A 114,571-nucleotide genomic window follows, 5' to 3' on the forward strand; every position below is an offset into this window, starting at 1 on the left:
GCCGTTTCCAGGAGGCCGGGTTCTCGCTCGCCCTGGTCGGTGGGTCGGTCAGGGACGCGCTGCTCGGCCGGCTCGGCAACGATCTGGACTTCACGACGGACGCCCGCCCCGAGGACGTGCTGAGGATCGTGCGGCCCTGGGCGGACGCCGTCTGGGAGGTCGGGATCGCGTTCGGCACGGTGGGCGCGCAGAAGGACGGCTACCAGATCGAGGTCACGACCTACCGCTCCGAGGCGTACGACCGGACCTCGCGCAAGCCTGAGGTGTCGTACGGCGACTCGATCGAGGATGATCTCGTACGACGTGACTTCACCGTGAACGCGATGGCGGTGGCCCTGCCCGAGAAGGAGTTCATCGATCCGCACGGTGGGCTGGAGGACCTCTCGGCGCGCGTGCTGCGTACCCCTGGGACGCCTGAGGCGTCTTTCTCCGACGACCCGCTGCGCATGATGAGGGCGGCGCGCTTCGCCGCCCAGCTGGACTTCGAGGTGGCTCCCGAGGTCGTCCAGGCGATGAGCGACATGGCCGGTCGGCTGGAGATCGTCTCGGCGGAGCGGGTGCGGGACGAGCTGAACAAGCTGGTCCTCTCAGCCCACCCCCGTGAAGGCCTGACCCTGCTGGTCGACACCGGCCTTGCCGAGCACGTCCTGCCCGAGCTGCCGGCTCTGCGACTGGAGCGGGACGAGCACCATCGGCACAAGGATGTCTACGACCACACCTTGATCGTCCTGGAACAGGCGATCGCGCTCGAGGAGAGTGGCCCGGACCTGACGCTGCGGCTTGCCGCGCTGCTGCACGACATCGGTAAGCCCCGTACCCGTCGCTTCGAGAAGGACGGCCGGGTCTCCTTCCACCACCACGAGGTGGTGGGCGCCAAGATGACCAAGAAGCGCATGACAGCGCTGAAGTACTCCAACGACCTCGTGAAGGATGTCTCGCGGTTGGTGGAGCTCCATCTGCGCTTCCACGGATACGGCACCGGCGAGTGGACGGACTCCGCTGTACGCCGCTACGTGCGCGACGCGGGCCCGCTCCTCGACCGCCTCCACAAACTGACTCGCTCCGACTGCACCACCCGGAACAAGCGCAAGGCGAACGCTCTCTCCCGGGCGTACGACGGCTTGGAGGAGCGCATCGCCCAGCTCCAGGAACAGGAAGAGCTGGACGCCATCCGCCCGGATCTCGACGGAAACCAGATCATGGAGATCCTGGGCGTGGGGCCCGGCCCGGTGATCGGGCAGGCGTACAAGTTCCTGCTGGAGCTGCGTCTGGAGAACGGGCCGATGGAACACGACGAAGCCGTGACAGCACTCAAGGAGTGGTGGGCGCAGGCGTCACAGGTTTCCTGACGGCAGGCAGTCTGTCGCGTTCGCTCGGCATCGACGCGACGCGATGTTTCACGTGAAACAGAGAGCGATGTTTCACGTGAAACATCGCTCGCTCCGCATCAGCGCTGCTTCGTCACGCCGAAGCGGGCCATGGCGGCAGCGATCGATCCGTAGATCACCGCCACAGTGATCACCAGAGCAGCCGAGCGGCCGTCCGGCGGGAGCATCAGGGCGGCCACGGCAGCGGCGCCGACGAAGGCGATGTTGAACAGGACGTCGTAGAGGGAGAAGATCCGGCCCCGGTATCCGTCCTCGACGGACGACTGGACGATCGTGTCCGTCGAGATCTTCGCTCCCTGTGTGACCAGACCCAGGACGAACGCCGCGATCAGTATGGGCACTTCCGTGAAGGGCGTGCCGAGCGCGGGTTCCAGCACGGCGGCGGCCGCGGAGCAGACGACGATCCACTGGGCGGGGCCCAACCGGCCCGCGGCCCAGGGCGTGATCACCGCCGCTGTGAAGAATCCCGCTCCCGAGATGCCCACGGCGAGACCGAGGAGGGCCAGTCCTTCCTCGGAGTCGGGCACGCCAGAGCTGTCGGACGACCAGGCGTAACGGCAGAGCATGAGCACCATGACGGTCAGGGCGCCGTAGCAGAACCGCATCAGCGTCATCGAGGCCAGTGCCCAGGCAGCTGCCCGGCGTCCCGGCTCGGCGAGATGCCGTACACCCGCTGCCAGACCTCGCGCGGTGCCGGCCAGGGCCGCGCCAAGTCGTGGCTGCACCAGCTCGGGATCCGGGCCCAGCAGGTCCCGGGCGATACGCAGGGATGCCAGAGCCGAACACAGGTAGAGGCCCGCACCCAGGAGGACCACTGCGGCGTCGGAATCCGACGCAACCAGGCGTACGACGAAGGCGAGTCCGCCGCCGGCGGTCGCGGCGAGCGTCCCGGCTGTCGGTGAGAGCGAGTTGGCGACCACCAGGCGGTCGGCGTCCACCACTCGTGGCAGTGCGGCGGAGAGGCCCGCCAGGACGAAGCGATTGACCGCCGTGACGCAGAGCGCGGAGACGTAGAAGAGCCAGTCGGGCACATGGCTCAGGATCAGGACGGCCGTCACGGAAGCCAGGAGAGCGCGGAGCAGGTTTCCGTACAGCAGCACCTGGCGCCGTCGCCAACGGTCGAGCAGGACGCCGGCGAAGGGGCCGACGAGGGAGTACGGAAGAAGCAGGACCGCCATCGCGGAGGCGATCGCGGCTGCCGACGTCTGCTTCTCGGGTGAGAAGACGACGTACGTGGCCAACGCGACCTGATAGACGCCGTCGGCTCCCTGGGACAGCAGCCGCACGGCGAGCAGACGCCGGAAGTCCCGGAAACGGAGCAGGACGCGCAGGTCGCGCACGACGGACATGGGGCACAGCCTCACATACGGGGAGGGTCCCCGGGGCGCCTGCCCCGGGGACCCTCAATGGCCCTACGAGCGCGTGATCAGCGCTCGACCTCGCCCTTGATGAACTTCTCGACGTTCTCACGGGCCTGGTCGTCGAAGTACTGCACCGGCGGGGACTTCATGAAGTAGGACGACGCCGACAGGATCGGGCCGCCGATGCCACGGTCCTTGGCGATCTTCGCGGCGCGCAGCGCGTCGATGATGACGCCGGCGGAGTTCGGGGAGTCCCAGACCTCGAGCTTGTACTCCAGGTTCAGCGGGACGTCACCGAAGGCACGGCCCTCGAGACGGACGTACGCCCACTTGCGGTCGTCGAGCCAGGCGACGTAGTCCGACGGCCCGATGTGGACGTTCTTCTCGCCGAGCTCCCGGTCGGGGATCTGGGAAGTGACGGCCTGGGTCTTGGAGATCTTCTTCGACTCCAGGCGGTCCCGCTCCAGCATGTTCTTGAAGTCCATGTTGCCGCCGACGTTCAGCTGCATCGTGCGGTCCAGGACCACGCCACGGTCCTCGAACAGCTTCGCCATGACGCGGTGCGTGATGGTGGCGCCCACCTGGGACTTGATGTCGTCACCGATGATCGGGACGCCCGCCTCGGTGAACTTGTCCGCCCACTCCTTGGTGCCGGCGATGAAGACCGGAAGGGCGTTGACGAAGGCGACCTTGGCGTCGATGGCGCACTGGGCGTAGAACTTCGCCGCGTCCTCGGAACCCACGGGCAGGTAGCAGACGAGGACGTCGACCTGCTTGTCCTTGAGGACCTGGACCACGTCGACCGGGGTCTCGGCGGACTCCTCGATGGTCTCGCGGTAGTACTTGCCGAGGCCGTCCAGCGTGTGGCCGCGCTGCACGGTCACACCGGTGCTCGGCACGTCGCAGATCTTGATCGTGTTGTTCTCGGAGGCGCCGATGGCGTCCGCGAGGTCCAGACCGACCTTCTTGGCGTCGACGTCGAAGGCGGCGACGAACTCCACGTCACTGACGTGGTAGTCCCCGAACTGCACATGCATGAGACCCGGGACCCTGGACGCCGGGTCGGCGTCCTTGTAGTACTCGACTCCCTGCACCAGCGACGCGGCGCAGTTGCCCACACCGACGACGGCTACGCGAACCGAACCCATTCCGGTTGCTCCCTGTGTGTACGAGTGAGGTCCTGGCAGGGACCTCACGTGGTGGTGTCGCCGGGCGCATCCGGACCGGGGACATCCCTGGTCCGGGGCAGGGCGCCCGGCGCTCCCTCTGTGGTGTCGCGAGCGGGCTCTCCGTGGGCGGGACCTTTCAGGTCCCGGCCTGCCCGCTCGCTCTCGATGAGCTCGTTCAGCCAGCGCACTTCGCGCTCCACGGACTCCATCCCGTGGCGCTGGAGCTCAAGCGTGTAGTCGTCGAGGCGCTCGCGGGTGCGCGTCAGAGAGACGCGCATCTTCTCCAGCCGTTCCTCCAAACGACTGCGACGGCCCTCCAGGACGCGCATCCGCACATCCCGGGAGGTCTGTCCGAAGAACGCGAAACGAGCGGCGAAGTGCTCGTCCTCGTAGGCGTCGGGACCCGTCTGCGAGAGCAGCTCCTCGAAGTGCTCCTTACCTTCCGCCGTCAACCGGTAGACGATCTTGGCGCGGCGACCCGTGAGCGGGACGGCGGCAGCATCCTCCGGGGTACTGCTCGATTCCTCGATCAACCAGCCGTTGGCGACCAGCGTCTTGAGGCAGGGGTAGAGCGTCCCGTAGCTGAAGGCCCGGAACACGCCCAACGACGTGTTGAGTCGTTTGCGCAGCTCATAGCCGTGCATCGGGGCTTCGCGGAGTAGGCCGAGGACGGCGAACTCGAGTATCCCGGAGCGCCGGCTCATCGTCGCCTCCCGTCTCCCGCTGGCCCTGTCGGCACGATGTATGCCGAGCTGATGTATCGACTCGATACATCATGACGATAGAACGCCCCTACGGATGCGACAAGTGGGGATCCGGTGAACGGGGTCACATCACCGGTTAGTAGGAAGCAAGTTGCCTGATTTGGGGTGAAGTTAAGTGCCCAGTGGGTTTGGGCGGTGCGTAGTCTGTGCGGCATGCACACCACCGGGAACCGAGTGACGTATGAGCACGTCGTCGTCCTGGGTGCGGTACGGATGAATGCCTACACGACCGCATCCGTACTTCGGGGGGACCGGAAACCAGCCGCCGTTTCCAGGCGCGCACGGGTGCGCCTGCCCGAGGAGTAGTCGTTCGATGAGCGAGCACCGTCGCAAACCGCCGCAGCCGCAGGGAGGCGGACGTGCCGCGGCCCGACGCGGCCAGTCGGCGTCCTCCGGCCGCCGCGCGGCACCGCGGGGCGCCACCGGGTCACTTTCCGATACCTATGGTGCGGGAGGTGAGGAGTCACCGTACGAGGGCCGCGCGGCTACACGACGTTCGGCGCAGAGAAGCACCGGCGCGGGTGCGGGCGGTGGCCGTCGTAGAACGGCCGAGCCCGCAGGGCGTGGGCCGGGTCGTGGCCGAGGGCGTGCCGCTCCACCTGGCAAACAGCGCTTTATCGACTATCCGCGCGCCGGCAAGTACGGGGCGATGCGGTGGGTGCCCTCCTGGCGCCAGGTGACAGGGCTGTTCATCGGCTTCTTCGGCTGCCTCGTGGCGGCCGCGGGCATCGGGTACGCGGTGGTGGCGGTACCCGACCCGGCTCAGGCCGCGACGGCGCAGAACAACGTCTACTACTGGTCGGACGGCTCGCAGATGGTCGCGACGGGTGGTGAGGTCAACCGCCAGATCATCGCGTACGAGAAGATCCCCAAGGCGATGCGCTACGCCGTCATGTCCGCCGAGAACAAGACGTTCGAGACCGACAGCGGTGTCGATCCGATGGGAATCGCGCGCGCCGTCGTCAACATGGCCAAGGGCGGTCAGACACAGGGTGGCTCGACCATCACCCAGCAGTACGTGAAGAACGCCATGCTCGACGACCAGTCGCAGACGCTGTCCCGGAAGGTGAAGGAACTCTTCATCTCGGTGAAGGTGGGCGCCTCCGTCGACAAGGACGAGATCATGCGCGGTTACCTGAACACGGCCTACTTCGGTCGTGGCGCCTATGGTCTGCAGGCGGCCGCCCGCACCTACTTCGGCAAGGACGCGGAGGAGCTCAACCCCAGCGAGTGCGCCTTCCTGGCCGCGGTGCTCAAGGGCGCCACGTACTACGACCCGGCAGGTGCGACGTCGATCGACCCGGCTGCCACGTCGGAGGCGAACACCAAGCGGGCCACAGAACGCTGGTACTGGATCCTCAACGAGATGGTCAAGGACAAGCATCTGTCCGCGGCCGAGCTGGCCAAGTACCCCAACTTCCCCAAGATCCAGCGTCCCCGCTCCAACGAACAGCTGGGCGGGCAGATCGGTTACCTGGTCGACACGGCCAAGGGCTACATCCTCAACAACACCGACATCACGCAGAAGCAGCTCGAACAGGGCGGCTACGAGATTCACACGACCTTCGACAAGAAGAAGGTCAAGGAACTCGAGAAGGCCGTGACGAAGGTCCGCAAGGAGAACATCAAGCCGGACCTGCGCCCGAAGACCGACACCCACGTGCAGTTCGGTGGCGCGTCGGTGAACCCGAAGTCCGGCGCCATCGAGGCGATCTACGGTGGCGAGGACGCCACCAAGCACTTCACCAACAACGCCGACGTCACCGGAGCGCAGGTCGGCTCGGTGTTCAAGCCCTACGTCCTGGCGGCGGCCATGACCTGGGGCAAGCGCGACCCTGACCTCGATCCGGACCAGGCGCAGGACGAGCGGACCATCGTCTCGCCGAAGAGTCTCTACAACGGTAAGAACAACCTCAAGATCAGGGACTACAACGGCGACATCTGGACCAACGAAGAAGGCAAGGAGTGGCTGCAGGCCAACGACGGCGACGAGTCGTACGGCAGCCCGCCGAAGTACCAGATCGATCTCCGTGAGGCGATGCGGGTCTCGGCGAACTCCCCGTACGTCCAGCTGGGCATGGACGTCGGCCTGGACCGGGTGAAGGAGGCGGCCATGGAGGCAGGCCTCAAGGAGGGCAGCCTCACGGGCACGAGCTTCCCGTCCTTCTCGATCGGTATCTCCGACCCGAGTGCGATCCGTATGGCGGGCTCGTACGCGACCTTCGCCGCGAGTGGCAAGCAGAACGAACCGTTCTCGGTGAAGTCGGTCGAGTACGAGGGGCTGACCCGGTTCGACCACGACGACATCGCCGACACCAAGCGGGCCTTCACCTCGGAGGTCGCCGACAACGTGACCGACGTCCTCAAGACCGTCGTCGACGAGGGAACCGGTACGTCGGCCCAGCTGCCCGGCCGTGAGGTGGCGGGCAAGACCGGCACCACCGACGGCAACAAGTCGGCTTGGTTCGTCGGGTACACCCCGCAGTTGTCGACCGCGATCAGCATGTATCGCATGGACGACGACGAGTCGAACAAGAACCGCAAGTTCCTTGAGATGTACGGCACGGGTGGCCAGGAAACGATCCACGGCGCTTCGTTCCCGGCTGAGATCTGGCACGACTACATGGAGGACGCGCTCAAGGGCCAGCCGGCCGAGGACTTCCCGGAGCCGGAGCCGATCGGTGTCATCGTCAACGAGGACCCGGACCCGACGCCGACCCCGACGGTGACCGAGTCGGAGGAGGAGTCGCCCGACCCGAGCCCGACGCCCACCGAGAGCGAGGCTCTGCCCTCGCCGACCCCCAGCGAGACCTGCCGCAACCCGTTCAACCCCACCTGTGAGGAGACCGGCGGTACCGACACGGGTGGCACGGACACCGGTGGACTCGATGGCGGGGTGACCGCGTCACCTTCGGAGTCGGAGGACGATTCGAGAGGCAATCAGAACGGGGGGCTCTTCGGAGGCAACGACGGGTAGCTCCCCACCCGGCAGGATCTGTTTCACGTGAAACATGGGCCACCGCACCGACCAGGTGCGGTGGCCCATGCCGTATCCCCTGCCGGACCCGACGAAGAAGCGGCCTGTGTTTCACGTGAAACACAGGCCGCCGGGTACGACAGGATGCGGTGGTCCTCGGCGTATCCCTAGGTGCGTACGGCAGGATGTGCGGCATGCCCAGTGCAGAGACGACGCGAGTGAGCACGGACGAGCCGGAGCCGGTGCGGCCCACCAAGGAGGACGAGGTCGCTGCGACCGGCAGCGAGCTGATCGGCGGCCCGATCGGGCGCCGGGCGCTGCTCGGCACGTCCTGGTGGACGCCGGTGCGGGTCGTCGCGCTGGTGGCCATCGGCATGTTCGCGCTGGGCATGGTGCAGAAGCTGCCCTGCTACGACGGCGCCTGGTTCTTCGGGGCCAGCTCCCAGTACACGCACGCCTGCTACTCGGACATCCCGCATCTGTACCAGGGGCGTGGCTTCGCGGACGGCCTCGTGCCGTACTTCGACAAGATCCCCGGCGACATGGAGTACCTGGAGTACCCCGTACTGACGGGCGTGTTCATGGAGGTCGCCGCCTGGCTCACCCCGGGCAGCGGCACCATCCAGGACCAGGAGCAGTGGTACTGGATGGTCAACGCCGGCATGCTGATGGTGTGCGCGGCGGTCATCGCGGTGTGCTGCGCGCGCATTCACCGCCGGCGCCCGTGGGACGGCCTTCTGGTGGCCTTGGCGCCCGCATTCGCCCTGACTGCCACCATCAACTGGGACCTCCTCGCGGTGGCCCTGCTGGCCGCCGCGATGCTGATGTGGTCGCGTCGGCGCCCCCTCGCCTTCGGTGTGCTGATCGGGCTCGCCACGGCCGCCAAGTTCTACCCGTTCCTGGTGCTCGGACCGCTCTTCGTGTTGTGCTGGCGAGCGGGCAAGTGGCGCGCGTTCGCGACCGCGCTGCTCGGTGCTGTCGGGGCCTGGCTCGCGGTGAACCTCCCGGTGATGCTGCTGGCACCCGACGGATGGTCGAAGTTCTACCGCTTCAGTCAGGAGCGCGGTGTGGACTTCGGTTCGTTCTTCCTCGTCATCTCGCAACGGCTCAACATCCAGATCACCGCCGAGACGGCGAACGCGTACGCGATGGTCTCGATGGTGATCGTCTGCGCCGGCATCGTCGCGCTCACGCTCACCGCCCCACGCCGCCCCCGCTTCGCGCAGCTCGCCTTCCTGATCGTCGCGGCCTTCATCCTGACCAACAAGGTCTACTCGCCGCAGTACGTGCTCTGGCTGGTCCCGCTCGCCGCCCTGGCCCGGCCCCGCTGGCGCGACTTCCTGATCTGGCAGGCCTGCGAGGTGGCGTACTTCCTGGGGATCTGGATGTACCTCGCTTACACGACCAGCGGAGACGCTCACAAGGGCCTGCCTGCCGAGGGCTACCAACTCGCCATCATGGCGCACCTGTTGGGCACGCTCTACCTGTGCGTCGTCGTCGTGTGCGACATCTTCATGCCCGAGCGGGACGGGGTGCGCAGGGCCGGTGACGACGATCCCTCCGGAGGAGTCCTGGACGGCGCGGAGGATGTCCATGTGTTCGGTGCGGCCGCCCGCCCTCCGAGGCACGCGATGCCCTTCGAAGGGCATCAGGTCGAGTGGGGAAGTCGCGGCCCAGGCGGTAGTTCGCTCTGAGCGAACAGGACGGGATAGGCGCCCCTGGGACGACGCGGGGACGAACGACAAACGCGGAAGGCCGTACACACGAGATCGTGTGTACGGCCTTCCGTATGCGTCCTTGCGGAGCTGATCTGCTCGGCGCTCGGCTCTCCGCCCTTCGGGGCGGGGGCTCAGTTGTCGACGATCCGGTCGAACTGCGTGGTGGTGTGTCGCAGATGGGCCACCAGTTCCTCACCGACCTTCGGCTCCGGGGCGTCCGACGGCACGAAGAGGATCGACACCTGCATGTGCGGAGGCTCGGCGAACCAGCGCTGCTTGCCACCCCAGACGAACGGAGAAAGGTTCCGGTTGACCGTGGCGAGGCCCGCCCGGGCGACGCCCTTGGCGCGCGGCATGACGCCGTGCAGGGCCTTCGGGGCCTCCAGGCCCACTCCGTGCGACGTACCGCCCGCCACGACGACCAGGAAGCCGTCGGAGGCCGCCTTCTGCTGCCGGTAGCCGAATCGGTCCCCCTTGGCGACGCGGGTGACATCCAGCACCGCACCGCGGTACTCGGTCGCCTCGTGGTCGCCCAGCCATAGCCGTGTGCCGATGCGGGCCCGGAAGCGGGTCTGCGGGAACTGCTGCTGGAGGCGGATGAGGTCCTCGGACTTGAGGTGGCTGACGAACATGGTGTGCAGCGGCAGACGGGCCGCACGGAGCCGGTCCATCCAGCCGATGACCTCCTCGACGGCGTCCGAGCCGTCGGTGCGGTCCAGCGGCAGGTGGATGGCGAAGCCCTCCAGGCGCACGTTCTCTATGGCCGCGTGGAGCTGGGGCAGTTCCTGCTCGCTCACCCCGTGCCGCTTCATCGAGGACATGACCTCGATGACGACGCGGGCGCCCACGAGGCCGTACACGCCGTCGACCGACGACACGGAGCGGATGACGCGGTCGGGCAGGGGGACGGGCTCTTCGGCGCGCCGGTAGGGCGTCAGCACCAGCAGGTCGCCGCTGAACCAGTCCTTGATCCGGGCGGCCTCGTACGTGGTGCCGACGGCGAGGATGTCCGACCCGAGACGCGTGGCCTCTTCCGCCAGCTTCTCGTGTCCGAAGCCGTAGCCGTTGCCCTTGCAGACGGGGACGAGTCCCGGGAACTGCTCCTGAACGTGCTTGTGGTGTGCCCGCCAGCGCGCGGTGTCGACGTACAGCGTGAGCGCCATGGACGGTCCCGGAACCTTTCTCGTGGCTGCGGTGTATCAGAGGTATGGAAACAAAAACGGGGGCGTCAGCGGCGCGACATGTAGATGTCGAGCGCCTTGTGGAGCAGCTTGTTCAGCGGGAAGTCCCACTCACCGAGGTACTCGGCGGCCTGTCCGCCCGTGCCCACCTTGAACTGGATCAGGCCGAAGAGGTGATCCGTCTCGTCCAGCGAGTCGGAGATGCCTCGCAGGTCGTAGACGGTCGCGCCGAGGGCGTAGGCGTCGCGCAGCATGCGCCACTGCATCGCGTTCGAGGGCCGGACCTCACGGCCGATGTTGTCCGAGGCACCGTAGGAGTACCAGACGTGTCCGCCGACGACGAGCATGGTCGCCGCGGACAGGTTCACGCCGTTGTGCCGGGCGAAATAGAGCCGCATGCGGTTGGGGTCCTCGGTGTTGAGGGCCGTCCACATGCGCTGGAAGTACGACAGCGGGCGGGGCCGGAAGCGGTCGCGCACGGCCGTGATCTCGTACAGCCGCTGCCATTCCTCCAGGTCGTGGTAGCCGCCCTGGACGACCTCGACCCCGGCCTTCTCGGCCTTCTTGATGTTGCGGCGCCACAGCTGGTTGAAGTTCTTGTGGACCTCTTCCAGAGACCGGTTGGCGAGCGGCACCTGGTAGACGTAGCGCGGCTGTACGTCACCGAAGCCGGCCCCGCCGTCCTCCCCCTGCTGCCAGCCCATGCGGCGCAGCTTGTCGGCCACCTCGAAGGCCCGCGGTTCGATGAAGTCGGCTTCGATGTCCCGCAGGCGCTTCACGTCCGGGTTCTGGATGCCGGCCTTGATGGAGGTGGCCTCCCAGCGCCGGATGATCACCGGCGGGCCCATCTTCACCGAGAAGGCGCCCTGGTGCTTGAGATGCGCGAGCATCGGCTCCAGCCAGTCGGTCAGGTTCGGCGCGAACCAGTTGATGACCGGACCTTCGGGCAGATACGCGAGGTAGCGCTTGATCTTGGGCAGCTGGCGGTACAGCACCAGGCCGGCGCCGACCATCTCGCCTGTCCTGTCATCGAACCACCCGAGGTTCTCGGAGCGCCACTCGGCCTTGACGTCGGCCCAGGCCGGGACCTGCATGTGGCTAGCCGAGGGCAGGCTCTGGATGTATGCCAGATGCTGCTCACGGCTGATCGTCCTCAGGGTCAGGCTCATTCGGGGCGCTCCTCGGGCTGGTGTGTCCCCATGGGTACAGGGGCTCCGGCTCTCGCGCCGAAGCCTACTGCGCCCTGCGGGCGCCCCGAATGGCTGTATGGAACCTGGAGCCCGCCCAGCACGTGGTCAGGACGCCAGGTGGTGTTATTCGGCCGCTTGGTCCGATGTGAGACCACGGACAGCATGGGGGACCGTCCGCCGACCGATCGATCGGGGCCGCGGAGTCAGCCGATGACCCCGCCGAAGAGACCCCCGTGGGCCATGCCGAGGAAGAATCCGACGGCCGAGGCACCGAGACCCACGATCAGGCCGAAGCGCTCACGGGTCGTCTCCGAGATGAACTGCCCGTACGCGCCGGTCAGAATCCCCACCAGGCCCGTCCAGGAACTGAGCAGGTGCAGATGGTGGAACATCGCCGTGATGAAAGAGACCGCCCCGAGCACGAGCGTCACGGCCAGCAGGGTGTCCTGCACTGGGTGAGGCTTGTCGTCGGTGGCGAACAGGGAGCCGGCGATGTTGGGTCGCAATGTCTGTGCCATGGGGCACCTCCTGCGGAAGGCGGCGCATCGTAGCGCCATACACACCCGATGTGTACAGATTGACGGTCACCACCACCTGATTTCAACCGGAAGCGGGTGTGCGGGTAGTCTGTACCCTCTGCACCGGTGTCTGCCCAGGCCATGACAGGGATCCTCCACGGGACCCCCGATTGTCAGTGGCTGCCGATACCGTTGCGTACGCATCACAACCCTCCTGCCACGGAACGACCGTGGCCGCTGAGTCCAAAGGAGGTGGGTTCCACATGCGTCACTACGAGGTGATGGTCATCCTCGACCCCGATCTTGAGGAGCGCGCTGTCGCCCCCCTGATCGAGAACTTCCTCTCCGTCGTCCGTGAGGGCAACGGAAAGGTCGAGAAGGTCGACACCTGGGGCCGTCGTCGTCTCTCGTACGAGATCAAGAAGAAGCCTGAGGGCATCTACTCGGTCATCGACCTGCAGGCCGAGCCTGCGGTCGTCAAGGAGCTCGACCGCCAGATGAACCTGAACGAGTCGGTCCTCCGGACCAAGGTCCTCCGCCCCGAGACCCACTGAGCCTTCCCGCTCAGTCGGTCCCGGGATCCGAGTAGCAGCACAAGCAGCCAGCAGCAAACCCGCCGAGAGGTTCCCCCATGGCAGGCGAGACCGTCATCACGGTCGTCGGCAATCTTGTCGACGACCCCGAGCTGCGCTTCACCCCTTCCGGTGCGGCGGTCGCGAAGTTCCGTGTCGCGTCCACCCCCCGCACCTTCGACCGTCAGACCAACGAGTGGAAGGACGGCGAGAGCCTGTTCCTGACCTGCTCGGTCTGGCGTCAGGCGGCGGAGAACGTCGCCGAGTCGCTCCAGCGAGGCATGCGCGTCATCGTGCAGGGCCGGCTGAAGCAGCGGTCCTACGAGGACCGTGAGGGCGTCAAGCGCACGGTCTACGAGCTGGACGTCGAGGAAGTCGGCGCCAGCCTGCGCAGTGCCACGGCCAAGGTCACCAAGACCGCCGGCGGTGTCGGCCGCGGTGGCCAGGGCGGTTACGGCGGCGGAGGCGGTGGCGGCCAGGGTGGCGGCGGCTGGGGCGGTGGCCCCGGCGGCGGTCAGCAGGGCGGCGGCGCTCCCGCCGACGACCCGTGGGCCAGCGGCGCTCCCGCCGGTGGCAACCAGGGCGGTGGCGGCGGCTGGGGCGGAAGCTCCGGCGGCGGTGGCGGCTACTCGGACGAGCCCCCCTTCTAAGCCCTCGTGGCCGGGTTCACCGGTCTTCGAGGTCGAGGGCGGGGCCGTACCCCAAACTTCTTGATCACACAGGAGATACACCATGGCGAAGCCGCCTGTGCGCAAGCCGAAGAAGAAGGTCTGCGCTTTCTGCAAGGACAAGGTCACGTACGTGGACTACAAGGACACGAACATGCTGCGGAAGTTCATTTCCGACCGCGGCAAGATCCGTGCCCGCCGCGTGACCGGCAACTGCACGCAGCACCAGCGTGACGTCGCCACGGCCGTCAAGAACAGCCGTGAGATGGCGCTGCTGCCCTACACGTCCACCGCGCGATAAGGGAAGGGTGACCGACACATGAAGATCATCCTCACCCACGAGGTCTCCGGCCTCGGCGCTGCCGGCGACGTCGTCGACGTCAAGGACGGCTACGCTCGCAACTACCTGATCCCGCGGAAGTTCGCTATCCGCTGGACCAAGGGCGGCGAGAAGGACGTCGAGCAGATCCGTCGTGCTCGCAAGATCCACGAGATCCAGACCATCGAGCAGGCCAACCAGATCAAGGGTCAGCTCGAGGCCGTCAAGGTTCGTCTGGCCGTCCGCTCCGGCGACGCCGGTCGTCTCTTCGGTTCCGTCACCCCGGCCGACATCGCTTCCGCGATCAAGGCTTCCGGTGGCCCCGAGGTCGACAAGCGCCGCATCGAGCTGGCTGCTCCGATCAAGACGCTGGGCGCTCACGAGACGTCCGTGCGTCTGCACCCCGAGGTTGCCGCCAAGGTCAACATCGAGGTCATCGCGGCCTAAGGGCCGCGCTCGCTGAAGCGATGTATGGGGCCGCACCCTGCCAAGGGTGCGGCCCCATACGCATGACGCGGCGATGTTTCACGTGAAACGGAGCGGACTTCGGCCGGTTCTCGGCGTGGAGCATCGCCCGGAACTCAGCGCGTCGCACCTGTGACGATCCAGAGCCCGGACCGGGACCGCAGCCACAGGGTCAGCATGCGGGTCGCCATCATCAGCGTCATGGCGCCCCAGAGGGCGGTCAGACCGCCGCCGAAGGTGGGGACGAGCAGCGCGGTCGGGACGAAGACCGCCAGGGTGAGGAGCATGGCCCGGGCCAGGTAGGGGCCGTCTCCCGCGCCCATCAGTACTCCGTCGAGCACGAAGACGACGCCGGAGATCGGCTGGGCGAGCGCCACCACGACCAGAGCGGGCAGTGCTGCTTCCTGGACCGTCGGATCGCTCGTGAAGAGCGGGATGAACAAGGGACGGGCGGCGATCACCAAAAGGCCGAGCAGGGAACCCGTGGCGACTCCCCACTGGACCATCCGGCGGCAGGCATCGCGAGCTCCTTGGGCGTCCCCCGCGCCGAGGTAGCGGCCGATGATGGCCTGTCCGGCGATGGCGATCGCGTCCAGGGCGAAGGCGAGCAGGCTCCAGAGCGAGAGGATGATCTGGTGTGCGGCGATGTCCTCGTCCCCGAGCCGGGCGGCCACCGCGGTGGCGATCATGAGGATCGCCCGCAGCGAGAGCGTACGGACCAGCAGGGGCATCCCTGCCTGGGCCGAGGCTCGTATGCCGACGATGTCCGGACGCAGTGAGGCGCCGTGTCTGCGGGCGCCACGGATCACGACCCAGAGATATGCGGTGGCCATGCCGAGTTGGGCGATGACCGTGCCCCAGGCGGATCCGGCGATACCGAGGTCGGCCCCATAGACGAGGCCCGCGTTCAAGGCACCGTTGGCGACGAAGCCCGCCACGGCGACATACAGCGGTGTCTTCGTGTCCTGGAGACCACGCAGGACACCCGTGGCGGCGAGCACCACGAGCATGGCCGGGATGCCGAGGGCCGAGATCCGCAGATAGGTCGTGGCGTAGGGAGCCGCCGTGTCCGAGGCCCCGAAGAGGGACACGAGGGTGGGGGTCATGGGGACGACGACGCAGACGACGGCCGCTCCGAGCAGCAGGGCCAGCCAGATACCGTCCAGGCCCTGACGGATGGCGGCCCGTAGATCTCCGGCTCCCACGCGGCGGGCAACGGCGGCCGTGGTGGCGTAGGCGAGGAAGACGAAGACGCTCACCGCGGTGACGAGGAGGGCCGAGGCGACGCCGAGACCGGCCAGTTGGGCGGTGCCGAGGTGGCCGACGACGGCGGTGTCGACCATGAGGAAGAGTGGCTCCGCGACGAGCGCGCCGAAGGCCGGAACGGCCAGCGTGATGATCTCTCGATCGTGCCGACGCCGGGTGGCCTTGGTGGTCTCGGAAGCCTGTGTCATGAGCACCAATCTAATCTTCCACAGGTAAGAGATGCAAAGCGCTTGCAGTCATTACATGCGGCCTGGCCGGGTGCGTTCTCGTGCGCCGATCTTGATGATCTTGAGCCGGTCGAGAAAGTTTTTCTTCTGCACAGCCCGTGGACGGTAAAGCTGCAGGTCAGGATGGTGGTGAACATGTAACCCGGGTCTTGTTCACAGGCCTGTCCACCGAGTCGTGCACAGGTTTTGCGGAGTTCTCCACAGCATCTGGCCCGTCGTCCACATGGCCTGTGGATAACCAGATTGGCTGACGGTGCCGACGGGCCTACGGTGGTGCGGCGCCCACTCCCTGGCTGATCGCGGAAACCTCGCAAAACCGACGTGCCAGAACCGGAGTTGGGCCTCTCATTTGTCAGTGTCGTGCCGTAGAAATGAGAAGCACGGCGAGGTCCGCTCGGCGGACGGGAGGAGGTCGCTCGGTGAGCATTTCCGAGCCCCTGGACGACCCGTGGGCCGACAGCGGGCCCAGTGATCGTCTGCCTTCTTCCCGCCGACGTCCGGACGGTGACCGGAGCAGGGACGAGCGGCACGACCGGGGCCGGGACAACCGGGAGTGGGACGGCGGGGGTTCGGCCTTCGAACGCGTACCACCGCAGGACCTCGACGCCGAGCAGTCCGTCCTCGGCGGCATGCTGCTGTCCAAGGACGCCATCGCCGACGTGGTCGAGATTCTCAAGGGTCCCGACTTCTACAAGCCGGCACATGAAACCATCTACCAGGCGATCCTCGACGTCTATGCCAAGGGCGAGCCCGCCGACCCCATCACCATCGCCGCCGAGCTCACCAAGCGCGGCGAGATCACCAAGGTGGGCGGCGCCTCCTATCTGCACACGCTCGTCCAGACGGTGCCGACGGCGGCGAACGCCGAGTACTACGCGGAGATCGTCCATGAGCGTGCCGTCCTGCGCCGCCTGGTCGAGGCCGGCACCCGCATCACCCAGATGGGATACGCGGCCGACGACGACGTCGACGAGATCGTCAACAGGGCCCAGGCGGAGATCTTCGCGGTCACCGAGCAGCGCACGACCGAGGACTATCTGCCGCTCGGCGACATCATGGAGGGCGCGCTCGACGAGATCGAGGCGATCGGTTCGCGGTCGGGGGAGATGACCGGTGTGCCGACCGGGTTCACGGATCTCGACCAGCTCACCAATGGTCTGCACCCGGGGCAGATGATTATCATCGCGGCCCGTCCCGCCATGGGTAAGTCCACGCTGGCGCTGGACTTCGCGCGCGCCTGTTCGATCAAGCACAACATGCCGAGCGTGATCTTCTCGCTCGAGATGGGGCGCAACGAGATCGCGATGCGTCTGCTGTCGGCGGAGGCACGTGTGGCCCTTCACCACATGCGCTCCGGCACGATGACCGACGAGGACTGGACGCGCCTGGCCCGCCGAATGCCGGACGTGTCGGCCGCGCCGCTCTACATCGACGACTCCCCGAACCTGTCGATGATGGAGATCCGCGCCAAGTGCCGGCGCTTGAAGCAGCGCAACGATCTGAAGCTCGTCATCATCGACTATCTGCAGCTCATGCAGTCCGGCGGCAAGCGGTCCGAGAGCCGTCAGCAGGAAGTCTCGGACATGTCGCGAAACCTGAAGCTGCTGGCCAAGGAGCTGGAGCTGCCGGTGATCGCCCTGTCACAGCTCAACCGTGGCCCCGAGCAGCGTACGGACAAGAAGCCCATGGTCTCCGACCTGCGTGAGTCGGGATCGATCGAGCAGGACGCGGACATGGTGATCCTGCTGCATCGCGAGGACGCCTACGAGAAGGAGTCGCCGCGGGCGGGCGAGGCCGACATCATCGTGGGCAAGCACCGTAACGGTCCGACGGCCACGATCACGGTCGCCTTCCAGGGCCACTACTCGCGATTCGTGGACATGGCACAGACCTGACCGGGTGAAATGCGCTCGACTCCTGGTGTCGGGCCCGGTGGACTGAGCGCATGACAACACCTCATGAAGAGTTGCTCCCCGCCACACGCCGGGCACTGTTGCACCGCATCGCCGTCGCTCAGACCGAGGGGCGGGCTCCGTCTCTGGTGGCCGCGGTGGTCCGGGGCGGGGAGACGGTGTGGAACGGGGCGCGGACCTCGGTGGCCGGGCACGGGCCGGACGCGAACGTGCAGTACCGGATCGGTTCGATCACCAAGACCTTCACCGCCGTTCTGGTCATGCGGCTGCGTGACGAGGGCGTGCTGGACCTCGGTGACCCGCTGGAGAAGCACCTGCCGGGGACAGGCGCGGGGGAGGCGACCGTCGCCGAACTGCTCGCGCACACAGGAGGACTGGCGGCGGAGTCCCCTTCGCCCTGGTGGGAGCGGACCTCGGGGTCACTGCGCCCCGAGCTTGCCGACGTTCTCGGGGAGCAGCCCCACCGCCATCCCGTGGGCCGTCGCTTCCACTACTCCAACCCCGGGTTCACGCTTCTCGGCGCGCTCGTCGAAGAGCTGCGAGGTGCTCCCTGGGAAGAGGTCCTGCGACGCGAGGTGCTCGAACCGCTCGGCCTGCGCCGCACGACCTGGCACCCGGAGGCGCCGCACGCCGGTGGCTGGGCCGTGCACCCCTGGGCGGACGTGATGCTGCCGGAGCAGGTCGAGGACCTGGGCCGTATGGGGCCCGCCGGTCAACTATGGTCCACGACAGGTGACTTGGCGCGCTTCGCGGCCTTCCTGGCCAAGGGGGACGAGCGGGTGCTGAGCGCGGAGTCGGTCCTGGAGATGCGGACGCCGGCCGCGCCGGGGGAGGCCGCCGATGTGGCGGCCGGAGCGGCGTACGGGCTCGGGATGCAGTTGCAGCACCGTGACGGCCGGTTCCTCGTCGGTCATGGGGGCTCGGTGCCGGGTTTCCTCGCCCAGCTGACCATCAGTGTCGAGGACGATGTGGCAGCCGTGGTGCTGACCAACTGCACCTCCGGGCCGGCGCTGTCGGAGGTGGCCGCCGACCTCGTACGCATCGTGGCGGAGGCCGAGCCGCGGATCCCCGAGCCGTGGCGGCCGCTGACCGAAGTGGACCGATCAGCCCTGGAGTTGGTCGGCCCCTGGTACTGGGGGACGTACAGCTTCGTGCTCCGGCTCACTGCCGGGGGAGGTCTCTCGCTGGAGCCGCTCGCCGCGACCCTGCGCTGTGCTCGTTTCCGACGAAACGACGACGGCAGCTGGACGGGGCTCAACGGCTACTTCGCCGGAGAGCTCCTGCGGGCCGTACGAGGGCCCGACGGGACCGTGAGCCACCTGGACCTCGGATCGTTCGTGTTCACGCGTCAGCCGTACGACGAGGGGGCTCCGGTGCCCGGTGGAGTGGATCCCGAGGGGTGGCGAGGGATCGCATAGCCCGTATCTGTGGCTGTGAGGGGCCCGTCTTGCGATGTTTCACGTGAAACACGACCCGACAGCCCTTCACCGGCGCCGTCTCAGAGCGGCAGCTTGAAACCCACGTGGGTGGCCTGGAATCCGAGTCGCTCGTAGAAGCGATGGGCTTCGGTCCGCGTGACGTCGGACGTCAGCTGCACCAACTGACAGCCCTCAGCTCGTGATGAGTCGATCGCCCACTCGATGAGCTGTGTACCGAGTCCGGTGCCGCGCTCATCGGCGTGCACCCGTACGCCTTCGATGATCGCGCGGGTGGTGCCGCGTCTGGAGAGCCCTGGAACGATCGTCAGTTGGAGTGTGCCGACGACACGGCCCCGACGGACGGCGACCACCACGTGTTGCTGGGGGTCATTACTGAGGCGCTCCAGGGCGGTGAGGTAAGGGGCCAGGTCGTCCGGTGATTCGCGCTGGGCGCCCAAGGGATCGTCGGCCAGCATCGCGACGATCTCCGGGACGTCGTCCTCGGTCGCCGGGCGAATGTCCAGATCTCCCATGTCCGCACCCTATACGGACACGCTCAGTGACTCCACGACGCGGACGAGGGGGGCCAGTTCGGGGTTCTCGGCGGCCGCGTCCAGAGCCTCGCGCAGGGCGGTGTCATTGGTGGGGCGTGCTGCCGCGAGGAGTCGCAGACCCGCCTCGGAGACATCGGTGTAGATACCCCGGCGGTCGGTCGGACACAGATAGCGCGAGAGCAGTCCGCGATCCTCGAGCCGAGTGACCAGACGGGTGGTCGCGCTCTGACTGAGGACGACCGCGTCGGCGACCTGCTTCATCTGCAGGTGCCCACCCTCACCGTCGTGCTGGCGACTGAGCACATCGAGCAGCGAGTACTCGCGCACGCTCAGGTCGTGCCCGGCCTGGAGTGCGCGCTCGATGTGGGCCTCGATCCTCCCGTGCAACAGGGAGAGGGCGCACCAGCCCTGGGCGAGGGCGGTGAGCGCGGGATCTGTGGCTGTCATCGATCGTCCCTCCGTCCCGAACCGTCGTCCCCAGGATAGGCCAGCTTGGCAATTGCCAGCAGTCGACGATAGCAAGCGTCTGCAACTATTGTGTACGCTGGTAAAGCTCTCATGCAATCTTTCGGAAGGTGTATGCCCTCATGCCTCTCGCGCTTCTGGCTCTTGCGATCGGGGCCTTCGGTATCGGTACGACCGAGTTCGTGATCATGGGAGTCCTGCCCGAGGTCGCCGATGAATTCGATGTCTCCATCCCGGCTGCGGGGTTCCTCGTGACCGGTTACGCACTCGGTGTCGTGCTCGGAGCCCCGACCATGACCGCCCTGGGCACGCGGGTGTCCCGCAAGCGCATGCTCATGCTGCTGATGGTCCTGTTCATCGTGGGCAACCTGCTCTCCACGCTTGCCCCGTCCTACTCCGTCATGCTCCTCGGGCGTGTGGTCGCCTCTCTCGCGCACGGGGCCTTCTTCGGTATCGGCTCGGTGGTCGCGGCCGACCTCGTCGCCCCGGACCGGAAGGCCGGTGCTCTCGCGATGATGTTCAGCGGTCTGACCGTCGCCAACGTTGTCGGTGTTCCCCTGGGCACGCTGATCGGACAGTCCGTCGGCTGGCGGTTCTCGTTCGCCGCAGTCACGGCCCTGGGCGTCGTCGGGCTGCTGGGCGTCGCCCGCCTGGTTCCCGAGATGCCCAGGCCGGAAGAGGTCCGCCTCAGGCACGAGCTGGCAGCCTTCAAGAACGTCCAGGTGTTGCTGGCCATGGCGATGACGGTGCTGGGCTTCGGCGGGGTCTTCGCGGCAGTCACCTACGTCGCGCCGATGATGACGCGTGTCGCCGGCTTCGCCGACTCCTCCGTCACCTGGCTCCTCGTTCTCTTCGGCCTCGGCATGGTCGGTGGCAACCTGGTGGGTGGCAAGTACGCGGACCGCGCGCTGATGCCCATGCTGTACGTCTCACTGGGCGCCCTGGCTGTCGTCCTCGCCCTGTTCTCCTTCACCGCTCACGACAAGATCGCGGCCGCTGTCACCCTCACGCTGGTCGGCGCACTCGGCTTCGCGACCGTGCCGCCGTTGCAGAAGAGGGTCCTCGACCAGGCGCATGGCGCTCCCACCCTGGCCTCGGCCGTGAACATCGGTGCCTTCAACCTCGGCAACGCGCTCGCCGCCTGGCTCGGCGGCCTCGTCATCGACGCGGGCCTCGGCTACACGGCACCCAACTGGGTCGGTGCCGCGCTCGCCGTGAGCGCACTCGTGCTGGCCTTCGTCGCGGCGGCGCTGGAGCGCAGGGAGAGCGCTGACTCGGGTGTCGCGCGATCTGTGGGAGCGGGGGCCCGGCCGACACCTGCCCACCACTGACGGTCGGCGGTCTGAGGCCGCGGAATACCGGCCTCAGCCGGCTGCCACGGTCAGCGGCGCGTAGCGCCGTGCCCAGTCACCCGGCAGCTCGGAGATCCCGTACGTCATCACGGAGTTGAAGGCGATCGGCGCCAGACCGCGGTCCTTCACCCAGGTCAGCAGTTCCTCGTGGCGAACGTCGATGTCGGTGCGCAACGGCAGATCGGTGTGGGCGGCGAGGGAAGCGATGAGCGCCTTCGCCACCTCGGTGTCACGGGCGATCAGCGGACCGACGACCTGGGTGTCGAGATTGGGCCAGGCTGCCGCGTATCCGATGATCTTGCCGTTCTCCTGCGCGACGCGCAGTTGGTCGGCGAACGCGGGGAGCCGGGTGAGGATATGGGTGCGGTCCGTGCCGAAGACCTCTTCGTCGAGCCGAAGGATCGTGGTGAGATCCTCGGCCGCGGCCGGACGGGTGGAGACCGTGGGGTTCGGCCCTCCTGCCGTGAAGTGCCCGCGCACCATCTCGGCCCGTCCGGTGACCTTGAAGCCGAGCTCCTCGTAGAGCGGGCGCCCGTTCGGCGTGGCGTGCAGCGTCAGCGGTGTTGTGCCCATCTCCGCGAGGACGTGGCGCATCAGGCGTCGGCCGATGCCCTGGCGAGAATGCCGCTCGGCGACCAGCACCATCCCGATCGCTCCCAGATCCGGGCGGCCCACCGGGCCGTACTCGGTGACCACGCAGGCGGTGATCAGCCCGCCCTCGGGGTCATCGATGCCGTATCCGGTGCCGGCCGACAGCAGTAGCCCCCACTTGTGCTCCTCGCGAGGCCAGCCCCGGTCCTCGGACAGGTCGGCGCAGGCGATGAGATCGCGAGGCGTCAGACGGCGGACGGGCAGAAGGGTGGGGGAAGGTGTCGGCACGCAGGTCAGGCTGTCCGACACACGCCCCCGGCGTCCACTGCTTTGCTGTCGACGTGCGCTGTTCTGGCCATCTCGTGCACAACCGAACAGCGTGTGGGCGGATGTTTCACGTGAAACATCCGTCTGTGGGCATACGCGCACAGGCGGGGCTGCGTATGCGCTCGGCGGCGGGACCTGTGGGATGCCTATGAATGAGTATGGCGCGCCCGGTAATTGAAGGAATCGCTGATTCGCACCAGTTGAATTCCTGGTACTGCCAGGGGGGACTTGTGTGTGACGGCCCTGCCGGTAGGGTCGAGTCCGGTTCGTGTCCGAAGCGAGATGCAGTCGTCTCATGGTGGGGGTACGAACGCAGCTCAATGCAGCCTAACCGGACAGGGAGATCGAGAACCTGCGTTTACCGCTACGAGGCGGGGGCGTTCGCGCGATGTGGAACGCTGCCGTGGGAGCTGCGGCTCACGTCACACTCTCATCTACTTGTCCGTACGGAGCGGGATTCCGGGTTGAATGTGGCCGCATTGGTCGACGGGGAACGAACGGGGAATGCAAGGCCGTCCGCGGGGGAAACGTGCGACTTCCTGCTGGAGGGCGTACGCAGATCGACCGAAAGATGCTCGAGGCGAGGCAGACCATGGACGCTCCGACCACCACGTCGGCCGGCAACGGCACTTCGGGGGACGCTGACGGAGGCGGTTGGTTCACGCCTCGCACATCGCCAGCGCTCCCTGGCGGGGACCAGGAACCAGACGGCAACCGCCTCGCAGGCCTGAGGCCCGTGGGTCGCTCCAAGGAGCCACCGACCGGCGTGCGGCAGCACCGGGAGGGCGCGGCGCGGGAGCGAATACAGACCGGTGCGGACCTTCCTCCCAGCGCCCCACTCAGCCCTGCGCCCGCCCCGGATCAGGGCATCGAGCACCCCGTCTTCGACTCGCGCGTGCCGGACGAGCCCGCCGGACAGACGGCGCCCCCCTCCCCCGACGCCGTTCTGATCAGGCGGACCATGGCCGAGGTCGGCCCCGTCGCCGACAAGGTCACCTCGTACTTCTACGCGCTGCTTTTCGTCCAGCACCCCGAACTGCGGTCGATGTTCCCCCCGGCCATGGACGCCCAGCGCGACCGCTTGCTCAAGGCACTGCTGACCGCTGCCGAGCACATCGACAACACCCCCGTCCTCGTCGACTACCTGCAGAACCTCGGCCGTGGCCATCGCAAGTACGGGACCCAGGCCGAGCACTACCCGGCGGTCGGCGAGTGCCTGATCGGTGCGCTGAGCCGGTACGCCAAGGGGAGCTGGGACGAGGAGACCGAGGCCGCCTGGGTCAGGACGTACACGACGATCTCCCAGGTGATGATCGACGCTGCGGCCGCGGACGAGCTGCGTTCCCCGCCGTGGTGGCTCGCCGAGGTCGTCTCACACGACCTGAGAACGGCGGACACAGCGGTCCTCACCGTCCGCCCGAACCAGCCGTACCCCTTCCTCGCCGGGCAGTACACGAGCCTGGAGACCCCTTGGTGGCCGCGGATCTGGCGGCACTACTCGTTCGCCTCGGCGCCCCGCTCGGACGGGTTGCTGTCGTTCCATGTGAAGGCGATCTCCGCGGGCTGGGTCTCCAACTCGCTCGTGCACCGCGCCCGGCCCGGAGACGTGCTGCGACTGGGACCGCCGGCAGGCACGATGACCGTCGATCACAGCAGCGACAGCGGCCTGCTCTGTCTGGGTGGAGGCACCGGGATAGCGCCGATCAAGGCCATCGTGGAAGACGTGGCCGAACATGGACGGCACCGCCCCGTCGAGGTCTTCTACGGCGCCCGCACGGGTCAGGACCTCTATGACCTGGACACCCTGCTACGGCTGCAGCAGAGCAACTCGTGGCTCGAGGTCCGCCCGGTCGTGGACAAGCACGGACTGCTGCAACTGCCCGACGCCATAAGGGACCATGGACCCTGGAACGGGTACGACGCCTACCTCTCCGGACCGCCCGGCATGATCCGCAGCGGTGTGGACGCCTTGAAGGCCGCCGGTATCTCCGCCGACCGCATACGCCACGACTCGGTGGAGGAACTGGTGGCGGCCGGGGACTGACACCCGGGACAAGCAGAGCGGCTGACGGCCGAGACCGAGCGGGCGGCCGGTCTCCGGCGGTCGTCCGCGGACGCTCAGCCGAGGTCGGGCGCGTGCATCGCCCGTACGCCCTCGATGTTCCCGTCCAGGTAGTGCCGCAGGGACAACGGGACGAGGTGTACGGAGGCGATGCCGACCCGGGTGAAGGGGATGCGCACGATCTCGTACTCCCCGAGTGGCTCGTCCACCTCGGGCCCATGTCGCTTGGAGGGGTCCATGGACTCCAGGCGACAGACGAAGAAGTGCTGGACCTTCACCCCGGTGGCGCCGCCGTCCTCACCGATGTGCTCGACGGTGTCCACGAAACAGGGCACCACATCGGTGATCTTGGCGCCGAGTTCCTCGTGCACTTCGCGGTGGAGCGCGTCGACGACCGTGGTGTCCTCCGGCTCGACACCGCCGCCCGGCGTGAGCCAGTAGGGATCCATGCCCGGCTTGGTCCGCTTGATCAGGATCAGGTCGTCGCCGTCGAGCAGAACGGCGCGGGCGGTGCGCTTGACCACGGGTCGTACGGTCATGGGAGAAATGTGGCCCCGCATGTTCCACGTGAAACATCACCGGCGCGAGGAAGAGGGGCACCCCGGCGCTCACGGTCGGTCCGCGATCGGCGCTCCCCTCCGCCCAGGGGTTCCCAGGCGGTCTCAGGACCAGTTCGCCGCGGTCTCCAGCAGCCACTCGTGGGCCCGCGCTATGTGCGGCATGGCCAGGGTGCCGGTACGGACCACCAGGAAATAGGTCCGCAACGGGGGCACCGCGGGTTCCAGGAGCGTGACGAGGTCACCGCGCTCCAGGGCGGAAGCGCACAGGTAGCGGGGGACCACGGCCAGTCCTGCGCCCGAGACCGCGCAGGCGATGACCGCGCGCAGGTCCGGGACGACGACGGTCCCGGAGGCGGCGGGCCGGGCGTCGAAGACCGAGGCCCAGTAGCGGGCGACGAAGGGCAGTGACTCGTGTACCTCGACGAGGGGAAGCTCCTCCAGCGCGTGCGCCCCCTTGCGCCCCAGCCGGCCCGGACCGATCACGTCCGCCCAGCTCGGGGCAGCGACCAGGATGTGCTCCTCGTCGCAGAGGGGGGCCGCGGTGAGCAGGGCACCACGCGGCTGGGCGGTCGTGATGGCCAGGTCGTGGTGTCCGGCGGCCAGACCTTCCAGCGCCTCGTCCGAGTTTCCGAAGGAGACCCTCAGCGCGAAGCCCTGGCCGTCGTCGCCCTTCAGCTCGGTGAGCGCGGGCAGCGCCCGCTCGGCGGTGAACTCCGGAGGGCCGGCGAGATGGAGGGTCCGTAAGGACGAGTCGTCGTCGAGGCCGGTCTCGGCGATCTCCACCAGCGCGTCGAGATGAGGCGCCGCCTTGTGGGCGAGCTCGTCGCCGATGGTCGTCGGTGTCACGCCCCGGGCCCTGCGCAGGAAGAGCGGGCGGCCCAACTGGCGCTCCAGCGTGCGTATCTGGGACGTGACGGCCGGCTGCGAGAGACCGAGCAGAGCGGCGGCGCGAGTGAAGGAACCGGCCCGGTGCACGGTCACGAACGTCCGCAGTAAGGCCAGATCCATGGTCGCCTCCCCACACCGGCTTCGGAGCGCCCAACTATAAATAAGTCGATAGGTTTCTGTCGCTACTGTGATTGGACACTGACACAGAGTCAACTAGCCTTGGTCGCGCGGTTCTTCGCGCGCGGAACCGGGGACGGTCCGAGCCACGAGGGGGGAGGCTCGGACCGTTCGTTGTACGTAGCGCGGTACTAGTCGGTAGCAACAGCGAGCGCTCGCAGCACGTCCGCCACGAGATCGTCCGTGTCCTCCGCGCCGGCCGAGAACCGGATGAAGCCCTCCGGAACCGCGTCACCTCCCCAACGGCCGCGTCGCTCGGCGGTGGAGCGCACCCCGCCGAAGCTCGTGGCGTCGTCCACGAGGCGCAGCGCGTCGAGGAAACGGTCGGCACGCGCGCGCGTGGGCAGCTCGAACGACACCACACACCCGTAGCGCCGCATCTGCTGCGAGGCGATCTTGTGCGAGGGGTCGTCGGGAAGCCCCGGATAGCGCACCCCGGTGACCTCGGGGCGGCCCTTGAGCGCCTCGGCCACCGCCAGGGCGTTGACGTTCTGCCGGTCGGCACGCAGCTGGAGCGTGGCGAGCGAGCGGTGCGCGAGCCAGGCCTCCATCGGCCCCGGGATCGCTCCGACGATCTTGCGCCATCGCCTCACACCGGCCATCAGCGCCGGGTCGCGTCCGGCGACGTACCCGAGCAGGACGTCCCCGTGGCCGGTCAACTGCTTCGTTCCGCTGGCCACGGCGAAGTCGGCACCCAGATCCAGCGGGCGCTGTCCGAGCGGTGTCGCCAGTGTGTTGTCGACGGCCACGAGACACCCTCGCGCTCGTGCCGCTTCGCTGAGCCGGCGCACGTCGCACACGTCCAGCCCCGGGTTCGACGGTGTCTCGATCCACAGCAGCCTGGCGCCGTCCAGGGCGTCGAGCTGTGCGTCGCCGCCCGTCGGCGCGCTGCGCACCTCCACGCCGTACGACCGCAGCTGTTCACCGGCGAGCGGCAGGACGTTGTAGCCGTCGCTCGGCAGGACGACGACGTCCCCGGAGCGGACCTGGGAGAAGAGGACGGACGAGATGGCGGCCATGCCGGAGGCGAAGGCGACCGTCTCGGCGTCGTCCTGCCCGGGGGCCTCCAGTTCGCCGATGGCGCGTTCCAGAAGCGTCCAGGTGGGGTTCTGGTCGCGTCCGTAGGCGTACGGGCCCGTGGGCTCGCCCGGCAGGTGGTAGTGGGCGGCGAAGACCGGCCCGGGGAGGGTGGGCTCGTGCTTGACGGGCTCGGGCAGGCCGGCGCGCACCGCGCGGGTGCCCTCGCCGGGGCCCGATTCGGGGTTCTCGGTGCTCATGCGGCCCCTACCTCCACTTTCTCCCGTACGGCGGCCAGCAGACCTGGGCTCGCGGCCTCCACGAGTTCCAGACACTCCTCGAATCCGTCCATGCCCCCGTAGTAGGGGTCCGGAACGTCGAGGTCGTCTCCGGCGGCGGGGTCGTAGGAGCGCAGGAGGCGGACCTTGTCCGCGTCCGCCGCCGTCGGCGCGAGGCGGCGCAGGGCCTTGAGGTGGCCTTCGTCGAGGGCAATGACGAGGTCCAGGCGGGAGAACCACGAGACCTGGAACTGCCGGGCCGTGTGGACGCCCTCATAGCCGTTCGACTCCAGGACGGAGACCGTGCGCGGGTCGGCGGCGTCGCCCTCGTGCCAGCCCCCGGTGCCCGCGCTGTCGACCACCACCAGCCCGCCGAGCCCCGCTTCTTCGACATGGGCGCGGAAGACGGACTCGGCCATCGGGGAACGGCAGATGTTGCCGGTACAGACGAAGCAGACTCGGTACGTCATGGCGGACCCTCAGTCCCCGTCGGGCAGGACGAGGGAGAGCGCCCACGAGACGATCGAGATGATCAGGCCGCCGAGCACGGCGGTCCAGAAGCCCTCCACGTGGAAGCTCAGGTCGAGGACGTCGGCCAGCCAGGAGGTGAGCAGGAGCATCAGGGCGTTCACGACCAGCGTGAACAGGCCGAGCGTGAGTATGAACAGGGGGAGGGTCAACAGGCGCACGAGCGGCTTGACCACCGCGTTCACCAGGCCGAAGACGAGGGCGACGAGCAGCAGCGTGCCGACCTCCTTGCCCGTGCTGTCCCCGGTCAGCGTGATCTTGTCGACCAGCCACACCGCGACCGCCAGGGCGCCCGCGTTGGCGATCGTCTTGACTAGGAAATTCATCATGTGTCTGATCGTGGCAGAAGCGATCGGTACGAGTACTGGGTAGGGGCGACTAAGTCGATGAAGGCATTCCGGTTGGATGAGCTGGAGGCGGAGCGCGCCGCCAACGACGGTGCCTATCTGCAGTTCCTGCGCGAGCGGAACATGTCGGTCGGTCTGTACGCGCTCGATGCCGGTGAGCTGGATCCGCAGAGGCCGCACAGTCAGGACGAGGTGTACCTCGTCGTCAGCGGCCGTGCCTCGCTCACGGTGGGGCTGGAGACGACCCAGGTGGCACGCGGCAGTGTCGTGTACGTGCCGGCCGGGGTCGCCCACAAGTTCCACCACATCACCGAGGACCTGAGGGTCGTGGTGGTGTTCTCTCCGCCGGAGGGCTGACGTCCGCTTCGGCGTTCCCTAGGGGGACGATCAGGGACGGACAAGGGCTGCGAAGCCCCCGGAACGCCCTCGCACCGCCCTAGCATCGATGACAGGACAGCAGAAGGCCCGGAATCAGTGTCCCGGTGGCGGGCGACGGGTGGAGACACAAGGAGCAAGGGCGATGAGGGAGATCTTCGCGGGGATGCCGTGGTGGGTGAAGTGGATCGCGGTGCCGGTCATCGCCCTGCTGGTGTTCGGAGGGCTGATACTCAGCGTCGTCCAGGTCGTGGTGGGCCTGCTCTTCAAGGTGCTGGTCTTCGTGGCGCTGGTCGGCGGACTGATCTACGTCGTCAGGAAGTTCACGGCGGGATCCTCCTCGCGCGGCGACTGGTGAGGCGTCAGCGCCGTGCAACGGCTGTGGCGTGAGTGGGTGAGGCCCGGTCAGGGCGCGACGGTAACAGGAACGTGAGGTTCCCTCGCCAGGGGGAAGTTTCCCGGCGGGGCCGTCTGGGGGCGGTCACGGGCGGCTAGAGTCCGGAAACTCGCCGCGGGATCGAACCCCGCGGGCGGCGCACCTCCTCCCGTGTCCCCCGCACGGGCGGCCCTCCTCGCGCTTCGGGAGCGACCCTTGGCCACGGCTGACACCGCATCAGCAGAACCGCTCTCTCCGTCCGCACGGCCACGCTCCCGGTCGCCTCAGAGCACGGTTCCTCCTACGCAGCCGGGCCCCAGATCGACGCCTGCGACGGCTGCCGATCCGTCACGTGTCCGGGCCCCGGAGACACACGGCCCACCGGCACCTCCGCGGACGACGCCCTCGACCGCCCTGGCGCCTCCTGTGCAGCCCCGTACCTCGCCGGGTGAGGAGAACGTGCGGCGGCCCGAGCCTTCCGCGCCCCGGAAACGGGCGCAGCGTCCGTCGGCCGCGGGGTCGGCCCCGGCGTCGGCGCGGGGACCGTCATCGCCGTCCAGGACCGAGGCGCAGCCGCCGGCACCACCGCTCCGGAACCAGGCGCAGACGACGGGGCTCGTCCGCTCGGCGCCGTCCCACGGGCACGCGCCGGGGAGAGGCGGCCGCATCCCCTCGCCCGCGCCGCCGACCGTGCCGGAGGCGAACTCCGGCACCCTCATCGGGTCCGTACAGAGGGCGATGCGGCTGCTGGAGGCCGTCGCAGAGCGGGAACACGGAGCACCCGCCAAACAGTTGGCACGGGACGCCGGTCTCGCGCTGCCCACGGCCTACCACTTGCTCCGCACCCTGGTGCACGAGGGCTATCTGAGCCGGGAGAAGGGCCTGTTCTTCCTCGGTGAGGCGGCTGAGCGGCTGAGCAGTAGCGGAGCGCAGCAGAAACGTCGCAGCACGGTGAGCGAGGCGCTGGCGCACTGGCGGGACACCCTGGGCGTGCCCATCTACTTCGCCATCTACCGGGACGGCGAGATCGAGGTCATGTGCGTCGCCGAGAGCCCGAGCATCCCGGCCGTCGAGGAATGGGCCGACTTCCGCGAGACGGCGCACGCCCACGCCATCGGACAGTGCCTGCTGTCCCAACTGAGCGAGGAGGCCCGCCTCGACCACCTGGACCGCCACCCGGCGCAGTCCCTCACCCCGTACACGGTTCGTGACGAGGAGACGCTGCTCCGGCGCCTCGGGCGCCTAGGGCGCATGGAGCCGGTGGTGGAGCACCAGGAGTACGCCCTCGGGACGGTCTGTGCCGCGCTTCCCCTCACCGTGGGGACGACTGCCGGGGCCCTCGCCATCTCGCTGCCCTCGCACCAGGCGGCCCGGCTGATGCCGGTGGCCCATCAGTTGCAGACGGAGATCGGGAAGCTGCTAGGGACACTCGCGATCTCTATCAGCATCTGAAAAATCACTCCTTGTGATCTCTCGTGTACTTTCAGCAAACTTCCAGGGGTGTCAGGCGGATGATTCCTGGCCAGTCGACGAACACGGCGGGGTAGGCGATGCGCGAGTCGGTACAGGCAGAGGTCATGATGAGCTTCCTCGTCTCGGAAGAACTCTCCTTCCGCATTCCGGTGGAGCTGCGTTACGAGACCTGTGATCCCTACGCCGTGCGGCTGACCTTTCACCTGCCCGGAGATGCCCCGGTGACCTGGGCGTTCGGGCGGGAGCTGCTCATCGACGGAGTCGGGCGGCCGTGCGGGGACGGGGACGTCCACATCGCGCCCGCCGATCCGGAGACGTTCGGCGAGGTCCTGATCCGCCTGCAGGTGGGGAGCGACCAGGCGATGTTCCGGGTCGGCACGGCGCCACTGGTGGCCTTCCTGGACCGCACGGACAAGCTCGTGCCGCTGGGGCAGGAGCGTTCCCTCGCCGACTTCGACGCACTGCTCGACGAGGCGCTGGACCGCATCCTGGCGGAGGAGCAGAGCGCGGGCTGAACGTTACGGCGCCAGGGTGCCGTAACGCTTCAGCGCTTGCGCCGGCGCCCCCTTCCACCACGGGCCGGCGCGGGGGCGGACGCCGCTTCCGCGCTGTTCGGTCGGTCGGCTGAGACGACCAGGGCGGCCAGCGCGGTAGTCACCGGCACCGATGCCACCAGGCCGATCGAGCCGACGAGCGTGCGCACGATCTCCTCCGCGACGAGCTCGCTGTTGGCGACCGTGCCGACACTGCTCTGCGCGATGGAGAAGAGCAGCAGGAGCGGCAGCGCGGCACCGGCATAGGCCAGAACGAGGGTGTTGACCACCGACGCGATGTGGTCGCGGCCGATCCGGATGCCCGCGCGGTACAGGTTCCGCCAGCCCATCGTCGGGTTGGCCTCGTGCAGCTCCCACACCGCCGACGTCTGGGTGACCGTCACGTCGTCGAGCACGCCGAGCGAGCCGATGATCACGCCCGCGAGCAACAGGCCGCTCATGTCGATCGTCGGGTACAGCCCATGGATCAGACCGGTGTTGTCGTCCGTGTTGCCGGTCAGGTAGGCCGAGCCGATGAAACCCGAACCCAGCAGGCCGATCAGCAGCAGCGAGATCAGGGTGCCGATCACTGCCACGGAGGTCCGGGCCGAGAGCCCGTGGCACATGTAGAGGGCGATGAGCATGATGGCGCTGGCCCCGACCACCGCCACCACCAGCGGGTTCGAGCCCTGCAGGATGGCCGGCAGGATGAAGAGGGTCAGCACCAGGAAGCTGATGGCCAGCGCCACCAGGGCCATGAGACCGCGCATCCGGCCCACGACCACCACGGCGAGTGCGAAGATCCCGGCGAGCAGCACCATCGGGAACTTCCGGTTCACATCGGTCACCGAGTACTGCAGGTCCTTGGGTGCGGCGGGTTCGTAGGCGACCACGACCTCCTGGCCCTGCTCCAACTGCCGTGACTGGTCGGGCTGGACGATCTCCGTGAAGGTACGCCCCTTGTCGTCACCGGTGTCGACCCGGACCGTGGCCTTCTTGCAGGTGCCGTTCGCCTGCTGCTGGGCCGACGAGCCCTCGGCGGTGGACGTGTCGCCGGTCGGGGTCCCGCCCGAGGCGTTCACCGACGAACAGCTGACCTCTTCGACCTTGGTGACGGTGGCCTGCTGTGTCTGTCGGTCGAAGCCCACCCCGGTGCGTTCGTGCGCGGGGGCGCCGCCGGGCCAGAGCACGACGAGACCCACGACGACCGCGGTCGCGAAGGGGATCAGCACCGCCGCGATGACCTTGCGCAGGTGCTGCGACACGGGCGCGGCAGGGCCGTGGCTATGGCTGTGCGAATGGCCGTGTCCGCCGCCGGAGGACGGGCCTTGGCCGTGTCCCCCACCGGAGCCGTGTCCCCCTCCAGAGCCATGGCCGCCTCCTGAACCGTATCCATGGCCACCGTCGGAGCCATGCCCATGGCCGTTTCCAGGGCCATGGCCGTGAGGCGGCTCGGGGGGCGGAGGCGGGGGCTGCTGCGTCGTGGTCACCGACCGATCATCGCAAGAACGAGCGATGCCCACTGTTCACCGCGCCACATCTGCCGCTAGCGTGGAGCCACCTTTGCACACGCGGGAGCTCGGAGCACCGGGCTGAGAGGGCGCTGACCTCCGCAGACGCGATGTTTCACGTGGAACATCGTCGGGCGGAAATTGCTGCGTCGACCGCTGAACCTGTTACCGGGTAATGCCGGCGTAGGGAGTAGGTCTCATGACCATCGAGGACACACGCACGCCTGCCTCCAGCCAGGCGGACGGGGCATCCGCCGCGTCCCAGGGCGAGAACAGTCAGGGTGAACAGCCTCTGGAGGCCGGGAAGTCCATCGGCTGGCACAAGGCGTACATCGAGGGCTCACGCCCCGATCTGCGCGTGCCGGTCCGCCAGGTGCATCTCACCAACGGACAGTCCGTCACCCTGTACGACACCTCCGGTCCGTACACCGATCCGGCCGCGGAGACCGACGTCAGGCGGGGGCTGCTCCCCCTGCGCGAGAACTGGATCATCGCCAGGGGAGACACAGAGGAGTACGCGGGCCGTCCCGTCCGCCCTGAGGACGACGGGATCAAGCACACCTCGCCGCGTGGCGGGCTGCGCAACCTCGACGCGGTGTTCCCGGGGCGGCCGCGCCAGCCGCGCCGGAGCCGCGACGGCCAGGCCGTGACCCAACTCGCGTACGCACGACGCGGGGAGATCACGCCTGAGATGGAGTACGTGGCCGTTCGGGAGAACGTCTCGCCCGAGGTCGTCCGCGAGGAGATCGCCGCCGGCCGGGCCGTACTGCCCGCGAACGTCAATCACCCCGAGATCGAGCCGATGATCATCGGGAAGCGGTTCCTGGTGAAGGTCAACGCCAACATCGGCAACTCCGCGGTCACCTCCTCCATCGAGGAGGAGGTCGAGAAGATGACCTGGGCGACCCGCTGGGGCGCCGACACGGTCATGGACCTGTCCACCGGCCGGAACATCCACACCACCCGCGAGTGGGTGCTGCGCAACTCCCCCGTCCCCATCGGCACGGTGCCGCTGTACCAGGCGCTGGAGAAGGTCGACGGCAAGGCCGAGGAGCTCACCTGGGAGATCTACAAGGACACCGTCATCGAGCAGGCCGAACAAGGCGTGGACTACATGACGGTCCACGCGGGTGTGCGCCTCGCGTACGTGCCGCTCACCGCGAACCGCAAGACCGGCATCGTCTCGCGCGGTGGTTCGATCATGGCTGCCTGGTGCCTCGCCCACCACAAGGAGTCGTTCCTCTACGAGAACTTCGAGGAACTGTGCGAGATCCTCGCCGCCTACGACGTCACCTACTCCCTCGGTGACGGCCTGCGGCCCGGTTCCATCGCCGACGCCAACGACGAGGCCCAGTTCGCGGAGTTGCGCACGCTCGGGGAACTCAACCGGATCGCGAAGCGATTCCACGTACAGACCATGATCGAAGGCCCGGGACATGTCCCGATGCACAAGATCAAGGAGAACATCGACCTGCAGCAGGAGATCTGCGATGAGGCTCCGTTCTATACGCTCGGCCCGCTGACGACGGACGTCGCACCGGCGTACGACCACATCACCTCGGGCATAGGTGCCGCGATGATCGCGTGGTGGGGCACGGCGATGCTCTGCTACGTCACGCCCAAGGAGCACTTGGGACTGCCCAATCGCGACGACGTGAAGACCGGCGTCATCACCTACAAGATCGCGGCCCACGCGGCGGACCTCGCCAAGGGGCACCCGGGCGCACAGGAGTGGGACGACGCGTTGTCGGACGCCCGCTTCGAGTTCCGCTGGGAGGATCAGTTCAACCTGGCCCTCGACCCCGACACGGCCCGCGAGTTCCACGACGAGACCCTCCCGGCGGAGCCGGCCAAGACGGCTCACTTCTGCTCCATGTGCGGGCCGAAGTTCTGCTCGATGAAGATCTCCCAGGACATCCGTCGTGAGCACGGTGGTTCCCGGGCCGATATCGAGGCGGGTATGGCCCAGAAGTCCAAGGAGTTCGCCGAGGCGGGGAACCGGGTCTATCTGCCGATGGCGGACTGAGGGGCGACGGGGACCGAGGCACGGTGGCGGGAGCGTTCACGTACGGCCGAGGGGCCGGGGTTCGCTCGTGGCTCCCGCTGCCTGGGCGCGGTGCCTCGTGCTTGCGCGCGGACCGCGGTCCCCGGGCGACGAGCGGTGCTCTTCCGGCCGGTTACCGGGAGAGCCCGCTGCCGCGGGGTGGACCGTGGCCTGAGGCCGGTTGTCAGTCCGGCTGGTGCTCCGGGCCGCCGAAGTCCGGGCTGGAGAAGTCCGGGCTGCTGTAGCTGGGCCGGGAGGCGGCGCCGCCGCTGTCCGGGCTGCTGCTGAAGCTCGGACGGTTGTAGCCGAGGTGCGGCATACGGCTGGGCGGGGCCGGACGGTCCGGTTCCAGCAGCGCCGGACCCGGGTTCGCGAGGGCGTCGCGGAGGAACGGCAGGATGCCGCGCTCCAGGAGGGCCTCGCGCCAGGCTTCCCTGGCCCGGGTCAGCTCCTCGTTCAGCTCGTTGCGCGCTCCGTCGTCGAGGAGCGCGGTGGCGTTGTTGCGCAGGGCGGTGAGCAGGAGGCCGACCGCGGCCACCAGGATCGCCGCCGCGGTGACCGCGCCGAAGACCCAGCCCGTGGTGAGGAGGGTCTCGGCGATCGCCCGCTCGGGGTCGAGCACCTTCATGACGTACCCCACGAGCAGGAAGAGCACCGCCGCGGTTCCGGCGAGCACCGGAGCGAGCACCGCGGCGACGGCACCGGCGCCGGCCCCCACAGCCTCCGTGACCTCGCCCACGGTTGCGGCGAGGCTCACCGTGGAGCCGTCCGGCTCGCTGGAGCCGGACGCCGTCCCCTCGGAGGCGGGCGTGGTGGCCGACGGAGGGCTGCGGAACTCGTCGCGGACCTTGACGTAGTACTGGTATTCGGTCGCCGCGGCGGCCGTGATGATCGCCGAGGCGTTGAGGGCCATCGTGCGCAGCTGTTCGGTGTTGAGCCGCTGGAGACCGGCGGCGAATTCCGGGCGGTGTGGTGCGGAGCGCAGCGCCTCGCCGAGGATCCGCTCGTACTCCTGGCGGTCCTCACTGAGCAGGTGCTGCGGAACGCTGTTCATCTGCATCCCCCGATGCTCCGTAGGGCTTGTGGCTCGGCATGCTGACGAGCCGTCGGGCAGAAACGGAGGGGAGCCTGCTACGGATAAGCCGATGGTAGAGCGGTGACGGCAGGCGGTGACAGGGGGTTTGAAGAAATTGGCCCCTGGCCAGCTAAGTCTTCCGACGGGGAACGCCTGCCCGTTGACGGCTCAGGTAGGCAGGGGAAGTTCCTGGACCAGCAGCTTTCCGGCCATGGTCACACCGCCGTCCATGGCAACGGCCAGACCGCCCGCATAGGTGTACGGTCCGTCGACCGAGGGGCCGGTGCCGTCTTCGCCGTCCTCCGAGCCGACCTCTCCCAGGAGGTAGGGAATCGGGCTGTGGCCATGGACGATGCGGGTGCCGCCGTATGTCTCGAGCAGCGAGCGCACGGCGTCGGCGCCGCCCTCGTCGCGGAAGGAGAAGCGACGGGTGAACTTGCGGAAGAGGTCCCAGACCTCGTCCGGGTCGTTGCGCGTGATCGTCTCGCGGACGGTGTCGTTGACCGCTTCGATGGAGTCGCCGTAGTCGCGGTAGGCGGTGGTGTCGGAGTGCACCAGGAGGTGGCCGTCGACCTCCTCCATGGCGTCCAGACGGGCCATCCACTGGAGGTGGTGGTCCTGGAGGCGGTCCATGTCGGTCTTCTGGCCGCCGTTGAGGAGCCAGGCGGCCTGGAAGGTGGCCGTGCCCGCCCCGGAGTTGACGGGGGTGTCGCCGAACCGCTTGGCGCCCAGCAGCAGCAGCTCGTGGTTGCCCATGAGTGCCTTGCAGTAGCCGCCGGCCGCGGCGGCCTCGGCGGACAGGCGCATCACGAGGTCGATGACGCCGATGCCGTCGGGGCCCCGGTCGGTGAAGTCGCCGAGGAACCACAGGCGGGCGGTGCCCGCCGACCAGTTGCCCGCGGCGTCGACGAGGCCCTTCTCGCGGAGTGCGGCGAGGAGTTCGTCCAGGTAGCCGTGGACGTCCCCGACGACGAAGAGCGGGCTCGGCCGGGCGGAGGACGGCTCGGCCGCCGCGGCCTCCGGGTCGATCACGACCTGGAGGGTGTCGCCCCGGTTGATCACCGGAAGGTCTCGCTGGGTCGGGGTGTATCCCTCGGGGTAGCCCTCGGGATCCTCGGCGGGCCCGGGGGCTTCGCCGGGGTCCGCGGAGTGTCCGTACGGACCGGCCTCGTGGACGTACGCGGGCACGCGGAAATCGCGCACCGTCGGCGTCCGCACCTCGGGTCCCTGACCGGCCCCCTGCGTCATCGACCCCTCCACCACCATCGCCCGCATCTGCACCGCATCGGACTGCCTGGTCGCGACGGTCCGCGGTGTGTGCGCCCATCATAGGAATGCGGATCGCGCCGTGTGATGACCCAGGGGTGGTGAAATGGCGCAGGGCCCCAGTTCACCGCGGTTTTCTCCCGAATTGGGCGGGGCTCTCCCCGCCCAATTCCCGTTCGGGTCCTCAAGTGGGACGTCAACCCGCTTCAGGTGATCGTGGCGGGCTGACCGTCGTACGCGGTGGACGCCGCTCGGACGAGGTCCGCACGATCAACTCCGTCGGTATCACCTGCTCGACCGGTTGGTCCGATTCGACCCCCTCGATCGCGTCGATGAGGAGTTGGACCACGGCTGTGCCGATCCGGCGCGGCTTCAGCGAGAGCGTGGTGATCGGCGGTTCGGTGGACGCGTACACGGCGGACTCGCTGCAGCAGACGAGCAGCAGGTCGTCGGGGACGCGCAGACCGTAACGCCGGGCCGCGGCGAGCAGATCGGTGCCGTTCGGGTCGAAGAGGCCGTAGACCGCGTCCGGGCGGTCCGGGCGGGCCAGCAGTCGGTCGGCCGCGACGGCCCCGGCGCAGGGATCGTGCGCCGGATAGGACTCGTAGACGGGATCCTGGCCCACGCGCTCGCACCAGCGCAGGTACGCGGTGGTGGAGAGATGGGTGTACGTGTCCGTCGAGGTGCCGGTGAGGAGCCCGATCCGGCGGGCGCCCGCGTCGGCCAGGTGGTCGAGGATGCCGAGGACGGCGGCCTCGTGGTCGTTGTCGACCCACGCGGTGACCGGCAGCGAGCCGGCCGGCCGTCCGTCGGAGACCACCGGTAATCCCTGGCGGACCAGTTCGCTGACGACCGGGTCGTGGTCGGAGGGGTCGATGACCACGGTGCCGTCCAGGGCGACGTTCGACCACACGTCGTGCCGGGAGGTCGCGGGGAGGATCACCAGGGCGTAGCCCCGGGCCAGCGCGGCCGAGGTGGCGGCCCGCGCCATTTCCGCGAAGTACGCGAACTCGGTGAAGGTGAAAGGTTCATCCCCGTATGTGGTCACGGTCAGGCCGATGAGGCCGGACTTGCCGGTTCTGAGGGTTCGGGCGGCCGCCGAGGGGCGGTAGCCAAGTCGGTCGGCGACCTCGCGTACATGGCGTCGGGTGGCGTCCGGGAGCCGGCCCTTGCCGTTGAGGGCGTCGGAAACGGTCGTGATGGAGACTCCGGCGGCGGCGGCCACGTCCCGGATGCCCGCCCGGCCAGACCGGCTGCCTCGGCGGGGAGTTTCCGCGCGGCTCACCTGGTGCTTCCCTGCTGCTGTCATGGCGAGCCGATAGTAGGGCTCATGCGGTGGGGTAGTGCGGACGCATATGCACTCGTTGACAGGCACGTTTCTGCAAGGTCAGAAGGGGGCAATTCCCTTGCATTGAAAGGGAGTTGAGGGCTCCCATGTCAGGACGTGACTTGTCGACGCGCATGGGCCTGCCAAGTAGCTGATGTTTCGAAGAGGTCTCAACTCACCTGGACGGGTGATGCGCGCTACGGCGTGAGCCACCGGCGCGTGCGTCCATGAGTGACGCGCCCCCCTGATTCGTACACCTTCGTGCGCTGATGCCCCTGGGGCGGGTGTGACGGTGGAGGCGTGCACACGGTACGGACGCCGGTACGGACGCGGTTGTCCACAGGCCATTCGCAGGGGCGCCGAATCCTCATAAGGTGAGAAGCATTGAGTCGACGAGGAGGACTGCGGTGAGCGAGACAAGCCCCAAGCTGCGAGCCGAGCTGGCGGGGATTCCCACCTACAAGCCCGGCAAGCCGGCCGCGGCGGGCGGCCCGGTGGCGTACAAGCTGTCCTCCAACGAGAACCCGTATCCGCCGCTGCCCGGTGTGCTGGAGAGCGTGACGGCGTCGGCCGCGTCCTTCAACCGGTACCCGGACATGGCGTGCACCGGGCTCATGAGCGAGCTCGCGGACCGCTTCGGGGTGCCGGTCACGGACCTCGCCACGGGCACCGGCTCGGTCGGTGTGGCCCAGCAGCTGCTGCAGGCGACCTCGGGGCCGGGCGACGAGGTGATCTACGCCTGGCGGTCGTTCGAGGCGTACCCGATCATCACGCAGATCAGCGGGGCCACGTCCGTGCAGGTGCCCCTGACGCCGGGCGATGTGCACGACCTGGACGCGATGGCGGACGCGATCACCGACCGGACCCGGCTGATTTTCGTCTGCAATCCGAACAACCCGACGGGCACTGCGGTCCGCCGTGCCGAGCTGGAGCGGTTCCTCGACCGGGTGCCCGGTGATGTGCTGGTGGTGCTGGACGAGGCGTACCGCGAGTTCGTACGGGATGTCGAGGTGCCGGACGGCGTCGAGTTCTACCGCGAGCGTCCGAACGTCTGTGTGCTGCGCACCTTCTCGAAGGCGTACGGGCTCGCGGGACTCCGGGTGGGATTCGCGATCGCTCACGAGCCGGTGGCGGCCGCGCTGCGGAAGACGGCCGTGCCGTTCGGTGTGAGCCAGCTCGCACAGGACGCAGCCGTCGCCTCGCTGCGTGCCGAGGACGAACTCATCGGCCGGGTCGGTTCGCTGGTCTGCGAGCGGAACCGGGTCGTCGAGTCGCTGCGCGGCCAGGGGTGGACGGTGCCGGAGACGCAGGCGAACTTCGTCTGGCTGCGGCTGGGGGAGCGCACCGTCGAGTTCGCCGGTGCGTGCGAGCAGGCCGGCGTCGTCGTGCGGCCGTTCCCGGGTGAGGGTGTGCGCGTGACGATCGGGGAGACCGAGGCCAACGACATCTTCCTCAGGGTGACGGAAGAGTTCCGCAAGGAGCTCTAGATCGTCGATGCTCTTCCGTGGCGAGGGGTCGGGGGTTCCCCCGGCCCCTCCTTCTGTTCGGGCTGACGGGCCTGTTTGCGCCATAGGTCGATCGGTCCACGCTTAGGGACCCCCCGCCCGTCGAGGCCCGAACGAGTATGCGTCATAATTGCTTGTGAATGTGAACGCGTTCACAAGCGCGTCCTGGTTGTCCTGAGATGCACGTGTCATCGGGACAGGCTGCCGCAGTGCCACGGCATGTAAGGAGAAGACGTGGACCTCGCTCTGGCGCCGGAGACTCTGGCGCGATGGCAGTTCGGCATCACGACCGTCTACCACTTCCTCTTCGTCCCCCTGACGATCTCGCTCGCCGCACTGACCGCGGGCCTGCAGACCGCCTGGGTGCGCTCAGGGAAGGAGAAGTACCTCCAGGCCACCAAGTTCTGGGGCAAGCTCTTTCTGATCAACATCGCGATGGGTGTCGTCACCGGCATCGTCCAGGAGTTCCAGTTCGGTATGAACTGGTCTGACTACTCCCGCTTCGTCGGTGATGTCTTCGGAGCTCCGCTCGCCTTCGAGGCGCTGATCGCCTTCTTCTTCGAGTCCACCTTCATCGGCCTGTGGATCTTCGGCTGGGACAAGCTCCCGCAGAAGATCCATCTGGCCTGCATCTGGATGGTCTCCATAGGCACGATCCTGTCGGCGTACTTCATCCTTGCGGCCAACTCCTGGATGCAGCACCCGGTCGGCTACCGGATCAACGAGGCGAAGGGCCGGGCCGAGCTCACCGACTTCTGGCTCGTCCTGACCCAGAACACCGCGCTGACCCAGGTCTTCCACACCCTCGCAGCGGCCTTCCTCGCCGGCGGAGCCTTCATGGTCGGCATCGCCGCCTTCCATCTGGCCCGCAAGAAGCACATCCCGATGATGAAGACCTCGCTGCGCCTCGGTCTGGTCACCGTGGTGATCGCCGGCATGCTCACCGCCATCAGCGGCGACCTCCTCGGCAAGGTCATGTTCAAGCAGCAGCCGATGAAGATGGCGGCCGCCGAGGCCCTGTGGGACGGCGAGGCGCCCGCGCCGTTCTCCGTCTTCGCCTACGGAGACGTCGACGAGGGCCACAACAAGGTGGCCATCGAGATCCCCGGCCTGCTGTCCTTCCTCGCCAACGACGATTTCGACTCGTACGTCCCCGGCATCAACGACGTCAACAAGTCCGAGCAGGAGAAGTTCGGGCCCGGTGACTACCGGCCCAACATCCCCGTCGCCTACTGGGGCTTCCGCTGGATGATCGGCTTCGGCATGGCGTCCGTCGCGATCGGCGCGGTCGGCCTCTGGCTCACCCGGCGGAAGTTCCTGCTGCCGCAGCATCTGCGGGTCGGCGACGACGAGGTGCCGCATCTCGTACTGCTGCCGAAGAAGGCCCTCGGTCCGACGCTCACCAAGTGGTACTGGCGCATCGCGGTCCTGACCCTGGGCTTCCCGCTGATCGCCAGCTCCTGGGGCTGGATCTTCACCGAGATGGGCCGTCAGCCCTGGGTCGTCTACGGCGTGCTGCGCACCGAGGACGCGGTCTCCCCCGGTGTCTCCCAGGGTGAGGTCATCACCTCGATGATCGTCTTCACCGCGCTGTACGCGATCCTCGCCGTCGTCGAGGTCAAGCTGCTCGTGAAGTACGTCAAGGCGGGGCCGCCCGAGCTGACGGAGGCCGACCTCAACCCGCCCACGAAGATCGGCGGCGACTCCCGTGACGCCGACAAGCCGATGGCCTTCTCGTACTAGGCCGCACCGGGCCAAGGGAGCACAGTCATGGAACTTCACGACGTCTGGTTCGTCCTCATCGCCGTCCTGTGGATCGGCTACTTCTTCCTGGAGGGCTTCGACTTCGGGGTCGGTGTCCTCACCAAACTGCTGGCCCGGAACCGTCCGGAGAAGCGGGTCCTCATCAACACCATCGGGCCCGTCTGGGACGGCAACGAGGTCTGGCTGCTCTCGGCGGGCGGCGCGACCTTCGCCGCCTTCCCCGAGTGGTACGCCACCCTCTTCTCCGGCTTCTATCTGCCGCTGCTGCTCATCCTGGTCTGCCTGATCGTCCGCGGTGTGGCGTTCGAGTACCGGGTGAAGCGGCCCGAGGAGAAGTGGCAGCGCAACTGGGAGACAGCGATCTTCTGGACCTCGCTGCTCCCCGCCTTCCTGTGGGGCGTGGCCTTCGCCAACATCGTGCGCGGGGTGAAGATCGACCGCGACTTCGAGTACGTGGGCGGCCTCACCGACCTGCTCAACCCGTACGCCCTGCTGGGCGGACTGGTCACACTGACCCTGTTCACCTTCCACGGAACGGTGTTCGTCGGCCTCAAGACCGTCGGGGACATCCGTGAGCGGGCGCGCACGCTGGCACTGCGGGTGGGTGCCGTGACGGCCGGAGTGGCGCTGCTCTTCGTGCTCTGGACTCAGATCGAGAAGGGTGACGGCGCTTCACTGGTCGCCGCGGTCGTGGCCGTAGCCGCACTGGTGGTGGCGCTGGCGGCGGTGCGGGCGGGGCGCGAGGGCTGGGCGTTCGCCCTGTCGGGGGTCACCATCGTCGCCGCCGTCGCGATGCTCTTCCTGACGCTCTTCCCGAACGTCATGCCGTCCTCGCTGAACGAGGACTGGAGCCTCACCGTCACCAACGCCTCGTCCAGCCCGTACACCCTGAAGATCATGACCTGGTGCGCGGCCATCGCCACACCGGTGGTCATGCTCTATCAGGGATGGACCTACTGGGTGTTCCGCAAGCGGATCGGTACGCAGCACATCGCCGAGTCGGTGCACTGAGTCCCGGTGAGGGGTGCGTTTGACGATGTTTCACGTGAAACACACCCCTCCAGGCCGAAGAGGTGTGTTTCACGTGAAACATGCCTGCTGAGAAGAGGGTGTTTCACGTGAAACCGATCGATCCACGACTGCTGCGGTACGCGCGTGCCACTCGCTTCTTCCTGGTGGTCGTCGTCGGACTGGGTGTTGCGGGAGCCGCGCTCGTCATCGCGCAGGCCATGCTCATCGCCGAAGTGGTGGTCGGGGCCTTCCAGCACGGGATGCCGGTCTCCGCGCTCCGCACTCCCCTGCTGCTCCTGGTCGCGGTCGCGCTCGGCCGGGCCCTGGTCTCCTGGCTGACCGAACTGGCCGCACACCGTGCGAGTGCGGCGGTGAAGTCGGAGCTGCGGGGGCGGCTGCTGGAACGGGCGACCGCACTGGGGCCCGGCTGGCTGAGCGGACAGCGCACCGGCTCACTGGTCGCACTCGCCACCCGTGGGGTCGACGCGCTCGACGACTACTTCTCGCGCTATCTGCCACAGTTGGGCCTCGCGGTAGTCGTGCCCGTCGCGGTCCTGGCGCGGATCGTCACCGAGGACTGGGTTTCGGCGGCGATCATCGTCGGGACCTTGCCGCTGATCCCCCTCTTCATGGTGCTCATCGGCTGGGCCACCCGCTCGCAGATGGACCGTCAGTGGCGGCTGCTGTCACAGCTGTCGGGGCACTTCCTGGATGTCGTGGCCGGGCTGCCGACGCTGAAGGTGTTCGGCCGGGCCAAGGCCCAGGCAGAGTCGATCAAGCGAATCACGGGTGAGTACCGCCGGGCGACCATGCGGACGCTGCGGATCGCCTTCCTGTCGTCCTTCGCGCTGGAGCTGCTCGCGACGATCTCGGTGGCCCTGGTCGCGGTCACCATCGGCATGCGGCTCGTGCATGGCGAGATGGACCTGTACATCGGTCTGGTCATCCTCGTCCTGGCTCCCGAGGCGTATCTGCCCGTCCGGCAGGTGGGGTCCCAGTTCCATGCGGCTGCCGAGGGGCTCGCGGCCGCCGAGGAGATCTTCGAGGTTCTGGAGACCCCGGTGCCGGCGTCCGGGACCGGGACAGTGCCGCCCGTGAGTGAACTCCGCTTCGACGGGGTGACCGTCCGCTACCCCGGCCGGTCGTACGACGCCGTCTCCGACGTCACGTTCACCGTGGCCCCCGGTGAGACGGTGGCCCTCGTCGGACCGAGTGGCGTGGGCAAGTCGACCCTGCTGAGCGTCCTGTTGGGGTTCACGGAGGCCACCTCCGGCGGGGTGAGGATCGGGGGAGCCGACCTCGCCTCGCTCGACCTGGACGTATGGCGATCGCAGGTGGCCTGGGTGCCGCAGCGGCCGCACCTGTACGCCGGCTCGATCGCGGAGAACGTACGGCTGGCCCGTCCGGACGCGGACGACACGGCGATACGGCGGGCGCTCGCCGACGCGGGAGCGCTCGATTTCGTGGACGCCCTGCCCGCCGGGGCCGACACGATCCTCGGTGAGGACGGCGTCGGACTGTCCGCCGGACAGCGACAGCGCCTCGCTCTCGCCCGGGCCTTCCTCGCCGACCGCCCCGTGCTGCTTCTCGACGAGCCGACGGCCTCGTTGGACGGGGAGACCGAGGCGGAGGTCGTGGAGGCGGTACGGCGGCTGGCCGTGGGCCGGACCGTGCTGTTGGTGGTTCACCGTCCGGCTCTGCTGGGGGTGGCGGACCGGGTGGTGCGGCTGGAGGAGGCCACCGGGCGCGGAGCGGCACCGGCCGCCGAGCGGGACCGGGTGGTCGCCGCCTCGCCCCGGTCGGAACGGCAGGAGGCATGGGAGCCGACGCCCGGCGAAGACCTGCCGCTGGAGCGGCGCGGAGGCGTGCTGAGCCGGGTCCGTCGGATGGCCGGACCGCGACGGGGCCGGCTCACCCTCGCCCTGCTGCTCGGCAGCCTCGCGCTGGGCAGTGCGGTCGGGCTGATGGCGACCTCCGGATGGCTGATCTCGCGGGCCTCGCAGCAACCCCCGGTGCTGTATCTGATGGTGGCGGTGACGGCGACGAGGGCGTTCGGCATCGGGCGGGCGGTGTTCCGGTACACCGAGCGTCTGGTGTCGCACGACGCCGTGCTGCGGATGCTGGCCGACACGAGGGTGGCCGTCTACCGGCGGCTCGAACGACTGGCACCCGCAGGACTGCGCACGATCCGCCGGGGCGACCTGCTCTCACGGCTGGTCGCCGATGTCGACGCGCTGCAGGACTACTGGGTGCGCTGGCTGCTGCCCGCCGGGGCGGCGGTGACCGTCTCGGCCGCCTCCGTCGGGTTCACCGCCTGGCTGCTGCCCGAGGCGGGAGCCGCGCTGGCCGTCGGTCTGCTCGCGGCCGGTGCCGGGGTCCCCCTCGTGACCGGGGCTGTGGCGCGGCGGGCGGAGTACCGGCTGGCGCCGGCCCGGGGGGTGCTGGCCACGCGCGTGGCCGATCTGCTCACCGGCACCGCCGAGTTGGCGGTCGCGGGCGCCCTGCCCGCGCGTACGGCGGAGGCACGCCGGGCCGACCGGGCGCTCACCGGGATCGCCTCCCGGGCCGCCGCGGCCACCGCGCTCGGCGACGGGCTCACCGCGCTCGTCTCCGGACTCACCGTCGCCGCTACCGCGCTCTTTGGCGCCCAGGCGGTCGTCGACGGACGGCTGAGCGGTGTGGCCATGGCCGTCGTCGTGCTCACCCCGCTGGCGGCGTTCGAGGCGGTGCTGGGAATGCCGCTCGCCGTCCAGTTCCGCCAGCGGGTGCGCAGGAGCGCGGAGCGCGTGTACGAGGTGCTGGACACCCCCGATCCCGTCCGCGAACCGGAGGAGTCGGCCGAGGCGCCGGTGTCGCCGTTCCCGCTGCGGCTCGCAGGGCTCGGCGCGCGGTACGCCGGGCAGGACCGGAACGCGCTCACCGCGCTGGACCTCACCCTCGAAGAGGGCCGCAGGATCGCCGTGGTCGGCGTTTCGGGGGCGGGCAAGACGACGCTCGCGCAGGTGCTGTTGCGGTTCCTGGACGCGCGCGAGGGGACCTACACGCTGGGCGGCGTGGACGCGCGGACGCTCGACGGGGACGCCGTACGGCGGCTCGTGGGGCTGTGCGCCCAGGACGCGCACCTCTTCGACAGTTCGGTGCGGGAGAACCTGCTGCTCGCCCGGAAGGACGCCGGTGAGGCGGAGTTGCGGGACGCGCTCGCGCGGGCACGGCTGCTCGACTGGGCGGACGAACTGCCGGACGGGCTCGACACCTTGATCGGCGAGCACGGGGCGCGGCTGTCGGGCGGCCAGCGTCAGCGGCTCGCGCTCGCCCGCGCTCTGCTGGCCGATTTCCCGGTCCTCGTTCTCGACGAGCCGGCGGAGCACCTGGACCTGCCGACGGCCGACGCGCTCACCGCGGACCTGCTGGCCGCGACCGAGGGCCGTACGACCCTGCTGATCACCCATCGACTGGCCGGCCTGGACGCGGTGGACGAAGTCGTCGTACTGGCGGAGGGGCGCGTCGCGCAGCGCGGGACCTACGCGGAACTGGCCCTGGCGGAAGGCCCCTTGCGGGAGATGGTGGAACGGGAGGCGGCGGGGGAGCTGCTGGCCGCGGTCTGAGCGCCTCGCGGGTGTCTTGGCCGCCGACCCCTGCCGGCCGATCCCTGGCCACAGGACCCGTGTCGCCGGTCGTGTCGCCACCTCGCCGGCCCTGCTGAACGGGCCCGTTCGGCACGGGACGGCCCCGGTTGCAAGGGGCCGCGCCGAACGCCCCGCTGTCCGGACCCTGTTCGGCTCATTCGCTTGGCCCGTACGGGGCAGAGTGTCCCCCGGGCGTACGACTCGAACAGGACTGCGGCGCGGGGCAGGTCCACGATCGCTGCTATGCGCTTCTCTCGCCGACACTCGCTGCTCGTCGCCGTGGTGCTGTGCGCCTCGGCCACTGTCGCGGTCCGGCCGACGGCGGCCGACAGCGATCGCGGCGGGGCCGGCGGGGCCTCGGGAGCGTCCGCGGAGGAGGGCATCAGCGCCCGGGTGGCGAGGCTGTTCGAGGAAGCGGCGGTGGCCACCCAGCGGTACGAAGCGGGTCGGCAGGCGGCGGAGGCACAGAAGGCGCGGACGGAGCGACTGGAGAAGCTGCTCACCCGGGAGCGGAAACAGATCGCCGTGCTCAACGCCGATCTCGGCCGGATCGCGCGCGCCCAGTACCGCGAGGGCGGCGGGGTGCCGTACACCGCGCAGATGTTGTTCGCGAAGGACACCGAAGAGCTGATGCGAGGTCAGCGGGCGGTCTGGCAGGCCGATCTGGCCGTCAACAACGCCGTGGCCAGGAGCCGTCGCGCGGAGACGCGGCTGGCCGCGGACGAGGCCGAGGCGACCAAGGCGTGGCGAGCGCTGGAGGAGTGGCGGACCGGGCTCTCCGGGATCAAGAGGGCGATCGAGCAGAAGCTCGAAGAGGCGCAGTGGACGCTTCAGGGCCAGGCCGACGAGGCGGTCGCGGCCGGTGCCTGCCGGGGAGCCGTCCGCCTGGAGCAACCGGACGGCAAGCGGTCGAGCAGGTGGGTGGCTCCGGTGGGCACGTACGAGCTGTCCGCGGGCTACGGCAGCGGTGGTGAGCGCTGGGCCAGTCAGCACACCGGGCAGGATTTCGCGGTGCCGATCGGCACGCCGGTACGGGCGGTCGGTGCGGGCCGGGTGGTGAAGGTGTCGTGCGGGGGCGCCTTCGGCATCGAGATCGTCGTCGAGCACGCGGGTGGCTACTTCACGCAGTACGCGCACCTCGCCGCCGTCACCGTCGGTCAGGGGGACCGTGTGGGCCCGGGCCAGTGGATCGGCCAGGCGGGCACCACCGGCAACTCCACGGGGCCCCATCTGCACTTCGAGGTACGGGTCACCCCGGAGCTGGGCTCGGGGGTGGATCCCGTGCCGTGGCTGCGCAAGCGCGGGGTGACGTTGTAGATGGGCGCTGCGCCGGGTCTGGTCTACAGACGCTCCGCCAGCAGTCGCTCGATCACGACCGCCACCCCGTCCTCGTTGTTGGCCACGGTCCGGCCGGAGGCCGCCGCGAGGACGTCCGGGTGCGCGTTGCCCATGGCGTACGACTGGCCGGCCCAGGTGAGCATCTCGACGTCGTTCGGCATGTCCCCGAAGGCGACGACCTCCTCGTGGGAGATACCGCGCTCGGCGCAGCACAGGGCGAGGGTGCTGGCCTTGGAGACGCCCGGACCGCTGATCTCCAGCAGGGCACTGGGGCTGGAGCGGGTGATGGTGGCGCGGTCACCGACGGCGAAGCGCGCGGTGGCGAGGAAGTCGTCGGGGTCGATCGACGGGTGGTAGGCGAGGATCTTCAGCACCGGCTCGTGATCGGCCACACCACCCGGGGCCAGCAGTTTCTCGGCGGGCGCCAGGGTGTCGGGGATCTCCATGTGGAGCTTCGGGTACTCGGGCTCCTGATTGAAGCCGTACGTCTGCTCGACCGCGTACACCGTGCCCGGCGCGGCCTCGCGCAACAGCCGCACGGCGTCGAGCGCGTTCTCGCGCGCCAGCTCACGGACCTTGACGAAGCTGTGGGTGCCGGGGCCGCCGTGCAGGTCGACCACGGCGGCGCCGTTTCCGCAGATCGCCAGGCCGTGGCCGTGGACGTGCTCGCTGACGACGTCCATCCAGCGGGCCGGGCGCCCGGTGACGAAGAAGACCTCGACGCCCGCCTCCTCGGCGGCCGCGAGGGCGGCGACGGTGCGGGGGGAGACCGACTTGTCGTCGCGGAGCAGGGTGCCGTCGAGGTCCGTGGCTATCAGCCGGAGCGGGACGGTCGGGGCCGGGGTCTCGGGCTGTCTCGTCGCTGAGGTCACGGACCCCATTGTCGCGCATATGCGCGCACGGCCGTGCGGGCACCCGCACAGGTGAGTGATCAAGGGCCCTGACCGTCCCGCTGCCTGACCTGTTGGAGACGCCGTTCTCCCGGTCAGGCGAGCCGCGGTACGCGGCTCGCACGCGACGGCTCCGGGAGAGCGGTCACGCCAGCTGGGCCGGGGCCTCCATGGCGATCCGCTCGAAGACCTTCTCGTCGGCGGCGAAGTCCGAGTCAGGGATCGGCCAGTGGATCACGAGGTCGGTGAAGCCCAGCTCGGCGTGACGGCCCGCGAAGTCCACGAAGGCGTCGAGCGACTCCAGGGGGCGGCCTCGGTCCGGGGTGAAACCGGTGAGGAGGATCTTGTCGAGCCGGGACGCGTCGCGGCCGACCGCGGCAGCCGTGTCGGCCAGCTTCTCGACCTGCCCACGAAGGGCGTGAACCGACTGCCCGGGCGTGCCCGTCTCGAACAGCTTCGGGTCGCCGGTGGTCACCCAGGCCTGCCCGTACCGGGCGGCCAGCCGCATTCCGCGCGGCCCGGTGGCGGCCACCGCGAAGGGCAGCCGGGGCCGCTGGACGCAGCCGGGGATGTTGCGCGCCTCGTGCGCGGAGTAGTAGTCGCCCTCGTACGAGACCGAGTCCTCGGTGAGCAGGCGGTCGAGCAGGGGGACGAACTCGGCGAGACGGTCGGCGCGCTCTCGCGGCGTCCACGGTTCCTGGCCGAGCGCGGTGGCGTCGAAGCCGGTTCCGCCCGCGCCGACGCCCAGGGTGATCCGGCCGCCGGAGATGTCGTCGAGGGAGATGAGTTCCTTGGCGAGGGTGACCGGGTGCCGGAAGTTCGGCGAGGTCACGAGCGTGCCGAGGCGGATGCGGTCGGTGACGGCGGCCGCCGCGGTCAGGGTGGGCACGGCGCCGAACCAGGGCCCGTCCCGGAAGGTGCGCCAGGACAGGTGGTCGTACGTGAAGGCGGTGTGGAACCCGAGCTGCTCGGCCCGCTGCCACATGTCACGGCCGCCCTCGTGCCAGCGGAGGTACGGCAGGATCACGGTGCTCAGACGCAGACTCATACACCCGAGCGTAAGGGCACCCGTGGTGTGGTTCCGCTCAGCGCGCCTCGGGAAACCGCAGGTACTGGGGCGGAACCGTCTCGGTCAGCCACACCCCGTTGTCGCTGACCCGGAAGACGTGGCCGTCGCGGTGCATGGCGCCCGCGTCCACCGACAGCACGACGGGGCGGCCCCGGCGGGCGCCGACACGGGTGGCGGTCTCGCGGTCGGGCGAGAGGTGCACGTCGTGCCGGTTCATGGCGCGCAGTCCCTCGGTGCGGATAGCGCCCAGGTAGGCCGCGACCGTCCCGTGGTAGAGGTGTGCGGGCGGGGTGGCCGGGGGCAGGCCGAGGTCGACCTCGACGGTGTGGCCCTGATTGGCGCGGATCCGGTCGCCGTCGACCGCGAAGCGTCGCTTGTCGTTGACCTCGACCACATGGTCGAGCTCGGCCCTGGTGAAGGGGAAGCCGTGGGCGGCGGCCGCCGCCATGAGCGTGTCGATCCCGACCCAGCCGCCCTCGTCGAGCGTGAGCCCGATCCGCTCCGGCTGGTGTCTCAGGTGCTTCGAGAGGTACTTCGACACTCTCACGGTACGTCGTTCGTTCATCTCGCCAGCGTGCCCGGCGAGACCCGCGTCACGCACTTGATTTTGCTGCGGATGTTTGATCCACAGCCAAGTGTAGTTATCCACAGGGGAATTGAAGATTCTGTGGACAACGGCCCACCGGATTTGAGGTTATTGATCAATTTATCTGATTTCTCCCGTATGTGCGGCCAGGGCATCCAAAGTGCGTGACTGCACCTCGCGTTCCGCGGCCGCCGTGACGAAGGCGGACACCTGCTCCGGACCAACCAGCTTCTCCACCGCTCGTATCGTGGACGCCGCGACGAGCACGGAACGCGACTCTTCCTCGGGTTCGGCCCCCGCGTCGGAGTCGAGACGACGGCGCAGTCGGCGGGTGGCGAACAGCCGCATCGCGCGCGCGAGTTCGGCGTCCACCGTCTGCTGTGCGAGCGGCCTCAGCCGCCGCACGAGTGCGGCCGCCTCGACCGCCTCGGCCTCGGTCGGTGGCCGGTGCTGCCCGAGGGAGAGGGCGAACACGTGCTCGGTGGTGAACTCCAGGAAACGGGTGGCGATGTGCTCGACCTGCCCCCTCAACTCCCGTAGATGCCCGGAGATCGCGGACAGCGGCACCCCGGCGGCATGCAACTCGGCTGCTACAGCCAGCTCTTGGGGGCTTGGCACGAGGAACAGGTCCTCGTCGTCCGGCACCGGCACCAGCACACCCAGGTCGACGGCGTCCGCCACCGCCGTCTCGTCGGGAGCGCCGCCGAACCGTTCGACCAACTCGGTCCGCGAGATCTGTACGGCCTTCTCGTCGGTCCACGGTCCCTCGACCTCCGCGGCCAGGCCGAGGAGACCGCCGAGACCACGGCCCGTGTCCCAGGCATCCAGAAGCTCCTTGATGGAGGCGAGGGTGTAGCCGCGGTCGAGGAGGTCGGCGATCTGGCGCAGCCGGGTCAGGTGCGCGTCGGAGTACACGTTGGCGCGGCCGCGCCGCTCGGGGCTCGGGAGGAGCCCGCGGTCCTGGTAGGCGCGGATCGTGCGGACCGTGACGCCGCTGTGGTGCGCCAGGTCGTCGATGCGGTACACGGCCCTCGCCGTTACGTCGTCCCGCTCGTCCCGACGGCTCACAGCGGTGGCTCCATACGGGCGAGCGCGCGCAACGCCCGGGGGGTGAACCGGGACATGAAGCGTCCGCCGCGGGCCTCCGGGGTGACGGGGACGACCGCCTGGTCGCGTACGACGGCCCGCAGGACGGCTTGCGCGACCTTCTCCGGCGGGTAGTTCCGCAGCCCGTAGAGCTTCGCGGCCCTCCGCTGCCGGCGCTTCTCCTCCGCGGCGTCGACACCGGCGAAGCGCGCGGTCGAGGTGATGGAGGTGTTGACGATGCCGGGACAGATCGCCGACACCCCGATGTCCCGCCCCGCCAGTTCCGCGCGCAGGCACTCGCTGAGCATCAGGACCGCCGCCTTGGAGGTGCTGTACGCGGGCAGCGAGCGGGAGGGCAGATACGCCGCGGCCGAGGCGACGTTGACGATGTGGCCGCCTTGGCCGCGCTCGGCCATCTGCCTGCCGAAGAGCCGGCAGCCGTGGATCACGCCCCAGAGGTTGACGTCGAGGATCTTGCGCCAGTCCTCGACGGTGGTGTCCAGGAAGGACCCGGACAGCCCGATCCCCGCGTTGTTCACCAGCACGTCGACCACGCCGTACTCGGTGGCGACCTTCTCGGCGAGCTTCGTCATGGCCTGCTCGTCCGAGACGTCGACCGCCTCCGCCCAGGCTTCGGGAGCGCCGAGCAGCCGGGACGACTCGGCGGTGCGAGCCGCGCCCTCGGCGTTCACGTCGACGGCGACGACGCGTGCCCCCGACTCGGCGAACGCGAGGGCCGTGGCCCGGCCGATACCGTCGGCCGCGCCGGTGACCAGCACCAACTGCCCGCCGAATCGGTCCGTGTGCTTCCCGGTGGCCGTCGGGGCCTCGCGCCCACCCTCGGCCGCCGTGACGAAGTCGGCTATCCAGTCGGCCAGTTGATCGGGCCGGGTGCGCGGGATCCAGTGCTTGGTCGGCAGAGTGCGGCGGGTGAGGCGCGGAACCCACGACTCCAGGTCGTCGTAGAGCCGTTCGGAGAGGAACTGGTCGCCCAGGGGCGTGATGAGCTGCACGGGCACATGCGCGTACGCGTCGTCCCGGGGGCGGGACAGCCGGGCGCGCATGTTGTCCCGGTACAGCCAGACCCCGTGCGCGGCGTCGGTGGGCAACGACGCGCTCGGGTAGTCGCCCGGGGGCAGCTTCTCGGCTCTACGGACCACGCCGGGCCACCACTTGCCGAGAGGGCCGCGCCAGGCGAGCTCGGGCAGTGCGGGGGTGTGCAGCACGTAGATGTACCAGGACCGGGCTCCCTGGCCCAGGAGCTGGCCGATCCGGGACGGGGTCGGGCGTCGCACCCGCCGCTTGATCCAGTGCCCCATGTGGTCGAGGGAGGGGCCGGAGATCGAGGTGAAGGACGCGACGCGCCCCTCGGTGCGCTCGACCGTCGCGAACTCCCAGCCCTGGACCGATCCCCAGTCGTGTCCCACCAGGTGCACGGGGCGGTCCGGGCTGACGGCGTCCGCGACGGCCAGGAAGTCGTCCGTCAGCTTCTCCAGCGTGAAGCCGCCCCGCAGCGGCCTCGGCGCCGTGGAGCCGCCGTGGCCGCGCACGTCGTAGAGCACCACGTGGAAGCGCTCCGCGAGCCGTACGGCGACCTCGGACCAGACCTCCTTGGAGTCGGGATAGCCGTGCACGAACAGAACGGTCGGCCGCTCGGGGTCACCGAGTTCGGCGACGCTCAGCTCGACCCCGTCCGCGCGCACCCTGCGTTCCCGCGCGCCTTCGAGCGTCCCCGCATCCGCCATGTCTCCCCCTCCGGCCGTGGCAGCTGCTGCCCCGCCCGCCTTCGTCGACTACGGTCCGTGTTCGCGCTGTGACATCAACGACTGTGCCAGTGAGCGGTGGCTGCGTCAACGGGCGCGTACGGGCTGTGGAAAACCGCCGGGTGTGACGACGGACTTGCCGAGAAAACCGGCCCGAAGAACAACCCGAACCCGGTAGACCGAACAACCCGAACAACCCGAACAACCCGTAGAACAACCCGAAGAACAAAGCCAACGCGGGCACGAAACCGCGGCGCCGGACGTTCCCTCTCATGACGGCCGCCTCACGGCCGCTCACGACCAGCCCACGGACGACAGGCTCGGAGCCGTCCCGTCGCTCGACCTTCAGGGTGACCCCTAGGGGGACCGGCGGTGGAGGCCCCCTAGGAGCCCGTACGACTCGAGGGTGAGGAAGAAGCAACCCCGCGGGCTGACGACCGCGGCGTCCCGCGCCCCTAATGTCTAAATCGTGACTGTGATCGCGACCGAAAGCCTGAGCAAGCGGTTCCCGAGGGTGACCGCTCTTGACCGGCTCTCCGTGGACATCGGACCCGGTGTGACCGGACTCGTCGGTGCCAACGGCGCCGGCAAGTCCACACTGATCAAAATCCTGCTGGGTCTGTCCCCCGCCTCGGAGGGCCGTGCCGAAGTGCTCGGCCTGGACGTCGCCACCAAGGGCGGCACCATCCGCGAGCGCGTGGGGTACATGCCGGAGCACGACTGCCTGCCACCCGACGTCTCGGCCACCGAGTTCGTCGTGCACATGGCCCGCATGTCCGGACTCCCGCCGACCGCCGCGCGCGAGCGCACCGCGGACACCCTGCGTCATGTCGGCCTGTACGAGGAGCGGTACCGCCCCATCGGCGGCTACTCCACGGGCATGAAGCAGCGGGTGAAGCTCGCCCAGGCCCTGGTGCACGACCCGCAGCTGGTCTTCCTGGACGAGCCGACCAACGGCCTGGACCCGGTCGGCCGGGACGAGATGCTCGGCCTCATCCGCCGCATCCACACCGACTTCGGCATCTCCGTCCTCGTCACCTCCCATCTCCTCGGCGAGCTGGAGCGCACCTGCGACCACGTGGTCGTCGTCGACGGCGGCAAGCTCCTGCGGTCCAGCTCCACCAGGGACTTCACCCAGAGCACGGCGACCCTCGCGATCGAGGTCACCGACAGCGACGAGCACCCGGACGGCACGGGCGCGCTGCGGCAGGCCCTCCACGCGCGCGGAGTCACCGTCTCCGACGGCAGCGGCCTCCCCGGCGCCGGGCACATCCTGCTGCTCACCGCCCAGGGCGAGGAGACCTACGACCTGGTCCGGGACGTCGTCGCCGACCTGGGCCTCGGTCTGGTCCGCATGGAGCAGCGCAGGCACCAGATCGCCGAGGTCTTCCAGGACCACGACGCGCAGACCGGCACCCGGAGCGCCCAGGACGCAGGAAAGGAGGCGGTCGGCCATGGCGGTTGAGCAGCACGGTGCACCGGCACCGTCCCTCAGCGGCGGACCCGCCCGCACGGGCGAGCAGAGCCGTATCCACAACATCGGATACCGCTCCTACGACGGCCCCCGCCTCGGCCGCGCCTACGCCCGGCGCTCGCTCTACTCGCAGTCGCTGCGCGGCGCGTACGGACTGGGCCGCTCGGCCAAGTCGAAGGTGCTGCCCATGCTGCTGTTCGCGGTCATGTGCGTGCCGGCGGCCATCATGGTGGCGGTGGCGGTCGCCACCCAGGCCAACGACCTGCCCGTGAAGTACACCGACTACGCGGTGATCATGCAGGCCGTCATCGGCCTGTACGTGGCCTCCCAGGCGCCGCAGTCCGTCTCGCGCGACCTGCGGTTCAAGACCGTCCCGCTGTACTTCTCGCGCCCGATCGAGACCGCCGACTACGTCCGTGCGAAGTTCGCGGCGCTGACCTCGGCGCTGTTCATCCTCACCGCGGTGCCCCTGCTCGTGCTCTACATCGGCGCGCTGCTGGCCAAGCTCGACTTCACCGACCAGACCAAGGGATTGGCGCAGGGACTGGTGTCCGTGGCGTTGCTGTCGCTCCTCTTCGCCGGTATCGGCCTGGTGATCTCGGCGGTCACCCCGCGGCGGGGCTTCGGCATCGCGGCCGTCATCGCCGTCCTGACCATCTCCTACGGCGCGGTCTCCGTCGTCCAGGCCATCGCCACCGAGCAGAACAGCTCGGACACGGTGCCCTGGCTCGGCTTCTTCTCGCCAATCACCCTCATCGACGGCGTACAGACCGCCTTCCTGGGCGCCACCTCCGCCTTCCCCGGCGGGCACGGGCCCTCCAGCGGGCAGGGAGTCCTCTACGTCCTCGTCGTCCTGGGTCTCATCGCCGGCTCCTACGGCCTGCTGATGCGCCGCTACCGAAAGGTCGGGCTGTGACCACGCTCAACATCGACCACGTCTCCCGCTGGTTCGGCAACGTGGTGGCGGTCAACGACGTCACGATGACGATCGGCCCCGGTGTCACCGGCCTGCTCGGCCCGAACGGCGCCGGGAAGTCCACCCTCATCAACATGATGGGCGGCTTCCTCGCCCCCTCCACGGGCTCCGTCACCCTCGACGGGACGCCGGTGTGGCGCAACGAGCAGATCTACAAGCACATCGGCATCGTGCCCGAGCGCGAGGCGATGTACGACTTCCTCACGGGCCGCGAATTCGTCGTGGCCAACGCCGAGTTGCACGGTCTCGGGGCGACGGCCGCGCAGCGGGCGCTCGCCACGGTGGAGATGGAGTACGCGCAGGACCGCAAGATCTCGACGTACTCCAAGGGCATGCGCCAGCGCGTGAAGATGGCGTCGGCGCTGGTCCACGAACCGTCGCTGCTGCTCCTCGACGAGCCGTTCAACGGCATGGATCCGCGCCAGCGCATGCAGCTCATGGACCTGCTGCGGCGGATGGGCGACGAGGGCCGCACGGTGCTGTTCTCGTCCCACATCCTCGAAGAGGTCGAGCAGTTGGCGGCCCACATCGAGGTGATCGTCGCCGGCCGGCACGCGGCGAGCGGTGACTTCCGGCGCATCCGTCGGCTGATGACCGACCGCCCCCACCGCTATCTGGTGCGCTCCAGCGACGACCGGGCCTTGGCCGCCGCGCTGATCGCCGACCCGTCCACCGCCGGGATCGAAGTCGATCCGACCGAGGGCGCGTTGCGCATCCAGGCCGTCGACTTCGGGCGGTTCACGACCCTGCTGCCGAGGGTGGCCCGGGACCACGGCATCCGTCTGCTCACGGTCTCACCGTCGGACGAGTCCCTCGAGTCCGTCTTCTCGTATCTCGTCGCGGCGTAGGAGGCCGAACATGTACGACCCCACAGTCGCCCGGCTCACCTACCGGGCCCTGCTCGGCCGCCGTCGGGCCCTCATCCTCAGCGCGCTGCCCGCCCTGCTGATCGTGCTCTCCGTGGCCGTGCGCGCCCTGAGCGGCGCCGACGACCAGGTGGCGGCGGATCTCCTGGGCGGATTCGCGCTCGCCACGATGGTGCCGATCATCGGCGTCATCGCGGGAACGGGCGCGATCGGACCGGAGATCGACGACGGCTCGGTGGTGTACCTGCTGGCCAAGCCGGTGAAACGGCCGACGATCATCTTCACCAAGCTGATCGTGGCGATCGCGGTGACCATGGCCTTCTCGGCCGTACCTACGCTGATCGCGGGCCTGATCCTCAACGGCAACGGGCAGCAGATCGCCGTCGCCTACACCGTGGCGGCACTGGTCGCCTCGATCGCGTACGCCGCGATGTTCCTGCTCCTCGGGACGGTCACCCGGCATGCGGTCGTCTTCGGGCTCGTGTACGCCCTCGTCTGGGAGACCCTCTTCGGGTCCCTGGTGGAAGGGGCGCGCACCCTCAGCGTCCAGCAGTGGGCGCTCGCCGTCGCCCAGAAGGTCACCGACGGCAACCTGGTGACCTCCGACGTGGGGCTGCCGACCGCGGTGATCCTGCTGACGCTCGTCACGGCGGGCGCGACCTGGTACGCGGGACAGAAACTGCGGACGCTGAAGCTCGCCGGCGAGGAGTGACGGGACCCTCCGGGGCGAGCCGCCCCGGAGGCCTCGCTCTCGCGGTCTCTTGACGGAGGCTTCACGCACGCCCGGGCAGACTGGGCGGGACGGATATGCAGGGCATAGCGGCCAGGAAGGGCGGCCAGCGGGCGGGAGGGACGGGGATGACAGCGGAGTATTCGTCCGACGGGGGCGAGACGCGGGGCGCGGGCGAGGACGTCTGGGACGACCTCGTGCTGGACGAGGACTTCATACGGTCCGCCGATACGGCCGAACCGTCGGCGCGGGCCCGGATGCTGGCGGCGCGGTGGCGGCGACAGGCCCCGGATCCCCAGCCCTGGCGCTCGGACGAGCCGCCCGCCGGGTGGTTCTTCAGCAAGGCGCGACGTCGCAAGTGGCGCCGCCACTGACCGTTCGGAGTGGCCGGGGCCGCGCGGCCGATATTCGGTGGCGGGCAACTCGGCCGCCGGGCACAGTGGTTGGTGTCCAGGTCGCCGGATCGGATCGGCGCCACATTCTGGGAGAGGAGCCCGGCGATGCTGTCCTTCAGGCGCAGTACGTCGAGTTCCCCGCAGGGCGGCCCACGACGGACTCCGGAGTAGTTACCCCTCCGTCGAGTCCGTCTCCCCAGTGGGGAGCCGCCCGGGGCGGCCGCTTCGAGCACGCGAATCGCTTCGCGTGGGCCGCCCACCCGGAGGATTGGCCGAGTGGTAAGGCACCGGCTTGCTAAGCCGTGGTCGGGTTCTGCCCGCGCACGTTCGATCCGTGCATCCTCCGCCGTTTCGCTGTCGCTGTGACTTGGCCGGGCTTGTTGGGCCAGGGGGTGTGTGGAGAGGCTCCCAGGGCTGTGTCGGGCTTGTTGGGCCAGGGGGTGTGCAGGGAGGCTTTCGGGGCTGTGTCGGGCTTGTTGGGCCAGGGGGTGTGCGGAGTGGCTCTCGGAGGTTGCGCCCGGTCTCGGGGCGGCGGTCGGGGAGCCGGGTAATCGGCGCCTGGTGGGCCGGGTGTCGCTCGGCGGGCGCACGGATCTGCTCCGAGGCACCGTCAGGATGTTGCCGCGTCACCGCGCGTGAGGCGGTGAGGCCGCCCGGCCACAGGTCCCGCGTCCCTCTGGTGCTGTCGCCCCGCTTCCCCAGGCCCGGCCCCCGCCGCCGCGGGGGCCTTCGGTTCGTTCAGGGCAGCAAGCGTTCCAGTACCTCGGCGATGCCGTCGTCCTCGTTCGAGGAGGTCACTTCGTCGGCGACGGCCTTGAGGTCGGGATGGGCGTTGGCCATGGCCACGCCGTGCGTGGCCCAGGTGAACATCGGGATGTCGTTGGGCATGTCGCCGAAGGCGACGGTGTCCGTGCGCTTCACCCCGAGGCGGCGGGCGGCGATGGAGAGCCCGGTGGCCTTGGTGAGGCCGAGGGGGAGCAGCTCGACGATGCCCTCACCGGCCATGGCGACCGTGACGAAGCCGCCGGCGGCCTGACGGGCGGCCTCGGTGAGTTCGTCGGAGGTCAGGGTGGGGTGCTGTATGTAGATCTTGTTCAGCGGGGACGCCCAGAGCTCCGAGACGTCCGTGAGCGGGATCGTGGGGAGCGGGCCGTGCAGGGAGTACCCGCTGCCGACCAGGATCTCGCCGTCCAGGCCCGCGCGGCTGGCGGCCAGGTGCAGGGGGCCGACCTCCGCCTCGATCTTGGCGAGGGCGACCGCGGCGAGCTGTCGGTCCAGGGTGACGGCCGTGAGCAGCCGGTGCTCTCCGGCGTCGTAGACCTGTGCGCCCTGGCCGCAGACGGCCAGTCCCCGGTAGCCGAGGTCGTCGAGGATGTGGCGGGTCCAGGGGACGGCCCGGCCGGTGACGACGATGTGGGCGGCGCCCGCCGCGGTGGCCGCGGCGAGCGCTTCCCGGGTGCGCCGGGAGACCGTGTCGTCGGACTGGAGAAGCGTTCCGTCGAGGTCGGTCGCGATCAGTTTGTAGGGGAAGCCCGAGGGCGTCACGGACGGTTCGGAGACCGTGGTCGTTCCGGAGGCCGTGGCCGCGTCGGACGCGACGGGCGCCTCGGACACCGCGATCTCGCCGGGGTCCGTGGAGCCCCCGGTGGCTGCCGCTTCGCTCACTTGGCTACCGGTTCCAGCACCTCGCGGCCGCCCAGGTACGGACGCAGGACCTCGGGGACGCGGACCGAGCCGTCGGCCTGCTGGTGGTTCTCGAGGATCGCCACGATGGTGCGCGGGACGGCGCAGAGCGTGCCGTTGAGCGTGGCCAGCGGCTTGACCTGCTTGCCGTCACGGACACGGATCTGCAGGCGGCGCGACTGGAACTCCGTGCAGTCGGACGTCGAGGTCAGCTCGCGGTACTTGCCCTGGGTCGGGATCCACGCCTCGCAGTCGAACTTGCGCGAGGCCGAGGAGCCGAGGTCGGCGGAGGCGACGTCGATGACGCGGAAGGGCAGTTCGAGCGACGTCAGCCACTGCTTCTCCCAGTCCAGCAGGCGCTGGTGCTCCGCCTGCGAGTCCTCCGGCGCGACGTACGAGAACATCTCGACCTTGTCGAACTGGTGGACGCGGAAGATGCCCCGGGTGTCCTTGCCGTGCGAGCCGGCCTCGCGGCGGAAGCAGGGGGAGAAGCCGGCGTACCGCAGGGGGAGCCGGTCGGCGTCGATGATCTCGTCCATGTGGTACGCCGCCAGCGCGACCTCGGAGGTGCCGACCAGGTACAGGTCGTCCTTGTCGAGGTGGTAGACGTCCTGGGCGGCCTGGCCGAGGAAGCCGGTGCCGGCCATCGACTGCGGGCGGACCAGCGCCGGGGTCAGCATCGGGGTGAAGCCGGCCGCGGTGGCCTGCGCGATCGCCGCGTTGACCAGGGCGAGTTCCAGGAGGGCGCCGACGCCCGTCAGGAAGTAGAAGCGCGAGCCGGAGACCTTGGCGCCGCGCTCGGTGTCGATGGCGCCGAGGATCGTGCCGAGTTCCAGGTGGTCCTTCGGCTCGAAGCCCTCGGCCGCGAAGTCACGGATCTCGCCGTGCGTCTCCAGCGTGACGAAGTCCTCCTCGCCGCCGACGGGGACGTCGGGGTGGACGAGGTTGCCGAGCTGGAGGAGGAGCTCCTGGGTCTCGGTGTCGGCCGCGTCGCGCTCGGCGTCGGCGGCCTTGACGTCGGCCTTGAGCTGTTCCGCGCGCTTGAGCAGCTCGGCCTTCTCCTCGGCGGAGGCCTTGGGGATCAGCTTGCCGAGCGACTTCTGCTCGGCACGGAGCTCGTCGAAGCGGACGCCGGACGACCTGCGCCGCTCGTCGGCGGACAGGAGGGAGTCGACGAGCGCGACGTCCTCTCCACGGGCGCGCTGGGACGCGCGCACACGGTCGGGGTCCTCACGGAGCAGGCGAAGGTCAATCACCCCTCAAGGCTACCGGTGCGTGGTTCCGGCCCACGACTTGAATTCGCGGTACGCCCCTTATAGGGCACTTTGAGTTGAATATCGATTCCATGCGCCCGCCATGACAGGCGCTGGCGAAAGTCAATGAACTGAGGGGAGGCCCCCTGAAAGGGGGCAGGGGTGCGGCGCCTGGTTGACTCGACTCCCTTGTGTCGCAAGGGACTTGGGGATCGTTCGTCCACAGGAATCCACAGTGCCGCAAAGTTATCCACAGGCTGTGCGAAAGATCTGTGGACTTCCAAGAAGATCACCGGGGGAATCGGGGGCCGTCCTGAGGATTCCCGGCTCAAACCGCCTTCACGCCCACTTTCGAGTGGATTGACGTGGGAATGGGTCGCTCTAAAGGATTGACGTGAGGAAACACATGGACGAAGGGTGACCCACGGGGTTGTGGACACAGCACGGCCCGCGGAGGGGATTTGTCGACTGAGTGGTGCTGTGTTGTCGACTTGTCCCCAGGTCGAGAAGGTGCCCTGTGGATAACTTCTGTGGACAAAGAAAATAAGCAGGTAGCACCGGCGGCCGACCGGGTCAGAACCGGCCGTCCTGGCAGCGCGCCACCCAGTCCGCCGCGGCCACGAACTCGGTGTCGGAGGTGCCTGGCAGCGTGGGCCGGACCTTCGCGGTGGCGGCGTCCGCACGCGGGTACGAACCGAGGAAGCGGACCTGGAGGCAGATCCGCTTGAGGCCCATCAGCGCCTCCGCCACCCGCCGGTCGGCGATATGACCCTCGGCATCGATGGCGAAGCAGTAGTTGCCGATGCCCTCTCCGGTCGGGCGGGACTGCAGAAGCATGAGGTTCACGCCGCGGACGGCGAACTCGCCGAGCAGGTCGCGCAGCCCGCCGGGGTGGTCGTCGCGCTGCCAGATCACGACGGACGTCTTGTCGGAGCCGGTCGGGGCGGCAGGCCGGGCGGGACGGCCGACCAGGACGAACCGGGTCTGGGCGTTCTCCGCGTCGTGGATCTCGGTCTGCAGGGCCTCCAGGCCGTACCGCGAGGCCGCGAACTCGCCGGCGAAGGCGGCGTCGTAACGGCCTTCCTGGACGAGACGGGCGCCGTCGGCGTTCGAGGCGGCGGACTCCCAGACCACGTCGGGCGGGAGGTTGGCCTTCATCCACTTGCGGACCTGCGGCTGGGCGGCCGGGTGGGCGGTGACCGTCTTGATGTCCGAGAGCTGGGTGCCCGGCCGGACCAGGAGCGCGAAGGTGATCGAGAGGAGCACCTCGCGGTAGATCATCAGCGGGGCCCCGGCGACCAGCTCGTCGAGCGTGGTCGTGATGCCGCCCTCCACGGAGTTCTCGATCGGGACGAACGCGGCCTCGGCCTCGCCGTTGCGGACGGCGTCGAGCGCGGCGGGCACGGACACCACCGGGACGAGCTCGCGGGTCGCGGCCTCCGGCAGCGTGCGCAGGGCGACCTCGGTGAAGGTGCCCTCGGGGCCGAGGTACACGTAGCTGGCTGACATGGACTCACCCTAATGGGCCTCGGTCCAGCCGTACGACTCTCGCCCGGCCCCGCGGCCGTCAGCCCTCCAGGAGGCTCTGCCCCACGTACTCCCCCTCCGCCGCGCCTCCCGGGACCGCGAAGAGGCCGCTCGACTCGTGGCGGATGAACTTCGAGAGGGCGTCGCCGCGATCGAGTTTGCGCTGGACGGTGACGAAGCCGCGGAGCGGGTCGGCCTGCCAGCAGACGAAGAGGAGACCCGCGTCGGGGACGCCCTTCGCGTCGATGCCGTCGTGGAAGGAGAACGGGCGGCGGAGCATGGCCGCGCCGCCGTTCTGGTCGGGGCGGGAGATACGGGCGTGCGCGTTGATCGGGACCAGGAGACTGCCCTCGGCGTCCGTCTTCTCTAGATCCATCGCGGTCGTCTCCGTCGCCTTCGAGCCCCCGCTCAGCGGGGCGCCGTCGGACTTACGGCGCCCGATGACGTCCTCCTGCTCCTTGAGCGAGAGCTGCTCCCAGTCGTCGAGGAGCATGCGGATACGGCGTACGACGGCGTAGGAGCCGTTCGCCATCCAGGCGGGGTCGCCGGAGGTGCCCGGCGAGGCGGACCCGGGCACGAAGATCCGCTCGTCGAAGTCGGACTCGGTCGGCTTGGGGTTGCGGGTGCCGTCGACCTGCCCCATCAGGTTGCGGGCGGTCATGGGGTGGGCCGTGGCGCCCGGCGAGCGGTTGAAGCCGTTCATCTGCCACCGCACCCTGGCCGCGTGGCCCGCGTCCTTCTGGATCGCGCGCAGGGCGTGGAAGGCGACGAGCGCGTCGTCCGCGCCGATCTGCACCCACAGATCGCCGTCGCTGCGCGACCTGTCGAGCTGGTCCGAGGAGAAGTCCGGCAGCGGGTCCAGGGACTCCGGGCGCTGCTTCTCCAGCCCGGTACGGGCGAAGAAGCTGTGGCCGAAGCCGAAGGTGACCGTCAGCGACGAGGGTCCGGCGTCCAGGGCGATCGCGGTGTCGTCCTGAGCCGCGGGCTCGCCCGCCATCAGCCGCCGGGCCGTGTCCGACCAGCGGCGCAGCAGAGCGGCGGCCTCCTTGCGCCCGGCCCCGGCCGCCAGGTCGAATGCGACGAGATGGCCACGCGCCTGGAGCGGGGTGGTGATCCCCGGCTGATGTTTCACGTGAAACCTCACCTCCCCCGCGCCGAGGGAGGACAGCGGGGTGACCTTCTCGGCGGAGGAGGACGCGGAAACGGAGCCCGCCGCGTAGCCTGCGGCGCCGCCTGCCGCACCCAAAGCGAGGCCGGTGGCACCGGCCGTGCCGAGCAGGCGGCGCCGGGAGATGGGTCCGCTCGCGAGGCTCCCGGGCGGTCGGTCCCCCTCCCGCTCCGGTTTCGCACCGACGGACGACGACGGTGAGTCGTCCGTGGTCGCCCGCGCTCGCGCGGCGGCGGTGTGGTCCGCACCGCCTCGCGCTTCTCTCCGGGCGGCGGGGCCGTCTTCGCCGAGGTCCTGGTCAGCCATGATGTGTTTCAGCCGATCTGCGCGTTCTTGCTGACGGTCACCTGGTCGATGTCCGATGTCCGTACGGTCATCTCGATCTTCCAGTCGCCCGCCATGGGGACCTGTACGCCACTCGCCGTCCAGTGGCCGGTGGTGACACGTTCGGGGACCACGGGCAGCGGTCCGATCTTCTTGGCCTCCAGGGTGAAGGCGACCTTCACCTCGGGGACGTCGATGGGCTTGCCGTCGGGTCCCTGGACGTAGACGTGCATCTCGTTGGCACCCACCCGTGCGGGGTCGATCTGCAGCCGGGCGACGCCCTGGCCGTTCTTGCCCCCGGTGTCGAACGACATGTCCAGCGCCAGCGCGCCCGACGTCTCGTCCTGCTGTGTCACGGCCGCCTTGGCCGCCTCGGCCTCCTCCACCGTGCGCCCCGGCTCGGTGGCCGTCAGCACCGTGGTGACGGCGAGCAGGACGACGGCGACGCCCGCCTCCGCCAGCACGGACCGACGCAGACCCGTACGGCCCGGATCCGCGTCCCGCAGCCGCTTCTCGCGCGCACTCGCCACCGCCGCCCGCTGCCGGGCGAGCTGGGCGGCCCGCTCCGCGCCCTCGCCGGTCGCCTGCGTGGAGCCGACCGCCGCGTGCGCGACCACCGGCTCCTTCTCCTCGGCGGCCTCCGTCTCCGGAGCGGATCGCGTCTCCGGCGCGGCCGGTGCCTCCGCCAGCTGCGAGGTCCACCGGCGCGAGATCCACGCGATCCCGACCAGCACGGCCACCAGGCCGATCTTCACGAGGAGGAGCTGCCCGTACGACGTGCCGGTCAGCGCGGACCAGCTGCCGACCTGGCGCCACGACTGGTAGATCCCGGTCGCGGCCAGCACGAGGACGCTGCCGAACGCGAGCCGCGAGAACCGCCGTACGGCGCCGGTCTCGATCTGCGCGCCCACGGGTGCCCGGAAGAGTGCCACGAGGAGCGTCGCCAGGCCGCCCAGCCAGGCGGCGACGGCCAGCAGGTGCACGACGTCCAGGGGCATCGAGATGCCGGTCTGGATACCGGTCGAGGCGTGCTCGGCCATCGCCCAGCTCGCGGCCAGCCCGGCGGCGACCACGCCTCCGCCGACGGCCAGCCCGAAGGTGAGGTCCCGCTGGAGGGACGGGTCGTGGTGCTCGGAGTCGGCGTCGTCGCCCGTGTCGGCGTCGTCCCGGGAGTCCGGATCGTCGGCGGAGCTCGCGGTGCCGGCGGCCGCCGTGGCCGCGGGCTCGGTGCCGCTGGTCTCCCCGGCGTTCTCAGCGCCCTCGGTCTCCTCGGTCTCCTCGGCGTCCTCGGTCTGCTCGTCCCGCCGTGCGTACGCGCCGAACAGCACCGCGATGAACAGGGCCGCCGCGGCGAGGAGCAGCAGACGGGAGACCAGGGCGGCGCCCGTCTTCGTCTGGAGGACCTGGCCGAGGAGGTCCAGGTCGAAGACGTCGCCGAACTTGCCGGAGCCGGTGTAGGCACCGCGCAGCAGCAGCATCGTGAGGGTGGCGGTGGTCAGCGTGAGCCACCCGGCCACCACGAGCCGCTGCACGGGCCGTACCCCGGCGCCGCGCTGCCAGCAGGCCAGCACGAAGGTCGCGCCGCCGACCAGCAGGATGAAACCGGCGTACGACAGGTAGCGCGCGAAGCCGTAGAGGCCGCCGACGAGCCCGCCGCCCGCGCCCTGCTCGGGTACCGCGACCGTCGTCTTGGACGGCGCCCCCACCGAGAAGGTGAAGGCACCGGAGACGGGGTGGCTGTCCGCCGAGACGACCTGGTAGGTGACGGTGAACGTGCCGTCGGGCAGGCCCGCGTGCAGCCCGACGGCATAGCTGTTCCCGCCCAGATCGGTGACCTCGCCGGTGTCGGCCTCCTTGCCCTTGGGGTCGTACACGCGCACCGAACCGTCGGACACCGCGACCTTCTCGGAGAAGGTGAGCGACACCTGGTCCGGTGCCTCCTGGACCACCGAGCCCTGTTGCGGGTCGCTGCCGGTCAGCGCGGCGTGCGCGGAGACGGGCACGGCACCGGCGAGCAGCGCTCCGACGGTGGCGAACAACAGCAACAGCAAGGGCCTCAACCGGCTCACCGGTGCTACCTCCCTCAGTGACCGCTGGTCGGCTGGTACGTCGCCGACTTCACGGGCATCTCGACCGTGATGGCCTCGGACTTGGTGAAGTTCAACCGCAGGGACACCGTCTCGCCTTCCTTCGGCTTGCGCTTCAGGTTCTCGAACATCAGGTGGTTTCCACCGGTCTCCAGGACGAGTTCGCCGTCGGCGGGGACCTTCAGGCCCGCGACCTCCCGCATCGACTGCCCGGTCGTCTCGTGGACGGTGACGTCCTGGGCGAGGTCGCTGGTGACGGAGGTCAGCTCGTCCGCCGTACCGCCGTCGTTCTCGATGACGAGGTAACCGGCGGCCATGGAGTCCGTGACGGGCTGCGGCATGTAGGCCGCTTTCACGGACAGCTTCGCGGCGGAGCCGGAGGAAGAGGAGCCGGTGGAGCCGCAGCCCGTCAGGGCGACGAGCGCGGCGGCGGTGATCAGGACGGGGCCGGCCGGTGCTCTCACGGGTTCTCGCCCTTGAGCAGCTTCGGCAGGTCCTTCTCGTAGTCCTGCACGGTGGCGTCCTCGCCGTACAGCACATAGCCGTCGTCGGTCTTCGGCGAGAACGCGATGACCTGGGTGCCGTGCTCGGAGACGGTCTTGCCGTTCTTGTCCTTGGTCGGCGGGGCGATGGAGATGCCGAGGGTGCGGGCGCCGGCCTGGATGTCGTCGAAGTCGCCGGTCAGACCGACGATCTCGGAGTCGATGCCCTTGAGCCACTTCCCCAGTTCGGCCGAGGTGTCGCGCTCCGGGTCGGTGGTGACGAAGACGAGCCGGAGGTTCGCCAGCTCCGCCTTCGGCACCTTCTTCGCGATCTCCTTCTTGGCGACCGCGAGGTTGTTCATGGTGAGCGGGCAGACGTCGGGGCAGTTGGTGTAGCCGAAGTAGATCAGCGTCGGCTTGCCCGCGGTCTCCTTGCGGAGGTCGTACGACTTGCCGTTGGTGTCGGTGAGGACCAGGTCCGGCTTGGTGAACGGCTGGTCCAGGACGGTGGCGGCCTTGCGCGGTCCGGTGTCCGAGACCTCGGCGACCGACGTGGTGGAGCTGTCGCCCGTGCCGCAGGCCGAGAGGCCGAGGACGGCCGCGGCCAGCAGGGCACCGGCCGCGAGCGTCTTCTTCTTGGTGTTCGTGCGCATGAGGAATGTCCAGTGGGTTCGAGCCCCGGCGCGCACGGGGCGTACCCGCGCGCGCCGAGGGAGAGGGCCGGGAAGCCGGAGGCTCAGGCGTTCGTACGCCGACGGCCGGCGAGGACGCCGTACGCCACGCCCGCCGCGCCGATGACGATGCCGACGACGCCGAGCACGCGGGCGATGGTGTCGCCGCTGTCGGCGGGTGCGGCGGTGGTCTCGTTGGACGCGGCCTCGGCGTCGTCGGCGTCCTTCGACTTGTCGGAGGCGTTCGAGGCGCCGGACGCGCCGTGGTGGTCGTCGGACGCGGCGGACAGCGCGAGCACGGGCGCCGGGTTCTCGGGCTCCTCCTGGCCGTCCTGCGGCACCTCGATCCAGCGGACGACCTCCTTGTTGGAGTACGTCTGGAGCGCCTTGAAGACCAGTTCGTCGGTGTTCTCGGGGAGCTGGCCGATGGAGACCGGGAACTTCTGGAAGAAGCCCGCTGCGATGCCGTCGCCGGTGGCGGTCCAGGTGATCTTGGAGACGGCCTCGTCGATCTGCTCGCCGTGCAGTTCGAGCGGCTTGTCGAGCTTGGCCTTGGTGACCTGGATCTTCCAGCCGGGGACGGCCTCCGGCTGGGCCGAGGCGAGCGGGTGGTCGGTCGGGAAGTTCACCTCGAGCTTGGTGGTCGTGGCGTCGTCGCGCTCGTTGGGGACCTTGAAGTTGACGGTCGCGTACCCGCCCTTGGCCGCCGTGCCCTCCGCCGCGACGCTGACGTGGGCGGACGCGGGGCCGGACAGGAGGAGCACGGCCGAGCCGGCGAGGGCGCCGACGGCGGCGATACGAGAAGCCTTCATGACTGGTGACACTCCACAGTGAGTGAGGGAGAAGAGAGGACGAGGGAGCGCGCACCCCGCGAGCCGACAGCCGGGCTGCGGCACAGGCCGGCATCCACGGCCGGGACCGGGAGCAGGGCTGGGAGCCGACCGGAGCCTGCGGGCCGGAACCCGTGGAGCCGGAGCCGTAGGGCCGGAGCCGTCGAGGCCGCTGGATCGGGGTCGGCGGCGGGTGCGCGGGGCTCGACGCCGGGCGACGGACGCCCTCTCCCTGGTGTGGAGTGAGTGTGCGTCGGGTCAGGCGGCGAGCATGAAGGCGGGCGCGGCGGCCGGAGGGCCGCGGCGGACGACGGTGTGCTGGAGCGCGGTCGTCCGTAGGACGGCGGGCGCCACGTGCACGGTGTGCGGGGCGCGCGAAACCGCCTCCGGCGTGCCCGGCAGCCCGGACCGCAGGACCCGCGCCAGCGCGAGCGCGCCACGCAGCGACCGCACGAGCGGCTCCTCGGCCGCCAGCCGGGTCAGACGGAGCAGCGCGAGGTCGCCGTGGCGCAGCACCCACCCGGCGGCAACGGCCGCGAGTACATGGCCGAGCAGCATGGGCAGGGACGGCAGGAGGGCGGCGGACGAGCCCGGCGCGGTCGTCATCGCGTCCGCCGGGTCGTGCGTGACGTGCGTACCGCCGACTCCCGCGTCGATGAGGATGCGTCGGGCCCGCTCGGGGCTCAGCGCCGCCGCGGTCGTGCCGCACACGAAGCGGGCCGCGCGCTCGATGAGCGCCGCGTCCATCGCCTCCGTCGTGCGGGACGCGCCGGTCGTCCCGTGCTGGTTCAGGCCGAACAGGACGTGCAGCACGGTCTGGGCCACCGCCAGCAGTGCCGCGATGCCCGGGAGCGAGCGTGGTCGGCCGGCCAGTGCGGCGGCGACGCAGAAGGTGCCGAGGAACCCGACGCCCAGACTCCACAGCGGGACCGTCGCGCACGAGGCGAGTGCGTGTCCGGCCCCGGCCAGCACGACACAGACCGCGGCGAACACCGCGGCCCGCAGGACCCGGAGGTGGCCTCCGGCGCGGGTCCGGCGTGGCGCGGCCGGGCGGTCTGGGTGGGGGGCAGTCATGGCGGGCCCATCATCGCACCGGGGCGCTCCGCCGGGTTCGGCGGGTTCACGGGTTGAGGTACGGGGCGGGAGAGGGCGGTGTTCAGGGGCGTGCGGTGGGGGTGGGTGCGCGCGGAAGGGGTGGGTGATTCGGAAGGGTTCGGTCCGCATACACCGAATGTGCGGGGGACGCATCCGCCGTATGGGCGGAGAGACGGGTTCCGGGCGATTGCGCGCGGGCCTCGGCGGCAATACGTAACGGTATGTCGAGCCGCGGCCAGGAGGCTGGAGCATGAGCATCTGGTGGTCACTCCATCTGCGGCGCGAGGCTGCGAGCGTGCCGCTCGCCCGACGGCTGCTGATCGGCACGATGGAGACCGCGGGCGTCGATCCCGATGTCTCCTACGACCTCTCCATCGCCCTCAGCGAGGCCTGTGCCAACGCTGTCGAGCACGGCGGCGCGATCCCGGCCGGCACCACCACCGAGGCGTACCGGGTGACCGCCTACCTCGACGGTGAGAAGTGCCGGATCGAGGTCGCCGACTCCGGACCGGGCTTCCCGCACCGTCATCCGGTCCGCCCGGCCCCCGCCGACGCCGAGGACGGCCGCGGCCTCTGCCTCATCCGGGAGCTCGCCGACCACGTCCACATCGGCAACAAGCCGGGCCGCGGCGGCGCGATCGTCAGCTTCGACAAGATCCTCAAGTGGCGCGACGACGCACCGCTGGTGGCCGTCTAGAGCACGTCCAGAGCACGTCCAGAGTTCACTGCTCGGCAGCCGGCCGGCACTCACACGTCGGCAGCCGCCTTCACCCACCCGCCGGCGGGCGACAACGCACCCGTGCCCACGGCCTCCCGCATCAGATCTGGTGCGGCTCCAAGTCCCTCCCCACCCGCTGCCAGGAGCGGACCAGCACGGTCACCGGATGGTTCCGGCCCAGCAGCTGGGTGAGCCTGGTCGCCGCCTTCTCCTGGAGCCGTACGGCCTCCTCGTGACCCGTGTCCCGCAGGGTGATCGCCAGGTTGCCCATGCCGACCAGCACATCGGGGTGGTCCGGGCCGAACCGCCGGCTCAGCCCTTCCACGGCCTGGCGTTCCGAGTGCTCGGCGTGGTCGTACAGGCCCCGGACCCCGTAGGCGTTGGCCAGGTTGAGGCTCGCGGAGCAGACGGCGGGGTGGTCGTCCCCGAGCGTCGCCGCCAGACAGTCGCGGGCGTGGCGGCTCAGCTCCTCCGCCTTCTCGGTGTTGCCCAGGGCCAGGTGGTACATGGCGAGGTTGTTGAAGCAGTACATGGTGAACGGGTGCTCGGCGCCGAACGAGTCCTGGTACCCGTCGAGCACCTCCTCGACCTGGTGGACCGCCCGCGCGGGACCGTCCTCGGGATCGGTGGCGAAGTAGTCCGCGGCGAGGTTGAGCCCGCAGGCCAGAACCTCGGGGATGGTGCTGCCGTAGCGGTCGTGGTAGCGGGCGTACGTCTTCCAGGTCTCCTCGGTGATCCGCAGCGCCTCGGCGGTACGGCCCGCCTTGCGCAGCGAGACCGCGAGGCTCTTGTCGGCCTGCAACACCTCCGGTACGCCCGGGTTGAACACCTGCTCGAAGCTTTCGCGGACCTCGCGCAGGAGCTCGGCGGAGGTCCGGTAGTCCCCGAGGTCGCGCAGGTCGCGCGCGTGGTGCCCCTTGGTGGCGAGCGTGTAGGGATGGGTCGGGCCGAGCAGCGCGGTGCGGCGGCGGACCGTGTCCTCGGTGAGCCGGCGGGCCGCTTCGCTGTCGCCGGCCAGCCGCAGGTCGATGGCCAGGTTGTTGGCGGCCGAGAGCGTCCGCGGATGGTCGTCGCCGAAGATCTCCTTGAACCCCAGGTGGATGCGCAGGTCCAGGTCCAGCGCCTCCTTGTAGCGCCCCAGCGCCCTGAGGTCGGCGGCCAGACTGCCCGAGGTCATGAGGATGTTCGGATGGTCCTCGCCGAGCAGTCGGCGCTGGCCGTCCAGGGTCCTCTCGTCCATCGCCCGCGCGGCCTGGTAGTCGCCCTGGGAACGCATCACGTTCGCCAGCTGGAAGCGGAGGTTGAGGACCTGCTCGTCGTCCGCGTCGAGGATCTCGTTGGTCCACAGCTCGTCGAGCTCGGTGGCCAGGTCGCGGGCCGCCTGCAGCTCGCCGCGTTTGCCCAGGTAGCGGACGCGGTCCACCATCAGCTGGCGGGGCTCCTCCTCCGCGCACTCGCGGATGTTCGAGGGCATCAGATGGGGCCAGATCACCTCGAACCCGAGCCACTGCGCGGGATCGTCCACGGCACCCTCGCGCGGCCGGGCGGCGGCCAGGATGCGGTGCACCTCGTGCATGGTCTCCACGTACCGCTGGTCGTCCAGACTGTCCCGTACCGCCGCCTGCACCAACCGGTGCACCTGGATGGAGTTGTCGGCGGAGTCGACCTTGGCGAGGGCGAAGCGGTTCAGGGCCTGGGTGACGCGGCCGAGCATGTAGCGGGCGCGCAGGTCCCGGTCGTACGGCAGCAGGGCGTCGATCATCGCGTCGCTGCTGATCAGGGTCATGGAGATGGGCTCGGCCGAGAAGAAGGCGCACAGTTCGAGCAGTCGGGCCGCCGCCGGGGACTCCTCGCGCAGCCGGGTGATGGAGATGTTCCAGGTGGCGCCGACGGAGGACGGGTACTCGACCGCGTTCACCGCCTCCTGCACCGACAGCACCCGGGTGGACTGCTCCCGCAGCTGGTCGATGTACTCCTCCACCGGTGTGGCCGTCGCCTCCAGCCAGGCCGCCGCGACCTCCACGGCCAGCGGCAGGTCGCCCAGCGCGTCGGCGACCCGGTCCGCGTCGGCGTCGCGCAGTCCGGGGACCCGGCGGCACAGGTGCTCCACGCTCTCCTCGCGGGTGAAGACCTCCATCTCCAGCGACTGCACCACCGTCGAGCCGGGCCGGTCGCGGGTGGTGACCAGGATGTGGCCGTACACGTGGTCCCGCAGCGGAGCCGTCTGGCCCGGGAAGAGCGGCAACGCCCGGTTGAGGTCCGGCACGTTGTCGAAGATGAGCAGCCAGCGGGCGCACGGGTCACCCTGCCGCAGGGCCCGCATCGCGGCCTCGGCCGCCTCGGAGACGTCGTCGCCGACCGGTAGGTCCAGTTCCTGCGCGAGGGCGGCCACCTTCGGCAGCACGAGGTCCGGCTGTTCGGCGTCGATCCACCACACCAGGTCGTAGTCCGCCTTGAACCGGTGGGCGTACTCGCGGGCGAGCTGGGACTTGCCCACCCCGCCCAGACCGTGCAGCACCTGCGGCAGCCGCTGTCCGGAGCGGCCGCTGACCAGGCGCTCGCGCAGCCGGTCCAGGATCGGTGAGCGGCCGGTGAACCACGGGTAGCGGGGCTGGACGTTGGAGATCCGGGTGCCGGTGTTGGGGAAGCGGGCGCCGCCGCCCGGCGGCGCGGACAGGACGTCCGGGTGGTCGAGGCTCGCCAGCAGGGTCCGGTGGGCCCGGTCCTCGTCGAGCCGGGTGAGGTCGATGGCGCCCCGGGAGGAGTGCGGCAGGCTGAGGCGGACGTCGTCGACGCGGACCGCCACCGGCCGGTTCCCCGGTTTGCGCCCGTCGGCGTGCACGGCGTCCTCCCAGGCCCGGCGCGCCCTGCGGGAGTCGAGGAAGGCGGGCGAGACCACGGCGAGCAGCCGCTCCGAGCCGTCGGCCGCGTCCTCGGCGCCGGACGCCGTCCGGTCCGCGTGCCCCGGCAGCCCGTCGGCGTCCTGCGGCAGCGCCCGGACGTCCATCGGCGCCACGTCGAAACCGGCGTTGCGGAGCACCGACTCCAGCCAGTCGACCCACATCCGGTCCTCGGAGACGTAGTACAGCACCAGCCGGGAGACGGGCAGCGGGCGCCGCCGGGTGTACGCGGCCTTGTACCGGGCCCGCTTCTCCTCGCCGATCAGGGGGAGCCGGGTGACCCGGCCCTCGGTGATGACGGAGGTGACCCGTTCGCAGGCGCTCAGCATGGAGTTGGCGGTCTTCGGCGGGTCGCCGAAGGCCGCCAGGATCTCCTCGTAGGCGTAGTACGGCTGGTAGAGGACCTCCATCGACGACCAGTAGTCGGCCAGCCGGTCGCCGTCCAGGCCGGCGGGCAGTCCGGCGAAGCGTTCCCGGGCCAAGGCGCGCCCCGCGTCGAGCTTGTCCTTCTCGCCGAGGTCGATGCGCATGGCGAGGGGCAGGACGCGGATGCCCTTGTGGCCGAACCGCTCCCGGATGCTCTGCGCGACGGCGGCGGCGCCCTCGATGCTCTGGCCGCTGAGGGTGTAGCAGACGACGAGGGTGTGGGGCATCTGCACGGTGCAGACGTCGGCGAGGTCGCTGAGCCCGGTACGGCTGTCGATCAGGGTGTAGTCGTAGTGGCGCCGCATGTCCGCGCGCATCGCCTCGAAGAACTGGCCGCCACCGTAGCTGGCGTAGAAGAGGTCCCAATCCATGTTGCCGATCACGGGGTAGTCGTCCTGCCGCCGTCCGGCGGAGAGGAAGTCCAGGCTGCCGCCCTCGGGGAAGGTCCAGTCGAGGGTCAGCGCGTGCGGGCGGACGCGGGCGTACCGGCGGTGCCAGTCCGGGGCGCGGTCGGGCAGGTCGCGCAGTGCCTCCCGGCGGTAGTCGCTGATGAGGTTGCTCAGCCCGGGGGTGGCCCGGAGCATCGCCGGGTTCAGGAAGGGGTGGAAGAACTTGTGCAGACCGGGCGCTTCCAGGTCCCAGTCGACGGCCAGGACGCGGTGTCCGCCCGCGGCCAGGATCCACGCCACGTTCGCGAGCGTCATGGTCCGGCCGGTGCCGCCCTTGTACGAGTAGAACGTGATGACCGTGCCGTTGCGGTTCTCCGTCATGCGCCTGCCGTCCTCCGCCCTGTCCGACCCGCTCTTGCCGTACTCCCGTACGCCCCGGTGACCCCGGGGTCCTAGCCGCCCAGGTCCGCCGGGCCCCGCAGCCGCGGGGGTGCGACGAGGGGTCCCGCCGGTGGATAGGTCCGTGCGTGTGCCTCGTAGGAGGCGACGGCCTGTTTCACGGCCGTCTGCAGTTCGTTGCCGAAGGCGTCCAGGGTGCGGATGCCGCCGTTGTGGGTCCGGTGGCCGCTGCCCTCCGTCGTCCGCGCGGCCAGGGCCTTCTCGGTGAGGGCCGTCAGCCGCTTCTCCCGTGCCGGTCCGGCGTCCTCCTCGCACCGGGGGATCATCACGCTGATCCACGGCCGCTGTTCCTCGCACAGCCGTTCCAGCAGCTCCCGGCCCCGGGCGGAGGCGAGGGCCCAGCGGTCGAGCAGCAGCAGCCCGGGGGCGCGGGGCGGGCCGGGGCCGAGCAGCCGGTCGGCGTCCTTCTCGAAGTCCCCGATGTTGACCTTGTAGTCCATGGTGCGCACCAGGTCCGCCGCGTGTTCGCCGAGCGGCCGGGTCGACGCCGGGTGGTACGGGTTCCAGTCGCGCGGCAGTTGCCCGTAGCAGTCGGGCTCGCGGCCCGGCGGCAGGTCGGAGCGGGTGCACGCCATGACCGTGATGTCGAACTCCGGGGGGTGGCCCGAGGCGCCGAACGCGCTGGGCAGCGACTCGTACTCGTCGTACGTCTGCCCTTCGTCCAGCTCGGTGACCTTGGCCACGTGCACGATCTGCTTGGCCAGCCGGTACAGGGCCCGCTCGTACTCGTCCCGCAGGTAGTGGAGTTTGGTCAGCCCGTAGAACCCCTCCTCCGCGTAGTCCTGGCCGAAGGACACGTGGTTGAACTGCAGGTCCTTGGCCGCGTGCGGGAGTTGGGCGGGTTCCACGGGCACCCATAACGCGGGGATGATCGCCTGCTCCCGGGTGGCGCCGCCGCGGGCCCGGTGGCTGATCTGCCGCTGGCTGAAGGCCCACCACTCCCGTCCGCACTGCTCGCTGATGAAGTAGCGGGGCGAGTAGAGGGGGACGAAGACCTTGCAGCGCGCGAGGTTCTCGGACAGTTCGTCCGTCCACCGGGTGCCGACGGCCATGCCCTGGTCCAGGAAACCGGCCCGTGCGCCGCGCGGCAGATCGGTCATCTGCATGATGTGGGCGCACAGCCCGTCGTACAGCTTTCTCACCCAGATGTTCGGATCGGTGTCACCGGCGTCATTTCGCGGCGTGTGCGCGTAACTGAGGAAGAAATAAGGGCTTCCGCCGCCCCTGGCCGCATCTCCTCGCACCCATGCCCCCCGATGCCCGGACTTTCTTCAGTGTAGGAAGCGGGCAGGGGCACGTGGAATATGACGAACGGGCTCAATGTCGCTGGCTCGGCCCGCCGATGCGCGGCCATCGAACAAGCAAGCGGAATAAAGCGGGCGTCGCGCCCCTCGCCCCCTACGGCCGGACCGTCCGCCGGTGTTCCTCCGCCGCCCGCCGGGCCGCGCGCAGGGCCTCCGCGCTGACCTCGTCCGTGGCCAGCGCCTCCCGGAGCCCCGCGACGAACCGCTTCCCGGTCTCCGTCAGCGCCCCGGAGTCCGCGAGCGTTCCCATCGCCTCCGCCGTCTGGTCCCGCCACCGGGAGAACCGCGTCTCGGCATCCGGCCCGCCCCCGCCGCGCCACCGGGCCCGCCAGAAGTCGACCACCGCGAGATGCGCGTACGTCCCCTGCAACAGCCCTTCCAGCGGGCGCGGGTCGGGACGCCAGGGCGCGTAGAACAACGTCGCGCAGGTCGGGTCGTAGAGGTCGACCAGATCCAGTACGGCCCCCAGCTTCACGTGCTGGAACTCGTGGACGAGGAGCAGCGCCAGGGTCTCCGGCGCGGACGGCCGGGCGACGGCCACCGCGCCGAAGGCGTCGCGGGCCGCGGAACTGATGTCGGCCCCCTCGGGGGAGGGCGTGAGCGGGGTGATCGTCCGGAGCCCGGCGGCGAAACCCGGCGCGTACTCGGGCAGTTCGCGCCGGATCCAGGCCCAGGCCGCGGTCAGGTCGGACCGCCACGCCTCGGCCTCGTCCTCGCCGAGCCGGGGGTGCGCCGGGTGGCCGTGGCAGTCCCGCCAGGGGTCGGTGTCCTCCAAGGTCACGGACCAGCCGTCCAGTTCGAACCGCCGGCTGCCCCGCCAGGCGGGGTCCGCGCGGCCGCTCCGGGGGATCGCGTACGTCCGGCCGCCCGCCCGGACCGTGCAGCCGTCGGCGTCCGTGCGCACCAGAACCCGCTCGGTGCCCGCCTCCACCGTGAGGGTCCCGAGCGTGGGCAGCCGCAGCAGCCCGCCGTGCACCGGGACGACCACCGAAGCCCGGCGGCCGGACCGGAACGCGGCGGCGGCCGCGATCTCCGCCGTCCCGCGTACGGCCGTCGTCCCGCGTGCGGCCGTCGCCGTGGCGCCCGTGACGCCTGCGGCCGGTCCCGGCGACGGGCGGGCCCCGAGGGCGCTCAGCGCCCAGGACCGCACATAGGGGTGGGCCAGGATCCGGTCCACCGCTTCGGGGGCTTCGGCGTCGAGGGCGGTCAGTGTGTCCCACGCGTCCTCGCCGTCCTCGCCGTCCTCGGCGGTCGGCGCGAGCGTCGTCTCGTGCCGGACCAGACCCAGCAGCTCACGGGCCAGGGCGAGTTGATGGCGGGCCAGCAGGTCGACGGTGGCGCCCGAGCCGCGTCCGGTGGACAGTTCGGCCAGGTGGTGGTCGGCGAGCGCCGACCGCGCGGACTGGTCGGTCATATGACGGTCCCGGATGTCGGTGATGAGGGCCAGCAGATCGGAGCAGTACACGGACGGGTTGCGGAAGCCGCTGCCGTCGGAGCGGTACCGGTGGGCGTAGAGACCGCCGCCGCACGAGCGCACCACCGGGCAGGACCGGCACTCCTCGGCCAGCCCGTCGAGACCCTGCTGCCGGGCCACGATGCCCGGATGCCGGGCGACCTCGTCCAGGGAGTTGCGGAACACGTCCAGTCCGGTGGCGGGCGCCCCGTCGTGCGCGGTCTTGAGCGAGTCCGCCTGTTCGAAGGTCCCGTCGGTCTCGATCACGGCGAGGTCGGCGGGCGCCAGCCCCAGCGACTCGGTCAGGCTGCTCTCGCCGCGCAGGGTCCGCAGCACCGAGTCGAAGATCCGGACGTCCATGGCGCGGCCGGTCGCGGTCCACCGGTCGTGGACGGCCAGCAGCCAGCGCGCGTACGCCGTGCCGTCGGTGTCCTCGGCCGGACGCGCGGGCGGCTCGTCCCAGGTGGCGTGCGGGAGGAGGAAGTCGACGCGGGGAGGGGCGAGGGCCGCCAGCGCGTCATGGACGGCGACCGGGTCGTTGCGCAGGTCGACGGTGCACAGGAGGCCGGCGAAGAGATGGCGGTGGCGCGGCCGGTTGAGCAGGGCGATGCCCCTGAGGACGCGGTCGTGGCTGCTGCGCCCGTCGGCGTAGCGGCGGTGCAGGTCGTTGGCGGCCCGGTCGCCGTCCAGCGAGACGCCGACCTTGATGCCGAACTCGTCGAACAGGTCCAGGAACCGCTCGTCCAGCGTGACGGCGTTGGTGTGGATCCGCAGGTCCAGTTCGCACACACCGCTCAGGGCGGCCGTCAGTTCCGTGGCGGCCCTGCGCAGCCGGGCCCGGCCCGCGAGGAGGGGCTCGCCGCCGTGCAGGACCACGTGGACGGCGTCCAGCCCGTGCGCCCCGGCGTGCTCGGCGATCCGCTCCGCCGTGGCGCGCAGGACCTCGTCCGAGACCACCACGGGCCGACGGCTCCAGCTCTGGTCGGCGTGCTCGTACACATAGCAGTGGTCGCACGCGAGATCGCAGCGACTGTGCATCTTCAGCACGAACTGACGCAGCGGCAGGAGCGGTCGGCCCATGACGGTCGCGACGGTGTTGACGGTCATGTGATGTCGGTGGTCTCGGCGGTCATGCGACGTCGGCGGGGTCGGGCGGACGCCGCTGGTGTCAGACGGAGGATTGGAAAGCCGCCACCGCGACTCGTCCCGGGCCCCTGCGTTCGACGCCGTTCGACACGGCACGGGTCAGGGCCGGCGACAGCGCGCCGCCGCTCCGCGCCGCCAACTGCACCAAGGACACCCGCTCCGGACCGACGGCGGCCGTGGCGTGCGACTCGTCGGCCGTGGGGTCGAGGGATGCGTTCATGGAGACCTCATCAATCTGTGCGTGGAAACTGACGGGGTTGCGGAGTCTTGCGGCTCGATGAAGCAGCTGCCGACAGGAATTTCTCACTCAAGCACCGGCCGCAGAAGAAGTTAGCGGCCGACCGGGCGAACAGAGCCGACTATCCGGTCGGATGCCGGTTGCGACCAGAAGATAGCCGACGCCGAGGAGTGGTTCGGACGGCACCACAAGCCTCGTCCGTATTCGGGGCGGCAAACGTGAGAACCGTCTCACCGCCCGGCGCAAGCACGGCAGTTGAGCGGAAGACCGCCCATTCCGGCCGACTCCGGGGCTCCTTCGACTCTCAGCCCCCGCACAGCCACGTCCCAGGCAGCTGACGGGCCGCGTCCCTAACTTCACCCGTATGACGGGAAACCACACAAGCAAAACGATCACGCGGCGGCGCGCTCTCGCGGTGACCGGGGGAACGGTCGCCGCCGGCGGTCTGGCGGTCGCCGGCTACCGGTCGGCGTTCGCGGTCGGAACGACGAGCACCGCCGAGGCGACGGCGACCGCCTCCGTGACGAGCACCTCCGAGGCGTGCATGACGCTGATGTCGAGCGTCACCGAGGGCCCGTACTACCTGGACGGCGCCCTGGTCCGCAAGGACATCACCGAAGGCAAGAGCGGTGTTCCTCTGACGCTCCGGCTCACGGTCGTGGACGCCACCGACGGCTGCACCCCGGTTCCCGGTGCGGCCGTGGAGATCTGGCACTGCGACGCCTGGGGCTACTACTCCGGCTACACCACCGCGAATCCCGGCGGCTCGGCGCCCTCCGAGAGCGAGGACGGTTCGACGGCCGACGACGCGACCTACCTCCGCGGCTACCAGATCGCGAACGCGAACGGGGTGGTCAAGTTCGAGACCATCTTCCCCGGTTGGTACACCCCGCGCACCTGCCACATCCACGTGAAGGTGCACACCGGCGGCGAGAAGGAGGACGGCACCTACGAGGGCGGCAAGGTCAACCACACCGGCCAGTTCTTCTTCGACGACGAGATCGCGCAGGAGGTCTTCGCGCTGGAGCCCTACTCCCGGCACACCGGCAGCTACACCACCCTCGACGACGACATGGTCTACGACGGCGGCGGCGCCGCGAGCGGCCTGCTCACCCTGGAGGCCGTGAAGAAGGCGAACCCGGCCCGCGGCTACAGGGGCTTCCTCACCCTCGGCATCGACCCCGATGCCGAGAACACCGGTGCCGGTGGCGGCGAGGGCGGCGGCGGTGGCGAGGGCGGCGAGGGCGGTACGCCGCCGTCGGGCGAGCCCCCGGCGGACGCCCCGACGGACAGCGCCACGGCCACCGAGTCGGCCTCGTAGGGGGTACGGCCATGAGCAGCCGCGAGGACGGGACACTCGCGCGGGCCGCGGTGGCCGCGCTGACCCGGCAGTTGGAACTCATGCCCAAGCCCGGCCTGCCCGACCCGCGTGATCTCGGCGCCCGGATCACCAAGCAGGACCATCGTGCCCTGCGCTGGTCGGCGAAGGCGCTGGTGCCCGGCCTCGCGGCGATGGCGGCCTGCGCCCGTCGCAACGGTGCGGCCACGCCCGAACTCCGGGCCGAACTCGGGGCGATCGGGCGCTGCACCGAGCACTCGATGCGGCTCGCCGGGGGCGGCCACCGGGGCGCCACCTGGGTGCTCGGGCTGCTGGTCGCCGCGGCGGCCATGGATCCCGGGGCGCGGGGGCGTGAACTGGCCGCCACCGCGAAGAAGATCGCCGCGCATCCCGACCGGCGGGCGCCGCGGCAGCCGTCCCGGGGGTCGTCGGTGTCCGCCAAGTACGGCGCGGCCGGGGCGCGGGGGGAGGCGCGCGCCGGATTCCCGCATGTGCGGCGGGCGTTGGACGTGCTGGCGAAGGCCCGTGCGGCGGGGACGCCGGAGGCGGATGCCCGGCTGGACGCGTTGCTCACGGTCATGTCGACGTTGCAGGACACCGAGTTGCTGTACACCGCCGGGCCGCATGGGTTGCGGCATGTCCAGGGGGCGGCGCGGGGAGTGATCGACGTGGGGGGTACCGGGACGTCGGCGGGGAGGGCGGCGCTGGCCGCGTTCGACGTGGATCTTCAGGAGCGGGGGTGGAGTCCTCGGGGGAGCGGGGCGTTGCTGGCGGGGGCGTTGTTCGTGGACGCGCTGCCGGTCACCGCCGGTGCGGGGGTTCCGGCTCAGGGTGCCCCTTTGATCCCCGGCTGACCGCCCGGTCGGGCTTCTCGCGCAGCTCCCCGCGCCCCTCAAAAGCAGGGGCTGCGCCCCGTGCTCTTTGACGAAGGGCCGAAGGCACCTTCAGGGGCGCGGGGAACTGCGCGACCAGCCCCCACACTCACCCGCAGACGAACAACCCGGCCGTCCCTCAGCCCTCCGCACGCCCCCTCAGCGAGGCCATCCACAGCTCGACCTCGTCCGAACGACGCGGCAGCGCACCGCTCAGGTTGCGGTTGCCGTCGGCCGTCACCAGGATGTCGTCCTCGATGCGGACACCGATGCCCCGGTACTCCTCGGGGACGGTGAGGTCGTCCGCCTGGAAGTAGAGGCCGGGCTCGACGGTCAGCACCATGCCCGGCTCCAGCGTCCCGTCGACGTACGACTCGACGCGCGCGGCGGCGCAGTCGTGGACGTCCATGCCGAGCATGTGCCCGGTGCCGTGGAGCGTCCAGCGGCGCTGGAGCCCCAGCTCCAGGACCCGCTCCACGGGGCCCTCGACGAGCCCCCACGCGACCAGCCGCTCGGCCAGGACGTGCTGCGCGGCGTCGTGGAAGTCGCGGTACTTGCCGCCCGGCCGCACGGCGGCGATACCGGCCTCCTGGGCGTCGTACACGGCGTCGTAGATCTTCTTCTGGAGCTCGCTGAACGTGCCGTTGATCGGCAGTGTCCGGGTCACGTCGGCCGTGTAGTACGTGTGCGTCTCGACGCCCGCGTCCAGCAGGAGCAGGTCGCCGGAGCGGACCGGGCCGTCGTTGCGGACCCAGTGCAGGGTGGTGGCGTGCGGGCCGGCGGCGCAGATGGAGCCGTAGCCGACGTCGTTGCCCTCGACCCGGGCGCGCAGGAAGAACGTTCCCTCGATGTAGCGCTCCGAGGTGGCCTCGGCCTTGTCCAGCACGCGTACGACGTCCTCGAAGCCGCGCACGGTCGAGTCGACCGCCTTCTGCAGCTCGCCGATCTCGAACTCGTCCTTGATCAGCCGGGCCTCGGAGAGGTAGACCCGCAGCTCCTCGTCACGCTCGGCGGTGACCTTGTCGGTGAGGGCCGCCTCGATGCCGGCGTCGTAGCCGCGGACGACGCGGACCGGGCCGGTGGCCTCGCGCAGCTGGTCGGCGAGTTCGCGCACGTCGGCGGCGGGGATGCCGTACAGCTTCGCGGACTCGGTCAGCGAGTGGCGTCGGCCGACCCACAGCTCGCCCTGGCCGGAGAGCCAGAACTCGCCGTTCTCGCGGTCGGAGCGCGGCAGCAGGTAGATCGTCGCGTCGTGACCCTCGCCCGAGGCCGAGGGCTCCAGGACGAGGACGCCGTCCTCCGTCTGGTTGCCGGTGAGGTACGCGTACTCGACCGACGCGCGGAAGGGGTACTCGGTGTCGTTCGAGCGGGTCTTGAGGTTGCCCGCGGGGATCACCAGGCGGTCGCCCGGGAAGCGCGCGGAGAGCGCGGCGCGGCGGGCGGCGGTCTCGGCGGCCTGGGCGATCGGCTCCAGGCCGTGCAGCTCGGTGTCGGCCCAGCCCGACTTCATGCTCTCGGCCAGCTCGTCGGACACGCCCGGGTACAGGCCGTTCTTGCGCTGCTTGATGGGCTCCTCGGCTTCGGTCGCCTCGGTCTCCGGGATCGCCGGCTCGAGCTCGTCCGCCACGGTCATCCTCCTAGGTACGGCACTGGACCCCGTCCATCGTACGGTCGTACCGAGCGGCCCGAAGGAGCGCGTGATCCCCTCTCACGACCGGTCACCACGCCCTCACGACAAGCAGCCACGGGGCCCGCCCGACACCGGACGCGTACGCCCCGGCCTCGCCCGGCGGCCGATGCCGACGCAGCGTGTCCGCCCGACGCTCGCCCCCGGCACCCGGCACTGCCGGTGCCCGACGCCCGCCGCCACGCCCCGCACCGCCACCGCCTTCCGCGCCGGTCGGGCGCACGGCTGCGCGCTGCCACGGCGTGCACCGCCACTGCCTTCCGCGCCGGTCGGGCGCACGGCTGCGCGCTGCGACGGCGTGCACTGCCCTTGCCTTCCGCGCCGGTCGGGCGCACGGCCCCGCGCCGGCCTCCGACCCGCCCCGACGCCCCGCGGCCGCCCGGCAGCGGCCGAACCGGTTGCCGCATGAGACCGGGACACGGCGCCCGGCGTCGCACGGCGCCCACCACCTCGCGCCTCGTCCCGGGCGCCTCGTCCCGCGCACACTGCCCGGCCCACGGCGCGTGTCGCCCAGAAAGCGGTCATGTCCGGTCGAACCCGCACGGCCCGTCGAGGGGACGCGCAGCACCGAACTCGGCCGGAGTGGAACGTCACCCGGCACCGGACCCCTCTCCTGGCGGCCGGGCGAGGCCCGTGACCCGGTGCCGGACAAGCCCCGGTCGGGCCAGGTCGGCGCTACTCGAACCGCGCCGCCAAGAGCACCACGTCCTCCGTGTCGTCGGCTTCGTCGAGGCCGTTCGGGAGCATCGTGCGGAGGATGTGGTCGGCCAGGGCGCCGGGGTCGGTGCGCAGGGCCCGGGGGACGCCGGTGGCGGCCGCGTGGAGGCGGGTGAAGGCGCGGTCGACGGACTCGCCGGTGCGCTGGAGGAGGCCGTCGGTGTAGAGCAAAACGGTTTCTCCTGGTTCGGCGGTCAGCTCCACGCTGGGCGCCTCCCAGCAGGCGAGCATGCCGAGCGGCGCCGACAGGGACGTCTCCACGTACTCCGTGCGCCGCTCGCCGATCACCAGCGGCGGACTGTGTCCGGCCCCGGCCAGGGTGATCTTGCGCAGCGCGGGTTCGACGTAGGCGAAGAGCGCGGTGGCGGAGCGGGCCGGTTCGGTGAGCCGCAGGAGCAGCTCCAGGTCGGAGAGGACGGCGACGGGGTCCTCCCCCTCCATCACGGCGTAGGCGCGCAGCGAGGCCCGCAGTCGTCCCATCGCGGCGACCGCGCTGGGCCCCGACCCCGTGACCGAGCCGACCGCGAGGCCGAGCGCGGCGTCCGGCAGCGGCAGCGCGTCGTACCAGTCGCCGCCGCCGCGCGGGCCGGTGCGGTGCCGGGCGGCGAGCTGGATGCCGGAGACGCGGGGCAGCCGGGAGGGCAGCAGCTCCTCGGCGATGGTGGCCATGGACGCGCGCGTGCGCTCGACCTCGACGAGCCGTGCCAGGTGCTCGGCGGCGTACCGCGTGTACAGCCCCACGAGGTGCCGCTGCCGCTCGACCGGCTCCGCGGGCTCGTCGTACAGCCACACGGCGGCGCCGAGCCGGCCGGCTCCGTCCGTGGACAGGGGGAGCGTGTAGCTCGCCGCGTATCCGAGCCGGGCGGCGACCTCGCGGTGGCGGGGGTCGAGCCCGTCCTCGGCGAACAGGTCGGGCTGGGCGATCTCTCCGTCGCCGCCGGGCAGTCCGTCGAGGATGCGGCCGTACGGCAGGGAGCTGCGGGGCACGGTCTCGATGTGCCCGAGGTCGGCGCGGCCGAGACCGAGGCCGATCGTGGTGTCCGGACCCAGCCCGTCGGCCGGTTCCAGGACGACGAGACCCCGACGGGCGCCGACGAGGGCGGCTCCGGCGTGCAGGAGTTCGGTCAGGGCGCTGTCCAGTGAGTCCGTGCGGGTCAGACGTTCGGTGAGTTCGTGCAGCGTCGTGAGGTCCGAGACCCAGCCCGCGAGTCTGTCCTGCAGAACGGCCCCGGGGGCGGTGGCCGGTCCTGCGGCGGGAGGGGCCGCCGGGGTGCTCGGGGTGGCGAGCGCGGGCGCGACAGTGTGTGCGGGGGAGGGAACCGTTGAATCGATTCCAGCCACTTTCGGAGGGTGAGGGGCGTTCATGGTGTCCGGCTTTCCGACCGGTGCGTATTGCTGAAAAGCATCGCAAACCCCCATGTCATTCTGCGCCGCTAGCAGTCTCTCCACATGTACACGCACTCGTGAGGGGATGTCCAGCATTGTCCTGCTGGGATATCTGGTGTCCGTGAGGCGCTGTTGGACTGCCGTCGGCTTCTTGTCCAGTCCTTTGGGGAAAGCTAAGTTGGCCTAAAAGTGTTGTGGTGAACGGTGTATTGAGGTCGACTGGCCTTGTTCAACAGAGCGTCACAGCGGTCGTGATGGGTACGTACCCGGTGAAGGCCAGGGGCGGCGGAGGCCACCCGGAACCTGGCGACGGACCCGGGCGTCCTATCCACCGACGACCGAGCCCCATCCTCCCGTGGCGGAGGCGGCGAGCACATGCGGGACAGCAAAACGCCAGGCGCCGCCACCCCTACGCCATGCCCATGCTTTTGACAGACGCAAGTCGACGCAAGCGATGGACGCGGACGTAACCGAGCTCGGCCCGCAGGGGTTCCCCTTGTCCGCGACAGGGGTGTGATGCGCCAGCAGGTACGCACAGTGCAGTGAACGACACATGTTGTGATGTGACCCACGGTGTTGCCATGCGTGCAACGGAAAGGACGAGCGCTCATGCGCGAGATCCCCGGAAAGCGACGCAGGCTCCTGTCCAAGCGCAACGGCGGGAGGCCCGAGCTTCTTGAGCAGGCCCTGACGTTCGCGACGGAATGGCAGTGGCCCGTACTCCCGGGGGTGGCGCCGGACCCGCAGGGGCGTGCCCGCTGCGGCTGCCCGGACCCGGAGTGCGTGGTGCCCGGCGCTCACCCCTTCGACCCCGGCCTGCTGGCCGCCACCACCGACGAGCGCATGGTCCGCTGGTGGTGGACCAACCGGCCCACCGCGCCGATCGTGCTGGCCACCGGAGGCACCGCCCCCTGCGCGGTGAGCCTGCCGGCCCTGGCCGCCTCGCGCGCCCTCGCCGCCCTCGACCGCACCGGCATGCGCCTCGGCCCCGTGGTCGCGGCCCCGCACCGCTGGGCGATCCTCGTCGCGCCGTACTCCATGGAACAGTTGGGCGAGCTGCTCTACGCCAAGGACTTCGTCCCCGGCTCGCTGCGGTTCCACAGCCAGGGCGGCTATCTCGCCCTGCCCCCCTCCGAGACCGGTCACGGTCTGATCCGCTGGGAGCGCGCGCCGCTGCCCGGTTCGGCCGCGCCCTGGGTGCCCGACGTCGAGGCGGTCGTGGACGCGGTCGTCGACGCCCTCACTCGTACGGGTGTGAGCGCGCCCGAGTTCTGAGCCCGCCCGGCGCGCGCGGGGCCGGGCGCCCCCGGTCGGTCGTTATCTTCCGCACATGCAGCGTCTTCCCGGGGGCCACGGGGCCCCGTCGCGCGGCCGTCACAGCGCTCCCCCACCCCGGAGCCGTAGAGCACCCGCGTCGGCGCGCGGCGGGCCGGATCCGCGCCGCCTGCGCCTCGCGGGACTGACCGCCGCGGTCGCGGTCGCCCTCGGTCTCCCCCTCGTCGCCTCCGCCGGCCCGCTCGGCGACGTCCCCGCGTCCGAGCGTGCCTCCACCCCCGAACGGGCTCTCAGCGCCGAACTCGACCGTGCCACGGAACTCGACCGTGCCGCCGGGCGCGTCGGTGCCGCCGCCGGCCTCGGCACCGGTGGCGACAGCGGCGATGGCGGTGGCGGTGGCGTCGGCGGCGCGGACGAATCCGGCGGTGACGTCGAGAAGTCCGCCGACCGCGCCGATCAGAAGGCGGGCGGCGCCGACGGGCCCGACACGAGGGCCGCGGACGACGCCGACGCGTCGGACCAGGCGGGGGGTTCCTCGCAGCTGCTCGGCCTCGGACTCGCCACCGCCGCGCGCTGCGGCCCCGACCTCACGTCCCCCGACGGCATCGAGGCCCAGACGTGCGTCCTCACCCAGGGCGACCGGACCTGGGCGCGCACGTACTACCGCAACGCCACCGGACGTGAACTCAGCTCGGTCCTCAGCATGATGGCGCCCGGCGGGCACACCGTACGGATCCACTGCACCGTGGGCGCGCACGACGAGCCGGGGGTGTGCGAGACACCGAGGGAGCGCACGCGGGGCGGAACGGGGGCGTACACGGCCGTCGCGGAGTTCGCCGCACCGGAGGGCGAGGGGCCGCTGTTGCTGCGCTCAGGGAGCAACTCAGGCCGCTCGTAAGGGCGTTGACGCGCGAGGGGTTTCCGTCCAGTGGAGCCGCCGCGGAACCCGGGCATGAAAAGACCCGGTTGCTGGCGACGGGGGATGCACCAGCAACCGGGCTAATGGAACCGTAACAAGAGATCGGCGCTTCGCAAATTCGATCTCGGCTATTCGGACACGAATTTGCCTGTCACGTAGGGGAGTTGTGACAGGAGTCACCACACTTCGAACGCACTCGGTCGCCCGACGCCCCCTTCGGCGCGGGAGCGAACGTCAGCTCAGCGTGACCTGTCGGTTGGTGAGACCACCGCGTGCTCGGCGCTCCTCCGGCGTGAGCGGGGACTCGTCGGCCAGGGCGCCGGCGAGCCGCTCGGCGAACTCGGCCGCCGGCTTCTCGATGTCGTCCGCGCCGACCCCGCTGGGGAGGTCCCAGACCGGCACGGTGAGGCCGTGAGCACGGAAGGAGCCCACCAGACGGGTGCCCTCGCCGAGACTCGAACGCCCCGCCGCGTGCAGCCGGGCCAGCGCGTCCAGAAGCCGCTCCTCGGCGTGCGGCATGACCCAGCGCAGGTGGTTCTTCTCCGGGGTCTCGCACCAGTAGGCCGCGTCGACGCCCGCGAGCTTCACCGTGGGGATCGCCGCGGAGTTGGCGCGCTCCAGGGAGGCGGTCACCTCCGGCGTGGCGTTCTCCGTGTCCGGGACCCAGAACTCGAAGCCGGTGTGCACAACTGGCTCGAACTCACCTTCGGGGTCGAGCAGGTCCTGCAGCCGCGGGCCGTCGGCCGGGGCGCGCCGCCCCTGAACCGGAGTGCCCGGCTCGGCGACCAGCGCGCGCTGCAGGGTGTCGGCGAGGTCGCGGCTGATGTCACCGGAGGCCGTGTCGTTCTGCAGGCCGAGCAGGACCGAGCCGTCGTCGCGGCGTAGCGCGGGCCACGCCATGGGCAGCACGGTGGCGAGCGTCACCGACGGGACCCCCTCGGGGAGCGCGTCCTTGAGCTTCAGCTCGACGGTGGCGGCGGGCACCAGCTCGCGCAGCGCGATCCAGTCGCCCTCGCCGGGCAGGCCCTCGAAGGGGCGCTGCACCAGCTCGGTCACGGCCTGGGCGGCGGCCCGGCCGTGGCAGGCCTTGTAGCGGCGGCCGCTGCCGCAGGGGCATTGCTCGCGCGCGCCGACAACCGGAACCTGCCCATCGGCGCCTGCGGCGCCGACTCCGCCGGTGCCCTGCGGGCGCTTGGCCTTCGTGTGGGGTCGCTTCTTGGCCATCGTGGGTGTCTCCCGATCACGGCTCGTCTCGTACTCGCGCGAGCCTAGCCGCTCGTACGACGACCGACGGGACCCTGTGGACAACGCACCGAGTCGTCCCGGAACCGGTGGTTCGGGCCGGGATGTGCACCGGTGCCGTGGCCGGATGTGTCCGGTCTGCCGGTCTGCCTCTGTCAGTTCGGCCTGCCGGTCCGGGTCTGTCCGGACTGCCGGTCCAGGTCTGTCAGTCCGGACAGACAGACCAGGTCTGTCAGTCCAGGTCGTCGAACGCGTCCGCGAAGTCCAGGTCGGGGAGGGCGGAGACCGAGGGGGCGACGACGCGGGAGGCGAAGTCGTCCCGGCGGTGGGCCCGGTAGACGTCGTCCTGGACGACGACCCACACCGTGACCTCGCCGCGCGCGTCGTCCCGTACGCCCCAGTCGTCCGCCAGTGCCGTGACGATGTTCAGCCCGCGGCCGCCGTGTGCGGTGACCGAGGGCGTGGACGGAGCAGGGCGGGTCGGACCACCGCCGTCCGTCACCTCGACCGTGAGCCGCCCCGTGGGATCCATCCGCCAGGCGCAGCGCACGTCGCCGTCGCCGGCCAGCGCGTCACCTAGCGGTCTGCCGTGTTTGCAGGCATTGCTGAGCAGTTCGGAAAGGATCAGTAGGGCATCGTCGATGACCGATTCCGCCACACCGCCCGTGCGCAACTCATCACGCATCCGGTGCCTTGCTTCCCCCACGCCCGCAGGGCCATGGGGTACGGCCATGCTCGACGACGTGGGCACCTCCTGTGCCACCACCAACGCCACCCCCGAGACCTCCTTCGCCCCACGCCACGGTGTGAATGCCCCATTGGACTGGACTGGAAACCGGCCAAACCACGTGCTCTGACGCACTCCTTACGCTCGAATACGGAACGAACGCGCCGGTGCACACCCCGTAGCCGGATGGCTGAATTCCGTCCCTGATATGCCGACTTGTCCCTGCCCGCCGATTGGTCGTGTTGGCGGAATTCTTACCTCCGTCAAGCGCCCCGCGGGGGCGCCGCCGGGGGTGGACGGGGTCGTCGCAGATGTGAACCGAGGCGTGTTCGGAGCTGTCGCCGAGGCGCGTGTGCGGAGTTGTCGGGAACCGTGTGTTCGGAGTTGTGGGAACGCGTGCGCTCAGCGGCCGAGTTGGTGCAGAACCGCGTGCGGGCGGTTGGTGATGATGGCGTCGACACCCAACCCGACGCAGAGGTCGACGTCCTGGGGTTCGTTCACGGTCCACACGTGCACCTGGTGCCCGGCGCTCTTCAGGCGCTCGATGTACGTGGGGTGGTTGCGCACGATCCTGATCGAGGGGCCCGCGATCCGGACACCGGCGGGCAGTCGGCCGTCGCGCAGCCGGGGCGAGACGAACTGCGTCAGATAAACCGTGGGCAGGGTCGGGGACGCGGCCCGGACGCGGTGCAGCGAGCGGGCCGAGAAGCTCATGATCCTCACCGCCGAGTCGGCGGCGGACTCGGGGGCGTCCAGGCCGAACCGCTTCAGCAGGACCAGCAGCCGTTCCTCGACCTGGCCGGCCCAGCGGGTGGGGTGCTTGGTCTCGATCGCCAGCTCCACCCGGCGCCCGGCATCGGCCACGAGTTCGAGCAGCCGTTCGAGGGTGAGGACGGAGGTGTCCGCGCGGTCCTCGGGGGTGACCTCCCAGTCGGGCGCCTCGTCGCCCGTCTTCCAGGAGCCGAAGTCCAGGGCGGCCAGATCGGCGAGCTCCAGGGCGGAGACCGCGCCGCGGCCGTTCGACGTACGGTTGACGCGTCGGTCGTGGACACAGACGAGATGGCCGTCCGCCGTCAGCCGGACATCGCACTCGAGGGCGTCCGCGCCGTCCTCGATCGCCTTCTTGTACGCGGCCAGGGTGTGCTCGGGGGCCGCCTCGGAGGCACCCCGGTGAGCGACGACCTGAATCGGGAGCTGTCGTGCGTGGGTCACCGCGTCATGGTGCCACCGCGACGGGGTACGCGTGGGGGAGGTGACCGTGGACGACCGGGCTTGTACGCACAGTACGCGCCGTTAGTCCGATAGATCCTATATAAAGGATGATCCCGGACCCACAGACACCGCTTATGGTGCCCTGACGGCTCGTGGGAAAAGCTGACCGCAGACAAAACTCACGCACAGCCCTCTGTGCGACCAAGAACACGCGACGCGAGAGCACGCGACGCAAGAGCAAGCGATCAAGAACAGTCGACCGCCTACCAGGTGAAGCCGTGGACCGAGGAGAAAAGCTGTGAGCACCGAGAACGAGGGCACCGCGGTACCCCCGGCCCCGTCCGCACCTCCCGTGCCGGTGGATTCTCCCGCTGCCTCCGCGCCGGCCCCGACGCACGAGCCGAGCGAGGCACCGGCGGAGCCCACCGCCCCGGCCCCCTCGGCCGGAACCGCCGCCGACAACGCGCCGACGACGCAGCTCCCGCCGGTCCCGCCGACGGAGCAGCTCCCGCCCGTCCCGCCGACGACGCAGCAGCCGCAGCCCGAGCTGGTGTCCACGGGGGCACCCGGATACGCGGCGAGCCACGGCCAGGTGCCCGGCGGTGGCTACGGTCAGGCGCCCGGTGGCGGCGGCTACGCACAGGCACCCGGCGGTCCGGTCGGCCCGGCCGGACCCGGCGGGTCCTCGGCGCCCGACGCCTCCTGGCCGCCCCCGCCGCCGCCCGCCGTCCCGTCGTACGCGGACAACGGCGCCGCCGCCGGTGCGTACGGCAACGCGGGCGCGGCCGCAGGTGCGGGTGGCGCCGGTGGCGCGGGCGGTCACGGCGGTCCGGGCGACGGCGGCTGGGGCTCCTCCTGGCAGCAGACGCAGCAGCCGGCCCCCAAGCCGGCCGGCAACAAGCGCGGCGGTCTGATCGCCGCGATCCTCGTGGCCGCGCTGGTCGCGGGCGGTGTCGGCGGCGGCCTCGGCTACACGCTGGCCGACCGCAACGACAACTCCACCGGCTCCACGACCGTCTCCGCCTCCCAGAACGGCGGTGACGTCAAGCGCGCGGCCGGTACGGTCGCCGCCGTGGCCTCCGCCGCGCTGCCGAGCACGGTCACCATCGAGGCCTCCGGCAACGACGGCGAGGGCGGCACGGGCACCGGGTTCGTGTTCGACAAGGAAGGCCACATCGTCACCAACAACCACGTGGTGGCGGAGGCCGTCGACGGCGGCAAGGTGTCGGCCACCTTCCCGAACGGCAAGAAGTACGCCGCCGAGGTCGTCGGGCACGCGCAGGGCTACGACGTGGCGGTCATCAAGCTGAAGAACGCCCCCTCGAACCTGCAGCCGCTGACGCTCGGCGACTCCGACAAGGTCGCGGTGGGCGACTCGACGATCGCGATCGGCGCGCCCTTCGGGCTCTCCAACACGGTCACGACCGGCATCATCAGCGCCAAGAACCGCCCGGTGGCCTCCAGCGACGGCTCCTCCGGCAGCAAGGCCTCCTACATGAGCGCCCTGCAGACCGACGCGTCGATCAACCCGGGCAACTCCGGCGGCCCGCTCCTCGACGCGCGGGGCAACGTCATCGGCATCAACTCGGCGATCCAGTCCGCCAGCAACGGCAGCTTCGGCTCCGGCCAGGCGGGCTCCATCGGCCTCGGCTTCGCCATCCCGATCAACCAGGCCAAGAACGTGGCCCAGCAGCTGATCAGGACGGGCAAGCCGGTGTACCCGGTGATCGGTGCCTCGGTCTCCCTGGAGGAGGGCACGGGCGGAGCGAAGATCACGAACTCGGGTCAGGGCGGGTCGGACTCCATCACCCCGGGCGGCCCCGCCGACAAGGCCGGCCTGGAGCCCGGTGACGTCATCACCAAGCTCGACGACCACGTCATCGACAGCGGCCCCACCCTCATCGGCGAGATCTGGACCCACCTCCCCGGCGACAAGGTCACCCTCACGTACACCCGCGACGGCAAGACCCGCACGGCGGACGTCACCTTGGGCGAGCGCGAGGGCGACAGCTGACCGGGGAGGCAGACAGAGGCCGCCGGCGAGCCGGTACGCTGTACCCGCTCCGGCCCTGGTGGGCGGGGCGCGGGTGGGTTGCCCGAGCGGCCTAAGGGAACGGTCTTGAAAACCGTCGTGGCGCAAGTCACCGTGGGTTCAAATCCCACACCCACCGCAGATGAAAGGCCCCTGACCAGCTACGTCGGTCGGGGGCCTTCGCTTGGCCGGTGTTCGAGGGCTCCCGCTGGTCCCCGTGGGTTCCCGGTCGACCGGGCACGCAAGGGGAACGGCACTACTGACTTGTAATGCGTGATGTCGTGGGGTGCTGACAGGTCGTGATCGTCGCGGTACACCACGGTCATGAGGTACGCGCAGGGTGGCGGGCTGACTGCCGAGCGGAGGGCCTTTCGCGAGCGGATCCGTCTGGACGCGGGCGAGATGTTCGCGGCCGGTAGCGACAACGCCGAGGTGGCGAAGGTGCTGCGGGTGCATGTGCGCTCGGTGCAGCGCTGGCGGCGCGAGTGGGCCGAGCGGGGTGAGGCGGGCCTGGTCTCGAAGGGGTCGGCGTCCCTGCCCAAGCTCAGCGACGAGTTGTTCGTGAAGCTGGAGGCGGCGCTGGCGCTGGGGGCGGTGGCGCACGGCTGGCCTGACGAGCGCTGGACGCTCGCGCGGATCCGGACACTGATCGGGCGGATGTTCCACAAGAGCTACACCGGGCCCGGGGTGTGCCTGTTGCTGCACCGGCACGGCTGGTCGCCCCAGGTCCCGGCTCGCAGGGCGGTGCAGCGCGACGACGAGGCGGTCGCGACGTGGGTGAAGGAGACCTGGCCGGCCGTGGAACCACCGCGGCGGCGCTCGGCGCCTGGACCGTCTTCGCCGACGAGGCCGGGTTCTCGATGACGCCGCACACCGCCCGCACCTGGTCCCGCCAAGGCGTCACCCCGGTGATCCGGGTCAACGGCGGCAGCAGACGCCACCTGTCGGTGGCCGCTCTGTGCTGCTACAAGCCTGGCGAGCGGGCGCGGTTGGTCTTCCGGCACACCGGTGACCGGCGGGCCGACGGCCGCAAGGGCTTCTCCTGGAAGGACTTACGGGACCTGCTCGCCGCCGCCCACACTCAGCTCGGCGGACCGATCGTGCTGGTCTGGGACAACGTCGGCCTGCACCTCAGTCGCGCGATGCGCGCCTGGACCACGGCCCGGGACTGGCTCACGGTGTTCCAGTTGCCGGCCTACGCACCGGACCTCAACCCCGTGGAGGGGATCTGGTCCAGCCTGCGGCGCACCAGCCTGGCCAACGTCGCCTTCGCCGACTACACGCACCTGGTCAACGCAGTCCGCCGGGGCCTACGTCAGATCCAGTACCGGCCCACCATCATCATCGGCTGCCTCATCGGCACCGGCCTCGCCATCAGCCCTGACGACATCACGCATTAATCCTCAGTAGTTGCTCTTAGTGGAGGTCGCTCCCTCCCGGTTGGGTAGAGGCAGCGCACGTCTTGGCTGTGGCAGGTGAAAGAGGCGGGGACTTCGTGGATCGGATGCTGCGGTGGTCCGATGAACTTTCGAGCTCGGACGTGGAGGCACTTGAGTGTTTCCTCGGGCCGAGACTCCGTCAGGTGCTAGATACTCAGCCGCCAGGGTCCGACGAGAATCGGGCCGCAGCAAGCGTGTCCAACATGCTGACTGAGGTCGTCCCGATCTGAGTGCTTAAATCCAAGCCCTGTCGCTCCCTCACCTCGGTACGGAAGCCGAGCGATCTGTGAACGCCGAGCGGCTCAGCAAGGAATCCTCCTGCACTGGAACTGGCTGGTGTGCATGGCCGAGCCGTGGTGGGAGGAGCCTGTGGCTTTGTTCACGAGTTGCGGCTCTGGTCCAATTCTTGTGGCGCGGTTACGGTTCGTGACCGATCGGTCCCAGGGCCTCTGTGATCCGTAGGACTTCGTGGCGCCACTGAGCCGCGTCGGCGCTGTCCACCCAGCCGGTCAGCAGTTCCGATCCGTCTTGGAGTACACACCGCAGAGCGAGCACGGCTGACGTGCGGAGAGCCAACGGAAGCTGCGGCAGAGGTTCTCTCGGTCCGTCATCAGGGTCGATCACAATCCCGCTGTCCGGGATTGTGCTGGCAACGAGAGCTGCGGCGGCCACTGCTTGGGTGCCGTCGCCGCCGTCCACGCGTGCTGCGGAATCCGTGACTCGCTGGAATGCTCGCTCGAGCACTTCGATGACCTTCTGGGAAGTCAGTCCCTCGAGTTCATCGACGAAGTCGGCAGCGAGGTCGCTGTCGAATGGGCCTGTTCCCCACGTTCCCATGCACGGCTCCTGGTATCGCTCTCGCGGACGGAGCCAGCATTCCAGCAGAAACCGACAAACTCGACCACACCACCATCCAGCCGGGCGATTTTCGGGCGACCTCAACTGCCATCGGACGAAGACCACCAGTCCCCCTGCGTGCACAACCACACGAAGTGGACCAGAGCTCGAGTTTCGACAGCAGATGGCAGATGTACGCCTCACCGCGCAGCGCGTGGACGGCGGCGTGTTCGATGTTCATGAGAAGTGACAGCGGCCGTGCGGCGGCTGGCCGAGCAGTGGCCTCCGCCGGTCGAGGACTGAGCCACGGTCACAGCCCGGTGGTCAACCAGACGGTCACGGCCGCGGTGGCGGTGAGTGCGACATTGAGTGTGATCCGGCGGTCTTCTCCGGTCAGGTGAACGGCGATCGCACCGGTCTGCAGGAGTACGAAGCCGATGGCTGCGGCCGACGCCAGCCAAGGAGCGGTACCGGTCAGCGGTGGCAGGACCAGACCGGCCGCGCCGAGTATTTCGACCGCCCCCAGCGCTCTGAGGGCGGGCAGGGGAATACGGTCGACCCAAGCCATCATCGGTCGGAGTTGATCGCGGCTGCGGATCACCTTCAGCGTGCCTGCGTAGAAGTAGAAGAGCGCGAGCAGTCCCGCGACGATCCAGTAGGCGATGTTCATGGTTTCCGTTCACGGGGCCCCGGTTCGCGGGGTCCTGTCGATTGCGTCGAGTGCCAGGGAAGCCCCTGGAGACGGCCGGTCCGTCGTCCGAGGGGTTCGGACGCGAAAGGCGGGAGCGGCCACGGCCCCAGAGGCCGAAAGGAGGGCGGCCGGGCCGTTCCGTCCCGCCGACTTCAGGCGAGGTCGGTCGCGGGCTGTGTCGCGTAGCGGCTCATTGTGTCGATGTTGGCCTGTGGCGTCAGCGGCTGTCCGGACGCGAGCACGTCATGAAGGTCTCGGAAGTACTGCACATACAGGTCGGGTGTGAATGTGCTGAGCATGACGGCGGGTTGGTCGGTCAGGTTGGCGAAGGTGTGCGGGGTGCCGGGCGGAACCATGACGAGCGTCCCCGCGGCGGCGTCGTAGTCCTCGTCCCCGACGGTGAACCGCACGGTGCCGGAGAGGACATAGAAGCCCTCGTCGTGTTGGCCATGGCGGTGCTGCGGCGGGCCCTGCGTGTGTGGGGCGAGGACGGACTCGGCGATCGCGAGGCGGTGCCCGGTGTGGCTGCCGTCCTCCAGAACGCGCATGCGCGTGGCGCCCAGAACGATCGTCTCGCCGTCGTGGGGACCCACCACCGATACGGCGGGGTCGGCCTGCGGCTCGCTGGTCTTCGCTATTTCGGTCATGGTCACGAGTGCACCGCCGGGACCTCGCCGGTGTCCAAGACCCATTCAGCAGAGCCGATACCTCATGGGTATCGTTGCAGCGTGGAGCTACGGACCTTGCGCTACTTCGTGGCGGTCGCCGAGGAACTCCACTTCGGCCGGGCCGCCACCCGACTGCATATGAGTCAGCCGCCGCTGAGCCGGGCGATCAAGCAGTTGGAAGCCGAGGTCGGGGCCCTTCTCTTCGCTCGCTCGACCACCGGCGTCACGCTCACTCCAGTGGGCGCGGTGCTGCTCGACGAGGCGCGAGCCCTACTCGACCACGCCGACCGCGTCCGGGTACGTGTGAGCGCAGCAGCCGGCGTCGCGACTCTCACCGTCGGCATCTTGGGCGACGGCACCGACCCGGGAGTGGCCAGGCTGGCCGCGGCCTACCGCCGAAACCACCCCGGAGTCGACATCCGCATCCGCGACACCGATCTGACTGACCCGACGTGCGGACTGCGCGCTGGACTGGTCGACGTCGCCCTCACCCGGGCACCGTTCGACGAGACCGCCCTGACGGTGCGTGCGCTGCGGACCGATCCGGTCGGCGTGGTCCTGCGCGCCGACGATCCGCTGGCCCGCCGCGATGAGCTGCGGCTGGCCGAGCTGCGCGACCGCCGGTGGTTCCAGTTCCCGCAGGGCACAGACCCCATCTGGCAGTCGTACTGGAACGGTGGCAGGCCGCGGGAGGGACCAGTGGTGCGCGCCGTCCAGGAATGCCTGCAGGCTGTGCTGTGGAACGGCACGGTCGGCCTGGCCCCGCTCGGACACGACCTGCCCGCGGAGTTCACCGTGGTGCCGCTGATCGACATGGCACCGAGCCGAGTGGTGGCGGTGTGTAACGAAGGAGACACCAACCCGTTGATCCGGTCCTTCATCAAGATCGCGACAGCCGTTTACCGCCACTGAGGATCGGCAATGGCGCTGCCGCAGCTCGTGAACAATTCGAACGCTGCAGTCTTCGTGACCGCCTCCGGAAATGGTGAATATCTGCTGTCGCTTCTCGTGAACAAAGCCAAGCCTGCATTCGACCACGTGCGTTGGAGGCGTCTGTTCATCCGCAGCGCAGAGCAGCAAGCCCTTGTCGAAAGATTCAGCCAGTGAAGCGGGTGTTCTCTCGGACCTGCCCCTAGGAGCTCAGACGCCGAGCCCGCGCTTCCTCTACCACCACTCCCCGCTGCACCTCGGAAGCCCTCAGCTTGGGAAGCTGCGATCACGTGGGGGCTGGTACGTGTGTTGGCTTTGGTGCACGGTCGAATCGTGGCGTCGTCGGGTTGGGCTGCTTTCTCCGTGGTTCCCTGCTGTTCCCCGCTTGTTCTGGTGCGCTTGTGGTGCGGCGTCCTGAGCGGCGAGCCGGAGGCCGACTTCGTGGCCTGGTTCCAGGACTGGAAAGCCGATCGCGGATGGTGGTCCGAGCACGTCGGCGGGAGGCTGCGGTGAAAGGCGTGACGTGCGGTGGCGATCGCGGATGGTTGCCGGTTTGTGGTGAGTACTGGCTGTACCGCAGGATCGTGTGATGTCCCGATCAGTAGGCGCCCACACCGCCGACCCGTGCCCCCGGTGCCTGGTTGAGCACGTTCGTCCGGGCAGCCTTGTCTCTGTCGCCGGGCGCGATGTCGTCGGCTACGCCTGCGCGCGATGTGGGCACTCGTGGTCCCGTCCGGTCGAGGAGGACCTGGAGGTGTACGACAGTGTCAGGGTGGACCTCGACGACAGGACGCTCTACGGCACAGTCTGGCAGGTGGGCGACGAGCGAGTCGCGGTGCGCGACGCGAGCAGTGGGCGGCTGCGGTGGGTCGAGCGCTGGCGGGTCATCCTCTACTGAGGTCCTCTACTGAGGCCCGTCCGGCGGGCCCCGGACCACCGGGCGAGGCCGATCAGGCCGTGTCGGGGTCGGCGTCGGGGTCGGTGTCGGGGTCGGGCTCTTCCGGTGGGGTCGATTCGCGGGCCGCGATGATTTCTGTTTCGTACTGGTCGATGACCTGTTCCGCGGTGCGGCCCGTGTACTTCGCCACCTCGTCGATGGCGACGACCGCCCAGTTCGCCAAGGAGAGTGCGAAGGCCAGGAGTTGGTCGTCGCCGTAGGCTCGCTTGACCGTCAGGAGATACATGAGGTTCAGGTAGGGCACGAGATCGGGTTCCGAGACCTGGCCCGTGCTCGTGCGCATCAGTTCGATCGTCGCCTCCGTCGCCTCCGCGCGGAGGGGGAGCAGGCGGTCCCGTTCCCGATGGACCTCGGCGAGCATTTCCTGGCGGTGTTCCCTGTCGGAGTCCAAGAAGTCCAAATCGTGCCTCCGGAGCGGTCGTTCGTCGCGCGGGCCGTGCCCCGACGGACCACGCCGGACCACGGCACCTTCAGCACCTCAGTTCTTCCAACCACCGGCCTCCCGAAACGCCCGCACCCCTCCCCGCACCCGTCTCCGCTCCCATCACAGGTCCCATCACGTCCCGTCATCGGTCCGATCACCGGCCGCCTCTCGACATCCGCTCCGCCGACGCGATCGTCGACCTCGCCTCGCGTTCCGTGAGGCCCGTGCGGACGGCCGCCTCGATCAGGGCGCCCGCGAGTTCGGCGCCGAGGCCGTTCTCGTAGGCGCGACAAGCCGCCCAGAAGAGGCGGGTGTTGCGTTGCCCCTCCTGCGCGGTCAGGACGAAGTGGACGAGGCCATGACCGTCGCCCTGACGGCCGGTCGTCCGGGCGGCGCCCGTGCGCGGGGGCGGCAGCAGGAGGTGGAGCAGGGCCGGTGGGCAGGGAGCCGGGAGGAGGTGGGACGTGCCGGGGGCCGCGGCGTAGGCGCCGTGCTCGGTGCGGGAGCCGGGGCCGACGAGGTAGCCGCCGGCACCGCGGATGTCGATGCCGGGGGCGAGACGGCCGGCCGAGTTGGGGACGGCCACGTCGGGCGGGCCGGTGAGCCAGATGTGGCGGCCGCCGCTGGGGGTCAGCACGACGACCGTCTCGGGGATCGTGAAGAGGTGGCGCAGGGCCAGCTCGCGCAGGGCCGCCGAGGAGTCCGTACCGGACTTCGTGTCGAGGTCGACCCCGATCAGGTGATGGGGGCCGACACCGCAGGCGATGCCGTAGCCGGTGGCCCACGGGGCCGCGGCGAAGAGCTCGCGGATGCGTCGGGGGTCGGTGGAGGCGTCGTACACCCCGTGACCGAAGCGCCCGCACTCCCCATGGCACGGGGGCCGGGCAGGGGTGGGGGCCGGTGTGGCGGAGGTCGGGGAGGCGGGAGCGGCGGGGCGGTGAGGGGAGCGTAGGGCCGGGAGCTTGGTGCGGGACAGGGGGATCACCGCCAGTCCGCGTTCGGCGGCGGAGAGCGCGTGTGCCAGGGCCAGGGTGCTGGCCTGCCGGTCCGTGGTGGCCATGCCTCCATGTTCGTACGAGTGTTCGATAAAGGGAAGGGGGTTCGGGGTGCGCTTTCGGCCGTCGCGGACCTGTTCGCGGGTTGGCCGGAAATGTGCCGGAACGCTTCACCCCTTGTCTCCCTTGATCTTGCGGTCGCTTCTCGCCGCCATCCCGTCTGAACTGGGAGTTCCTTGATCCAAGGGGGTTTATCGACTTGTCATCACGCTTCAGGGGGAATGGGAGCTTCCGGGGTGGTTCGCCGGGGATTCGGTGGGCAACTCTTGATTCGCGACGTCGAAGACCCGAAAGACCCGCACCGAGGCGGTCGGCCAACTGCCCTGGCGCAACCCGTACTTGTGTGAAAGGCCCTGGAGGAAATGCACATGGCAAGCATCCGTACCGCCCGCGTTCTCGCCGCCGTCTCGGCTCTCCCGCTCGCCGCCGCCCTGTTCACCGGCGTCGCGACGGCCGACAACGGCGCCATCGCGGACAACGGATCGAACGCCGGCGTGGCGAACATCGTCGGCAGCGGTGTCGGCCACGACAACAACGGCAACTCATCGACCTCGCAGCAGCAGGCGAACGGCTCGGGTGCCTCGAACCAGAACAACACCGCCCAGGTCAACGGCTCCGGCTTCACGGCCATCGACCAGGACAACGCGGTCGTCAGCTTCACCAACCTCTGGTGAGCCGGGCGAGGGCGGCCGGTCGGGCCGGGGCGTGGACGGATGAGGTCGCCCCGGCCCCGGGGCCACCGCCCTCGGACCACGTAGGACGAGTGGGACATGTTTGTGGGGTGTGACACGCCTGTGCGGCGGTGCTGCGGCATCGCCGCACAGGCGTCTCCGCGTCCCGCGGCGACCTTGACAGTCGTGGCGACAGGCCCTCAATCTGACGGACAGTCAGAAAAAACGGAGGGGGCTGCGCCACGATGGTCGAGGACCTGTCCGTACAACTCAAGACCTACGAGGGGCGCGCGGCCGTCCTCGGCGGCCGTGGCAAGGATCCCGTCAACTCGCCCATGATCCGGCACTGGTGCGAGGCCATGGGGGACACCAACCCCGCGTACACCGGACCGGACGCCGTCGCGCCGCCGACCATGCTCCAGGTGTGGACGATGGGCGGACTGAGTGGCCACGAGACCCGCGCACCGGCGTACGACGAACTCCTCGCGCTGCTCGACGACGCGGGATGCACCTCCGTCGTCGCCACGGACTGCGAGCAGGAGTACCTGCGGGCGCTGCGGCCGGGGGACGAGGTCACCTTCGACTCGGTCATCGAGTCGGTGTCGGGGCGGAAGACGACCAGGCTCGGCACCGGGTACTTCGTCACGACCCGGATGGATGTGCGCGTGGGTGACGAACTCGTGGGGACCCATCGCTTCCGGATCCTCAAGTACGCCCCGGCTCACGCGCCCCGGCCGTCCCCCGGAACGTCCCCGTCCCAGGAACGGCCCCGCCGCCCCCGCCCCGTCGTCAATCGCGACAACGCGGGCTTCTGGGACGGTGTTTCACAGCACCGGCTGCTCATCCAGCGCTGCGCCGACTGCGCCACACTCCGCCTCCCCTGGCTGCCCGGCTGCAACGCGTGCGGTTCGGCCGCGTGGGACACGGTCGAGGCGAGCGGTGAGGGGGTCGTGTACTCGTACGTCGTCATGCACCACCCGCCCTTCCCGGCCTTCGATCCGCCGTACGCCGTCGGGCTGATCGAGCTGGCGGAGGGGGTGCGGATGGTCAGCAACGTCATCGGGGTGCCGTGCGACAAGGTGCGGATCGGGATGCCCGTACGGCTCGAATTCGCTCGCTACGAAGCGGAGTTGGAGCTTCCGGTGTTCCGCGCGGGCTCCGATGGTCCCGCGGAGCCGACGGGTCCCGCGGAGGCGGAAGAGGGGGCGGTGTCGGCGTGAGGGTCGAGGCAGGGGACGTGATCCCGCCGCTGGAGATCGAGATCACCCGCACACTCGTCGTCGCGGGGGCGATCGCCTCGCGCGACTACCAGGACGTGCACCACGATCCGGAGCTGGCGCGGCGGCGCGGGTCGCCCGATGTGTTCATGAACATCCTGACGACGAACGGGCTGGTGGGGCGGTACGTGACCGACCACTTCGGACCGGACGCCGTCCTGCGCAAGGTGGCGATCCGGCTCGGCGCGCCCAACTACCCGGGCGACACGATGGTGTTGACCGGCACGGTCGAGTCAGTCGAGACGACCGAGACGACCGACGGACCGACGGTCACGGTCAAGGTGACCGGCGACAACGGCGTCGGTCGGCACGTCACCGGCACGGTGACCCTGACCCTGCCCCGACCCCTGCCCCCGAGGGAGGCGGTGTGAGCGTACGGACCAAGGACGGGCTCGGCGGGCGGGCCGCGATCGCCGGCATCGGCGCGACCGACTTCTCCAAGGACTCGGGCCGCAGCGAGCTGCGGCTGGCTGTGGAGGCGGTGCGCGCGGCGCTGGACGACGCGGGGCTGGCGCCGGCGGACGTGGACGGCATGGTGACGTTCACGATGGACACGAGCCCGGAGATCACGGTCGCGCAGGCGGCCGGCATCGGCGAGCTGTCCTTCTTCTCCCGTGTCCACTACGGCGGCGGTGCCGCGTGCGCGACCGTGCAGCAGGCGGCGCTCGCGGTCGCGACGGGCGTGGCGGAGGTCGTGGTCTGCTACCGGGCCTTCAACGAGCGTTCGGGGCGCCGGTTCGGGTCGGGGGTACGGCACCGGGAGCCGTCGGCGGAGGGCGTGGCCCTGGGCTGGACGCTGCCGTTCGGGCTGCTCACGCCCGCCTCGTGGGTCGCGATGGCGGCGCAGCGCTATCTGTACGCGTACGGGCTGACCCCGGAGGCGTTCGGGCACGTGGCCGTGGTCGACCGCAGACACGCGGCGACGAACCCGGCGGCGTACTTCCACGGCCGCCCCCTCACCCTCGACGAGCATGCCGCCTCGCGCTGGATCGTCGAGCCGCTGCGGCTGCTGGACTGCTGCCAGGAGACGGACGGCGGTCAGGCGCTCGTCGTCACCTCGGTGGAGCGCGCGCGGGACCTGCCGAGACCGCCCGCGGTGGTCGTCGCGGCCGCCCAGGGCGCGGGCCGGGCGCAGCAGCAGATGACCGGCTTCTACGACAGCGATCTCACCGGGCTGCCGGAGATGGGCGTCGTCGCCCGGCAGCTCCGGCGGACCTCGGGGCTGGCCCCCGACGACTTCGACGTGGGCATCCTGTACGACCACTTCACGCCGTTCGTGCTGATGCAGCTGGAGGAGTTCGGTTTCTGCGGGCCGGGGGAGGCGGCGGACTTCGTCGCCGAGGACCGGCTGCCGCTCAACACGCACGGCGGGCAGCTCGGCGAGGCGTATCTGCACGGGATGAACGGCATCGCGGAGGCCGTACGACAGCTGCGGGGCACCTCCGTGAACCAGGTCGCCGGTGCCGAGCGGGTGCTGGTCACCGCGGGGACGGGGGTGCCCACCTCGGGGTTGGTGCTGGGGACGGACGGGTGAGCGGTGCGGGCGGGGCGGCTGAGGAGGGCTCCGGGCACTCGGGGGTCCGGTGGGGCGGGTGCCGTACACCCTGGGCAGGTGGTTCTCGGGGGTACACCCTCAGTACCTGGGGGCTGTTCATCCACCTCCAGTAGGTGGGGTCTGCCCCACTCCTACAACCTGAGGGGGATTCGTCTTCGGGACCTGCGGCCGATCCGCCGGGCGGGGCCCGCTCCTAGCGTGGAGCCATGACCACACCCGTCTGCACCAGCGCTTCGCAGGCCGCTGCACCAGTGCCGCGGACCCTGTCGACCACGGCCCGTTCGACCTCGGCCCGTTCGACCTCGGCCCGTTCGGCCTCGGCCCGCTCGCACTCCGCCCGGCCGACCCTGCCGGGCCTGGCGGACCTGTCGTACCCGTCGTTCTCGGCGTACGTGAAGGCCCGCCAGCCGGTGCTGCTGCGGACCGCGCGGTCGCTCACCGCGAACCCGTGCGACGCCGAGGACCTGCTGCAGACCGCGCTGGCCAAGACGTACGTCGCCTGGGAGCGCATCGAGGACCACCGGGCCCTCGACGGCTATGTCCGCCGGGCGCTGCTGAACACCCGGACGTCCCAGTGGCGCAAGCGCAAGGTGGACGAGTTCGCGTGCGACGAGCTGCCGGAGCCCGACGGGGTTCATGCCGCCGACCCGGCCGAGCAGCAGGCGCTGCACGACGCGATGTGGCGGGCGATCATGAAGCTGCCGGCGCGGCAGCGGGCCATGGTCGTCCTCAGGTACTACGAGGACCTGAGCGAGGTCCAGACGGCGGAGGTGCTCGGCGTATCGGTCGGCACGGTGAAGTCGGCGGTGTCCCGCGCGCTGGGCAAGCTGCGCGAGGACCCGGAGCTGGAACCCGTCCGCTAGCCCGATCGTTGGCCTGACATGCGGCTGCGATCAGTTCCTCCAAGCTCCTCGGGCAACGTTCTCTGATCGATCATCCCGGCACCTAGTGACATACCGAGCGGTATGTGAGCAGAATCAGCGCAACCGTTACCACCGCGTAGGCAGAGTCGCCCCGGGAGGACGCCGTGCTGAGCACCATGCAGGACGTACCGCTGTTGATCTCCAGGATCCTGGCCCATGGGTCGAGCATCCACGGGACGTCGCAGGTGATCACCTGGACCGGCGAGGGCGAGCCCGACCGCCGCTCCTATGCCGAGATCGGCGCCCGCGCCGCGCAGTTGGCCCACGCCCTGCGCGAGGACCTCGGCGTCGACGGCGACGAACGGGTCGCCACCCTCATGTGGAACAACGCGGAACACGTCGAGGCGTACTTCGCGATCCCCTCCATGGGCGCCGTCCTCCACACCCTCAACCTGCGGCTGCCCCCCGAGCAGCTCGCCTGGATCGTCAACCACGCCGCCGACCGGGTGATCATCGCCAACGGTTCGCTGCTCCCCCTCCTCGCGCCGCTCCTCCCGCACCTCAAGCCGGTGGAGCACGTCGTCGTGGCCGGGCCCGGCGACCGGTCGCTGCTCGCCGGAGCGAGCGTCCAGGTGCACGAGTACGAGGACCTGATCGCCGGCAAGCCGACCACCTACGACTGGCCCGAGCTGGACGAACGCACCGCCGCGGCCATGTGCTACACCTCCGGCACCACCGGCGACCCCAAGGGCGTCGTCTACTCCCACCGCTCGATCTACCTGCACTCCATGCAGGTCAACATGGCCCAGTCCATGGGCCTGACGGACGCGGACCTCTCGCTCGTCGTCGTCCCGCAGTTCCACGTCAACGCCTGGGGCCTGCCGCACGCGACCTTCATGACCGGCGTCAACATGCTGATGCCGGACCGCTTCCTGCAGCCCGGCCCGCTCGCCGAGATGATCGAGACGCTGAAGCCGTCGCACGCCGCCGCCGTGCCCACCATCTGGCAGGGCCTGCTCGCGGAGCTGTCCGCCCGCCCGCGCGAGGTCGCCTCCCTCACCCAGGTGACCATCGGCGGCTCGGCCTGCCCGCCCGCCCTCATGCAGGCCTTCGACAAGCTGGGCATGCGCGTCTGCCACGCCTGGGGCATGACGGAGACCTCCCCGCTCGGCACGATCGCCCGGCCGCCGGCCGGTGTGGAGCCGGGCTCGGACGAGGAGTTCGCCTACCGCCTCACCCAGGGCCGCTTCCCCGCCTCCGTCGAGGCCCGCCTCACCGGTCCCGGTGGCGAGCGCCTCCCCTGGGACGGCGAGTCCGCCGGTGAGCTGGAGGTCCGGGGTCCCTGGATCGCGGGTGCCTACTTCGGCGGCCAGGGTACCGAGCCCATCCGCCCCGACGACAAGTTCAGCGAGGACGGCTGGCTGAAGACGGGCGACGTCGGCACGATCAGCCCCGACGGCTTCCTCACCCTCACCGACCGGGCCAAGGACGTCATCAAGTCCGGTGGTGAGTGGATCTCCTCGGTCGAGCTGGAGAACGCGCTCATGGCCCACCCGGACGTCGCCGAGGCCGCCGTCGTCGCCGTGCCGGACGAGAAGTGGGGTGAGCGCCCCCTCGCCACGGTCGTGCTGAAGGAGGGCTCCACCGCCGACTTCGCCGCCCTGCGGTCCTTCCTCGCCGACGAGGGCCACATCGCCAAGTGGCAGCTCCCCGAGCGCTGGACGATCATCGAGTCGGTGCCGAAGACGAGCGTGGGCAAGTTCGACAAGAAGGTGCTGCGTAGGCAGTACGCGGAGGGCTCGCTGGACGTGACGCAGATCTGACGTAGATCCGACGCAGATCCAGGACGCGCACGTAAGGCAGTTGGGGCGGTGTTTCACGTGAAACACCGCCCCAACTGTTGCTGTCCGTGAGTTCAGTTCTGGTTCAGTTCGTACCGACTCGTGCCAACAGGTCCACGATCCGGGTCTGCACCTCGGGGCTCGTCGAGCGTTCCGCGAGGAAGAGGACCGTCTCCCCCGAGGCCAGGCGCGGGAGTTCGGACTGGTCGACGGCGGCCGTGTAGACGACGAGCGGGGTGCGGTTCAACTGGCCGTTCGCCCGCAGCCAGTCGATGATGCCGGCCTGGCGGCGGTGCACCTGGAGCAGGTCCATCACCACGAGGTTGGGCCGCATCTGCGCGGCCAGGGTGACGGCGTCCGCGTCCGACGCCGCCCGCGCGACCTGCATGCCACGCCGTTCCAGCGTCGCGGTCAGGGCGAGCGCGATCTCCGCATGCTCCTCGATGAGCAGCACACGCGGCGGATGCTGCTCGGAGTCACGCGGCGCGAGCGCCTTCAGCAGGATGGCCGGGTCGGCCCCGTACGCCGCCTCACGCGTCGCCTGACCGAGACCCGCCGTGACGAGAACGGGGACCTCGGCGGCCACGGCGGCCTGCCGCAGCGACTGAAGAGCCGTGCGGGTGATGGTGCCGGTCAGCGGGTCCACGAAGAGGGCGGCCGGGTACGCGGCGATCTGGGCGTCCACGTCCTCGCGGGAGTTCACGATGACGGGCCGGTAGCCACGGTCGCTCAGTGCCTGGTGGGTGGACGCGTCCGGTGCGGGCCACACCAGCAGCCGACGCGGATTGTCGAGCGGCTCCGGCGGCAACTCGTCGTCCATCGGCTGCGGATGCGGTCGGTCGGGGACCTCCACCGCGCCGCCGGGCCCGTCGAGAGGCTCGGGACCTTCGTCCGCGTTCTCGTCGGGCGCCCCTATGGCGTACGACCGCCCGGCACCCTCCGTACGGCCCGTCAGCCGGGACTGTCCCGCGAGGGACGGCTGCGGAGGGAGCGGAACCTGGCCGGCGAGCGAGGGCTGCGGCGGCAGCGGGACCTGCCCGGCGAGCGAGGGCTGCGACGCCTGCGCGGCCGTCTGCGGCTGGACCGAGGCCTGGCCGGCGGGCGGAGTCTGTCCGGTGCCGACCCGCAGACCCGTGCCATGGCTCGGGGTGGACTGCGGGTGGGGGCGCGCGGCCGTCTCGGGGCGGTCGCCGGTCGGCTGGGGCGGTGTGCCCAGCTTGCGGCGCCTGCCGGAACCGCCGGGCTGGTTCGGGGCGGGCGTGGACCCGGCCTGCGGCTGCGCCTGGGCGGCGGCCTGTACGCCGGACCGCGCTGCCTGCGGCTGGGCCTGTGCCTGGGCCTGCGCTTGGGCCTGGGGACCGCCCTGACGGGAGAAGGGGACACCCTGGCCGAGCGTCCGCACGCTGATCGACCGTCCCTGGGTGGAGTTGGGGTCGACAGGGGCGGCGGCGGGAACGGCGGTGGGGGCGGTGGCGGTGGCGGGGGGCGCGGCCGGCGTCGGTGCGGCCTGCGGCTGCGCCTTCACCTGAGCCTGGGCTTGGGCTTGGGCTTGGGGCTGAGCCTGGGCCGGGGCTGCGGCTTCGGCCGGCAACGGCTGTGCGGCGCGCGGCTGCTGGACGGCGACCTCAGGCGGCAGCGGGGTGCCCGAGGACGGGGTCGACTGCGGGGGCAGCGGCGTCTGAGGAGCCGTTACGGGGATGCCGGCGCCGGAGGTCTCGTGGCGCGGGTCCGGCCAGGACTGCGGCTGCTGTTGCGGCTGAGCCGCTCCGGGGGCGGCGACCGGAGCGGGGGCGGGCTGCGCAGGGGAGGGTTGTGCGCCGGGCACGGCCTGCACACCGGGCACGGCCTGGATTCCCGGTACGCCTTGTGCGCCCGGCACGACGACGGAGTGCCCGAGTGCTCCGGCCTGCGCGGGCACCTGCTGCCGGTCACCGGGCGCCCCCTGCGGGGGGACGACTCCCTGGGCGGCACCGGGCTGTCCGACGACGGGCTGTCCCGGGCCGCTCTGAGCAGCGGCGGCCTGCGCGGCGAGAGGCTGCCCGATGGCAGCTTGCCCGGGGAGGGCCTGACCAGGAAGAGCTTGTCCGGGGGCTGCCTGAGCGGCGCCTCCGGGGACCCCTTGCGGAGCGACGGACTGCGCGGCCGCGATCCCCGCGGGGACGGGCTGACCGGGAACCACCCCGGCGGCCTGGGCGGGCACGGGCTGCGGGCCGCCGGGGACACCCTGTACGGGTACGGCCTGCGGAGCGCCTGGCATCCCCTGGGCGGCAACGGACTGTGCGGCGGCCATCGGCCCGCCCTGGGCGGGGACCGGCTGCCCGGGGCCACCCTGCGGGGGAATGCCCTGCGGGGCGGCACCCTGTGTCGGCGCCCCTTGCCCCGGTGCCGTCATGCCCGCGCCGTCGCCCTGCTGGGGAGCGGGCTGCCGCGCCGCGCGGCGTCGGCCCGTGGGCGTGGGCACCGGGTGCGGCTGCGGCGGGGTGTGGTCGTCGCCGGCGTCGTGGAACGCGGCGTCATGGCGACCGTCGTCGGCACCGCCGACCGGCGCTCCCGACATCGCCCCCGCGGCGGCCACTTGGCCACCTCCGGGTGCCTGCCCGGCACCGGCCACCTGCCCCGAGCCCGGTCCGGCAACGCCACCCGGCGCCCCCGGACCACTCTGGGGAAGCGGCTGTCCGACACCGACGCCGGCTCCGGTGAACTGCTGACCCGCACCGGCGGCGGGCACCGGCCCTCCGGCAGGCACCGCCCCTCCACCCGGCACGACTCCCCCGGGCGGCACGGGCCCAGCGACGGGGACCTGTCCACCCACCGGCACCGGCCCGCCGACGGCGGGCACCCCGGCAGCGGCGGCCGCCGCACCTTGGTCACCTTCGCCGTCGTACCCCTCCCCGGCCTGGACGGGAACAGCGGCCCCGGTGGCTCCGGCGGGCAACGGCATCGGCATCGGCATCGGTCCGCCGGGGGCGCCAGGCGCTCCCGGCAGCGGAACCGGGCCGAGGCCGGTGGCCTCCGTCGTGTACTCGGGACCCCGGTCGGCCTCGGCCGGTGGCAGGGCGAAGACGGCTCGCGGGCCCGGCTCGGGCGCGGCGGCACGCTCCTCGCCGCCCCCGAGGGCACGACGGCGGCGACCGGTGGGCTGCTGGGCGCCGCCTGCCTCGGCGGCGGTGGCGTCGGCGGTCGCCTCGGTGACCGGGCCCGGCCCGGCCGGCAGCGCCGGCGGCAACGCGTTCTGAGGCGCGTTCGCGTTCTGTGCCCCGTTCTGAGCCGCGGGCTCCCGGCGCGCACGCCGTCCGCTGGGCGCGGGCACACCTTGCGGCGGTACGGTCCCGCCCAGTCCGGTGGCGGTGGCAGCCGCACCCGCCGCGTGCTCGGCCGCCGTGACGACCGCGCCCTCGGTGGCCACGGCCTCACCGGGCGCCTCGGCAGCGGCGGCACGTCCACGGCGCCGCCCGGTACCCCCGGAGCCCTCGCCCTCGGCGCCCTCACCGGAACCGGCCGCGCCGACGGCCGTACCCGGCGCACCCGCCGCGTCCTCCGCCCTGCGCCGGCGCCGCCCGGTCGGGGCGACCGCGGGCTCGGCGTCCGGGGCCTCGGGAGCGTCCTCGCTCTCCAGGAAGGCGTCCACCGACGAACGCCGCGCCCGCCGCCGTCCGCCACCGACGGGGGCCTGCTCGGGCAGGGCGACCTCCGCACCGGTGGCCACGGCCCCGGGATCGGCCTCGACGCCCATCGCGGCGGGCAGCTGCGCGACCGGCATCGCCCCGGCACCACCGCCGAGCGGCACCTCCAGCACATACGCGCTGCCGCTCATCCCCGGCACCTCGACCGTCTGGAGCACACCGCCGTGCGCCCGCACGATCCCCTGGACGATCGGCTGGTGCACCGGGTCTCCCCCGGCGTACGGCCCGCGCACCTCGATGCGCACGACCTCACCACGCTGCGCGGCCGCCACGACGACGGTGTTGTCCATGTAGCCGCCGACGGACATGGGCGCGTTGCCCGTCGCGTCGACACCGGCGACATCGGCGACGAGATGCGCGAGGGCGGTCGCGAGCCGCGCCTGGTCCACCTCGGCCTCGATGGGCGGCGCGTGCACGGCGAACTGCACCCGCCCCGGCCCGACCAGCTCCACGGCCCCGTCGACACCGGCCGCGACGACCGCGTCGAGCATCACCGCCGTACGTACGAGGTCGTCCTCGCCCGCGTCGATGCGCTGGTAGCCGAGCACGTTGTCGATGAGTGTCGTGATGCGCGAGTACCCGGCGGTCAGATGGTGCAGGACCTGGTTGGCCTCGGGCCACAGCTGCCCGGCGTCGTCGGCGGCGAGCGTGCCCAGTTCGCTGCGGAGCTGGTCGAGCGGGCCGCGCAGCGAGGTGCCCAGCACGGCCAGCAGCTGCTCGTGCCGTGCGGCCAGTGCCTCGTACCGGTCCTTCTCGCGCTCCCCGAGCGCCGCGTACCGCTCGTCACCGGCGGCCAGTTCCTCGGCGTGCTGCTCGCCCAGCTCGGCCAGCTCGGCAGTGTGCTCCTCGCGCACGCTCGCGAGTTCCTCGGCGTGCTCCTTGGCGAGCCGCTCCAGCTCCTCCGCGTGCTTCTCGGCCTCGGCGTCCTTCTCCTCGGCGAGTTTGTCGTACGGCCGCCGGTCGGTGAACGTCATCACGGCACCGACGAGCTGGTCCCCGTCGCGCACGGGCGCGGTCGTCAGATCGACCGACACCTTCTCGCCGTTCTTCGCCCACAGCACCTGCCCGCGCACCCGGTGTTTGCGCCCGGACTTCAGGGTGTCCGCGAGGGGCGATTCGGTGTACGGGAAGGGGGCGCCGTCCTCGCGGGAGTGCAGCACGAGGGTGTGCAGCTCGCGTCCGCCGAGGTCACTGGCCCGGTAGCCCAGTATCTGAGCGGCGGCCGGGTTGACGAGGACGATCCGACCGTCGGTGTCGGTCCCGACCACGCCCTCGGACGCGGCCCGCAGGATCATCTCGGTCTGCCGTTGCGAACGCGCGAGTTCGGCCTCGGTGTCGACGGTGCCCGAAAGATCCCGTACGACCAGCATGAGCAGCTCGTCATTGGCGTAGCCGTAACCGTCGTACGCCTGCTGCCCGTTCTCCAGATTCGCGCTTGTGACCTCGACCGGGAACTCGCTGCCGTCGGTCCGACGGGCGATCATCCGGGTCGGCTTGGTCCGACCCGTCGGGTCCATGGTGTCGGGCCGCCGCATGGAGCCCGGGATGAGCCGGGAGTCGAACTCGGGCAGCAGGTCCAGCAGGCCGCGTCCGACCAGGGCGGTCCCGGGGGCCTCGAAGGCCTCCAGCGCGATGGTGTTGGCGTTGACGACGGTCCCATTGGCGTTGACCAGCACCAACGCATCGGGCAGCGCGTCCAGTATGGCTGCGAGGCGAGCAGCGCCTCGGGATGGCCTGCTGCTCACGAGACGCTTCCTCCCTGTTACCGCACCTTGCCGACCGCTGGGCCCATGGCCATCTTGCCAACCGGCCCGCAACGTGTCACGCGAGGGAGTCTACGGGCAGAGGTTGCGCTCGCGACGCCGGATGAGAGGGAGGTCGCACACCGAACATACGGAGATGCCGTGACCGCACGGACGGGGATGCCGTGACCGTGTGTTTTGCCGGAAGACCTTGACTGAGGCACATATGTACGGCCTGTGCGCGGGCACCGGGACGGGCGAAAGCGCCGCCCGGGACGTGGCCGATTTCGCGCCCCTCCTCTTTCCTCTCCTCTCTTCTCCTGCTTCCTCGCCTCCTTCCTCTCCCCCTACTTACGCGCGGAGGTCGGGCAGTACGGGAACCATGTCGTCCCAGCGGGCGATCTCGCAGCCGTCGCCGCGGTCGAAGCGGGCGTGGACGCGGCGTCCGGCCCAGGTGCCGGTCACGTGCGCGGTGGCCGGTCCGCCGTACTGCATCGTGCACACGGTGCCGGACCGGACCGGTGCGAAGGGATCCGTCCCCCAGGTCGTCCGGCGGTCGAGCCGCCCGCACGCCTCCCGTACGTCCGGGTGCGTGCCCCCCTCCGGATGGCACCGCAGCTCGAAGGTCCCGTCCGAGCCGCCGCCGGCCTGGCGCACGGTGACGGTCAGCCGGTCCCCGGGCCCGGCGGCCGGGCTGGGCATGGGCGGCGCGGGCCGCGACACCGCCTCGGCGGCGTACGCGCCCGGCGCCACCGGCGTGAGCGTGCCGGCGGCACCCGCGGTGACCGAGGCGACGACCCCGAGGAGGACCCGGCTCAGGGTGGCGGTGGGGCGGGTGGGGTGTGGGGTGAAGGCGAGGGGGGTGGGGGTGAGGGGGGTGGGGGGCTTCCGGCGCGCGCCGGGAAGGCTCTGCAACATGACCTGACTAACGCCATGTCCGCCCCACGGTTGCGGCGCCGTGGTGCGCCGTGTCCGCCCCACGCGGCCGCTGTGCCGCACCAGTCCCGACGGGCCATACGGCTTTGCCCTGCGGCCTCTCCGCCTAGTACCGTGGGAGGCGATTGGTGACAGCCCACCAGGCTGTGTCATCATCTGCACGCACCACTCGCGCTCGCGCGGGCGGTTGTGCTGGAGGCGTCGCCTAGTCCGGTCTATGGCGCCGCACTGCTAATGCGGTTTGGGACTTCAATCCCATCGAGGGTTCAAATCCCTCCGCCTCCGCGCTTGATCACCGAAGCCCCGGTCCACGCGACCGGGGCTTCGTCGTTCCCGCCCTCGCCCCAAGGCCACCCTCACAAGGTGTTTTCCCAGGTCACAAGGGGTGCAGCAAACGGATTTCACATGCCGACGGCAGTCATGTAATGTTCTTCCTGTCGCCGCGAGCGGGCCGAAAGGACCGGGACCGGCGAAAAACAGAACAAGCACTCGTAGCTTAACGGATAGAGCATCTGACTACGGATCAGAAGGTTGCAGGTTCGAATCCTGCCGAGTGCACAGCAGACCAGAGGCCCCGTGGAGTGATCCACGGGGCCTCTGGCTTTTGCTTGTCTGGAAGCGGAACGCGGGGACTCTGATGTGGCTCGTTGCTGCCCCGCCTTCGCCCGTGTCCGTCGGCGTAGGTTTCCTCCTCGCTGTCGGGGGACGTCGGTTGGTCAGCGCGATGTCCAGGCCCCAGGCGGTGGCCAGGGCGCCTGCCACCACCCCCGTTTCCCCAACGGTGTTCTTGATGCAGGCGAGCAGGTCCATCAGGCGGGAGGGCGGCGGCGCGCGCTGACCCGGGCCCGGAACCAGCGTGGTTCACCTGCCACCAGCCTCGGCCTCAGCCTCGCGGCGTCGGCTGGTCCGACCAGCGTGCGTCGCCACATGTGCCGCACGTTTTCAGGATTCTTTGAGCGGCGACGCGAGGGGAACGGAGACTCCCGCTTTCGGCTGAATGGAGCGACAGCCTTGACGCTGGCAGAGCTGCTGGGTCGCTGTGCGGTGCCCTGCGGATGAAGATCAAGTGGCGCTGGGCCGGTCGGGGGTCCCGGTGGTTGGCGCATACTGGTCGCAATGACAAAGCCAGGTGCACCGAAGCGCTATCTGCCCACCAGTCCCTTCAAGGCCCCGGTCGCCCCGCCTCCCAAGCACTTCGCGGTGGGCGACCAGGTCACGCATGACATGTACGGTCTCGGCCGGGTGATCGGCATCGAGGACGGGATCGCGGCGCTCGTCGATTTCGGTTCGGCGCGGCAGCGGATCCTCAGCCCGTACAGCAAGATGAGCAAGCTGTAGGGCGACCAAGGCCGGATGGCCGGACGTCCGCATCGCGGTCGGATTTCGATCGGGAGGGGTGCGCCCCTCGGTTCAGCCATGCCCCGAGTCCGCCATGCCTCGGAGTCCGGCATGCCTCCGAGTCGGTCGGGCCGCTCCGAGTCCGTCGCGCCGTCCCGACGTCCGCGTCCCGGTCGCCGGGCGGACGCGTTGTCAGTGGTGCCCTCTACTGTCGTGAGGGATGGCACGCGTGTGGAGATGTACGGGGCTGCGCTGGGGCGAGGACGGGGCGCCCTCGTTGCGGTGGGCGGGTGGACGGGGCAGTCCGCTGCCGCGGGGGAAAGCGGTGGCCTTCGAGGTCGTGAGCGACGGGCGTACGTGCGTCGGCGCTCGCGGGAACCCGTGTCCGGTGCGGGCCGAGGTGCCCGGGCGGAGTACGGGCGCCCGGTGCGAGGAGTGTGCGCGGCTCGACCGGGCGCACTCCGTGGCCGCCGACACGATCGCCGACGACCCGCGGCCGTACCACGTGTACCTCGCGTGGTTCGGGCCCGGCATGGTGAAGGTCGGGATCACCGCCGTCGAGCGCGGACCGGCGCGGTTGTTGGAGCAGGGCGCGGTGTGCTTCGGGTGGCTCGGGCGTGGGCCGTTGATGGCCGCCCGGCGGTCGGAGGAGATGCTGCGGGCCGCCCTCGGCGTGCCTGATCGGATTCCGTACGCCGACAAGCGGGTCGTGCGGGCCGGGCTGCCGACGGTCGAGGAGCGTGTCGGGGAGTTGGCCGAGCTGCACGGGCGCGCCCAGGGGCTCGCGGCGTGGCCCGAGTCGTTGGAGCGCCTTCCCTTCCAAGCCGTCGACCACTTCGGGGCGTTCGGGCTCGACGGGTTGCCGGCCGCCGACGGTGTGGTGACCGAGCTGGCTCCGGGCGGGGCCGTGGGCGGTGAGATCCTCGCCGTCGCCGGACCCGATCTCCATCTGGCCACCGGGCGCGGCGTCGTCGTACTCGACACACGGCTCATGACCGGCTGGGAGCTGACCGCACCCGTCGGCGAGGGATTCCGGGACGTCCTCACCCTGCCCGTACGGGAGTTGCGGAGCCGAGGGGACGGAAGCGTGCAGGACGGGTTGTTCTGAGACACGGGGGCGAGGGCGTTCAGGGGAGAAGGGCGGGAAGGGTGCGGGAGCGTCGCTCTCGTGGGGGCGGGCGCATCATGACGGCGCTTTCATAAAAGTGGGGTGAGTGAGGGGCCGCCCCGGGGCGTTCCTGGTGTCGCGCGGCTGTGGGGCCCCAGTGAGGCGGCCTGGGAAACGCCGTGCGGACGATCAGAAAACCGCTGGTCGGCGGGGGTGGTGTCCCAGAAGTCGGGGATCTTCCCAGGGGGTTCCTGAGAGGTGCCTGTGCGTTTCTCAGAAAAATCACAGGTTCCGGAAAGGGTGTTCTCAGGGGGCCCCGACAAGGTGTTCAGCATGACCACGACCTCGCCCCAGGGGCGCACCGAACTGCTGAGGCCGGACGGGAGCCCCGTCCGAGTGCTTGTGGTGGACGACGAGCTGTCGATCACCGAACTGCTGTCCATGGCCCTGCGCTATGAGGGATGGCAGATCCGGAGTGCGGGGGACGGCACGGGTGCCATCCAGACCGCCCGGGACTTCCGGCCCGACGCCGTCGTCCTCGACATGATGTTGCCCGACATGGACGGGCTGACCGTCCTCGGTCGGCTGCGGCGTGAGCTGCCGGACGTGCCGGTGCTCTTCCTGACCGCGAAGGACGCGGTCGAGGACCGGATCGCCGGGCTCACCGCCGGTGGCGACGACTACGTCACCAAGCCGTTCAGCCTCGAAGAGGTCGTGGCGAGACTGCGCGGGCTGATCCGGCGGTCCGGTGCTGCCGACCGTCGTTCCGACTCCGTGCTCGTCGTCGGTGACCTCATGCTCGACGAGGACAGCCACGAGGTGTCGCGCGGTGGGGCGAACATCCACCTCACCGCCACCGAGTTCGAACTGCTGCGCTTCCTCATGCGGAATCCGCGGCGCGTGCTCAGCAAGGCGCAGATCCTCGACCGCGTGTGGTCGTACGACTTCGGTGGCCAGGCCAATGTGGTCGAGCTCTACATCTCGTATCTGCGGCGCAAGATCGACGCCGGGCGTGAGCCGATGATCCACACCCGGCGTGGGGCCGGCTATCTGATCAAGCCCGCCTCGTCATGAGCGGGCGACGACGGACGCATACGCAGCAGAGGCAGCCGCGGCCGTGGCTGAGGCGAGGACAGCCGCGCACGCCGCGCAGGCCGCGCACGCTGCGTACGCGGCTCGTCGTCTCCGCGGTGGCGTTGATCGCGGTGGTGGCCTCCGTCATCGGAACCGTGACGACGTTCGCGCTGAGTGAGCATCTGTACCAGCAGCTGGCGTCCGAGGTGAAGGACATCGCCAAGCGCACCGACGGGCCCAGAGGGCCGGGGGGCGTGAGGCTCGGCACGCCGGGCGCCGTCGGCACCGGCAGCTTGACGACGGACGAGAAGCTCCAGTTCGTCACGAAGGGCGGTTCGCCGGAGTACACGATCGGCGCCGTCGTGCGGGACGGGGCCATCGTCAAGGGTGTCGTCGGCGAGCTGGCGAACTCCAGCACCACCGGCCTGCCGGACATGAAGGCCGTCACGCTGAGCGACGCGGACCTCGCCGCGCTCGCCACAGTCGCCAAGGACGGCGACACGCACAAGGTCAGCCTGCCCGACCAGGGCGAATACCTGGTCACGTACGAGACCGACCAAGACGGTGACGCGTTCTACGTGGGCCTGCCCACCAAGTCCGT

General features: G+C 70.2%; 95 protein-coding genes and 4 tRNA genes (2 of these 99 cut by a window edge). 50 read left to right on the plus strand and 49 right to left on the minus strand.

The features are described 5' to 3' along the window. Positions 1 to 1,349 carry the 3' portion of a CCA tRNA nucleotidyltransferase gene (locus ACZ9QC_RS21225; RefSeq protein ID WP_472921574.1) on the plus strand. It extends 100 nt beyond the left edge of the window, so 1,349 of the gene's 1,449 nt are visible here — the last part of the coding sequence; the start codon falls outside the window, past its left edge; it ends in the stop codon at positions 1,347 to 1,349. Positions 1,350 to 1,447: 98 nt separating this feature from the next. Here ACZ9QC_RS21225 and ACZ9QC_RS21230 read toward each other — a convergent pair whose 3' ends face one another. The 3 genes from ACZ9QC_RS21230 to ACZ9QC_RS21240 all read right to left on the minus strand — a co-directional run bounded on the left by ACZ9QC_RS21230 (position 1,448) and on the right by ACZ9QC_RS21240 (position 4,622). Then, positions 1,448 to 2,737, minus strand: a complete 1,290-nt coding sequence (locus ACZ9QC_RS21230) for an MFS transporter (protein WP_472921575.1) — start codon at positions 2,735 to 2,737, stop codon at positions 1,448 to 1,450. A 77-nt stretch (positions 2,738 to 2,814) separates the two neighbouring features. After that, on the minus strand, positions 2,815 to 3,897 hold the full coding sequence (locus tag ACZ9QC_RS21235) for an inositol-3-phosphate synthase (protein ID WP_472921576.1): 1,083 nt from the start codon (positions 3,895 to 3,897) through the stop codon (positions 2,815 to 2,817). 44 nt (positions 3,898 to 3,941) lie between these two features. Next, on the minus strand, positions 3,942 to 4,622 hold the full coding sequence (locus tag ACZ9QC_RS21240) for a PadR family transcriptional regulator (protein ID WP_472921577.1): 681 nt from the start codon (positions 4,620 to 4,622) through the stop codon (positions 3,942 to 3,944). 373 nt (positions 4,623 to 4,995) lie between these two features. On the opposite strand from ACZ9QC_RS21240, the gene ACZ9QC_RS21245 reads away from it, so the two are divergent. Both ACZ9QC_RS21245 and ACZ9QC_RS21250 read left to right on the plus strand, forming a co-directional pair. After that, positions 4,996 to 7,659 carry a transglycosylase domain-containing protein gene (locus tag ACZ9QC_RS21245; RefSeq protein ID WP_472921578.1) on the plus strand — a complete coding sequence of 888 codons (2,664 nt, stop codon included), beginning with the start codon at positions 4,996 to 4,998 and terminating at the stop codon, positions 7,657 to 7,659. Between the two features lie 185 nt (positions 7,660 to 7,844). Continuing rightward, positions 7,845 to 9,353, plus strand: a complete 1,509-nt coding sequence (locus ACZ9QC_RS21250; protein WP_472921579.1) for a glycosyltransferase family 87 protein — start codon at positions 7,845 to 7,847, stop codon at positions 9,351 to 9,353. A gap of 155 nt (positions 9,354 to 9,508) precedes the next feature. Here ACZ9QC_RS21250 and ACZ9QC_RS21255 read toward each other — a convergent pair whose 3' ends face one another. The 3 genes from ACZ9QC_RS21255 to ACZ9QC_RS21265 form a co-directional block, all read right to left on the minus strand. Continuing rightward, positions 9,509 to 10,540 (minus strand): alanine racemase, encoded by a 1,032-nt coding sequence (locus tag ACZ9QC_RS21255; protein ID WP_472921580.1) that lies wholly within the window; start codon positions 10,538 to 10,540, stop codon positions 9,509 to 9,511. 65 nt (positions 10,541 to 10,605) lie between these two features. After that, the gene (gene femX, locus ACZ9QC_RS21260; protein ID WP_184906387.1) at positions 10,606 to 11,727 is read right to left on the minus strand and encodes a peptidoglycan bridge formation glycyltransferase FemX; all 1,122 of its coding nucleotides are present in this window, start codon (positions 11,725 to 11,727) and stop codon (positions 10,606 to 10,608) included. A 224-nt stretch (positions 11,728 to 11,951) separates the two neighbouring features. Next, positions 11,952 to 12,266, minus strand: a complete 315-nt coding sequence (locus ACZ9QC_RS21265) for a hypothetical protein (RefSeq protein WP_005482944.1) — start codon at positions 12,264 to 12,266, stop codon at positions 11,952 to 11,954. A gap of 263 nt (positions 12,267 to 12,529) precedes the next feature. On the opposite strand from ACZ9QC_RS21265, the gene rpsF reads away from it, so the two are divergent. From rpsF to rplI, 4 genes are all read left to right on the plus strand, one after another. Beyond that, positions 12,530 to 12,820, plus strand: coding sequence for a 30S ribosomal protein S6 (gene rpsF, locus ACZ9QC_RS21270; RefSeq protein ID WP_005482942.1), 291 nt, complete (start codon positions 12,530 to 12,532; stop codon positions 12,818 to 12,820). A 77-nt stretch (positions 12,821 to 12,897) separates the two neighbouring features. After that, complete coding sequence (locus ACZ9QC_RS21275) at positions 12,898 to 13,488, plus strand: single-stranded DNA-binding protein (protein ID WP_472921581.1); 591 nt, start codon at positions 12,898 to 12,900, stop codon at positions 13,486 to 13,488. A gap of 82 nt (positions 13,489 to 13,570) precedes the next feature. Beyond that, the gene (gene rpsR / locus ACZ9QC_RS21280; protein ID WP_003949403.1) at positions 13,571 to 13,807 is read left to right on the plus strand and encodes a 30S ribosomal protein S18; all 237 of its coding nucleotides are present in this window, start codon (positions 13,571 to 13,573) and stop codon (positions 13,805 to 13,807) included. A gap of 18 nt (positions 13,808 to 13,825) precedes the next feature. Further along, complete coding sequence (rplI, locus tag ACZ9QC_RS21285) at positions 13,826 to 14,272, plus strand: 50S ribosomal protein L9 (RefSeq protein WP_184906394.1); 447 nt, start codon at positions 13,826 to 13,828, stop codon at positions 14,270 to 14,272. A 134-nt stretch (positions 14,273 to 14,406) separates the two neighbouring features. Here the strand turns inward: rplI and ACZ9QC_RS21290 are convergent, their stop codons facing one another. Continuing rightward, positions 14,407 to 15,753 carry an MATE family efflux transporter gene (locus ACZ9QC_RS21290; protein ID WP_472914593.1) on the minus strand — a complete coding sequence of 449 codons (1,347 nt, stop codon included), beginning with the start codon at positions 15,751 to 15,753 and terminating at the stop codon, positions 14,407 to 14,409. Positions 15,754 to 16,202: 449 nt separating this feature from the next. On the opposite strand from ACZ9QC_RS21290, the gene dnaB reads away from it, so the two are divergent. Together dnaB and ACZ9QC_RS21300 are read left to right on the plus strand one after the other, a co-directional pair. After that, the gene (gene dnaB / locus ACZ9QC_RS21295) at positions 16,203 to 17,678 is read left to right on the plus strand and encodes a replicative DNA helicase (RefSeq protein ID WP_472914594.1); all 1,476 of its coding nucleotides are present in this window, start codon (positions 16,203 to 16,205) and stop codon (positions 17,676 to 17,678) included. A 50-nt stretch (positions 17,679 to 17,728) separates the two neighbouring features. Beyond that, entirely contained in the window at positions 17,729 to 19,114 is a 1,386-nt protein-coding gene (locus tag ACZ9QC_RS21300; RefSeq protein ID WP_472914595.1) for a serine hydrolase domain-containing protein, read from the plus strand. Positions 19,115 to 19,194: 80 nt separating this feature from the next. Here ACZ9QC_RS21300 and ACZ9QC_RS21305 read toward each other — a convergent pair whose 3' ends face one another. Then, positions 19,195 to 19,647, minus strand: coding sequence for a GNAT family N-acetyltransferase (locus ACZ9QC_RS21305; RefSeq protein ID WP_472914596.1), 453 nt, complete (start codon positions 19,645 to 19,647; stop codon positions 19,195 to 19,197). A gap of 9 nt (positions 19,648 to 19,656) precedes the next feature. Beyond that, complete coding sequence (locus ACZ9QC_RS21310; protein WP_472914597.1) at positions 19,657 to 20,115, minus strand: MarR family winged helix-turn-helix transcriptional regulator; 459 nt, start codon at positions 20,113 to 20,115, stop codon at positions 19,657 to 19,659. 140 nt (positions 20,116 to 20,255) lie between these two features. On the opposite strand from ACZ9QC_RS21310, the gene ACZ9QC_RS21315 reads away from it, so the two are divergent. Further along, on the plus strand, positions 20,256 to 21,464 hold the full coding sequence (locus ACZ9QC_RS21315) for an MFS transporter (RefSeq protein ID WP_472914598.1): 1,209 nt from the start codon (positions 20,256 to 20,258) through the stop codon (positions 21,462 to 21,464). 33 nt (positions 21,465 to 21,497) lie between these two features. Here ACZ9QC_RS21315 and ACZ9QC_RS21320 read toward each other — a convergent pair whose 3' ends face one another. Further along, a complete protein-coding gene (locus tag ACZ9QC_RS21320; RefSeq protein WP_472914599.1) occupies positions 21,498 to 22,364 on the minus strand; it encodes a GNAT family N-acetyltransferase in 867 nt (288 codons plus the stop codon). Positions 22,365 to 22,974: 610 nt separating this feature from the next. On the opposite strand from ACZ9QC_RS21320, the gene ACZ9QC_RS21325 reads away from it, so the two are divergent. After that, a complete protein-coding gene (locus ACZ9QC_RS21325) occupies positions 22,975 to 24,447 on the plus strand; it encodes a globin domain-containing protein (RefSeq protein WP_472914600.1) in 1,473 nt (490 codons plus the stop codon). A 74-nt stretch (positions 24,448 to 24,521) separates the two neighbouring features. Here ACZ9QC_RS21325 and ACZ9QC_RS21330 read toward each other — a convergent pair whose 3' ends face one another. The 5 genes from ACZ9QC_RS21330 to ACZ9QC_RS21350 all read right to left on the minus strand — a co-directional run bounded on the left by ACZ9QC_RS21330 (position 24,522) and on the right by ACZ9QC_RS21350 (position 28,242). Continuing rightward, positions 24,522 to 25,004 (minus strand): NUDIX domain-containing protein, encoded by a 483-nt coding sequence (locus ACZ9QC_RS21330; protein ID WP_033530680.1) that lies wholly within the window; start codon positions 25,002 to 25,004, stop codon positions 24,522 to 24,524. Positions 25,005 to 25,127: 123 nt separating this feature from the next. Further along, the gene (locus ACZ9QC_RS21335) at positions 25,128 to 26,033 is read right to left on the minus strand and encodes a LysR family transcriptional regulator (protein ID WP_472914601.1); all 906 of its coding nucleotides are present in this window, start codon (positions 26,031 to 26,033) and stop codon (positions 25,128 to 25,130) included. A 188-nt stretch (positions 26,034 to 26,221) separates the two neighbouring features. Next, positions 26,222 to 27,367: a cystathionine gamma-lyase gene (locus tag ACZ9QC_RS21340; RefSeq protein ID WP_472914602.1), complete on the minus strand. Its 1,146-nt coding sequence runs from the start codon at positions 27,365 to 27,367 to the stop codon at positions 26,222 to 26,224. Next, a complete protein-coding gene (locus tag ACZ9QC_RS21345) occupies positions 27,364 to 27,855 on the minus strand; it encodes a low molecular weight protein-tyrosine-phosphatase (RefSeq protein ID WP_472914603.1) in 492 nt (163 codons plus the stop codon). The genes ACZ9QC_RS21340 and ACZ9QC_RS21345 overlap by 4 nt, the downstream gene beginning before the upstream one ends. A 9-nt stretch (positions 27,856 to 27,864) precedes the next feature. Then, entirely contained in the window at positions 27,865 to 28,242 is a 378-nt protein-coding gene (locus ACZ9QC_RS21350; RefSeq protein WP_472914604.1) for a phage holin family protein, read from the minus strand. Between the two features lie 57 nt (positions 28,243 to 28,299). On the opposite strand from ACZ9QC_RS21350, the gene ACZ9QC_RS21355 reads away from it, so the two are divergent. The 4 genes from ACZ9QC_RS21355 (at position 28,300) to ACZ9QC_RS21370 (ending at position 30,999) form a co-directional block, all read left to right on the plus strand. Next, complete coding sequence (locus ACZ9QC_RS21355; RefSeq protein WP_033530837.1) at positions 28,300 to 28,617, plus strand: cupin domain-containing protein; 318 nt, start codon at positions 28,300 to 28,302, stop codon at positions 28,615 to 28,617. Positions 28,618 to 28,780: 163 nt separating this feature from the next. Then, on the plus strand, positions 28,781 to 28,993 hold the full coding sequence (locus tag ACZ9QC_RS21360) for a DUF5326 family protein (RefSeq protein WP_215456892.1): 213 nt from the start codon (positions 28,781 to 28,783) through the stop codon (positions 28,991 to 28,993). A 756-nt stretch (positions 28,994 to 29,749) separates the two neighbouring features. Next, entirely contained in the window at positions 29,750 to 30,463 is a 714-nt protein-coding gene (locus ACZ9QC_RS21365) for an IclR family transcriptional regulator (protein WP_472921751.1), read from the plus strand. A 98-nt stretch (positions 30,464 to 30,561) separates the two neighbouring features. Continuing rightward, entirely contained in the window at positions 30,562 to 30,999 is a 438-nt protein-coding gene (locus tag ACZ9QC_RS21370; protein ID WP_033530686.1) for an SsgA family sporulation/cell division regulator, read from the plus strand. Between the two features lie 29 nt (positions 31,000 to 31,028). Here ACZ9QC_RS21370 and ACZ9QC_RS21375 read toward each other — a convergent pair whose 3' ends face one another. Continuing rightward, positions 31,029 to 32,507, minus strand: coding sequence for a YibE/F family protein (locus ACZ9QC_RS21375; RefSeq protein WP_472914605.1), 1,479 nt, complete (start codon positions 32,505 to 32,507; stop codon positions 31,029 to 31,031). A gap of 220 nt (positions 32,508 to 32,727) precedes the next feature. On the opposite strand from ACZ9QC_RS21375, the gene thiC reads away from it, so the two are divergent. Next, positions 32,728 to 34,554 (plus strand): phosphomethylpyrimidine synthase ThiC, encoded by a 1,827-nt coding sequence (gene thiC / locus ACZ9QC_RS21380; protein ID WP_472914606.1) that lies wholly within the window; start codon positions 32,728 to 32,730, stop codon positions 34,552 to 34,554. Positions 34,555 to 34,756: 202 nt separating this feature from the next. On the opposite strand, the gene ACZ9QC_RS21385 is transcribed toward thiC, so the two are convergent. The 3 genes from ACZ9QC_RS21385 to ACZ9QC_RS21395 all read right to left on the minus strand — a co-directional run bounded on the left by ACZ9QC_RS21385 (position 34,757) and on the right by ACZ9QC_RS21395 (position 38,222). Further along, positions 34,757 to 35,632 carry a hypothetical protein gene (locus ACZ9QC_RS21385; protein WP_472914607.1) on the minus strand — a complete coding sequence of 292 codons (876 nt, stop codon included), beginning with the start codon at positions 35,630 to 35,632 and terminating at the stop codon, positions 34,757 to 34,759. 183 nt (positions 35,633 to 35,815) lie between these two features. Continuing rightward, on the minus strand, positions 35,816 to 36,895 hold the full coding sequence (locus tag ACZ9QC_RS21390) for a metallophosphoesterase (RefSeq protein WP_472914608.1): 1,080 nt from the start codon (positions 36,893 to 36,895) through the stop codon (positions 35,816 to 35,818). Positions 36,896 to 37,109: 214 nt separating this feature from the next. After that, complete coding sequence (locus ACZ9QC_RS21395; protein WP_184906427.1) at positions 37,110 to 38,222, minus strand: LacI family DNA-binding transcriptional regulator; 1,113 nt, start codon at positions 38,220 to 38,222, stop codon at positions 37,110 to 37,112. 425 nt (positions 38,223 to 38,647) lie between these two features. On the opposite strand from ACZ9QC_RS21395, the gene hisC reads away from it, so the two are divergent. The 5 genes from hisC (at position 38,648) to ACZ9QC_RS21420 (ending at position 47,463) form a co-directional block, all read left to right on the plus strand. Further along, on the plus strand, positions 38,648 to 39,727 hold the full coding sequence (hisC, locus tag ACZ9QC_RS21400) for a histidinol-phosphate transaminase (RefSeq protein WP_472914609.1): 1,080 nt from the start codon (positions 38,648 to 38,650) through the stop codon (positions 39,725 to 39,727). A 252-nt stretch (positions 39,728 to 39,979) separates the two neighbouring features. Next, a complete protein-coding gene (locus ACZ9QC_RS21405; RefSeq protein WP_215456877.1) occupies positions 39,980 to 41,488 on the plus strand; it encodes a cytochrome ubiquinol oxidase subunit I in 1,509 nt (502 codons plus the stop codon). Between the two features lie 27 nt (positions 41,489 to 41,515). After that, the gene (cydB, locus tag ACZ9QC_RS21410) at positions 41,516 to 42,520 is read left to right on the plus strand and encodes a cytochrome d ubiquinol oxidase subunit II (RefSeq protein WP_467330671.1); all 1,005 of its coding nucleotides are present in this window, start codon (positions 41,516 to 41,518) and stop codon (positions 42,518 to 42,520) included. Between the two features lie 107 nt (positions 42,521 to 42,627). Continuing rightward, the gene (cydD, locus tag ACZ9QC_RS21415) at positions 42,628 to 46,125 is read left to right on the plus strand and encodes a thiol reductant ABC exporter subunit CydD (RefSeq protein WP_472914610.1); all 3,498 of its coding nucleotides are present in this window, start codon (positions 42,628 to 42,630) and stop codon (positions 46,123 to 46,125) included. A gap of 264 nt (positions 46,126 to 46,389) precedes the next feature. Then, positions 46,390 to 47,463 (plus strand): M23 family metallopeptidase, encoded by a 1,074-nt coding sequence (locus ACZ9QC_RS21420; RefSeq protein ID WP_472914611.1) that lies wholly within the window; start codon positions 46,390 to 46,392, stop codon positions 47,461 to 47,463. Positions 47,464 to 47,486: 23 nt separating this feature from the next. Here the strand turns inward: ACZ9QC_RS21420 and ACZ9QC_RS21425 are convergent, their stop codons facing one another. The 5 genes from ACZ9QC_RS21425 to ACZ9QC_RS21445 all read right to left on the minus strand — a co-directional run bounded on the left by ACZ9QC_RS21425 (position 47,487) and on the right by ACZ9QC_RS21445 (position 52,860). Further along, a complete protein-coding gene (locus ACZ9QC_RS21425; protein WP_472914612.1) occupies positions 47,487 to 48,356 on the minus strand; it encodes an HAD family hydrolase in 870 nt (289 codons plus the stop codon). Between the two features lie 163 nt (positions 48,357 to 48,519). Beyond that, positions 48,520 to 49,422, minus strand: coding sequence for an LLM class flavin-dependent oxidoreductase (locus ACZ9QC_RS21430; protein WP_472914613.1), 903 nt, complete (start codon positions 49,420 to 49,422; stop codon positions 48,520 to 48,522). A gap of 37 nt (positions 49,423 to 49,459) precedes the next feature. Next, a complete protein-coding gene (locus tag ACZ9QC_RS21435; RefSeq protein WP_472914614.1) occupies positions 49,460 to 50,008 on the minus strand; it encodes an RNA 2'-phosphotransferase in 549 nt (182 codons plus the stop codon). A 141-nt stretch (positions 50,009 to 50,149) separates the two neighbouring features. Continuing rightward, positions 50,150 to 51,097 (minus strand): MerR family transcriptional regulator, encoded by a 948-nt coding sequence (locus tag ACZ9QC_RS21440; protein WP_472914615.1) that lies wholly within the window; start codon positions 51,095 to 51,097, stop codon positions 50,150 to 50,152. Next, positions 51,094 to 52,860 (minus strand): SDR family oxidoreductase, encoded by a 1,767-nt coding sequence (locus ACZ9QC_RS21445; RefSeq protein ID WP_472914616.1) that lies wholly within the window; start codon positions 52,858 to 52,860, stop codon positions 51,094 to 51,096. Before ACZ9QC_RS21445 ends, ACZ9QC_RS21440 begins: the two co-directional genes overlap by 4 nt. Before the next feature lie 493 nt (positions 52,861 to 53,353). Here ACZ9QC_RS21445 and ACZ9QC_RS21450 point away from each other — a divergent pair, with 493 nt between their 5' ends. From ACZ9QC_RS21450 to ACZ9QC_RS21475, 6 genes are all read left to right on the plus strand, one after another. After that, positions 53,354 to 54,343, plus strand: a complete 990-nt coding sequence (locus tag ACZ9QC_RS21450) for an ABC transporter ATP-binding protein (RefSeq protein WP_472921752.1) — start codon at positions 53,354 to 53,356, stop codon at positions 54,341 to 54,343. Beyond that, entirely contained in the window at positions 54,333 to 55,268 is a 936-nt protein-coding gene (locus ACZ9QC_RS21455; protein WP_472914617.1) for an ABC transporter permease, read from the plus strand. Before ACZ9QC_RS21450 ends, ACZ9QC_RS21455 begins: the two co-directional genes overlap by 11 nt. Beyond that, positions 55,265 to 56,176, plus strand: a complete 912-nt coding sequence (locus ACZ9QC_RS21460) for an ABC transporter ATP-binding protein (RefSeq protein WP_220647728.1) — start codon at positions 55,265 to 55,267, stop codon at positions 56,174 to 56,176. Before ACZ9QC_RS21455 ends, ACZ9QC_RS21460 begins: the two co-directional genes overlap by 4 nt. A gap of 10 nt (positions 56,177 to 56,186) precedes the next feature. Continuing rightward, positions 56,187 to 56,906, plus strand: coding sequence for an ABC transporter permease (locus ACZ9QC_RS21465; RefSeq protein ID WP_472914618.1), 720 nt, complete (start codon positions 56,187 to 56,189; stop codon positions 56,904 to 56,906). 146 nt (positions 56,907 to 57,052) lie between these two features. Next, a complete protein-coding gene (locus ACZ9QC_RS21470; protein ID WP_472914619.1) occupies positions 57,053 to 57,298 on the plus strand; it encodes an SGM_3592 family protein in 246 nt (81 codons plus the stop codon). 283 nt (positions 57,299 to 57,581) lie between these two features. Next, positions 57,582 to 57,665: transfer RNA gene (locus tag ACZ9QC_RS21475), tRNA-Ser, on the plus strand. 392 nt (positions 57,666 to 58,057) lie between these two features. On the opposite strand, the gene ACZ9QC_RS21480 is transcribed toward ACZ9QC_RS21475, so the two are convergent. The 9 genes from ACZ9QC_RS21480 to ACZ9QC_RS21520 form a co-directional block, all read right to left on the minus strand. Further along, entirely contained in the window at positions 58,058 to 58,864 is an 807-nt protein-coding gene (locus ACZ9QC_RS21480; RefSeq protein ID WP_472921753.1) for an HAD family hydrolase, read from the minus strand. A gap of 116 nt (positions 58,865 to 58,980) precedes the next feature. Further along, a complete protein-coding gene (serS, locus tag ACZ9QC_RS21485; protein WP_467330653.1) occupies positions 58,981 to 60,258 on the minus strand; it encodes a serine--tRNA ligase in 1,278 nt (425 codons plus the stop codon). A 570-nt stretch (positions 60,259 to 60,828) separates the two neighbouring features. Further along, positions 60,829 to 61,764, minus strand: a complete 936-nt coding sequence (pheA, locus tag ACZ9QC_RS21490; RefSeq protein WP_472914620.1) for a prephenate dehydratase — start codon at positions 61,762 to 61,764, stop codon at positions 60,829 to 60,831. A 58-nt stretch (positions 61,765 to 61,822) separates the two neighbouring features. After that, on the minus strand, positions 61,823 to 63,256 hold the full coding sequence (gene efeB, locus ACZ9QC_RS21495; protein ID WP_472914621.1) for an iron uptake transporter deferrochelatase/peroxidase subunit: 1,434 nt from the start codon (positions 63,254 to 63,256) through the stop codon (positions 61,823 to 61,825). An 8-nt stretch (positions 63,257 to 63,264) separates the two neighbouring features. Beyond that, on the minus strand, positions 63,265 to 65,343 hold the full coding sequence (locus ACZ9QC_RS21500; protein ID WP_472914622.1) for a copper resistance CopC/CopD family protein: 2,079 nt from the start codon (positions 65,341 to 65,343) through the stop codon (positions 63,265 to 63,267). 14 nt (positions 65,344 to 65,357) lie between these two features. Beyond that, on the minus strand, positions 65,358 to 65,825 hold the full coding sequence (locus ACZ9QC_RS21505; RefSeq protein WP_472914623.1) for a copper chaperone PCu(A)C: 468 nt from the start codon (positions 65,823 to 65,825) through the stop codon (positions 65,358 to 65,360). After that, positions 65,822 to 66,496 carry an SCO family protein gene (locus ACZ9QC_RS21510; RefSeq protein ID WP_472914624.1) on the minus strand — a complete coding sequence of 225 codons (675 nt, stop codon included), beginning with the start codon at positions 66,494 to 66,496 and terminating at the stop codon, positions 65,822 to 65,824. The genes ACZ9QC_RS21505 and ACZ9QC_RS21510 overlap by 4 nt, the downstream gene beginning before the upstream one ends. Positions 66,497 to 66,579: 83 nt before the next feature. Beyond that, the gene (locus ACZ9QC_RS21515; protein ID WP_472914625.1) at positions 66,580 to 67,326 is read right to left on the minus strand and encodes a YcnI family copper-binding membrane protein; all 747 of its coding nucleotides are present in this window, start codon (positions 67,324 to 67,326) and stop codon (positions 66,580 to 66,582) included. A 276-nt stretch (positions 67,327 to 67,602) separates the two neighbouring features. Next, a complete protein-coding gene (locus ACZ9QC_RS21520) occupies positions 67,603 to 68,418 on the minus strand; it encodes a hypothetical protein (RefSeq protein WP_472914626.1) in 816 nt (271 codons plus the stop codon). Positions 68,419 to 68,689: 271 nt separating this feature from the next. Between ACZ9QC_RS21520 and ACZ9QC_RS21525 the strand changes: the two genes are divergently transcribed. After that, complete coding sequence (locus tag ACZ9QC_RS21525; RefSeq protein WP_467330640.1) at positions 68,690 to 69,136, plus strand: ATP-binding protein; 447 nt, start codon at positions 68,690 to 68,692, stop codon at positions 69,134 to 69,136. Positions 69,137 to 69,257: 121 nt separating this feature from the next. Here ACZ9QC_RS21525 and fxsT read toward each other — a convergent pair whose 3' ends face one another. The 4 genes from fxsT to fxsA all read right to left on the minus strand — a co-directional run bounded on the left by fxsT (position 69,258) and on the right by fxsA (position 77,454). Next, positions 69,258 to 73,253, minus strand: coding sequence for an FxSxx-COOH system tetratricopeptide repeat protein (fxsT, locus tag ACZ9QC_RS21530; protein WP_472914627.1), 3,996 nt, complete (start codon positions 73,251 to 73,253; stop codon positions 69,258 to 69,260). A gap of 71 nt (positions 73,254 to 73,324) precedes the next feature. Continuing rightward, positions 73,325 to 74,575, minus strand: coding sequence for a TIR-like protein FxsC (locus tag ACZ9QC_RS21535; RefSeq protein ID WP_472914628.1), 1,251 nt, complete (start codon positions 74,573 to 74,575; stop codon positions 73,325 to 73,327). A gap of 154 nt (positions 74,576 to 74,729) precedes the next feature. Further along, positions 74,730 to 77,195, minus strand: a complete 2,466-nt coding sequence (locus ACZ9QC_RS21540; RefSeq protein ID WP_472914629.1) for an FxsB family cyclophane-forming radical SAM/SPASM peptide maturase — start codon at positions 77,193 to 77,195, stop codon at positions 74,730 to 74,732. Between the two features lie 61 nt (positions 77,196 to 77,256). Then, positions 77,257 to 77,454, minus strand: coding sequence for an FxSxx-COOH cyclophane-containing RiPP peptide (gene fxsA / locus ACZ9QC_RS21545; RefSeq protein ID WP_472914630.1), 198 nt, complete (start codon positions 77,452 to 77,454; stop codon positions 77,257 to 77,259). A 382-nt stretch (positions 77,455 to 77,836) separates the two neighbouring features. On the opposite strand from fxsA, the gene ACZ9QC_RS21550 reads away from it, so the two are divergent. Further along, positions 77,837 to 78,793 (plus strand): intradiol ring-cleavage dioxygenase, encoded by a 957-nt coding sequence (locus ACZ9QC_RS21550; protein ID WP_472914631.1) that lies wholly within the window; start codon positions 77,837 to 77,839, stop codon positions 78,791 to 78,793. A gap of 11 nt (positions 78,794 to 78,804) precedes the next feature. Next, positions 78,805 to 79,665 (plus strand): triphosphoribosyl-dephospho-CoA synthase, encoded by an 861-nt coding sequence (locus ACZ9QC_RS21555; protein WP_472914632.1) that lies wholly within the window; start codon positions 78,805 to 78,807, stop codon positions 79,663 to 79,665. A gap of 157 nt (positions 79,666 to 79,822) precedes the next feature. Here the strand turns inward: ACZ9QC_RS21555 and ACZ9QC_RS21560 are convergent, their stop codons facing one another. Continuing rightward, positions 79,823 to 81,316, minus strand: coding sequence for an aminopeptidase P family protein (locus ACZ9QC_RS21560; RefSeq protein ID WP_472914633.1), 1,494 nt, complete (start codon positions 81,314 to 81,316; stop codon positions 79,823 to 79,825). A 729-nt stretch (positions 81,317 to 82,045) separates the two neighbouring features. Continuing rightward, positions 82,046 to 83,569: a PP2C family protein-serine/threonine phosphatase gene (locus tag ACZ9QC_RS21565; RefSeq protein ID WP_472914634.1), complete on the minus strand. Its 1,524-nt coding sequence runs from the start codon at positions 83,567 to 83,569 to the stop codon at positions 82,046 to 82,048. 513 nt (positions 83,570 to 84,082) lie between these two features. Here ACZ9QC_RS21565 and ACZ9QC_RS21570 point away from each other — a divergent pair. Both ACZ9QC_RS21570 and ACZ9QC_RS21575 read left to right on the plus strand, forming a co-directional pair. After that, the gene (locus tag ACZ9QC_RS21570; protein ID WP_472914635.1) at positions 84,083 to 84,748 is read left to right on the plus strand and encodes a bifunctional DNA primase/polymerase; all 666 of its coding nucleotides are present in this window, start codon (positions 84,083 to 84,085) and stop codon (positions 84,746 to 84,748) included. A gap of 55 nt (positions 84,749 to 84,803) precedes the next feature. Beyond that, positions 84,804 to 85,646 carry a hypothetical protein gene (locus tag ACZ9QC_RS21575; RefSeq protein WP_472914636.1) on the plus strand — a complete coding sequence of 281 codons (843 nt, stop codon included), beginning with the start codon at positions 84,804 to 84,806 and terminating at the stop codon, positions 85,644 to 85,646. Between the two features lie 255 nt (positions 85,647 to 85,901). Here the strand turns inward: ACZ9QC_RS21575 and ACZ9QC_RS21580 are convergent, their stop codons facing one another. From ACZ9QC_RS21580 to ACZ9QC_RS21590, 3 genes are all read right to left on the minus strand, one after another. Next, a complete protein-coding gene (locus ACZ9QC_RS21580; RefSeq protein ID WP_319243812.1) occupies positions 85,902 to 86,891 on the minus strand; it encodes a DUF5926 family protein in 990 nt (329 codons plus the stop codon). Positions 86,892 to 87,141: 250 nt separating this feature from the next. Continuing rightward, positions 87,142 to 87,771: an ATP-binding protein gene (locus tag ACZ9QC_RS21585; protein ID WP_472914637.1), complete on the minus strand. Its 630-nt coding sequence runs from the start codon at positions 87,769 to 87,771 to the stop codon at positions 87,142 to 87,144. Between the two features lie 267 nt (positions 87,772 to 88,038). Further along, on the minus strand, positions 88,039 to 88,848 hold the full coding sequence (locus ACZ9QC_RS21590; RefSeq protein ID WP_472914638.1) for a glycerophosphodiester phosphodiesterase: 810 nt from the start codon (positions 88,846 to 88,848) through the stop codon (positions 88,039 to 88,041). A gap of 298 nt (positions 88,849 to 89,146) precedes the next feature. On the opposite strand from ACZ9QC_RS21590, the gene ACZ9QC_RS21595 reads away from it, so the two are divergent. The 3 genes from ACZ9QC_RS21595 (at position 89,147) to ACZ9QC_RS21605 (ending at position 92,280) form a co-directional block, all read left to right on the plus strand. Then, on the plus strand, positions 89,147 to 90,862 hold the full coding sequence (locus tag ACZ9QC_RS21595; protein ID WP_472914639.1) for a S1C family serine protease: 1,716 nt from the start codon (positions 89,147 to 89,149) through the stop codon (positions 90,860 to 90,862). Between the two features lie 72 nt (positions 90,863 to 90,934). After that, positions 90,935 to 91,019, plus strand: a tRNA-Ser gene (locus tag ACZ9QC_RS21600). Between the two features lie 185 nt (positions 91,020 to 91,204). After that, positions 91,205 to 92,280, plus strand: a protein-coding gene (locus ACZ9QC_RS21605; RefSeq protein ID WP_472914640.1) for an IS630 family transposase whose coding sequence is annotated in 2 segments (ribosomal slippage) — positions 91,205 to 91,658 and positions 91,658 to 92,280 — 1,077 coding nt in all. Because the reading frame shifts where the segments join, the coding sequence is not laid out codon by codon here. Positions 92,281 to 92,736: 456 nt separating this feature from the next. Here ACZ9QC_RS21605 and ACZ9QC_RS21610 read toward each other — a convergent pair. The 3 genes from ACZ9QC_RS21610 to ACZ9QC_RS21620 form a co-directional block, all read right to left on the minus strand. Next, entirely contained in the window at positions 92,737 to 93,156 is a 420-nt protein-coding gene (locus ACZ9QC_RS21610; protein ID WP_472914641.1) for a DUF4259 domain-containing protein, read from the minus strand. 310 nt (positions 93,157 to 93,466) lie between these two features. Beyond that, positions 93,467 to 93,826, minus strand: coding sequence for a DoxX family protein (locus tag ACZ9QC_RS21615; RefSeq protein WP_472914642.1), 360 nt, complete (start codon positions 93,824 to 93,826; stop codon positions 93,467 to 93,469). Between the two features lie 173 nt (positions 93,827 to 93,999). Continuing rightward, positions 94,000 to 94,494 (minus strand): cupin domain-containing protein, encoded by a 495-nt coding sequence (locus ACZ9QC_RS21620; protein WP_472914643.1) that lies wholly within the window; start codon positions 94,492 to 94,494, stop codon positions 94,000 to 94,002. A gap of 81 nt (positions 94,495 to 94,575) precedes the next feature. On the opposite strand from ACZ9QC_RS21620, the gene ACZ9QC_RS21625 reads away from it, so the two are divergent. The 3 genes from ACZ9QC_RS21625 (at position 94,576) to ACZ9QC_RS21635 (ending at position 96,343) form a co-directional block, all read left to right on the plus strand. Further along, positions 94,576 to 95,427, plus strand: coding sequence for a LysR family transcriptional regulator (locus ACZ9QC_RS21625; protein ID WP_472914644.1), 852 nt, complete (start codon positions 94,576 to 94,578; stop codon positions 95,425 to 95,427). Positions 95,428 to 95,436: 9 nt separating this feature from the next. Further along, positions 95,437 to 95,622: a hypothetical protein gene (locus tag ACZ9QC_RS21630; RefSeq protein ID WP_472914645.1), complete on the plus strand. Its 186-nt coding sequence runs from the start codon at positions 95,437 to 95,439 to the stop codon at positions 95,620 to 95,622. Between the two features lie 577 nt (positions 95,623 to 96,199). Further along, positions 96,200 to 96,343: a hypothetical protein gene (locus ACZ9QC_RS21635; RefSeq protein WP_472914646.1), complete on the plus strand. Its 144-nt coding sequence runs from the start codon at positions 96,200 to 96,202 to the stop codon at positions 96,341 to 96,343. Positions 96,344 to 96,395: 52 nt separating this feature from the next. Here ACZ9QC_RS21635 and ACZ9QC_RS21640 read toward each other — a convergent pair whose 3' ends face one another. Both ACZ9QC_RS21640 and ACZ9QC_RS21645 read right to left on the minus strand, forming a co-directional pair. Continuing rightward, a complete protein-coding gene (locus ACZ9QC_RS21640) occupies positions 96,396 to 96,794 on the minus strand; it encodes a hypothetical protein (RefSeq protein WP_472914647.1) in 399 nt (132 codons plus the stop codon). A 187-nt stretch (positions 96,795 to 96,981) separates the two neighbouring features. Beyond that, on the minus strand, positions 96,982 to 97,887 hold the full coding sequence (locus ACZ9QC_RS21645; RefSeq protein WP_472914648.1) for a bifunctional DNA primase/polymerase: 906 nt from the start codon (positions 97,885 to 97,887) through the stop codon (positions 96,982 to 96,984). A 363-nt stretch (positions 97,888 to 98,250) separates the two neighbouring features. Between ACZ9QC_RS21645 and ACZ9QC_RS21650 the strand changes: the two genes are divergently transcribed. The 6 genes from ACZ9QC_RS21650 (at position 98,251) to ACZ9QC_RS21675 (ending at position 104,071) form a co-directional block, all read left to right on the plus strand. After that, complete coding sequence (locus ACZ9QC_RS21650; RefSeq protein WP_215456812.1) at positions 98,251 to 98,556, plus strand: hypothetical protein; 306 nt, start codon at positions 98,251 to 98,253, stop codon at positions 98,554 to 98,556. 242 nt (positions 98,557 to 98,798) lie between these two features. Beyond that, positions 98,799 to 99,773: a bifunctional MaoC family dehydratase N-terminal/OB-fold nucleic acid binding domain-containing protein gene (locus tag ACZ9QC_RS21655; protein ID WP_472914649.1), complete on the plus strand. Its 975-nt coding sequence runs from the start codon at positions 98,799 to 98,801 to the stop codon at positions 99,771 to 99,773. Further along, positions 99,770 to 100,201: a MaoC family dehydratase gene (locus tag ACZ9QC_RS21660; protein WP_472914650.1), complete on the plus strand. Its 432-nt coding sequence runs from the start codon at positions 99,770 to 99,772 to the stop codon at positions 100,199 to 100,201. The genes ACZ9QC_RS21655 and ACZ9QC_RS21660 overlap by 4 nt, the downstream gene beginning before the upstream one ends. Next, positions 100,198 to 101,364: a lipid-transfer protein gene (locus tag ACZ9QC_RS21665; protein ID WP_472914651.1), complete on the plus strand. Its 1,167-nt coding sequence runs from the start codon at positions 100,198 to 100,200 to the stop codon at positions 101,362 to 101,364. Before ACZ9QC_RS21660 ends, ACZ9QC_RS21665 begins: the two co-directional genes overlap by 4 nt. 227 nt (positions 101,365 to 101,591) lie before the next feature. Next, entirely contained in the window at positions 101,592 to 102,248 is a 657-nt protein-coding gene (locus ACZ9QC_RS21670) for a SigE family RNA polymerase sigma factor (RefSeq protein WP_472914652.1), read from the plus strand. A gap of 164 nt (positions 102,249 to 102,412) precedes the next feature. After that, the gene (locus tag ACZ9QC_RS21675; RefSeq protein WP_472914653.1) at positions 102,413 to 104,071 is read left to right on the plus strand and encodes a long-chain fatty acid--CoA ligase; all 1,659 of its coding nucleotides are present in this window, start codon (positions 102,413 to 102,415) and stop codon (positions 104,069 to 104,071) included. Positions 104,072 to 104,174: 103 nt separating this feature from the next. Here the strand turns inward: ACZ9QC_RS21675 and ACZ9QC_RS21680 are convergent, their stop codons facing one another. Then, positions 104,175 to 109,517 (minus strand): hybrid sensor histidine kinase/response regulator, encoded by a 5,343-nt coding sequence (locus ACZ9QC_RS21680; protein WP_472914654.1) that lies wholly within the window; start codon positions 109,515 to 109,517, stop codon positions 104,175 to 104,177. A gap of 348 nt (positions 109,518 to 109,865) precedes the next feature. Further along, positions 109,866 to 110,432 carry an SSI family serine proteinase inhibitor gene (locus ACZ9QC_RS21685; RefSeq protein WP_472914655.1) on the minus strand — a complete coding sequence of 189 codons (567 nt, stop codon included), beginning with the start codon at positions 110,430 to 110,432 and terminating at the stop codon, positions 109,866 to 109,868. 212 nt (positions 110,433 to 110,644) lie between these two features. Here ACZ9QC_RS21685 and ACZ9QC_RS21690 point away from each other — a divergent pair. The 6 genes from ACZ9QC_RS21690 to ACZ9QC_RS21715 form a co-directional block, all read left to right on the plus strand. Beyond that, a tRNA-Ser gene (locus ACZ9QC_RS21690) sits at positions 110,645 to 110,735 on the plus strand. Positions 110,736 to 110,935: 200 nt separating this feature from the next. Continuing rightward, positions 110,936 to 111,008 (plus strand) — tRNA-Arg (locus tag ACZ9QC_RS21695). Positions 111,009 to 111,566: 558 nt separating this feature from the next. After that, positions 111,567 to 111,788, plus strand: a complete 222-nt coding sequence (locus ACZ9QC_RS21700) for a hypothetical protein (protein WP_033526723.1) — start codon at positions 111,567 to 111,569, stop codon at positions 111,786 to 111,788. Positions 111,789 to 112,008: 220 nt separating this feature from the next. Further along, positions 112,009 to 112,896 carry a DUF2797 domain-containing protein gene (locus ACZ9QC_RS21705; RefSeq protein ID WP_472914656.1) on the plus strand — a complete coding sequence of 296 codons (888 nt, stop codon included), beginning with the start codon at positions 112,009 to 112,011 and terminating at the stop codon, positions 112,894 to 112,896. 333 nt (positions 112,897 to 113,229) lie between these two features. After that, entirely contained in the window at positions 113,230 to 113,970 is a 741-nt protein-coding gene (locus ACZ9QC_RS21710) for a response regulator transcription factor (RefSeq protein WP_193241596.1), read from the plus strand. Beyond that, positions 113,967 to 114,571, plus strand: partial view of a sensor histidine kinase gene (locus tag ACZ9QC_RS21715; protein ID WP_472914657.1) — the start only. The gene runs 1,198 nt beyond the window's last position; 605 of the gene's 1,803 nt are visible here — the first part of the coding sequence; it begins with the start codon at positions 113,967 to 113,969; the stop codon falls past the right edge of the window. Before ACZ9QC_RS21710 ends, ACZ9QC_RS21715 begins: the two co-directional genes overlap by 4 nt.

The organism is Streptomyces sp. HUAS MS02 (genome assembly GCF_055702265.1).

Coding starts and splice junctions, on each gene's coding strand:
- ACZ9QC_RS21230 (WP_472921575.1), bottom strand. CDS start 2,737: ATGTCCGTCGTGCGCGACCTGCGCGTCCTGCTCCGTTTCCGGGACTTC.
- ACZ9QC_RS21235 (WP_472921576.1), bottom strand. CDS start 3,897: ATGGGTTCGGTTCGCGTAGCCGTCGTCGGTGTGGGCAACTGCGCCGCG.
- ACZ9QC_RS21240 (WP_472921577.1), bottom strand. CDS start 4,622: ATGAGCCGGCGCTCCGGGATACTCGAGTTCGCCGTCCTCGGCCTACTC.
- ACZ9QC_RS21245 (WP_472921578.1), top strand. CDS start 4,996: ATGAGCGAGCACCGTCGCAAACCGCCGCAGCCGCAGGGAGGCGGACGT.
- ACZ9QC_RS21250 (WP_472921579.1), top strand. CDS start 7,845: ATGTGCGGCATGCCCAGTGCAGAGACGACGCGAGTGAGCACGGACGAG.
- ACZ9QC_RS21255 (WP_472921580.1), bottom strand. CDS start 10,540: ATGGCGCTCACGCTGTACGTCGACACCGCGCGCTGGCGGGCACACCAC.
- femX (WP_184906387.1), bottom strand. CDS start 11,727: ATGAGCCTGACCCTGAGGACGATCAGCCGTGAGCAGCATCTGGCATAC.
- ACZ9QC_RS21265 (WP_005482944.1), bottom strand. CDS start 12,266: ATGGCACAGACATTGCGACCCAACATCGCCGGCTCCCTGTTCGCCACC.
- rpsF (WP_005482942.1), top strand. CDS start 12,530: ATGCGTCACTACGAGGTGATGGTCATCCTCGACCCCGATCTTGAGGAG.
- ACZ9QC_RS21275 (WP_472921581.1), top strand. CDS start 12,898: ATGGCAGGCGAGACCGTCATCACGGTCGTCGGCAATCTTGTCGACGAC.
- rpsR (WP_003949403.1), top strand. CDS start 13,571: ATGGCGAAGCCGCCTGTGCGCAAGCCGAAGAAGAAGGTCTGCGCTTTC.
- rplI (WP_184906394.1), top strand. CDS start 13,826: ATGAAGATCATCCTCACCCACGAGGTCTCCGGCCTCGGCGCTGCCGGC.
- ACZ9QC_RS21300 (WP_472914595.1), top strand. CDS start 17,729: ATGACAACACCTCATGAAGAGTTGCTCCCCGCCACACGCCGGGCACTG.
- ACZ9QC_RS21305 (WP_472914596.1), bottom strand. CDS start 19,647: ATGGGAGATCTGGACATTCGCCCGGCGACCGAGGACGACGTCCCGGAG.
- ACZ9QC_RS21310 (WP_472914597.1), bottom strand. CDS start 20,115: ATGACAGCCACAGATCCCGCGCTCACCGCCCTCGCCCAGGGCTGGTGC.
- ACZ9QC_RS21315 (WP_472914598.1), top strand. CDS start 20,256: ATGCCTCTCGCGCTTCTGGCTCTTGCGATCGGGGCCTTCGGTATCGGT.
- ACZ9QC_RS21325 (WP_472914600.1), top strand. CDS start 22,975: ATGCTCGAGGCGAGGCAGACCATGGACGCTCCGACCACCACGTCGGCC.
- ACZ9QC_RS21330 (WP_033530680.1), bottom strand. CDS start 25,004: ATGACCGTACGACCCGTGGTCAAGCGCACCGCCCGCGCCGTTCTGCTC.
- ACZ9QC_RS21335 (WP_472914601.1), bottom strand. CDS start 26,033: ATGGATCTGGCCTTACTGCGGACGTTCGTGACCGTGCACCGGGCCGGT.
- ACZ9QC_RS21340 (WP_472914602.1), bottom strand. CDS start 27,367: ATGAGCACCGAGAACCCCGAATCGGGCCCCGGCGAGGGCACCCGCGCG.
- ACZ9QC_RS21345 (WP_472914603.1), bottom strand. CDS start 27,855: ATGACGTACCGAGTCTGCTTCGTCTGTACCGGCAACATCTGCCGTTCC.
- ACZ9QC_RS21350 (WP_472914604.1), bottom strand. CDS start 28,242: ATGATGAATTTCCTAGTCAAGACGATCGCCAACGCGGGCGCCCTGGCG.
- ACZ9QC_RS21355 (WP_033530837.1), top strand. CDS start 28,300: ATGAAGGCATTCCGGTTGGATGAGCTGGAGGCGGAGCGCGCCGCCAAC.
- ACZ9QC_RS21360 (WP_215456892.1), top strand. CDS start 28,781: ATGAGGGAGATCTTCGCGGGGATGCCGTGGTGGGTGAAGTGGATCGCG.
- ACZ9QC_RS21365 (WP_472921751.1), top strand. CDS start 29,750: ATGCGGCTGCTGGAGGCCGTCGCAGAGCGGGAACACGGAGCACCCGCC.
- ACZ9QC_RS21370 (WP_033530686.1), top strand. CDS start 30,562: ATGCGCGAGTCGGTACAGGCAGAGGTCATGATGAGCTTCCTCGTCTCG.
- thiC (WP_472914606.1), top strand. CDS start 32,728: ATGACCATCGAGGACACACGCACGCCTGCCTCCAGCCAGGCGGACGGG.
- ACZ9QC_RS21385 (WP_472914607.1), bottom strand. CDS start 35,632: ATGCAGATGAACAGCGTTCCGCAGCACCTGCTCAGTGAGGACCGCCAG.
- ACZ9QC_RS21390 (WP_472914608.1), bottom strand. CDS start 36,895: ATGACGCAGGGGGCCGGTCAGGGACCCGAGGTGCGGACGCCGACGGTG.
- ACZ9QC_RS21395 (WP_184906427.1), bottom strand. CDS start 38,222: ATGACAGCAGCAGGGAAGCACCAGGTGAGCCGCGCGGAAACTCCCCGC.
- cydB (WP_467330671.1), top strand. CDS start 41,516: ATGGAACTTCACGACGTCTGGTTCGTCCTCATCGCCGTCCTGTGGATC.
- ACZ9QC_RS21420 (WP_472914611.1), top strand. CDS start 46,390: ATGCGCTTCTCTCGCCGACACTCGCTGCTCGTCGCCGTGGTGCTGTGC.
- ACZ9QC_RS21430 (WP_472914613.1), bottom strand. CDS start 49,422: ATGAGTCTGCGTCTGAGCACCGTGATCCTGCCGTACCTCCGCTGGCAC.
- ACZ9QC_RS21435 (WP_472914614.1), bottom strand. CDS start 50,008: ATGAACGAACGACGTACCGTGAGAGTGTCGAAGTACCTCTCGAAGCAC.
- ACZ9QC_RS21445 (WP_472914616.1), bottom strand. CDS start 52,860: ATGGCGGATGCGGGGACGCTCGAAGGCGCGCGGGAACGCAGGGTGCGC.
- ACZ9QC_RS21455 (WP_472914617.1), top strand. CDS start 54,333: ATGGCGGTTGAGCAGCACGGTGCACCGGCACCGTCCCTCAGCGGCGGA.
- ACZ9QC_RS21465 (WP_472914618.1), top strand. CDS start 56,187: ATGTACGACCCCACAGTCGCCCGGCTCACCTACCGGGCCCTGCTCGGC.
- ACZ9QC_RS21470 (WP_472914619.1), top strand. CDS start 57,053: ATGACAGCGGAGTATTCGTCCGACGGGGGCGAGACGCGGGGCGCGGGC.
- pheA (WP_472914620.1), bottom strand. CDS start 61,764: ATGTCAGCCAGCTACGTGTACCTCGGCCCCGAGGGCACCTTCACCGAG.
- efeB (WP_472914621.1), bottom strand. CDS start 63,256: ATGGCTGACCAGGACCTCGGCGAAGACGGCCCCGCCGCCCGGAGAGAA.
- ACZ9QC_RS21510 (WP_472914624.1), bottom strand. CDS start 66,496: ATGCGCACGAACACCAAGAAGAAGACGCTCGCGGCCGGTGCCCTGCTG.
- ACZ9QC_RS21515 (WP_472914625.1), bottom strand. CDS start 67,326: ATGAAGGCTTCTCGTATCGCCGCCGTCGGCGCCCTCGCCGGCTCGGCC.
- ACZ9QC_RS21520 (WP_472914626.1), bottom strand. CDS start 68,418: ATGACTGCCCCCCACCCAGACCGCCCGGCCGCGCCACGCCGGACCCGC.
- ACZ9QC_RS21525 (WP_467330640.1), top strand. CDS start 68,690: ATGAGCATCTGGTGGTCACTCCATCTGCGGCGCGAGGCTGCGAGCGTG.
- fxsT (WP_472914627.1), bottom strand. CDS start 73,253: ATGACGGAGAACCGCAACGGCACGGTCATCACGTTCTACTCGTACAAG.
- ACZ9QC_RS21540 (WP_472914629.1), bottom strand. CDS start 77,195: ATGACCGTCAACACCGTCGCGACCGTCATGGGCCGACCGCTCCTGCCG.
- fxsA (WP_472914630.1), bottom strand. CDS start 77,454: ATGAACGCATCCCTCGACCCCACGGCCGACGAGTCGCACGCCACGGCC.
- ACZ9QC_RS21550 (WP_472914631.1), top strand. CDS start 77,837: ATGACGGGAAACCACACAAGCAAAACGATCACGCGGCGGCGCGCTCTC.
- ACZ9QC_RS21555 (WP_472914632.1), top strand. CDS start 78,805: ATGAGCAGCCGCGAGGACGGGACACTCGCGCGGGCCGCGGTGGCCGCG.
- ACZ9QC_RS21560 (WP_472914633.1), bottom strand. CDS start 81,316: ATGACCGTGGCGGACGAGCTCGAGCCGGCGATCCCGGAGACCGAGGCG.
- ACZ9QC_RS21565 (WP_472914634.1), bottom strand. CDS start 83,569: ATGCTGGACATCCCCTCACGAGTGCGTGTACATGTGGAGAGACTGCTA.
- ACZ9QC_RS21570 (WP_472914635.1), top strand. CDS start 84,083: ATGCGCGAGATCCCCGGAAAGCGACGCAGGCTCCTGTCCAAGCGCAAC.
- ACZ9QC_RS21575 (WP_472914636.1), top strand. CDS start 84,804: ATGCAGCGTCTTCCCGGGGGCCACGGGGCCCCGTCGCGCGGCCGTCAC.
- ACZ9QC_RS21580 (WP_319243812.1), bottom strand. CDS start 86,891: ATGGCCAAGAAGCGACCCCACACGAAGGCCAAGCGCCCGCAGGGCACC.
- ACZ9QC_RS21610 (WP_472914641.1), bottom strand. CDS start 93,156: ATGGGAACGTGGGGAACAGGCCCATTCGACAGCGACCTCGCTGCCGAC.
- ACZ9QC_RS21615 (WP_472914642.1), bottom strand. CDS start 93,826: ATGAACATCGCCTACTGGATCGTCGCGGGACTGCTCGCGCTCTTCTAC.
- ACZ9QC_RS21620 (WP_472914643.1), bottom strand. CDS start 94,494: ATGACCGAAATAGCGAAGACCAGCGAGCCGCAGGCCGACCCCGCCGTA.
- ACZ9QC_RS21630 (WP_472914645.1), top strand. CDS start 95,437: ATGGCGCTGCCGCAGCTCGTGAACAATTCGAACGCTGCAGTCTTCGTG.
- ACZ9QC_RS21645 (WP_472914648.1), bottom strand. CDS start 97,887: ATGGCCACCACGGACCGGCAGGCCAGCACCCTGGCCCTGGCACACGCG.
- ACZ9QC_RS21650 (WP_215456812.1), top strand. CDS start 98,251: ATGGCAAGCATCCGTACCGCCCGCGTTCTCGCCGCCGTCTCGGCTCTC.
- ACZ9QC_RS21655 (WP_472914649.1), top strand. CDS start 98,799: ATGGTCGAGGACCTGTCCGTACAACTCAAGACCTACGAGGGGCGCGCG.
- ACZ9QC_RS21670 (WP_472914652.1), top strand. CDS start 101,592: ATGACCACACCCGTCTGCACCAGCGCTTCGCAGGCCGCTGCACCAGTG.
- ACZ9QC_RS21685 (WP_472914655.1), bottom strand. CDS start 110,432: ATGTTGCAGAGCCTTCCCGGCGCGCGCCGGAAGCCCCCCACCCCCCTC.
- ACZ9QC_RS21700 (WP_033526723.1), top strand. CDS start 111,567: ATGACAAAGCCAGGTGCACCGAAGCGCTATCTGCCCACCAGTCCCTTC.
- ACZ9QC_RS21705 (WP_472914656.1), top strand. CDS start 112,009: ATGGCACGCGTGTGGAGATGTACGGGGCTGCGCTGGGGCGAGGACGGG.
- ACZ9QC_RS21710 (WP_193241596.1), top strand. CDS start 113,230: ATGACCACGACCTCGCCCCAGGGGCGCACCGAACTGCTGAGGCCGGAC.